This window comes from Pseudotabrizicola sediminis (assembly GCF_004745575.1).
GTDB lineage: Bacteria > Pseudomonadota > Alphaproteobacteria > Rhodobacterales > Rhodobacteraceae > Pseudotabrizicola > Pseudotabrizicola sediminis.
Genome location: NZ_RPEM01000002.1, coordinates 224,259 through 338,033 on the forward strand (window position 1 = coordinate 224,259; position 113,775 = coordinate 338,033).

A 113,775-nucleotide genomic window follows, 5' to 3' on the forward strand; every position below is an offset into this window, starting at 1 on the left:
GGCCGCTTTGCCGAGGCCACGCCGGAAACGGTCGAGGCTGTGCTGACAGAGGCAGGCCGTCTGGCGGCAGAGGTGCTGGCCCCGGTCAACCGCGCCGGTGACACCCATCCGGCGCGGCTGGAAAACGGCGTTGTCCGCACGTCGCCGGGCTATGCCGAGGCCTATGGTGCGATGGCGGCTGGCGGCTGGGTGGCGATCACCGCCGGGGCAGATCATGGCGGCATGGGTCTGCCGCTGACGCTGGCCAGCGCGGTGAATGACATGTTTTCAGGGGCCTGCCTGTCGCTACAGCTGAACCCCTTGCTGACCCAGGGCCAGATCGAGGCGCTGGAGCATCATGCCAGCGATGACCTGAAGGCCACCTATCTGCCCAAACTGGTCTCGGGTGAATGGAACGGCACCATGAACCTGACCGAACCGCAGGCCGGGTCTGATGTGGGCGCGCTGCGGTCAAAGGCAGAACCCAATGGCGATGGCAGCTATGCGGTCAGCGGGCAGAAAATCTACATCACCTGGGGGGATTCGGACTTTCAGGCCAACACCATTCATCTGGTGCTGGCGCGTCTGCCGGATGGCGCGCCCGGCACGGCGGGCATCAGCCTGTTTCTCGTGCCGAAATTCCTGCCCGATGCCGATGGCAACCCCGGCGCGCGCAACAGCCTGTCGGTGGTCAGTCTGGAACACAAGCTGGGCATCCACGGCAGCCCGACCTGCGTGATGCAGTTCGATGGCGCCAAAGGCTGGCTGGTGGGTGCCCCGCACAAGGGCATGGCCGCGATGTTCACCATGATGAACAACGCCCGGCTTGGCGTGGGCCTGCAAGGCGTGGGCGTGGCCGAGGCGGCGTATCAGCAAGCCTGTGACTACGCCATGACCCGCACACAGGGCCGCACGGCCGACCCCGCCACCCCCAGCATCATCGGCCATGCCGATGTGCGCCGGATGCTGGCCACGATGAAGGCGCAGGTGTTTTCCGCCCGCGCCATCGGCCTGTCCTGCGCGGTGGCCATCGACATGGCCTACGCCACCGGTGACGCGGGCTGGAAGGCGCGCGCCGCCTTTCTGACCCCGATTGCCAAGGCTTACGGCACCGATGTCGGCGTGGCGGTCGCGTCCGAAGGCGTGCAGATCCACGGCGGCATGGGATTTATCGAGGAAACCGGGGCCGCGCAATTCCTGCGCGACGCCCGGATCACCCCGATCTATGAAGGCACCAACGGCATTCAGGCGATGGACCTTGTGGCCCGCAAGATGGCCGACAATGGCGAGGCCGCCTTCCGCCTGATCCGCGAAATCGAAATGGGCGCGCAATCGGCCCGCGCCGCCCTGCCTGATGTGGCCGAAGATGTCTGGCAGGCCTGCGAATCGCTGCGCGAGGCGACGGAAGCCTTGCTGACGCAAGACCTGACCGACCGTTTTGCCGGGGCCGTGCCCTATCTGCGCGCCTTTGCGCTGGTGCTTGGCAGCCATTTCCACCTGAAATCCGCACTGGTCGACGGCGGCACCGGCCCGCGCGCCGCCCTTGCCCGGGTGGCGATCAAGCGGCTGCTGCCAGAGCATTCCGGCCTGCTCGCCCAGACCCGGATCGGGGCGGAAGACCTGTATGCGCTGACCCCCGAAGACTTCGCTGCATGACCGCTGACGGCCCCACGGGCATCCGCCACCCGTTTCCCGACGCCCCGGGTGAAGGACAGGCGATAGAGGTCGCCCCCGGCATCCTGTGGATGCGCCTGCCGCTGCCGATGGTGCTGGATCATGTCAACGTCTACGCGCTGGATGAGGGTGACGGCTGGACGGTGATCGACACCGGGCTGGCCAGCACCCGCAGCCGGGCGATCTGGCAGGCGCTGCTGGATGGCCCGTTGGCGGGCCGCCCGGTGCGCCGCATCATCGTTACCCATCACCACCCCGATCATGTCGGCCTTGCCGGCTGGTTTCAGGCGCAGGGCGCGGCGCTGCTGATGCCGCGCACCGCCTGGCTTTACGCGCGGATGCTTACCCTCGACGAACAACCCCTGCCGGGGCCAGAGGCGATGCAGTTCTACCAGCGCGCCGGGATGCCCCCGGAAATGCTGGCCGAACGCGCCACGCAGCGGCCGTTCAACTTCTGCGATGTGGTGGCCCCCCTGCCGCTGGGCTTCAGCCCGCTGGCCGATGGTGGCACCCTTCGCATGGCCGGGCGCGACTGGACCATCCGTTTCGGCTCTGGCCATGCGCCGGATCATGCCACCTTCTGGTCGGGCGATCTGATCCTTGGCGGCGATCAGCTCTTGCCCGGCATCTCGGCCAATATCGGGGTCTACCCCACCGAACCGGATGCCGACCCGCTGGCCGACTGGCTGGCCAGCTGCCGCCGGTTTCAGCCGCTGGCGCAGGACAGCCAGCTGGTGCTGCCCGGCCACAAACTGCCCTTCACCGGCCTGCCGCTGCGGCTGACCCAGATGATCGACAACCACATCGGCGCGCTCGACCGTCTGGCCGCCCACCTCGCCACCCCCCGCACCGCCGCCGATTGCTTTCTGCCGCTGTTCAAGCGCGACATCACCGGCCCGGCCTATGGCATGGCGCTGGTCGAATCAGTCGCGCATCTGAACCACCTGCTGCATCAGGGCCGGGTGTCGCGCGCCCTGTCGGCGCAGGGCGCTTGGCTGTGGCACAGGGTGTAAGGCGGTCACGCGCCGTTAAAATCTTGCATGTCACAGTCAGGTTTGTCGCACATCCCGCCCCGTGACAGGGGCCGTTGAATCGGGTATCAGCAGGCAAATACCTTTGAAGGATGTGACATCATGGCCGAACACAAGCATGGCAGCATGGATACCACCGCGCAGGAAAAAACCTTTGCCGGGTTCATTCGTCTGGTGACATGGGGGGCCGGCATCAGCATTGGCATTCTGATTTTCATGGCTTTGGTCAACGCCTGAAAGGCACATTCATATGCTTCGCCTGATCCTCGCCCTTGTGGCGACGCTGACGCTTGCCGCCTGCGTGGCCGAACCCAAGTGGGCCACCGACGAGGCAGTGGCGCAGGCGCGCTATGTGCACAACGGGCCGCCGTCGATCACCCTGTTCACGGTGCTGTCCACACGCGACGGGTCGGGCGCGCATTCCGGTCTGTTGATCAACGGGTCCGAGCGCATCATCTTCGACCCGGCTGGCACCTGGCATCATCCGCGCTTGCCTGAACGCAACGATGTGCATTTCGGCATGACGCCGAAAATGGTCGCCTTCTACATCGACTATCACGCGCGTGAGACGTTCGATGTGGTCGAACAGACTATCATCGTCTCGCCCGGCGTGGCGGAACTGGTGGCGCAGCGGGCCAAAGCCTATGGCGCTGTGCCAAAGGCGCAATGCACCAGGTCGATCTCGGCCATTCTTGCCGATGTTCCGGGCTTTGAATCGCTGCCCTCCACCTGGTATCCCGCCAAATATATGCAGGCCTTTGCCAAACTGCCGGGCGTGACCAGCCGCAAGATCACCGACTCGGATGCCGACGACAACCACGGTGTGCTGCTTGTGCAGGCCGACGATCCGCGCGTTCTGGACTGATGGGTCTCTGTCTGACCGGCCCCGGTCAGACAGAACGCCTTACAGCCACAGCACCGCATACAGCGTGACACCCCCGGCAAGGATCGCCCCGATCACGCTGCGGGTGACAATCCCCACCCCCAGCGTCACACAGGCCGCCGCCAGCCGGGCCGGGTCGGTCTCGCCCCCTGTCGCGGCGGGCCACAGCACCGCAGGTGCCACCAGCCCGGGCAGGATGGCCACTGCCGTATAGCGCAGCGCGCGGCGCAAGCCCGCAGGCAGTGGCTGGTTGCCCAGCACCCCCAGAAACGACAGCCGGATCAGATAGGTGCCGATCGCCAGGGCGGGCAGCACGATCCAGAAGGTGGCCGGATCAATCTTCATGCGTCACCCCTTTCCGTGTCAGCGCCACTTCGGCCCCGGCCCCCGCCGCCATGGCCAGCACCGCCGCCAGCAGCAGCCCGGTGCCATAGGGCAGCCCGGCCAGCACCAGCGCCGCCACAATCGACACCGCCGCCGCCACCACATGCGGGATGCTGCGCAGCATCGGCGCGCAGATCGCCAGAAAGGTGATCGGCACCGCAAAATCCAGCGCGTATTCCGGGGGGATCGCCTCGCCCACCAACGCCCCGGCAAAGGTGGCGGCAAACCACATCGGGGCAATCGGTGTCACGGTGCCGAAAAAGAACGCCACTTTGTCGGCCAGCGGCTGATCGGGCCGGCGCTCGAACTCGATCTGGCTGGCGGCAAAGCTCTGGTCCACCAGAAAATACGCCATCAAGGCCCGCGTGCCAAAGGGGGCCGCGCCCAGATGCGGGGCCATCGCCACCGAATACATCACCATCCGCAGATTGACGGCGAGAGACGTCGCCAGCACCACCAGCACCGGGGCCTGATCCTGCATCAGCTGCACGGCGGCAAACTGCGACGCACCCGCAAAAACGCTGAACGAAAACAGCATCACCTGCAGCAGGTTCAACCCGGCTTCGGTGGCCACCACGCCAAACAGCAGCGCAAAGGGGATCACGACAATCACAAAAGGCGCAGAGGCCAGACAGCCGCGCAGGAAGGCAGATCGGATGGGGGTCATGGCTTTGGCCTTTACCGGGCGTCCCCCACGGCTTAGGCATTTTGAACGCAGCTGAAAAGGGACAAACCGGTGCATGTCAGTCTTGGCCTACCCGAACACCTGAAACCGCAGGCCGCAACCCTGTATTGGCAGGCCTTTGGCGGCAAGCTGGGCCGGGTGATGGGGCCAGAGGCTCGGGCGCATGCGTTCCTGGTGCGGGTGATGCGGGCGGATCACTGCATCTGTGCGGTGTCGGATGACGGTCATCTGCTGGGCATCGCCGGGTTCAAGTCGCCGAAGGGCAGTTTCGCGGGCGGCGAGGTGCCGGATTTACAGGTCATCTATGGTCGCATCGGGGCCCTGTGGCGCGGCAGCCTTCTGCGCCTGTTGCAGACCGATGCCGACAATGACCGCTTTCTGATCGACGGCATTTGCGTCGCCCCGGACCAGCGCGGGCGCGGGATCGGCAGCGCGCTCGTGGTCGCGCTGATGGCCGAGGCGGTCCGGCGGGGCTACCCCGCCATCCGGCTGGAGGTGATCGACACCAACATCCGTGCGCGTGCCCTGTACGAACGCCTGGGCTTCGCCGCGTTTCGCAGTGAAACGCTTGGCCCGCTGCGCCACGTCTTTGGCTTTTCCCGCGCCGTCAGTATGGTTCGCAGCCTGCCCTGACCCATACGCAAGCCATACGTTTGCCATAGGCAGATCATACCGTCATCTCAGGGCCTGCGGCGCACTTTTTCCCCCTGCGAAACCGCAACAGCCTGTGGCATAAGCAAGTCGGCGCGCGTGGGCGCGTGGGATCAGGCAAGCCACCGGCAAGGCGGCAGCCAAAAGGGGATACGTGACTATGATCAATGAATTCAAAGCCTTCATCGCCAAAGGCAACGTCGTCGACCTTGCAGTGGGCATCATCATCGGGGCGGCCTTCATGGCAATCGTCAACTCACTGGTGTCCGACCTGATCAACCCGATCATCGGCCTGATCACCGGCGGCGTCGATTTCTCTAACCTTTACATAGACTTGTCTGGCACAAACCCGGCCTCGCTTGCCGCCGCAAAAGAGGCAGGGGTGCCGGTTTTCGCTTATGGCGCGTTCATTACCGCCATCATCAATTTCATGATCATCGCTTGGGTAGTGTTCCTGCTGGTCAAGGCGGTGAATCGCCTCAAGGCGCAGGTGGTGCGCCGCGAAAAGGCCGAAGAAGCCGCCGCAGTCCCCCCCGGCCCGACCGAGCTGGATGTGCTCAAAGAGATCCGCGACACCCTGCAACAGCGCAGCGTCTAGCCAAGGAAAACAAGGCCCCTGCACTGGCAGGGGCCTTTTGAATCAAAGCGTTATCGCCTTGTCAGCGCTGATCGATGGCAGGCCAAGCGCCTCTCCCACCGCGGCATAGGTCAGCTGCCCGGCATGGGTGTTCAGCCCGGCTTTCAGATGCGGATCATCGGCGCAGGCGGCTTTCCAGCCCTTGTCGGCCAGCGCCAACAGGAAGGGCAGGGTGGCATTGCCCAGCGCAAGGGTCGAGGTGCGGGCCACAGCTCCTGGCATGTTGGCGACACAATAGTGCATGATTCCATCCACTTCGTAGATCGGATCCTGATGCGTGGTGGCCCGGCTGGTCTCAAAGCATCCGCCCTGATCAATCGCCACATCCACAATCGCCGCCCCTGGCTTCATGGTCGCCAGTTGCGCCCGGCTGACCAGTTTCGGGGCCGCCGCCCCGGGGATCAGCACCGCGCCGATCACCAGATCTGCCTCGGCCACCGCCGCTGCCGTGGCCGCGCCGCTGGCATATGTATTGCGGAACACGCCCGCAAACACATCATCCAGATAGCGCAGCCGGTTGAGCGAGCGGTCCAGCACCACCACATCCGCCCCCATGCCCGCCGCAACCCGCGCCGCATGCGTGCCGACCACGCCGCCGCCGATCACCACGACTTTGGCGGGCAACACCCCGGGGACGCCGCCCAGCAGCACCCCACGCCCGCCATTGGCCTTTTGCAGCGTCCATGCGCCCACCTGCGGGGCCAGCCGCCCTGCGACCTCTGACATCGGGGCCAGCAGCGGCAGGCCACCAGAACGGTCGGTCACGGTTTCATAGGCAATTGCCGTCACGCCCGACTCCAACAGATCGCGGGTCTGGTCCGGGTCAGGCGCCAGATGCAGATAGGTGAACAGCACCTGCCCTTCACGCAGTCGCTTGCGCTCTGCCGCCTGCGGCTCCTTGACCTTGACGATCATGCCAGCCTCGGCAAACACCGTCTCGGCATCCGGCGCGATCTGCGCGCCTGCCGTGGTGTAATCATCATCCGTAAAGCCTGCGCCAACCCCTGCGCCGGTTTCCACCAGCACCGAATGGCCATGCGCCACCGCGTCGCGCACGGCATCGGGCGTCATGCCGACGCGGAACTCCTGTGGTTTGATCTCTTTCGGGCAACCGATTTTCATGATGATTCCCTGTTGGTTATGGTGATTATACCGTCCAGTGTCGCGCCGTTCGGCCGTCACTTCTTTGAATTTTCCGCGACAGATGGGGGGGGTGGTGGTAGAATCTGGCAAATAACCCCTGTCTCGCGAAAGAAACTGCCACCACCATGGACCTTGACGCAACAGACCGCCGCATCCTGAACGTGCTGCAACGCGATGGCCGCATCACCAATGCCGACCTGTCTGAACGGGTGAACCTGTCGCCTTCGGCCTGTCACCGCCGCACCCAGCGGCTGGAGGAGGAGGGCTATATCGCGGGCTACGTCGCCCTGCTCGACACCCGGAAAATGGGGCGGCTGACAACCGTGTTTGTGGAGATCACCCTTCAAAGTCAGGCCGAAGACCTGCTTGACGCGTTCGAGCGCGAGGTGGCGCGGGTGCCCGATCTGCTGGAATGCCATCTGATGGCAGGCTCCGCCGATTACCTGTTGAAGATCATGGCCGAGGATACCGAGGATTTTGCCCGCATCCACCGGCAGTTCCTGTCACGCCTGCCCGGAGTGCGGCAAATGCAATCCTCTTTTGCGCTGCGCACCGTGGTAAAGACCACTGCGATTGCGGCCTGAGCGCCTGCGCGGATAGCAATCTTTGCTGAATATTAAGGGGCTTGGACGACCTTGGACTTCAGATTCGAGGGGTCCATGCAAAAAATACTGATTGTCGCCACGCTTTGCGTCGGTGTGTTTGCCCCGGTGGCGAACTTGTTGGCGGGTCCGCCGCAAGTGTCCGTTCCTGCATTGGTCATCCTACCGCCCTGGCTGGATGCAGGGTTGCTTGTCCTGGCATCCGGGGGGCGGGTAATCGGGCCGGAAACCGCGCCCTTCGCCCGTTTTGTCGTGAGCGACGACCCAAGCTTCTTTCCCCGGCTGGTTGAGGCCGGTGCCTGGTGGGTTTTCGACGGGCAACGTCTTGCCTCTTTGTGTGGAGCGAATGTGTGAAACAGCACGATGACGACTTTTCCAAAAGCCAGGTCAGCGCATGCCGGAACCTGCTTTCGGCCTATACCGGGCTGTTTCCAGTGGTTCTCGCCGCGACGTGGTTCACCGGAAACAGCTTTTTCGTTGCCCCTCTCGCGTCTGCCGCCTTCCTTGCGGTCGGATGGGTGGGCCTTGGCTCCGGCGGGCCGACAGCGCGCCTGGGCGTCAGCTTTGCGGTGATCGGTCAGGCCATTGCCCTGACCACCGCCTTTGCCGGACATGCCTGGCAGATCGATATGCACATGACCTTTTTCGCCGCTCTTGCGACCCTGATCCTCATGGTGGATGTCAGGGCGATTCTGGCGGCCACAGGGCTTATCGTTCTGCATCACCTGTCGGTCAGCCTGCTGTTTCCCGCGCTGATCTACCCCTCGTTCGACCTTTGGGCCAACATGGCACGCACGCTCTTGCACGGTGCGGTGGTCAGTGCTGAAAGTGCCGCGCTCGTTTTCGCCATACTGGTCCGCTTGCGCATGCAGGCCCAGGCGGCGGAGCGGGAGGAAGCCTTGGCAAGCGCCAGACAGACAACGTCCGATATGCTTGCCACCGCCGAAGTGGCGCGCGAGCACGCCGAAATGCAGCGTGTAGAAGCAGAAAACCTGCGCGCGGTCGCTGAAGCGGCGCAGCTACGTACCCATCAGGAAAGCGCGCGTGCCGAGGCCGCTCACCGCGATGCGATCGAGCTCCAGACTCAGGAAGCAGCCCGCCGCAGCGCCGCCCTGCAGGAACAGCAATCGGTCGCCAGCGCCTTGCGGGCGGCCCTTGCGCGCTTGTCCGAAGGCGATCTGTCGGTCACGATCACAACCGCTTTTCCTCCGGATTACGAAAGCTTGCGCGTCGATTTCAATGCTGCGGTCCAACGTCTTCGCGCCGCGCTGATGAAGGTTGCAGACATGTCCGGGCAGATCAGGGAAGAGGCGTCTGTCATCAGCACGGCTGCAGGAAGCCTTGCCGTGCGAACCGAACGTCAGGCCGCCACACTGGAGGAAACGTCGGCCGCGATGTCCGAATTTTCGGCGGCTGTCCGCAAATCGGCACAGATGGCATCAGACGCGGCATCATCAACGGCGCGCGCCCGGACCGAAGCCAAAAGCGGTGGCGTGGTGATCGAACAGGCCATCGGGGCGATGCACCGGATCGATGAAAGTTCGCAAAAGATTGCCCGCATCAATTCCGTCATTGGTGAGGTCGCCTTCCAGACAAACCTGCTGGCTCTGAACGCAGGCGTTGAAGCGGCGCGTGCCGGAGAGGCGGGTCGCGGCTTTGCCGTGGTCGCGTCCGAGGTCCGGGCCTTGTCGCAGCGTTGTTCCGAAGCGGCCAAGGAGATTTCGTCCTTGGTGCAAGAAGCCGGGCGTCAGGTGCGCGATGGCGTCGATCTGGTGGGGCAGACCGGCGCCGTGCTGGGCGTGATAACCGAAAGCGTGGTCGCTGCGGCTGAACAGGTCACGGCCATCGCCAATACCGCATCCAGCCAATCGCTTTCGTTGACCGAAATTGCCGTCGCCATCGCCGATCTGGACAAGGTGACCCAGCAGAACGCCAGCATGTTCCAGGAAACCACGACTGCGTGCCAGTCCTTGGATACGGCAACCTCGACCATGATTGATCTGGTGGGGCATTTTGTGACTGAAGATCAATCAAGCGCAAAGGCCATGTACAAAACCCGGCGCGTTGCCTGACATGGCCACATAAAAAACCCCCGGCCTTGCGGACGGGGGTTGATCGTGGGGCAGAGGCATACAGCCCCGGCCCAGCATTCCAAGAACGACTTAAACGCCGCCTTCGCGCAATGCCTTTTTGCGCGCAAGCTTGCGCGCACGGCGAACGGCTTCGGCTTGCTCTCGCGCTTTTTTGACGGAGGGTTTCTCGAAATGTTGCTTGAGCTTCATTTCGCGGAACACGCCTTCGCGCTGGAGCTTTTTCTTGAGGGCCCGGAGGGCTTGCTCAACGTTGTTGTCACGGACGCTGACCTGCATGTGGTTGTCACCACCTTCCTAGGTTAGAGTTGCACTGTTTGTGCAGGCAGGCTGCGCTATAACAAAGGAAATGGCCCCTGTCCACCGCCCCTGTTGACTGCCGTGACGCAAAGGATGACGACATGACGACCGAGACCACACCCACCCCCGCAGATCGTGTGCTGGATGCCGCTTTGCTGCATGTGCCGTTCGACGGCTGGTCTGAAACCACTCTGCGCGCCGCGATTGCCGACACGGGCGTGCATGAGGCACTGGCGCGGTCACTTTTCCCGCGTGGCGGGGTTGATCTGGCGCTGGCCTATCACCGGCGCGGCGATGCGCTGATGCGGGCGCGGCTGGCCGCGACCGATCTGGCCAGCTTGCGCTACCGCGACCGGATTGCCGCCGCTGTCCGCCAGCGGCTGGAACTGGTGGAGGACAAGGAGGCGGTGCGCCGGGGATCGACCCTGTTTGCGCTGCCGATCTATACCGCCGATGGGGCACGGGCAATCTGGGGCACGTCGGATGCGATCTGGGACGCACTGGGCGACACCAGCCGTGACATCAACTGGTACACCAAACGCGCCACTCTGGCGGCGGTCTATTCTTCAACGGTGCTGTTCTGGCTGGGCGATGACACCCCGGGCCATCAGGCAACCTGGGATTTCCTTGATCGCCGGATCGAAAATGTCATGAGCATCGAGAAGGTCAAAGCCAGCCTGCGCGAAAACCCGGTCGCCAAAGCCTTGCTTGCCGGGCCGATGAAACTGATGGAAAAGATCCGCAAGCCTGACATCCCTGACGATCTGCCGGGCAAGATGATGGACCGTTTCCGCTGAACGACCGCTGATTGAAAGTTCCCACATGACCCTGTCCCATACCATGCGCGCCGTTGAAATCACCGAAGCCGGCGGCCCGGATGTGCTGCGCCCCGCCACGATGCCGGTTCCGGTGCCCGGTCACGGCCAGATCGTCATCCGCGTGGCCTATGCCGGGGTCAACCGCCCCGATGCGCTGCAGCGCGCCGGTCTGTACGCGCCGCCCGCCAGCGCGTCGCCGCTGCCGGGGCTGGAGGCGTCAGGGACGGTGGTGGAGCTGGGGCCGAACGTCACCCGGTGGAGCATCGGCGACAAGGTTTGTGCCCTGCTGCCCGGTGGCGGATATGCAGAATATGTCACCACCCACGAATCGCACGCCCTGCCGGTGCCCCACGGCATGGGGATGAAGGAAGCCGCCTGCCTGCCGGAAACCTGCTTTACGGTCTGGTCCAATGGGGTGATGCGCGGGGGCTTGCGCGGGGGAGAGCGGTTCCTGGTTCATGGCGGCGCGTCGGGCATCGGCACCACCGCGATCCAGATCGCCCGTGCCCTTGGCGCGCGCGTCTTCACCACCGCAGGCACGGATGACAAGGCCCGCGCCTGTGAGGCTTTGGGGGCCGAACGCGCCTTCAATTACAAGTCCGAGGACTGGGCGGCCGAAATCAAGGCCATGGGCGGAGCCGATCTGATCTTGGATATGGTCGGCGGATCATACCTGCCGCGCAATATCCGCACCTTGGCCGATGATGGCCGCCTGGTGCAGATCGCCTTTCTGCAAGGCCCCAAGATCGAGCTGAACTTTGCCGAACTGATGATGCGCCGCCTGACCATCACCGGGTCCACCCTGCGCCCGCAATCGGATGCCGCCAAGGCCCGCATCGCGCGTGAAGTGGAAACCCATGTCTGGCCGATGATCGCGGCCGGCCATTTCACTCCGGTGATGGATAGCGAATTTCCGCTGGAAATGGCCGCGCAGGCGCATGCCCGGATGGAAAGCTCGGCCCACACCGGCAAGATTGTGCTGAAGGTCGAGGCCTAGGCACCAGCGTGCCGCCGCGTCAGGCCCGCCCCTCGGTCGAAATTTCGGGAATGTCGGTGCGTTCCGCCGCCACGGCCCCCGACAGCAGGTCCACCGCCCGGTCAGCCGCATCCTGAAACGGTTCCAGCACGGTGTCTGCGCCTGCGTCGAGCAAGATCTGAGATTCCGCCGACCCGTGCGAGGCGACCGCGATGCGCCCGGAAAAGCCCGCCGCACGCGTCAGTTGAATCAGAGTGCGGCGAATGTCTTCGTGGCTCAGGCCTGTCAGGTGAATGGGTACGGTCGATACCGCCCAATCGGCCCCGCGCAGGGGCAGGTCCGCCAGAAACTCGGGGTCTGTGGCATCGCCAAATTCTGCATCCAGACCCAGTTCGCGCCAGCGCTTCACCGCCTGCGGGTTGAAGTCCACGCCCAGCACCTTGATGCCGCGATTTCGCAGCCGCAGCCCGATTGCGGTGCCAAACCGGCCCAGCCCGAACAGGATCACCGCATACTTCTCGGTCTTGTGCGACCCGCCGTCGCCGGTTTCGCGGGGCGTGCCCTTGCGTTCGAACACACCAAGGTAAGGCTCGAACACTGCATAGAGCTTGTGCGAATAAGTGATCATGTAGGTCGATATGGCGATCGTCACCAGACCGACCATGGTCACCAGCCCAAGCGCATCATCTGGCACATGGCCAATGCTGACCCCCATCGCCACAAAGATCAATGAAAACTCGCTGATTTGCGCCACGGTCAGCCCGGCCAGAAACCCGGTGCGTTTGCGGTAGCCCATGGCCCCCATGATCGCCAGCACGATCAGCGGGTTTCCGATCAGCACGAAGAGCGAAAAGATCACCGCGCCGATCACATGGGTCCCCAGCAGCGATAGGTCCAGCGTGGCCCCAAGCGCAATGAAAAAGAACAGCAGCAGAAAATCGCGAAGCGGGGCCAGACGCGCCGCAATCGTCTCGCGGTAAGGGGTCGAGGCCAGCGCCACCCCTGCCATCAACCCGCCCACCTCTTTGCCAAGACCCACGGCGTCACCCACTGCCGCGAACAAGGCCGCCAGCGCAATGGCAAAGATCACCAGAAGCTCGGGTGCCTTGGCCAGCCGTTCGGTCAGAGGGTCGGCAATGTAGCGCACGAACAGCACAACCAAGGCCACCAGCGCGACACCCGATACCAGCACGGTCCAGACCGACCCGCCGCCCCCTTCTGACCCGCCGATGCCGATGGCCGACAGCGCGATCATCGCCAGCACCACGACCAGATCCTGCACGATCAGAAACCCCAGCGCGATCTGGCCGTGCAGCGAGTCGATCTCGCGCTTGTCCGACATCAGTTTCACGATGATGATGGTTGACGAAAACGTCAGTGCAATTGCCACATAGAGGCTGGTCACAGAGCCCAGACCAAGGGCCAAGCCGATCAGATAGCCGAAAAACGCAGTAAAGGCGACCTGCCCCAGCCCGGTCAGCACCGAGACGGCGCCCAGCGAGCGGACCAGTTTCACATCCAGCTTGATCCCCACCAGAAACAGCAGAACGGCAATGCCCAGTTCCGACAAGAGCTCGATCTGTTCATCCGAATGCACCAGATCGAGCGCCGATGGCCCCGCGATGAGCCCGACGGCAATAAAGCTGACAATCAGCGGCTGGCGCATAATTGTGCCCACCAACCCGATGACTGCCGCCATGACAAGAAGCAGGGCAATTTCGGCAAAGGGCGTCATCGTCAGCATTCACAGTCCTTTCGGGGTCCACAAGCTTTTCGCGCTTGGGTCGCGCCCCACCACCGACAGGGTGGCCAGGAGGGTGCAAACCGACGCCCGAGCACTGTTTGCGATCCGCCCGCGCTTGCCAATAGCGTTTCCAGCTATCCTGGTGGATAAACCACATCAATCGCCGAACAGCACGGCCGTCAGCCAAGTTTCATTTGGTGCGGATCATCCGGGAAAATATTGGTCGGAGCGAGAGGATTCGAACCTCCGACCCCCTGCTCCCGAAGCAGGTGCGCTACCAGACTGCGCTACGCTCCGACCGTCGTTGGCGCTCTAAACCCTTCGTTTGCGCTTGGCAAGAGGGCGAGCGCGGCTAGTCTGCGCGCTTGCGCAACAGCAGGCTGATGCGCGGCATCAACCCGGTTTCGGGCCGCGATTTGTTCGACAGAACGGGGCTGTTGATGGACACGCTGCCGGTGCCTTCCCGCATGACGATGTAGATGCCGGATGCGATGATCACCCCGGTCCCGACCAGCGTGTAGAAATCCGCCTTCTCGTCAAACAGCAAAGCACCGAAGATTACCGCCCAGATGATCTGCGAATATTGCATGGGAGCCACGATTATGGCGGGGGCCGTGCGGTAAGCCATGATCGACAGCAGGGCGGCAACAAAGGCCAGCCCGGCAATCACCCCGGTCAGCGCCAGATGTTCCAGCGGCATTGGCACATAGACAAAGGGCATTGCCGCCCCGGTCAACAGGAAGGTCGCCACCATCGGATACAGCATCAGGACGGCAGACCGTTCCTCGGCCCCGATCTTGCGCACGATCACCGAGGTCAGCGACCCGGTCAGCGCCGCCAACAGCGCCGCCAGATGACCCAAGGACAAATCCGCCGATCCGGGGCGAAGTACGATCAGCACGCCGATCAGCCCGACCACCACGGCAATCCCCCGGCGGGGGCCGACCTTTTCGCCCAGCATCGGGATCGCCAGCACGGTGATCAGCAACGGCATGGCGAACAGGATGGCGTAGGTCTGTGCCAGCGGCAGCACGGTAAACGCGTAGAACGCCGCCGCCCCCGTCGAAACGGCGGTCAGTGACCGCAGCAACGACCACCACGGATGGCGCGGGATCAGATTGCCGTCGGTCCGGTCGCTCATCAGCATGAACGAGATCAGCGGAAAGCCCATCAGACCGGCAAAAAAGATGATCTGGAACGAATTGTAACTCTCGCCCAGAAACTTGATGACGACATCATGGGTGGCATAGATCGCAAAGGCGAGCAGCGCATAGAGAGCGCCTTTCAGATTGTGTCCCACAGTCTCTCCCTTTGGCAGCAGGTGGTCAAAGCGCCAAACCTGTTTGCGCTAGCAATATGTGCAGAAACTGAAGCAAGGCTCAACGCCTCCCGACAGATAAAACGACAAAGGCCCGCTTGATGGCGGGCCTTCTCGCACTCTGTCATCAATGGATCAGAGGCTGGCGTCCAGTGCCGCCACAATCGCGTCACCCATCTGGGTGGTGCTGATGGGCGTGCCGCCATCGGGGCCCATCAGATCGGCGGTGCGCAATCCATCCGCCAGCACCTTTTCCACCGCAGCCTCGACCCGGGCGGCGTCTTCGCCCATGTCAAAGGAGTAGCGCAGCGCCATGGCGAAGGACAGGATGCAGGCGATCGGGTTCGCCTTGCCCGTGCCCGCAATGTCGGGGGCAGAGCCATGCACGGGTTCATAAAGCGCCTTGGGCCGGCCATTGGCCATTGGCGCGCCAAGGCTGGCCGAAGGCAACATGCCAAGGCTGCCTGTCAGCATGGCGGCAAGGTCGGACAGCAGGTCGCCGAACAGGTTGTCAGTCACGATGACGTCGAACTGCTTGGGCCAACGGGTCAGCTGCATGGCCCCTGCATCGGCATACATGTGCGACAGCTGAACATCCGGGTATTCCTTGTCATGGATTTCCTGCACCACGTCGCGCCACAGAATGCCGGATTCCATCACATTGGCCTTCTCCATCGAGCAGACCTTGTTGCCACGCTTGCGCGCCAGCTCGAACGCGGACCGTGCCACGCGGGCAATTTCTGACTCGGTGTAGCGCTGAGTGTTGATGCCGACACGTTCATTGCCTTCAACGAAAATCCCGCGCGGCTCGCCGAAGTACACGCCAGAGGTCAGTTCGCGCACGATCACGATGTCCAGACCGGCGACGACCTCCTTTTTGAGGCTGGAGAAGTCGGCAAGGGCGTCAAAGCACTGGGCCGGGCGCAGGTTGGAAAACAGGTCCATCTCCTTGCGCAGACGCAAGAGGCCGCGCTCCGGCTTTACGCTGAAATCAAGGCTGTCATATTTCGGGCCGCCCACGGCACCCAGCAACACGGCATCAACCTCTTGCGCCTTTGCCATGGTGTCGTCGTGCAACGGCACGCCGTGCTTATCATAGGCGCAGCCGCCGACCAGATCTTCGGTCACATCAAAGCTGACGCCGCGTTTCGCGCCCATCCAGCCGATGATTTTCTTCACTTCGGCCATGACTTCAGGGCCGATGCCGTCACCGGCGAGGATAAGAAGGGAAGGGTTGGCCATCACAAGGGCTCCTGTCTTTTGGGTTGCCTGCGGCGTAGCCAATGGGGTGCACAGGGTCAAGCGGTCCTTGGGAAAAGCGAGCGTTCAGGGGGCGATTTCGACCCAGATCGGGTGGTGTCTGGCACCTTCTGGCACCGGTGCATGGCCGGCGCCGGTCACCGTGATGCCAGCCGAGGGCAAGATATAGCTGACCCGCAACGGCCCCAGTGTGCCGCCATAATCCACCGTATCGCCCGCCAGCACATCCTGCAGTCGCGCATCCGCCAGCAGCGCGCGGATCGCCGCCGGGTTGCCGTTGCCCTTGTCGGGGTCGACATTGGCCTGCCCCAGCAGCACGAAGGGTTCCGGCGGGGCCTGCGGGCTGTTCAGCAAATGCAGCCAGAACGCGGCCTCGTCATGGTTGCGCCGCGTATTGCGCCGCTCCGGCCCCTCAAAGGCCGGGGGAGCGGCGTGCCATGTCAGCAGGTGCAGCCTGCGCCCGTCCGGCAGGACAACCGCAGTATCATGATGCCCGGTGGTTGACAGCCGCAGCACCTCTGCCGCGCCTTCGGGCAGGGGGGGCAGGTCGGCCCCTGGCAGATCGCGCCACAGCAGCGTTGAGTGATCGACGCTTTGCGCGGCATCAAACAGCAGCCGCGACAGGATCACCATGCCGCCTTCGCCCGGAAACCGGCCAAAGCCAATGGCATCGCGCGCCTCGTCCCTGCGCCCATTGCCATCAAGGTCAAAGCCACTGGGAATGCCTGTGTTGGGGCGCAAGACGGCGCTGTGGGGGTAAGGCTGCTGCAGGGCACCATTCAGCGCATTCAGCGCAAGCCCGCCCGCATCATAATCAAACCCCGACAGCACCAGCACATCTGCGTTTATCGCTTCAATCGCCGCAACTGCGACCGCCAGATCGTCGGATTTCCCCTGAAGCAGATCGCGTAGCAACAGGCCCGGGCCCGCGCGGTTCAGACTGCTGTTCCAGAACGCCACCCGCAGTGCCTCGGCCGCCGCAGGCGGACAAAGCAGCAGCAAAGCGATCAGAACGCCCGCGAGGCGCGCGCCGTGGCCGATCGGTCCGCTGCGCCCTGCGCGCGGCGCATGTGGCGGACCATATCGGCGATGCGCCCCATGGCGATCCCGCGCATGAACAGGCTTGCCGGAAGAAATGCCCATGCTGTCATTGTCCAGATCAAGGTTTGCGACGCGGTCATGCTATCCGGATCGACGCCGGATGACGACAGGCTGACGACAAAAGGAATGATGAAAGGCAGCAGAATTCCAAGGATAATGTTCACCCGCGCGTCCCGCTCCAACCGTTCTACCAGATCACCCGCCGTCGGGTCAAAGGTGGGCAGGTTGATCCAGACGTTGAACATGCGGTCCCGCATCGGCCAGCCGCCGATTTTCAGTACGGTGACGAAGGCGGCAAGCGAGATCAGCGAGGTAAGATAGGCCACCCCCGCCGCATTGCGCACCGCCTGTACCTGTTCTGGTGTAGCGGTTCCCGCCAGCATCAGCTTGGCCAGGCGAACGGGCGAATAGGGGAAATCCAGTGACTGCCCGACAAGTTGGCCAATCGCCTGCATCAGCGCGCTCAGGCTGGTATTCTCTGCCCGGCCACTTTCCATCACCGACAGACACAGAACCGTCAGAAACAGCATCGTAACCCGGACCCGGTTGAAGGGCGGCGCATCGCGGAATTCGATCAGGCTGGGGGCTTCGGTGTTGTATTCGACAAAGGTCAGCAAGCCAGCAAACAGGGCCACCAGTGCCGCCATCTGCTTGGCGTCACTGGACACATCGGTCAGGATCACAGAGGGCGTGATCACCACCAGGATGATCAGAACCGCCCTCAAGAAAGCGCCCGAGAATCGCGAGACCACTGCTTTGTCACCTTCCACCCGGTCGGACCCGATGCGGTGCCGGGGCCTTGTTCCGAAGATTTCCCGCCATTGTTGACGGGTAGCCTTTTTCTCGCCCAATTTGTGCCTTCTTTCCCGGCGGCCCGCAATCGTCTGGACATGATTGATTAAATATTGTGGCACATTCGCGGCCAATGTGTCGCCCGATTGCATCAAGACTGCGAAAACAAAAGGGCCGCCCTGTGGGGCGGCCCAAGATGTTGTGGATCAATGGTTTTCAGGCCCAAGGCCGCACAGTCGCCGTCTTTGCCTCAAAGCTGTCGATGGCCGCTGCCTTTTCCAGTGTCAGGCCGATATCGTCCAGCCCGTTCAGCAGGCAATGCTTGCGATGGCTGTCCACATCAAAGCCGAAGCTCTGCCCGTCCGAGGTGGTGACTGTCTGCGTTTCCAGATCAACGGTCATCCGGGCGTTTGCGCCCTTGCGTGCATCGGTCATCAGCACATCGACCACCTCCTGCGGCATCACGATTGGCAGAATGCCGTTCTTGAAACAGTTGTTATAGAAGATATCGGCAAAGCTGGTGGCTATCACGCAGCGGATGCCAAAATCGAGCAGCGCCCAAGGCGCATGTTCGCGACTGGAGCCGCAGCCGAAGTTGTCGCCCGCGACGATGATTTCGGCGCTGCGATAGGCGGGCTGGTTCAGGACGAAATCCGGAATCTCGGCCCCACCTTCAGTGTAGCGCATTTCGTCAAACAGGTTCTTGCCAAGGCCGGAGCGCTGGATGGTTTTCAGGAACTGCTTGGGGATGATCATGTCGGTGTCGATGTTGACCAGGGGCATCGGGGCGGCAATGCCGGTCAGGGTGGTGAACTTGTCCATGGGGTGGTCCTTGATGCTGGGTGCCGACAGGGCTTGGCTAAGCCGCTGACGCTGTTAAGATTGCACGACCCGGAAGGATCGAATTGCCTTTATGTTTCAGACCATCAACGTCTCTCTTCTGCGCGCCTGTGTGTTCAACAGATGGTCGCCCACCATTTGGGATCCGACCTTCTGGGGCTGGTTCACAGTGGCGGCTTATGTCGCCTGCGCGGTTCTTGCCCTTCGGGTAGTGATCCGCCGCCGGGGCGGATCGGCCCGGGCGCAGGTGTTCTGGACGCTGCTGTGCCTTGCGATGGCTTTTCTGGCAGTGAACAAGCAGCTCGACCTGCAATCCCTGCTGACCGCCACCGGCCGCTGTATTGCCCGGCTGCAGGGCTGGTACGAAGACCGCCGCCCGTTTCAGCGCACTGTGATACTCGCGCTGCTGGCGCTTATCCTGATCGTGCTGACCGCCAGTCTTTACTACATGCGACGCGACCTGCGGCGCAACGGGCTGGCCCTGCTGGGCCTGATCGTTGTGGCAGGCTTTGTCGCGTTCAGGGCGGTCGGGTTTCATCATTTTAACGAGATCATCAATCTGCGGGTCAGGGATATCCGGTTCAACGTGATCTTCGAGCTGACAGGTCTGGTCATGATCACGCTGAACGCGCTGGTCTTGCTGCTGACAAAGGGATCGCGCCGGCGCTAGGGCCGCGCGATCCCTTTGCCACGTGGTCAGACGGTTTCCGCCATCATCTCGCGCACATCGGTCAAATGCCCGGTGATCGCCGCCGCCGCCGCCATCGCGGGCGACATCAGATGCGTGCGCCCGCCCCGGCCCTGACGGCCCTCAAAGTTGCGGTTGCTGGTCGCGGCACAGCGCTCGCCCGGTGTCAGCTGATCCGGGTTCATCGCCAGACACATCGAGCAGCCTGCCAGACGCCATTCGAAGCCTGCGTCGATGAAGATCTGCGCCAGACCTTCCTCTTCCGCCTGCGCCCGCACGAGGCCGGACCCCGGCACCACCATGGCACGTTTGACGGCAATTTTCTTGCCCTTCAGAATGGCTGCGGCTGCCCGCAGATCTTCGATCCGGCCGTTGGTGCAGGATCCGATGAACACGGTGTCGATGGCGATGTCGGTCAGCTTCTGCCCCGGGGTCAGACCCATGTAGTCGAGAGAGCGTTGTGCTGCCTCGACCTTGCCGCCGGTGAAATCACCCGCCGCAGGCACGGTGCCGGTGATCGGCAAAACGTCTTCGGGGCTGGTGCCCCAAGTCACCACCGGAGCGATATCCTCACCCCTCAGGGTGACAACCTTGTCCCAATGGGCGCCGTCATCCGAGAACAGGGTCTTCCAATAAGCGACCGCTGCCTCCCACTTCGCGCCCTTCGGCGCATGCGGACGGCCCATGCAATAGGCAAAGGTCTTTTCATCGGGTGCAATCAGACCGGCGCGTGCGCCACCCTCAATCGCCATGTTGCAGACCGTCATCCGGCCTTCCATCGACAGTTCCCGAATGGCCTGACCGCAATATTCTATGACATAGCCGGTGCCGCCCGCAGTGCCGGTTTCGCCGATCACCGACAGGGTGATGTCCTTGGCGGTCACGCCGGGCATCAACGATCCGGTGATTTCCACCTTCATGTTCTTGCCTTTTCGCTGGATCAGCGTCTGGGTGGCCAGAACATGCTCCACTTCCGACGTGCCGATGCCATGCGCAAGGCTCCCGAACGCCCCATGCGTCGCGGTGTGCGAATCGCCGCAGACCACGGTCATGCCGGGCAGGGTCCAGCCCTGTTCGGGGCCGACGATATGCACGATGCCCTGACGCACATCGGACACCGGATAGTAGTTGATGCCGAAATCACGCGCGTTCTTGTCCAGCGCTTCGACTTGAATCCGGCTGTCTTCGGTCATGGTCGCGGCATTGGCGCGGTCCAGCGTGGTGGGCACGTTGTGATCGGGCACGGCGATGGTTTTTTCCGGCGCGCGCACGATGCGGCCCGTCATGCGCAGGCCCTCAAAGGCCTGCGGGCTGGTGACCTCGTGCACCAGATGGCGGTCGATATAGAGCAGGCAGGTGCCGTCTTCGGCCTGATGGACGACATGGTCGTCCCAGATTTTATCGTAAAGGGTACGCGGAGCGGTCATGGCTCTCACCTTATGCTGGGATGGCTTTTGGAATAGGGCAGGGGACAGCGCCGCACTGGGCGCGGCTTTACGTCAAAGTCGCGCAAGCACGCTGCGGGTCATGCCGAAAAAGCGGGCCGGAAGCCGCGCATGGTCGGTGATGTTGAAATAGATGAACCCGGTCATGGCGCGTTTCATACGCCGAAATCCCGTGTCAGGCAAGGTTCCATGACCGTCTTCGCTTGCGCGCGCCCGGAATCGGCGCTATGGCCCCCGGCTTGCCCCGATTTGTTGAGGTTGCGCCCCAAGGGTGCTACCCTAGGGCTGTCCCGGCGCCGGGGGTGGATCGGCGCGTCAGATGGAGGACGATGTCCTGTCTCACTCAGATCCTGCGACCGGGCTTCCGGTCGGACCCCGGGCAAACCGCGCAAGCGGCCCGGACTACACCCCGGAACACCTGCTTGAGGCAGTGTTGGCATCCGTAGATGACGACAAAGCCGAAGGCATTGTGCAGATCGACCTGCGCGGCCGGTCGGACGTGGCCGATTACATGGTGATCTGCTCGGGCCGGTCGTCGCGTCAAGTTGCGGCCATTGCCGAAAAGTTGGCCGACCGGCTCAAGCAAGGCTTTGGCCTTGTCTGCAAGATGGAAGGCAAGGAAACCGGCGACTGGGTGCTGATTGACGCAGGCGATGTCATCGTCCATGTCTTCCGCCCAGAAGTGCGCGACTTCTATCAGCTTGAAAAGATGTGGCTGCCGTCGGGCGACGCGCTGCGCGGGTCGGTCGTCTGAGCGGATGCGGGTGCATCTGTGCGCCGTGGGCCGGCTGCGGTCCGGCCCCGAGCGCGACCTGATCGACGATTATACCACACGCTTTGACCGCTCGGGCCGGGCCCTGTCGCTTGGGCCGCTGACGGAACATGAGGTTGAGGACAAGCGCGGTGGCGGCATGAGTGCCGAGGCCGAGTTGCTGTCGCGCGCGATTCCGGCAGGCGCGCTGCTCGTAACACTGGACGAACGCGGCGCGCTGGTCAGCAGCCCGGAGTTTGCCGCCATGCTGGTGCGCTGGCGCGACGGAGGGCGGCAGGATCTGGCTTTTGTGATCGGCGGGGCAGATGGGATTGACCCGGGCCTGCGCGCGCGGGCCGATGCATCCATCAGCTTTGGCAAGATGGTCTGGCCGCACATGCTTGTGCGGGTGATGCTGTGTGAGCAGCTGTATCGGGCGGCGTCGATCCTTGCGGGCGCACCTTATCATCGGGCGTAGGTGCGGGTGGCCGGATCAGGGAGCCTTCGGCCGAGATACTTGAGGACTGAAAATGTGCTTTAGCCCTGGGTGGCCCAACGGAGTTGTGCCTTGGTTTCCACCGCGCAGGGGCGGGCGGCGCGCAGGCGGGTGAGCGCGGCGTCCGGGTCTTCACCAGCATCGGTCAGCAGCCGCAGCACCGCCATGCCGGACCGCCCACAGCCGCCCATGCAATGGGCGAGCACCCGGTTGCCACCGGCCAAGATAGCGCGGGCGCGAACTGATGTGCCGGGCCAGAGTGCGGCGGCTTCCCGCTTTGGTGTGCCGAAATCCGGCACTGGCAGATGCGCCCATGCGATGCCCGCCGCCGCCAGATCGGCAGGCAGGGTTCCCGCGCCCTTGGTCGCCAGTTCCAGCTTTGACGTCATGGTCAGGACCAGCGCGGGCTGCCATGCCAGCAGCGTTTCAAGGTCACCCGCGTAGTCGCCCGCCCGCCCCGGCATCGGGCAGAGCGCGAGGGTGCCGCCAAGGGCAGGAATTTCTGCAATCTCAAGGGTCATCTTCTGGCCTTCGGGTGGACGCGGCGGGCGGCAGCGCCTAGGTTGGGGCAAGCGTAACCCCGGAAGGCAGTATGTCCGACAGTCCCGAGAAATCCTATCAGGTTCTGGCGCGGAAATACCGGCCTGCCACCTTTGCCGATCTGATCGGGCAAGAGGCGATGGTGCGCACGCTTAAAAACGCCTTTGCCGCCGACCGGATCGCCCATGCCTTCGTGATGACCGGCGTGCGCGGGGTGGGCAAGACCACCACGGCGCGGATCATTGCCAAGGGGCTGAACTGTGTGGGGCCGGACGGCACGGGCGGCCCGACGACCGAGCCTTGCGGGGTGTGTGAGCCTTGCCGCGCGATTGCAGAGGGCCGGCATGTCGATGTGATGGAAATGGACGCCGCCAGCCGCACCGGCGTGGGCGATATTCGCGAAATCATCGATTCAGTGCATTACCGGGCGGCTTCGGCGCGCTACAAGATCTACATCATCGACGAAGTGCACATGCTGTCGACCAGCGCGTTTAACGCGCTGCTGAAGACGCTGGAAGAACCCCCGGCGCATGTGAAGTTCATCTTCGCCACCACCGAGATCCGCAAAGTGCCAGTCACTGTGCTTTCGCGCTGTCAGCGGTTCGATCTGAAACGGATCGAGCCCGAGGTGATGATGGCGCATCTGAGCCGTATTGCAGGGCTGGAGGGGGCGTCACTGGCCGCCGATGCCATGGCGCTGATCACCCGTGCGGCAGAAGGGTCTGTTCGCGATGCCATGAGCCTGATGGATCAGGCGATTGCCCATGGCGCGGGCGAGACAACCGCGCTGCAGGTGCGGGCCATGCTTGGGCTGGCCGACCGGGGCCGGGTGCTTGATCTGTTCGACCTGATCATGCAGGGCGATGCTGCGGCGGCGCTGACCGAAGTGGCCGGGCAATATGCCGATGGGGCCGATCCGATGGCCATTTTGCGTGATCTGGCCGAGATCACGCATTGGGTATCGGTGATCAAGATCACGCCAGAAGCGGCCGAAGATCCGACCACCCCACCGGATGAACGTGCGCGGGGCCTCGACATGGCGAAGCGCCTGCCGATGCGGTCGCTCAGCCGGATGTGGCAGATGCTGTTGAAGGCGATTGAAGAGGTCGGGCTGGCCCCCAATGCGATGATGGCGGCAGAGATGGCGATCATCCGCCTGACCCATGTGGCTGACCTGCCAGATCCGGAAACTCTGATCCGGCGATTGCAGGCCGGGCAGGGGTCAGGGCCGGGCGGGCCGGTGGCGGGCGGTGCCCCGGCAGGTGGCAGTTCTGTCCACGGGGCCGTGATGCGCGCGCCATCTGCGCCGATGCGCGGGCCGTCGATGAACGGCGCCGGGCAGGCGATGGCACTTGCCGCCGAGCAGGTGGTTTACCAGAGTTTTGACGCGGTCGTGGCCCTGATCCGCGACCGGCGCGACATGAAGCTGCTCTATGAGGTGGAGGAAGGCGTGCGCCTTGTGCGCTATGCCCCCGGCCGGATCGAGTTTGAGCCTTCCCCCAAGGCAGGCACCGATCTTGCTGCGCGGCTGGGCCAGCGGTTGCAGGCCTTTACCGGTCAGCGCTGGGGGGTGTCGGTCGTGTCGGAAGGTGGCCAGCCCACGATTGCCGAGGCCCGCGATGCGACCCGCGTGCAGGCCGAGTCCGAGGTGATGCAGACCGCGCTGGTACAGGCGGTGATGCTGGCGTTTCCGGGCGCAAAGATCGCCGGGATACGGTCGGCAGAAGATCTGGTTCAGGCCGCTGCCGCCGAGGCGCTGCCGGAAGTCGAAGACGAATGGGATCCGTTCGAGGACAGTTGAAAGGAAGATACGATGCTGAAGGGTTTGGGCGGTCTTGGCGATATGGCCGGGATGATGAAAAAAGCGCAGGAAATGCAGACGAAGATGGCCGAGATGCAGGAGGATCTGTCCCGCATTGTGGTGATCGGCGAATCCGGTGCCGGGCTGGTGCGTGCGCGCGCCACCGCCAAGGGCGAGCTGACCGGGCTGGAGATTGACCCGTCGATCTTTGTCGCGTCGGAGAAAGAGGTCGTCGAGGATCTGATCCTTGCCGCCATCAAGGATGCCCAAGGCAAGGCAGCCGAGCGGAGCCGGGCGGAACTGGCCAAGCTGACCGACGGTCTGGGTCTGCCCCCCGGCATGCAACTGCCGTTCTGATCCGTGTCAGGCCCGCCGCGCGAGATTGACGCCCTGATCGCGCTGATGGCGCGGCTGCCGGGGCTTGGACCACGATCGGCGCGGCGCGCGGTGCTACACCTGCTCAAGCGCCGCGACATGGTGATGGCCCCGCTGGCGCAGGCGATGGCAACGGTGGCACTGACTGCGCAGGATTGCCGGGTCTGCGGCAATGTCGGCACCACCGATCTGTGCCCGATTTGCGACGACCCGCGCCGCGTGACGGGAGAGATTTGCGTGGTGGAGACCGTTGCCGACCTGTGGGCAATGGAACGCGGCGGCGCATTCAAGGGCCGCTATCACGTGTTGGGTGGCACACTTTCCGCGCTGGATGCCATCGGACCTGACGATCTGCGCATCCCTGATCTGGCGGAACGGGTGCTGGATGAGGGCGTTTCGGAAGTAATCCTGGCGCTGAACGCCACCGTTGATGGCCAGACCACGGCGCATTATATCGCCGATGCTCTGGCTGCTTCGGGCGTGCAGATCAGCAGCCTTGCGCAGGGTGTGCCGGTGGGTGGCGAGCTTGACTATCTGGATGACGGCACCATTGGCGCTGCTTTGCGCGCCCGCCGCCGGGTCTGAGACGGGGCGGATCAAAGCGCGGGTCGGGCAAGCAGAAAACAGTCCACCTGCAAAACCGAAAAGGCACCCTGAAGGGTGCCTTTGCTATTTTGGTGGCAGTCGTGGCTGCGCTCAGCGACGCGGTGCGTCATCCTCGTCATCGTCTTCGTCATCATCCTGCTGCGGCAGATTGAAGAAGCTTTCCGCGTCCGAAAAATCGGCGGGCTTTTCTTCTTTTTCGGGCCGGGTAAACACCTCCAGCCCCGAAGGCATCTTCGGCTCTGACGACATGCCCAGAGACTGTTCGGTCGACACCAGCTTGCGGCGTTCGTCATCGCTCATCACCACACCTTCGGAAGCGCGGCGGCGCACCGCGGCCTGAACCGAGGTGTCAAGCTCTGACTGTTTGCACAGCCCCAGCGCAACCGGGTCAACTGGCGAGATGTTGTTGATGTTCCAATGCGTGCGTTCGCGGATCGCCTGAATTGTCGGCTTGGTGGTGCCGACCAGCTTGCCGATGGCACCATCCGACAGTTCGGGGTGGAACTTGACCAGCCACAGAATGGCGGCCGGACGGTCCTGGCGTTTTGACAGCGGGGTGTAGCGCGGGCCACGGCGCTTTTCTTCGCCGACAGCCGCCGCGTTGAACTTGAGCTTCAGCTTGTAGAGCGGGTCTTTCTGACCCTTCTCGATCTCGCCCGCGTCCAGCTGGTTGTTGGCAACCGGGTCAAAGCCCTTGACGCCAGGGGCCACGTCGCCATCGGCGATGCCCTGCACTTCCAGCTCGTGCATGCCGCAGAAATCCGCGACCTGCTTGAATGACAGGGTGGTATTGTCCACAAGCCAGACGGCGGTGGCCTTTGCCATGAGCGGCTTGTTCATGCCCAACTCCTTTACAAATCTGTCCCGTGCCGGGAAAACGGCTGCAGGCCTTGGCCTGCGATTTCCACGATGTCGGGGAATTCAAGGGTGATATAGGCGGTTTTGACGGATAGGGGAAGCGAAAATGCGGGGGCTTTGGCTGGCACTGGCGCTGATCTGCGCAGGCAGCGCAGGCGCGCGGGCCGAGGGAGAGCAGGCGGGCGACTTTGATTATTACGTGATGGCGCTGTCCTGGTCTGCCAACTGGTGCGCGCTGGAAGGCGATGCGCGCCGCGATCCGCAATGCGACCGGGGCCGGGGCACGCCCTTTGTGCTGCACGGGTTGTGGCCACAACATGAACGCGGCTGGCCCAGTTATTGCCGCACCGGGGCGGCGGACCCGTCGCGCAGCGACACAGCGGCGATGGCCGATGTGTTCGGCGGGGCAGGGGCGGCGTTTTACCAATGGAAGAAACATGGCCGTTGTTCGGGGCTGTCCGCGAAGGCCTACTACACGCTTGCGCGTACGGCGTTCACCTCGATCGCAATCTCGCCGGTTTTCCCGCAGATCACCAAGGATCTGAAAGTTCCGGCACAGGTGATTGAAGGCGCGTTTCTCGAGGCCAACCCGGGGCTGACCCGCGATCAGGTTACGGTCACCTGCCGCGCCGGTATGATTCAGGAGGTACGGATCTGCCTGACCCGCGATCTGGAACCGCGCCGCTGTGGGGCGGATGTGATCCGGGATTGTACCTTGCAGGATGCCGGTCTGAACGCGATGCGGTAAGCGCAATGCAAAACGCGCCCCGGATGGGGGCGCGTTTTGCGGTTCTGACTGACAAACCCTCTCAGGTCTCGGGCACCAGAATTTCGCGTTTGCCAACGTGGTTGGCGGCGGTGACCACCATCTGCTCTTCCATCTGCTCCACCAGTTTTGCGGCCTTGTTATAGCCGATCCCCAGTTTGCGCTGGATATAGCTGGTCGAGCATTTGCGGTCCTTGGCGACGATCGCCACTGCCTGATCATAGAGCGCATCATCGCCGCCCTCGCCGGTGGACAGGCCCAGCACCACGTCGATGTCGCCGACCGAATCCTCATCCGGACCTTCGACCACGCCGGACATATAGACCGGCGGGCCGAAGGATTTCAGATGGTTGACGATTTCCTCGACTTCTTCATCGCTTACGAAGGGGCCGTGAATCCGGGTGATCTTGGCACCGTTGCCCATATAGAGCATATCGCCCATGCCCAAAAGCTGCTCGGCCCCCTGCTCGCCCAGAATGGTACGGCTGTCGATCTTGCTGGTGACCTGAAACGAAATCCGGGTCGGGAAGTTCGCCTTGATCGTGCCGGTGATCACATCCACCGAAGGCCGCTGCGTCGCCATGATCAGGTGGATGCCTGATGCCCGTGCCATCTGTGCCAGCCGCTGGATGCAGGCTTCAATCTCTTTGCCGGCGACCATCATCAGGTCGGCCATCTCGTCGACGATCACCACGATATAGGGAAGCGCGACGGGGGCGAATTCTTCGGTCTCGAACACCGGCTCGCCGGTATCCTCATCAAACCCGGTCTGGATGGTGCGCTTGAACATCTCGCCCTTGGCCAGCGCTTCGCGCACCCGGCCGTTGAATCCTTCGATATTGCGCACGCCCATTTTCGACATCTTGCGATAGCGCTCTTCCATCTCGCCCACGACCCATTTCAGGGCGACAACCGCCTTTTTCGGGTCGGTCACCACAGGGGAGAGCAGATGCGGGATGCCATCGTAAACCGACAGTTCCAGCATCTTGGGGTCGATCATGATCAGCCGGCATTCCTCGGGCGACAGCTTGTAGAGCAGCGAAAGGATCATGGTGTTGATCGCCACCGATTTCCCGGAACCTGTAGTCCCGGCAATCAAAAGGTGGGGCATCTTGGCGAGGTTGGCCACAATCGCATCACCGCCGATGTCCTTGCCAAGGGCCAGCGGCAGGCGCATGTTGCTGTCGCCAAAGTCGCGGGCGGCGATGATCTCGCGCAGCACCACCTTTTCGCGGGTGGCATTGGGCAATTCGATGCCGATCACCGACCGGCCCGGCACGGTGGACACGCGGGCGCTCAGCGCCGACATGCTGCGCGCAATGTCATCGGCAAGGCCGATGACGCGGGAGGCCTTCAGGCCGGGTGCCGGTTCCAGTTCGTACATGGTCACCACCGGGCCGGGGCGCACGCTGACGATCTCGCCCTTCACCCCGTAGTCATCCAGCACCGATTCAAGCATCCGCGCATTCTCTTCCAGCGCCTCATCCGACAGCGCAAAGCGCTCTACGGTTGACGGGCTGGACAGCAGCGACAGGGGCGGCAGTTCATAGGGCTGGCTTACCGCCTCATCAAACCGCAGGCGGGGCTGGCTTTCGGCAATCGCCTGCCGTGACGGGGTCATCGGCTTTTTCACGATATGTTGCACCACCGGCTTGCGCACTTCGGCCACCGGAATGCGCGGAGCGGCGTAGGATGTGACCGGTACAGCTCCATATTCCGCGGCGTCATCATCCTCTTGCTGCCAGTCGTCGTCCTCATCGGCATAGGCTAAGGCGGGCGACAGATCGGGGGTGAAGATATTGGCCGGATCTTCATATGCATCCGACTTCGCCACGGGCACGTAGGTGCGTGGCATCGGCGGCAGTTGTGGCGGGGCAGGGGGCACAGCCGCGCGGGCCGCAGGCACCACCTGCGCCATGGTCAGGGGCGGTTCCGGCGGCAAACCGACAGCCACCACCGGCGGCATCCGGCGGGTATCGGCGATCAGCGGCTGCGGCCCGCGCAACCGCTGGGTCAGGCCGCGGGCCACCGGGGGTTCGCGCCGGACCTGTGCGGCGGTGGTCGCGGGGTTCAGCACCGGGCCGGGGTGGCGCATCCGCGACTTGATCGCGTCCGAGATTCGAGCCTTGATCCGGTCATCATTCGGGGCGAGATCATCGGAAAACGGGGGCAGCTCTGGTTCCACCAGTTCCGGCTCCGGCTCGGCGGCGCGGCGCATCATCTGGGGCATCCGGGCCAGCAACCCGGCCTTTTCGCGCGGGGGCGCATAAGAGGCCGCTTCTGCCATCGGTTCAGGATATCGCGGATCGGCGCGCAGGGTGCCGCGCAGCGCCGACGGCCGGCCCCATTCGGCGGCAGTCTTGGCGGGCTGAGGCAGGTCGGCCGTGCCACGATAGATCGCTGCATTGCGCGTGCCACCCCTGGCAGGCTCGGCTTCCTCTGCGTCATACCAGTCTTGCGACCGGGTGGCTGCGCGCTGTGTCACCGCTTCGGCCCGGGTTGCCCGACGTTCAGCCAGCGCATGCGCCGCGCGGCTGGTGCCGCGCCCGGCCAGATGGATCACCGTATCATAGGCAAAGATCGAGCCCACCGCCAGAAACCGCCCGATGACCGCCAGCTCCACCAGCGTAAAGCCAGTGACCCAAAGCCCCATCACCCCGAGCAGCGCGCCAAGGATGAGCGAAAACAGCGTCAGCCCGACCCCCGCACTGACCGGGGCCACACCCAGCAGCGTGCCCAGTATGGTATCGCCGAACAACCCGCCCAACCCGAACGAATGCGGCCAGCCCGCCCCCGGCACCAGCGTTGCCGCAAAAACCGAGGCCAGAGCAACGGCGATCACCGCGAACACGATGCGCCCCATAGCCCGGTCAGCCCCGCGATGCGTGACGAAGCGAACGCCCCAGACGCCAAGGATCACCGGCAACATCCATGCGCCCTTGCCGCCGATGATCATCAGCGTAGATGCCACCGCCGCGCCGAACCGGCCCAGCATGTTGTTGGCAGGTTCATCCGTTGCCACCATCCAGCCCGGATCTTCCGGCGAATAGCTCCCCAGCATCAGCGCAAACAGCACCGCCCCGGCCAACAGTCCCAGCCCCATCAGCTCCCGCCCGCGGCGTTCCAGCATGGCGGCGGTGTCCTGGTCCAGAAGAGGGTCGCGTTGACGCATGTTGATGGATGCCATGACCTTACCTGTCCTCAATGATAGAGGCAGTCACGAAGGCGGATCAGCCCGTGCTGCAATTCTGTTTGTGGGGCGACCAAGGCCACCCGTATATAGGCTTTGCCGGGGTTGTCGCCCCCGACGTCGCGCGACAGATAAGCACCGGGCAACACCCGCACCCCTGTCTCGCGCCACAGTTTCAAAGCGGCCTCTTCGCCGTCGGCCACGGGAAGCCACAGGAAGAATCCGCCCTCCGGTGCCACCCGGTTGTGCCGTCCGGCAAACACCTCATCCGCCATACAGAACTTGTCTTGATATAGCGAAAGGCTTTCGGCCACATGCGCCTCATCGCTCCATGCCGCCTCTGACACGCGCTGAATGGGCAGCGGCAAGGGTGCGCCAGCAAAGGCGCGCAGCTGGCGGATGCGGGCCATGTTCTGCGCACCCGTCGCCACAAAGCCCGACCGCAGCCCGGGCAGGTTCGACCGCTTGGACAGCGAATGAAACACCGCCACCCGCTCGGGATCGGTGCCGGTTTGTTGCGCCACGGCCAGGGCGCCGGGCGGTGGCGCATCGCGCCAGATCTCGGAATAGCATTCATCGGCCAGAATGCGGAAATCGTGCCGCTCTGCCAACGCCATCAGCCGCGCCAGATAATCGGCGGGGGCCACCACCCCCTGCGGATTGGCGGGCGAGCAAAGGTAGGCCACCGTGACCCGGTCCAGCACATCGGCAGGCAGGCCTTCGTAATCCGGCAGAAATCCGGTCTCTGCCGTTGCAGGCACATAAACCGGCTCTGCCCCAACGGTCAGCGCCGCGACGGCATAGACCTGATAGAACGGGTTCGGCATCAGAATGACCGGCCGTTTTCCGCCCTTGCTTTCCGGCGACAGCGCAATGGCCGCGTTGAACAGCCCCTCACGCGTGCCATTCAGCGCCATGATCTGATCGGAGGCAAGCGCCACGCCATAGCGTCGCTGCACCCATCCGGCGATGGCTGCCAGCAGTTCGGGCGTGCCGTCATTCGGCGGATAGACCGCGAAGCCATCCAGATGCTGCGCCAAAATCGGCCCGACGAACGCGGGCATCGGATGGCGCGGCTCGCCGATGGTCATGTGAACAGCAGGGCCGCCCGGCGCATGCGCATCCAGCAGCGTCCGCAAACGCGGAAACGCATACTCCGGCAGGTTCAGAAACCGCTCTGGAAACGCCATATCTGCCTCATGTTCGGGGTCGTATCGCCCCGTTTTGACCAAGGATAGCCAGTGATCCGCGCCGGGTCCAGAAAAAGCCGCCAAGCCTTGGGGTTAGCCACAAGGGATTGTGTCTTTTTCGCCCGCCCTTGCGCCGCTTGTTGCTAGCGCAGCGCGCGTTCTGCCGCTGCCCCCAGTCGCAGCAGCCGTTCCTCCTGCATCGGGCCTGCCATCAGGCTGATGCCACAGGACGGTTCCGAGGTCGGCAGGGTCAGCGCACAGCCATCCATCAGATTGCCGATCCGCGTGTTGCGCAGCGCCAGCAGGTTTTCTGACACGTAATAGGCATCGTCGGTCATCAGCCGCGCCGCATCGGGCGGCAGGATCGGTGCGGTCGGCACCACCACCGCGTCATACCCCGCCACCGCCTGTGCCCAAATCGCGCGCAGGGCGTGCAAGCGCCGCCATGCGGCCACGTAATCCGGCGCGCTGAACCCGGCCCCCATGCGAAACCGCTCCAGAATACGCGGGAACATCTTTTCGGGGGCGGCCTCGATCACCTTGCCCCAGATGCCATAGGCTTCGGCGGTGAACAGGATCGGCGACAAGCCCATCGCTTCGGTCAGGTCGGGCACCACGCCGCGTTCGATTCGCGCGCCCGCCCGCGCCAGCCGGGCCAGCGCATCATCAAACCCGCGCGCAGGTGCTGCGCGCAGATCGTCCAGCGCCACCGTCTCCAGCACCAACAGCCGCGCGCCCGACAGGCTGGTCCCGGCAAGATCCGCCGCCCGCCCGCCCTCCAGCGCGGCAAGCAGCAGGGCGCAATCCTCGACCGTATGGGCCAACGGCCCCACGGTGTCGAACATCTGGGCCAAGGGCACCACACCCTTGGTCGACAATCGGCCATGCGTGGTCTTCAGCCCCACCAGATCGTTCCACGCCGCCGGTATCCGCACCGACCCGCCGGTATCCGACCCTATTGCCGCCGGGGCGAGGCCATAAGCGACCGAGGCCGCCGCACCCGAGGATGACCCCCCCGCCACCGCCGCCTCGTCATTGATGCAAGGTGGCGTCGCGGTCACCGGGTTCAGCCCCAGCCCGGAAAACGCCAGTTCCGACATGTGGGTTTTGCCAAGGCAGACAAGCCCTTGCAGCGTTGTCATCCGCAGCACCTCGGCATCCGCCTTCGGCACGCGCCCGCGCAGAAGGGCCGATCCGGCCTCGGTCGGGCGGCCCGCAGTGTCGAACAGGTCTTTCCAGCTGACGGGCACGCCATCGAGCACCCCGCGCCGCAGACCCGACTTGGCGCGCGCGGCGGCCGCCATCGCCTCGGACCTGCTGCGGTTGGGCGTCACCCGCGCATAGATCCGGTCGCGCAGCGGATGGCGGTCAATCGCGTCCAGCTGCATCTCGCACAACTCCACCGGGTTGATCCGGCCCGCGCCGATCGCCGCGCCCAGCTCTGCCGCTGTCATATTCGCCCAAGTCTTTGCCATGCCATTGCCCGCCCTGTTTTCCCGCAACGCTAGCGGCAAGGCGGCGCATGGACAATTCGGATCTTTGCCCCATAGTCCGTGACATGACATATGACAGCGACATCCTGATTGCCGGGGGGGGATTGAACGGCCCGGCACTGGCGCTTGCGCTTGCGCAATCGGGGCTGAGCGTGACTGTGGTTGATACCCGCCCCGCCCCTGCCCGGGCCGAAGCGGGTTTTGACGGGCGCAGCTATGCGCTGGCCATTGCCTCGAAACGCCTGCTGACTGCCATCGGCATCTGGCCTGCGGTGGCCGACCGGGTGCAGCCAATTCTGCAGATCAAAGCCTCTGACGGCATTGCCGGGCAGGGCGCGGCCCCCTTCTTTCTGCATTTCGACTCTGCCGAGATTGAAGAAGGCCCGATGGGCTTCATGCTGGAAGACCGCCACCTCTACCGCGCCTTTCTGGAGGCGATGGACGCTGCCCCCGGCCTGACCCTGCTGTCAGGCGAAACGGTTGTGGCACAGGAGGTATCTCCGAACGGCGTCACCGTCACCCTCGCCTCTGGCAAGACCCTGACCGCGCGCCTGCTGGTCGGCTGCGACGGACGCGGGTCCGGCACGGCCCTTCGCGCGGGGATCACCCGGGTTGGCTGGGGTTACGGCCAGACCGCACTGGTTACCGCGATCCGGCATGAGAAAGACCATCAGGGGATCGCCCAGCAGTTTTTCATGCCCGCAGGTCCGCTGGCGATCCTGCCGCTGGCCGGAGGTCACCATTCCTCGATCGTCTGGAGCGAAAGCGACAGTGCGGCCGCCGCCATCCAGGCGCTTGCGGATGCGGAGTATTTGGACGTCCTGCGCCCGCGTTTCGGTGATTTTCTGGGGGAGATCACGCTGGCAGGCGCGCGCTTCACCTATCCGCTGTCGCTGAGCCTGGCGCAAAGCTTCATCGCGCCGCGTGTGGCGCTGGTCGGCGATGCCGCCCATGGCGTCCACCCGATTGCCGGACAGGGGCTGAACCTCGGGTTGCGTGACGTGGCGGCGCTGGCCGAGGTTCTGGTGGATTCGACCCGTCGCGGCGAAGACATCGGTGCCGCCGATGTGTTGGAGCGCTATCAACGCTGGCGGCGGTTCGACGCCACCACGCTGGCACTGGGAATGGACAGCGTCAACCGGCTGTTTTCCAACGACAACCCGGCGCTCCGGATGGCACGCGATCTTGGCATGGGTGCCATCAGCGCGCTGCCGCGCCTGCGCCGTGGTTTCATCCGGCAAGCCGCCGGCCTGTCCGGCGATCTGCCGCGCCTGCTGTCAGGCCAGCCCCTGTGACCGGAGCGCAGGGGCCGTCGCAGGTGGCATCGAGCCACCCGCGACGGCGTTGCCACGGAGCAAGTCGCCCCGGTCGCGTGGAAAGCTCTTTGTGCGCCCTGGACCGGTGCCGGAGGCTTGGGCGCAGCATCTGCTGATTTGCACCTTTTCCAATCACTCAAATTCCAACGGTGCCGCTTATGCAGCGGTGGGGGGCAATAGCCGCCGGCATGTCAGTCCGCCAGATGGGCGCGGAAGGTCTGAACCACTTCGTCATAGACCGCGCGTTTGAAGGGGACGATCACGTCGCACATCTCTGCGGCGCCGATCCACTTCCATGCGGCAAACTCCGGGTGTTCGCGGTCAATGCTGATCTGATCGTCGTGACCGAGATAGCGCAGCAGGAACCACTTCTGCTTTTGCCCGCGGAACTTGCCCTTCCAGACCTTGCCCAGAAGCTCTGGTGGCAGATCATAGGTGACCCAGCCTTTGGTCTTGTCGATGATCTCGACGAGATCGGAGGTGACGCTGGTTTCTTCCCAAAGCTCACGCAGGGCGGCGTCGCGGGGTGCCTCGCCATCGTCAATACCACCTTGGGGCATTTGCCAGGCGGGAGAGGGCGAATCGAGCCGTTGGCCGGTCCAGATGCGACCTTCGCCGTTGATCAGCACCACCCCGACGCAGGGGCGGTAAGGGAGGGTTTCGGGGTCGATCGACATCAGCTCCGCCATTCCGGTCTGTTGGCGCAGCAAGCGATCCGCTCGCTGCGCCGTTTCAAGTCATCCCAAGAGCGGACCTTATTGTGCCACAGCGGCAAGTCCGCGCAGGATGTCGATGGCATAGGCCAGCTGATAATCCTCATCGCGCAGCTTGGCCGCTTCTTCGGTGCGGGCGCGTTCTTCTTCCAGCAGCCTGCGCTCGTCTTCAGACATCGAATCGTTGGACAAGGTGCCGCGCAGATCAGCTTCCGACGTCTGCGGGCGCAGGGCGCTGGTTTCCTCTTGCGCCGCTACGGCGGCCGGGTCGCGGCGCGGCTGGTTGACCACGATGTCGGGCATCACGCCCAGGGCCTGGATCGACCGGCCCGACGGCGTGTAATAACGCGCGGTGGTCAGGCGCATCGCGCCATCGCCCCGCAGCGGGATGACGGTCTGAACCGAGCCTTTGCCAAAGCTCTTGGTGCCGACCACGATCGCACGGCGGTGATCCTGCAATGCCCCTGCCACGATCTCGGACGCCGAGGCCGAACCACCGTTGACCAGCACGACAATCGGCTTGCCTTCGGCCAGATCGCCGGGTTCCGCATTGAAGCGTTCGCTGTCGACGGGTTCGCGCCCGCGGGTCGACACGATTTCCCCTTTGTCGAGGAAGGCATCGGAAACCCTGATCGCCTGTGTCAGCAGACCGCCGGGGTTGTTGCGCAGGTCGATGACGAAGCCGTTCACATTTTCCATGCCGCCCACCTCTTCGACGGCGGTGCGCAGGTTTTCCTGCAGGCCCGAATAGGTCTGGTCGTTGAACGTGGTCACCCGCAGCACCACGGTTTCGCCCACCACGCGGTTGCGCACGGCGACCAGCTTGATGGTGTCGCGGATGATCGAAACGTCAAATGGCTCTGACACGCCTTCGCGCACCACGGTGATGATGATCTCGGACCCGACCGGGCCGCGCATCAGGTCGACGGCGGCATCCAGTTGCAAACCAAGGACCGATTCGCCGTTCACATGGGTGATGAAATCGCCGGCCTCGATTCCGGCCTCGTCTGCCGGGGTGTCGTCCATTGGCGACACCACCTTTACAAAGCCCTCTTCCTGCGTGACTTCGATCCCCAAGCCGCCGAACTCTCCGCGGGTCTGCACCTGCATGTCGTCGAAGTCAGAAGCCGCAAGATAGCCGGAATGCGGATCCAGCGAGGTGAGCATGCCGTTGATGGCTGCCTCGATCAGCTCTTTGCTGTCGACCTCTTCGACATATTGTGCACGCACGCGTTCGAAGATGTCGCCGAACAGATCCAGCTGTTCGTAGACATTGGCGTTGCGGCTGTTTTCCTGCGCGATCAGAGGGGCCGCAAATTGTGTCGTAAGGACGACCCCGGCCACGGTGCCGCCGATTGCGGCCATTACGAACTTCTTCATGCCTCGTCCTACTCTCTCAATGCGGCGAACCATTCGGTCGGATCGACCGGGTCTGCCCCTTGCCTCAGCTCCATATAGAGCGTTTGCGTGCCTTGCACGCCACCACCTTCTTGCGTGGCTGCCAGAAATTCGGCAACCCCAGGTTCGCCCCCGCCCATCAGGCCAAGGGCCGCGCCGGGGCCAAGAACCTCTCCCACTTGCCCATAGACTGTTTCCAGCCCGGCGAGGATCAATAGATAGCCCCCTCCGGGCTCCAGTACGATCACATTTCCGTAGTCGAGCAAGGGCCCCAGGTAGCGGATCGTTGCGGGCCAGGGCGTGGTCACCAGCGCGCGCGCGCGGGTTGCCAGGGTCAGGCCGGGGCGGCGCACCCCGGCGGCATCGGATTCCATCGGCCGGCGCAGGACCGTGCCCAACACAGGCAGCGGCAGCCGCCCCTTGGCATCGGCAAAACTGCTGGTGTCGCCAATATCCAGGGCGAGGCCCGAGGCAAAGGCATCCAGCGTATCGGCGCTTTGCAACAACCCGCGCAGGGTTTCCGGGTCTTCGGTTAAGCGGCGGGGCAATTCGGTGCGGTCTGACATCGCCTGCGACAGCGCGGTCCGCGCCTCTTGTGCGACGCTCAGCCCGCTGGCCAAAGTTTCGCCGGCGGCCTGTTGCAGCGCCCGCAGGTCACGCAACTCGGCCAGCTCCGCCCGCAGGCTTTCGGCCTCGGCCTGCAAGGCGGGGGTCACATCGGCCAGCATCATGCCCGATCGAACCGTGCCCAAGGGGCCAGACGGGTGCAGCAACAAGAGCGGGCCGGGGCGGCTTTCCATCTGGCTGAGGACCCCCACCAGCTGCGCCACGCGGTCGCGTTTGGCCTGAAACTGCAGGTTCAGTGTGGTTTCGCGCAGATGGGCCTGCCGCAGCGCCTCACGCAGGGCACCCAGCCCGTCTTCATAGGCGCGGATGGTCCGGGTCAGCGCAGTCACCCGGTCGCGTGCGCTGGTTGCCGCCTCCAGAGCTGCCACCGCCTCTTGCAGGCTGGCCGAAGCGGTGGCCGCCTGATCAGCCACCCCTTGCGCCAGCGCCGGGGGGGCAAGCAGCAATAGGCCAAGGGCGGCAGCGCGGATCATGTCAGCAGGCTTACCCCGGTCATTTCAGGTGGTTGCGGCAGACCCATCAACTGCAACACCGTTGGCGCAAGATCGGCCAGCCTTCCCCCGTCGCGCAGGCGCGACCCCGTTGGTGCGCCCATCACGATCACCGGAACCGGATTCAGCGTATGCGCAGTATGCGGACCATTGGTGACCGGGTCCCACATCTGTTCGCAATTGCCATGGTCGGCGGTAACAATCATCGCGCCGCCGCACGCCTTCAGGGCGGCAATGGCACGGCCAAGGCCATGATCCACCGCTTCACAGGCCCGGATCGCCGCCTCCAGCACGCCTGTGTGGCCCACCATGTCGGGGTTAGCGAAGTTCACCACGATAAGGTCATGGCCCGCCTCGATCGCCGCCACCAGTTGGTCGGCCACTTCCGGCTCGCTCATCTCGGGTTGCAGGTCATAGGTTGCCACCTTGGGCGACAGCGGCATGAAGCGGGACTCGCCTTCAAACGGCACCTCGCGCCCGCCGTTCAGAAAGAACGTCACATGCGGGTATTTCTCGGTTTCGGCCAACCGGAACTGGGTCTTGCCCTGTGCGGCCACCCATTCGCCAAGGCAATTCACGATCACCCGTTTCGGGTAGGCGGTGGCCATATAGGCGTTATGCGCCTGCGAGTATTCCACCATGCCCAGCATTGCCGACCATGCGGGGCGGGTGCCCACGTCAAAGGCCTCAAACTGCGGCTGCCCCATCGCCGCCAGAATCTCGCGCGCACGGTCGCCCCGGAAGTTCAGGCAGAACAGGCCGTCACCATCCTTGGCTCCGGCATATTTTCCGATGACCGTAGGGGCGAGGAATTCATCAGTCTCGCCCTTGGCATAGGATTGCGCCACGGCGGCTTCGGCATCTGACACACGCTCAGCGTCTGCATGCACCATCGCCGCATAGGCCCGCGCCACCCGGTCCCAGCGGTTGTCACGGTCCATCGCCCAGTACCGCCCTGTCACGGTGGCCACCTGCGCGCCCTCGGGCAACCCTGCCACCAGCCGCGCCATGAATCCGGCAGCGGAAGACGGCGGCACATCGCGCCCGTCGGTGATCGCATGAAGCGCCACCGGCACGCCCAGATCTGTCAGGGCGCGGCACGCCGCCAGCACATGGCTGATATGGCCATGCACCCCGCCATCCGACACCACGCCCATCAGATGTGCGGTGCCGCCAGCGTGCTTTACCTTGGCGGCAAACTCCAGCAGGCCGACGTTGACGGCGAAACTGCCATCCTCGACCGCCAGATCAATCGCGCCCAGATCCATCGCCACCACCCGGCCCGCGCCGATATTGGTGTGCCCTACCTCGGAATTGCCCATCTGCCCGCTTGGCAGGCCGACATCGGGGCCGAATGTGGTCAGTGTGGAATGCGGGCAGGTCGCCATCAGCGCGTCGAAACTGGGTGTCTTCGCCAGCGCAGGCGCATCCCACTCGCGCACCGGGCCAAGCCCCCATCCGTCAAGAATGCACAGCACAACTGGCTTGGGGATTGCGGGTTTGGGCGGGGGGGTCATGATACTGCCTCATCTGCTTTGTCCGTGGTCATAGCCCGTGGTGCCGGTTCGGGCAACAGGCCGGTGCCGGGCCTCAGGCGATGCGCGCCAGTCAGAGCCCCTCTGTCTGGGCCCCATCGCCCCCGGCGGCAATCGGCACCGGCCTGCCCGCATTATCCAGCGCGACAAAGGTGAAATTCGCCTCGGTCACCTTTTCACTCAGTGGGCTGGCGCGCGGGCGGCGCCAGGTATCGACATGGATTGTCATCGACGTGCGCCCCAGTCGGACCAGCGTGGCATAAATCGACACCTCATCCCCCACCTTGACCGGACGGTGAAAGATCATCGCATCCACTGCCACCGTGGCACTGCGCTTGCCCGAGGTCAGCGCCGCCACACTTCCTGCGGCAAGGTCCATCTGGCTCATCAGCCAGCCGCCAAAGATATCGCCCGACGGGTTGGTATCGGCGGGCATGGCGATGGTGCGGATGGTGGGGCTGCCGGTAGGGGGCTGATCTTCGCGGCTCATGTCGGTCCTATGGTCTTTGGCGGTGGTTTCTGTATGCCCCAAGGCCGCCGCTGTGTCACGGCCCTGTGATCAGACAGGGATGCCTGTGGTATCCGGCACGGCAACAGCAACCCGCGTCAGCCCGGTTGCAAGTGCCACATGTGTTCAGATGCCCGAAACGGTGCTGTCTGCACCATTTCGATCATATGGCCCCCGGAACCGTCAGATGTCCCCGGTACACGTCGCGTCTGATGAGGACTGTAGCGTCAGGGCTGTCACTGCGCGTCACCGCACGATGGAATGAGCTCGGGTGCCAGACACGTGGCCCGCTACGCACCGGGTTTCGCTTAGAACCCGTGCAACCGGTCTGCCCATTGCCAGCCGATCATGATCCCTTTGACCCGCGGCAACATCGCAAGACTGCCCACCAGCACCACCGCGCTGATCATCAGGGCCGTCGCCATCGGGCCGAAATCACTGTAGACAATCATGAAGTGCAGCATGAAACCGGCGATGTGGCACATCACCAGAATGGTGAAATAGGCCGGACCGTCATCGGCCCTTTGTTGGGCAAAGCTCTGGCCGCAGACCTCGCAGGCCGGGGCAACCTTCAGATAGCTTGTGAACAGCCGTCCCTCACCGCAGTTCGGGCAACGGTGCCGCAGGCCATTCAGCATCGCGGGCTTTCTAAGGCGCTGATCGTCTTGCATCACTGTCTCCTAAGGACTGCTTCGATATAGACAGTCAGACACTCCATGCAATAGCGCGGCCTGCGGCAAACTACCCAATCAGCACCCGCGTTCTGTCTGAACCTCAAGGGCCCACAGCGCCGCAAAGGGGTCTGGCTGGCACGTGACAGATGGGCACCTGTGGGAACCGGAACGCATAAACCCCGAGCAGTCGGTCGATCCCGACCTGACCGCACAGCGGCTTTCAGGCCTGCGAAACCTCTTGATCGATATCCGATCCTAGGCAACCCTGTCTTCGCAGTGCGGCGCGGGCATTCATTCTGGCGCAAAAGCGCACTGCGATCCGACACAAGGGAATTTCCCCCTGATCGGATGCTTCTGCGGATTACGCGCTTTTCCTGTCGTCCCGCAGCCGGACCGACAATCGCTTGTTTAAGGGCTTTCGCCCTACCGCTTTTTTCATCTGCTCAATTTTCCGGAGTCTCTCATGCATGATCAGGCCAAAGCGAAGGCGGCGTGTCGGGAGAGAAATCATAATAAAACCCCGTAAGGGCGAAAAAATGCGCCTGTCTGGAACAGTCCATAGCCAGGAAGAAAGGCCCGCGCCACCAGATGCGCCCGCCTTTCTCAAGGGTTCACACCCGCGTCCTGCAACCGCAGAGCACCGCATATTTTAGCCCACGGCAGGTTATCGCTGGGTCAATGCAGGGCTGGCTTCATGCTCATGTGCGGTTCCAACGCCTTGGTCGAAGGAGTTTAGTCATCACATGCTTAGGGGGTGGTTGGGTGAGAGGCTGGACAACTCAGGTGAAAATATTTTCTTACTTATTTCATATGCTTGCGGCACAAGTTTGCGTCCGTTTGTAGCAACTCGTGACGCGCCATTTGTAGCATGACCGCCACGCTGACGCTTTCTTTAGCAAAGCGCCAGATGAAGGGTATCACAGAAAGAGTAGCCAGCCCCTATTCAAAGCGATCTCTAGATGAATGGGAACCGGCTGACCTTTCCTACGCCGACGCCTCATCCCGCGTCTAGGAGCTTCGTCAACGCGCGAACGCGGTTTGGCGTGATCTTTGGATCGCTGCCACATGAGATGATTCTGATGAACTCGATCCACGCCTTTTCGTTTGCGGTTAGATGGTCCCATTGCCCTGACGGGGCCGTTGGTAGCGTGAATACACCATCGTCGCTGGAAGAGGTCATTTGCCAAAGATCCCCCTCAGTGCGGTGCGTGACCTTGCGGTCAGCCTTGGGTCACTGTTGTCAGACGCGTCACGCAGCTCAGCGAGCCATCCGCGTTCGTTCTCGGTTGCAGGCGAACCGAAGATGTCCGTGATCGCCTTCGCTGCTGTTGCACCGACAGCTTGGTCCAGCGCCAGACGCATAAGATAGGCCGGATCGACCTCGAGCGCCTTCGCCAAAGACGGCACCCTGTCCAGCGGCACCTTGTTCCTCCCGTTTTTCAGGAAGGTCATCATGTTCGCGTTCGCGAAGCCGGCCTCCGAAGCGATCTCGGCTTGGGTCTTGCGGTGCGACAGGTCGCGGACACGGTCAGCGATTAGCTTAGCGGTTGCGGTGTTTTGATACGGGTTCGTCATGGTCTCGCTCATGTGGTTGGTGACCTGACATACTTACCGCGACCGAGAACGCTGGTCGGGTGGGAGTTTGAGCGACCTGGTGGGACATGCGAAGTCCTAGAGAATTCACGTGAATGCGATGGGGGTGCTGGCGGTGTCGGCAGGTCGGGGGCGGCTCAATCCTCCACCTCCCGGTAAAGCGATGAGCGCTATCGGCCTTAGAGGACGGTCGAGCTAACCTTGTGCTAATGGGTCCATCACCCAAAGCCGCCGTTCAAGCGCGGTTGCCGTAAACTCTGGTTTCACCGCCTCGCGAGGTCAAGAACCACTACATCAAGCTTGCCAACAAGCTCGACGGGCAGGCCTTCTTCAAGCTTCTTTTTCAGATCAGAAACCTGCAAGTTCGCGCGGTTCTTCAGACCTGCGATCTTTTCATCGGCGCCAAACCAGAGGACCAGATAGAGACCTTGTTCTTCTGCCGTTGGATGTACCGTGTAGCGTTCTGCAAGTTGCATCTGGGCGGCCGTGAAGAGCTCGGCATTCCATTGGCCTTTGACTTCCACAACCAGCATCTTTCTCCCTGCGGGCGTCTGGATGGAGGCTGTAATGTCGCATCGATTGCCGTCGGCAAGCTGATGTTCAATCACATCCACGAAACCTAGGGGCTCAAGGCGGGGTCTCAGCCAATTTACGATACGCTTCGTGGCGGCGTTCTCACCGAGGCGCTGCCCTTTCTCGTAGAACTGATCGATCACTCCAAGATCGCCGCCGTGGATATCTTCCTGCAAGCGTCCAAGGTACTCGAAAACGATGCGGCGCATGTGTTCAACGCTGGCTGGCCGTCCCTGATCAAGTGCAGCTCTGACGGCTGCAGCGCTCGCTGGAGTAAAGTCGCGTAGGGATCTTGTGCGCTTGCTCGCCGCCCGGATGCTTCGCAGATTTCTATGAAACGGTGCCATCCGAGGATCGGCGAGAAGGCCATCCAGAACCAGCAAGACAGCGTCCGTCGTATCCCGTCCAATCATGTAGACGATGTCACTCAGATAGCGATAGGCGGTTTCAGGTTTCGGGCTACCAGTGCCCCAACTTGAAGGAAGTGGGACAGGCGGCCAGCGGTCGATGAACGTGTCCAAGATTCGCGCGATTTTCGCGGCACTCAGGTCGGGCCACGTTGCATCGTCGCCTCTTTGCTCACTTCTGATGTGTTCGAGTTCGAAGATGAAATCCGGATCACGATCCAGAACCGACCAGACAGCTGACTGATCGTCATCCACGAACCAGAAGTGGCGAAGGAACCAAAAGCGCCGTTGCGCTTCAAGCCTGTGGGGCAGCATGCCGTAGTCAAGATCTGCACAGCGTTCCCGGATCAATGCAAGCAGGTCTTCACGATCCCCGTAACGAAAAGCCATATCGAAGAGGCGATTCAAGGGATGGTGCGCGATGACCGGAAACTTGCGCAACCATTCCAGAGGACGTGTTAGCAGAAGATTACGGAACGTTTCCTTGCGTTCCAGCCAGCTTACGTCGGCGGTTTCGCTGCCCGAAGCGAGCTGGGCTTCGACATACCCTGTTATGAATGCGTCTGCTTCAGGCTCACTACCAAAAAACGATGCGTCGACGGCCCCTTCGAAGCGCTCGCGTTCACCCTCAGTGCCCCAATTGTATCCACCGATATCTGTTCGGACCGCCGCAAGGACACGCCGATCAATATTCGACAGGTCACCGATGGCTCTGAACTCGGCGACACAGGCGGCATGGAGCCTGACTACGCTTGCGCGTGTGGTGCCCAACGCACACTGTTCCAAGGTCGGGATGTCATCGCCGACATTGCGGAGATAGTTCCTCAGGGACGCGTCTACGTCAATCAACCCGCGCGTAAGCTCGTCCATGTCATTCGGTTGAACCAAGTAAGAGCGCGCGATGTAGGTCAGCCAGCCTTTGTGTTGGCCTGCTTCGATAATGCCGCGATCTCGAGTCAGTGATCTGACCGCCTTGCCTTCATCTGCACGATCTCGACGGCGCCGACGGGCTTGGAAGCGAGAGCGTCGATCGCTGTTCTGCTGCCAATAATCGAACTGCCTGCGCTGCCGAAGTGCCCACCTTTCGAGGAATGCTGGCTTCTGCTGCGCTTGCCATCGCGCATGCTGCCGCAGATCGTTCGGACCTCGTTCCCTCGGTCCGGCGTAGAAATGGTGCGATGGCGAAAAGAAGTCCCAAAGCTCGACATTATCCGTGGCAAACGCATAGTCCATCAAGGGCCGAAAATCGTCGCGCAGGAGGGAGAGGCCAGCGTGTCCATAGCGGTCGATTCCTTGGTCAATCATGACCTCCCGCGTTTTTAGCCCGTCGAACGTCAGCCGCTGAATTTCACGGCGCAGGTCATGGTCCTCCTGCAGGACACGGACTGCTGGGCTGTCCTTGGCACTGGCCTTGCGATGGAAGTTAAGTGGTTTCAGCCAGCTCCAGATCCTCGCAGGATCCCGCGGCGCCTCGGCGATGTCGAAGAATCGGTCAAGGAGATGCCCACTAATTTTGCTGATGCCATCTCGGCAGTGACATTCCCATGAACGCGCACCGCAAGTGCACGCCAAGCCCTGTGTAACCTCGTCAAGCAGCCAACCACACAGATCAGCGTCGAAGTCCCGCACTAGAATTCGTATGAAGTACCGTGATCCGATCACGCGTTCGCGCTCTCTTGGATCCGTCGGGTACAAGTTGGCGCAGGCCAGAAGCAGGTCCCGAAGCTTTTCGCGAGGTTGGCGTCTGACCCCCATGTGGGTAAAGATCTTTGCAGCGAGACGCAGGACCTCGTTCGTGCCAGACGCGATAAGTGGATCGACCATCGGTGCCAGGTCGAGCTGTTCCCTTGAGAGGCAATCGAACGCTGCGTGCCTGCACTGCGGTGTGGCAGTGTCGTCCAGCACGATCGCTTCCAGTTCTGGACGCAGCGAAGTGACCGCAGGCGAACCCGACAGAAGCTCGAGCAGCAGCGCGCGCAAGTCACCTCCGGTTTCGCGAACGATCATTGGGCGGATCGCATCAACGATGTCAGGAGAAAAGAACCCCGAGGCACTGAAACTTCGCCAGCGATCTACACGGCGGAAGAAGGGATCATCGGCCTCCAGTTTGCCGAGGGCTTCAAGAAGTCGATGTCTGGACCTAACCGAGAGACGCGATGGATCCCCGTTTGAGAGGACTGCATAGGGGTCAACATCGATTGCCGCATCCTGGACATTCTGGCTTCCCAATGCCGCCATCCAACCAAGGAGACCACGAAGGTCATCGCGGGTGGCACCGTTGGGTGCTATGATGCTCAGACACTGCTTCACAGTGAATGTATTTGCAGGATCGTCAACCCGTTGGACAAGCGCCCGGGCTGCGCAGTGCTCTGCAACAATGCGGTGAACAGGTTCATGCCGGTCAGCGCCAGCGGCCGGTCTAAAAAGGCGGGTATCGAGTATTGAGGGGAGTCGTTGGTCGGGCAGGCCAAGGTCAGCGAGATGGGGGAATGTTGGGCCTTCGGCGATTGCAGCCATTGAAACCCCATCGGAACCTGACAACAGGAGGCGCGCAAAGACTTCGTCCGCCCAAGCGATACGTTGCTCAGCTGTAGGCGCGTCACGTGTAGAAACTGACCTATTTGTCTCGCGAGCCAGATAGCGAACCGCGTCGCCGAAGATCTCATCTCGGTTCGTGAATCGACCTCCGGCCTGAACGAACGCATCCGCGAACAGGTTCAGGAACTCTGGATTGCCAAGGAGATGAGTTAGGTCGTGGCGGGCGGCATCGGAGAGGAAATTCTCGAAGCTGGCGCCTGGATGGCGATGGCGAAAGAGCAGAGCCTGCTCGTCTTGATCAAAAGGGACCAATCTGGCGAGGATCGGCTCGATACCCAGGATGTCATGCAGCAGACGGGTGTCTGCGTCGCTCCACTCCCCGGATCTGCTCGAAAGGATTGTGCGATTAGCTCCCGTATGTCGCAGCTCTTTCAAAGCGCGATGAAGGCCTGTCGGATCAATGCGAGCAACTTCATCGAAGGCATCGACGACGATGCAGGGCGCAGTTGTTCTTTCGAAGATGCTGGCTTTGACTGGCTTGGTGCCAAACCGCGCAGCAAGACTTGCCAGCAGGGCAGATTTTCCCGCCCCTGGCTCGGCTAAAACGATTGCGACGCCAGGTTCAGACAGCAGTCCCGGTTCTGGCACCAGTCTATCACCCAACAAAAGCTTGCGAGGGACATGGAACGACGGCAGTGGTTGATCTTTCTAATGATTGAGCACCTGACGAGCATGCAACCTGATGAACTGCGTCGCAAGCTGGAGTGATGCCCCTGCTGCGAACGTATGCTGCCTTGGCTCCTGACCGTCCGAATTCCTGCCCAGGGTGGTCGGTGGGGCTTCACACATCGACTGTCTGCTCTCCGCCCTACACGCAATCTGGGCAGGCGTCAGGGTTTACCAATTCAGCGCCTCGGTCACAACGGTAAGAATTTCCGTCCGGCGGCCTGCAGGAACTTCAGCTTTATCCGCCACATCCAACCACCTCGCAACCGAGTTATCCACCTCCTCAACGATCGCTGCGGCCCGCTTCGGCTTGATCCCCGCCTTCGCGGCCACCTCGTTGATCTGTACCCGCCCCGGTCTACGGCCTTCCCCAGCCACAAGCAGCGTATGTTCACCGCCAGGACCGCTGCTGAAGCTGAGATCATAGGCGGGCGCAAGAGACCATGAACCAGTCTTGTCCATCAGGAACGCGTGGTTCTTGAGGTGATCATCGCGGTTAAGGGTGCGGATGTTGAACACCATTCGGCGGAACATTTCCTCCACCGCGCGCTGATCGCGGGTCATGAGACGCACCACCTTCATCAATTCGATGTAGTCGAGGGTCGCAGTCCGGAAGTCGACGTCCAACAGCGCAGCTACAGTCTGCATGTGCAGACGCTGCGCAACATCGCGGTCGAAACGGTCCGTGACGAAGAAGGGTTCACCCGACGTTGCGCGGATCACCTGCACCGGTGTCATGTTTATCCCTGCGGCGCGAGCCATTGTCGCATACGCAGATTCGGCCTCGACTGCACCCTCTGAATCTGAAAGTGCGCGCCTCTTGACAAGCACATGACGCCAGCCCGCCTCCGCTGTCATCCGGTGGCTGCGCAGACGCGATCCGTCGTCCGAAAGCTGAGCCACGAACTTCGGTCGAGCGCCCTGAGACCCGCCGGCCATCATACGCAAACGCTCCAGATCGTCCGCTGTCGCAGCGCCACCCACTTTGGGCACCAGTCGGTCAAACCAGTCAAGGCTGATCTCCTCAACGGCGTCTGGCTGCACCTCCGGTCGATAGGTCAGCGCACCCATGCCAGCACGGCCGATCATCGCGAGGCGATCCATGTCTGAGATATCAACTGACCGCCGACCACGCGCTGCCAGCTCCCGGTCAATCAGAAGCCGCCCCCAGCCGTCTGGCAGGCTGTCACCAAAGAGACCGGGTAGATCACCAAAAGCGCGTCCCTGCGGCCTCAGGAGGCTGTTGTGGCTCTTGACGAGCAGAGGGCTCAAGGGCAATGGCTGCGCAGCGAAGGTGGTGTCCCACTCAACGACAGCCTGGCGTGTCGCAGCGTCCCAGCCCATCGTTCCGACAGGTGATGATGACTGATCGTCAAACTCCAGAGAAACCAACAGGCGGCGGGTCATGTGATCTTCTTTCGCGCGCGAACCCGCTTCGGTGGTTGCGACTGACGCTCAACATCTTGAAGGGTGCGGGCTTCAGGTATGGGAAACAGGCTGTGAAACCCATCCAGAGCGTCGAGAGCTTCCGCCATCGCGAGCAGGGTTGTGAACGCCACTTCTCCTGTCAGTTCGAAGCGCTTGAGCGTTCCGAGAGGCACGCCAGACCGCGCCGACAATTCCACCTGTGTGAGGTTGAGCGCAACACGCCGCGACCGGGCCCGCTCTCGGATAACCTCGCGAATGTCTGAAGCTGTGTCGAGATTCGGTATCATGGCTCACATGTTAGTCGAAAGATGTTCATCGTTCTAGTAATGGCTATCATGTGATCTATAATCTGGTAGGTTCGAAGCGCGCTAGATCCAATGTTGTGTGGGCGCTATTTCATGGCCCAGACGTTAACATTGGTGCTTTCCAACAAAAATAGTCGGAAAGTAAAATGTCACATACTGTGCCTCGGATGTAAGATTAGCGCGAGAAAAGGTAAGATTTCGCGCTGGAAATGGAAGATTTCCAAGTCCCGTCACCATGGAAAAGTTAACTGACGGCACCTCTGATTCCCTTATTTTATTGGGTCCACGAAGTCTCATTTAACCACTTCTACCGTTTTCGGACCCTGAAAACGCGTTTTTCCCGAAGCGACGGACTTTGGTATGGGTCAACGAAATCGAAAATCGCCGTCACGCCTTCGAAATCTGACGGTCAATACAGCTGGGATTCTGACCACGGACGATCCGATCGGGACGCGTGCCACGTCGTGAGCATCATTGGCGACTGACGTTGCTCAGCTTGACTACGGTGGATTGCTCCTTGAAAGGAAGGCCTGTTGCGTCCGAGATCGTCGAGCGACAAAGCGCAGAAGGGATCGCTTTTGTTGTCCAGCCCGTCTGCGACTTTTGCAGGCGCTCTGGGGCGGTCCAGGGCAGCACCTACATAGTTGACGCTAGGTGAATGGCCGACAAAGATGCGGATGCACCTCAGCGGTCGCCACAGCGAGTCTGGCATCATCTTGGGCTTTCGCGCAGTTGCACCTCAGTCACTGCACACGTGTTCTACGCGAGAAGAACCAGGTGGAGGGCATGAGCGGCCGCGGTTCATCTTTTCCGTCATGGTCCGTTTCGTAACCCTCCCGCATCAAAGTATTGTCGATCACAAGAGAAACTCGACCAGCCGATGGAGCTGTGCGTCATTATCGCAACAGCTGTGTTGCGAATTTGTTCGCATCGTCGTAAGCTCAATTTGCAAGAGGTCCAGTGAGACCGGATCGCAGTGTTCTAGAGCGAAGAATCAAGCACGAAGCATAAAGCCAACTGAGGCTGAGTTTGCGGAATGTCCGCATAGAAAGCTTCGCGCACTTTCCTCTCCCCCTGGATGCTTCCATGACCACGATTTGCAGCGGCGCTTTCGGCGCTGATCCCGATGCCATCCTGGCGTCTTCTCTCCGCGATCTTTCGATCGCCTCTCCCCCCATGTCCAACGACCTGGACGGCATCGGCCATGGATCTTATGGTGAAAATCTGCGACCGCGTATTGTCGCGGGCGCGGATGTTGATCAGCATGGCTTCCTTGAGGAAACCAAGGTGATTGCGGAGGGATGTAGCGACCCCTGTCAGTATGCAGATGACACGTCCCTACAGACACCCGTCGACCAGCATACTGACCACCTCCCCAGTGTCCTTCACCACCCACATTATGAGGAAGACGACGGAGTTCCCAGATCTTCTGACTGTTCATCCCTACAGCAGGAAAGCTCAAGAGCCGCCGTCTACAGGATCGCAGCTACAAAGCTATCCATTGTGCGCCAACCGCGACGAGTGGCAGCTCAACTGGATCGAACAGCCCTCAAAAAGACCTGGTCTGGCACAAAGAGCAAAGGCAGGAAGGACAAGATGCACCCGCGCGACAAACTGGTTGCAGCGATCTGGAGCACAGCAGCCGTAAGAGGCATGGCTGTTACGCTGAACCTCGGTATTCGGCGTGAATCAATGCTTGTGGACCACGATGATCCTCGTCTTCGTATGAGGCAGAACCTCCATCATCATCTGGCGGCGGCCGGCTTCAGGAACTTGCCCTATGCCTTCGTCTTCGAAGTGACGCCCGAGCGTGATGGCAGCCGTCTGCATCTGCATGGTGTCATACACACGTCCGGTTTCTCCAGTGATGATCTGACGCGGCTTCGCAATGCTTTGCGAAAGGCTGCTTCACCAGCGTCTGGTGCACTCGGAGGTCAACGTCAGCTCGATATGGTGCCGCTCTACAATGCTGCTGGATGGTCCGATTACCTTTTGAAAGATGCCAGTCGAACGGCGGACTATCTGGGGATCGACCATCCGTTCATGCTCAGCGATCCGATGAAGCGGGTGGCAAAGGTCTACTTTAATGATCTGCAGGCTGAGGTTCGCCGTCGGGGAGGTTCGATCAAAGTGTCGACCGAAACGGCTTCACCGGTCACGTCGAATGCCATGATCGGCACTCGCGAGGGATTCACTGTTCGCTCTGGATCTGATATAAGCAAGCTATCCGGTGAGAGGGATAACAAGCGGGCCGGTGATGTGCGTATCCGTGCGCGTCATCGGCCTGCTTCGTCGCGGAAACGTCCGTTAATCAGACTTTCCCGGCTGTCAGTCTCTCGCCAATCTCATCCTCGCAGAGCTGTCCAATCACCATTGTACGTGCACACGACACGTCTGACGGGCTGATCATATCTTTGGCTATAAGGTTGGCCCCAAAGACTCGCATACAGTCGATTTGAAGGGGGTCCAGACGTTTTTGTCGTGGTGAGGCTGGCCACGCCACAACGGCCCTCAGTGAGTCGCTTCGGCGGGCTTAGACTGATGCTGTTCGTGGGAACTTGTGGAAAGGCAGCGTTCTGGGATCGATCGATGACTCGATAACTGGCTCACCTATTTGCTGCTGCGATGAACGCTCGACAGCATCAGGGACCACGCTAGCCTCCTCTTGAGAGCAGCTAGCCCAGCTAAGGCAGCAAGCAAAAGAAAAGCGCTTGCAGGGAGTGAAACAGGCGAAGGTTCGTCTTCCATCAGCACACTTTTGATCCATGTGCCCACCAGATGCTGAAAAAGCGAGCTACGTTCTGCGATCCAGACGTTACGCAAGAGCCTCAAACGATCTCCAAACCCTTCCGCCCGACGACGATACACCATTGGTGCACGTATTCAGCCGTATGTGCTGGCCTCTGTTTCGTTTGGCAGGCGACCGTCCGGTGTAAAGCGGTCTACGACCTTTGGAAGGGCTGCATTCAGTCGAAGGAGGAGTTCGTAGCGAGAAAGGCCGGTCTTCTGGCTCAGCTCGTCCAGTGTCTCTTGACCGATGGCCGACTCAAGTTCACTTACATCCATGGGCCTATTCGGCTGCGACGAGACCCATGTCTCTGCAGTGTCTGCCCGTCCGGTTTCTTTGAAGCGGTTGACCAGGTCACTGAGCCCAGCCGACAGAGTGCTGCCTGCCGAACCCGCACTGAAGAGGCCGCTGACTTCACTGAGAAAACCACCACTGCGTTCAGTGTCCGCACGGCCGGCTGTATCGGACGAAGAACCTAGGCGAGCATCGGACAACATATCACTTATCCGACCGCGGTTTTGATATCCTGCAACTGCCACGAGGCCGAGCAAGGCGAGGAGAGAAGGCGACGATCGAGACATGAAAAGCTCCTAGGTTACTAAATGAGTGAAATTAGGCGCGACGGCTCATGAAGCCCCAGATCGCTAGGACGATGATCGCGCCGACAGCAGCACCGATGAGACCTGCGCCTTCACCTTGTGAATACCAACCGAGGGATTGCCCAAGAAAGGTTGCCACGAAAGCTCCGACGATCCCCAAGATCGTTGTCAGGATGAACCCAGAGGGCTCTTTGTCACCCGGCATCACGAACTTTGCGATCACACCTGCCAGAAACCCGATGATGATAGTCCAAATAATGCCCATGGCGGATGATCCTTCAGTTGATTGCCTTGCAAGTAACAACCCTCTTCCAACTATCGAGTTCCTAGCCGCATGTCATCCCTGACTGAGCCGGCTGGTCCTACTGCTCAATCGCTTATCACTTATCGCGCGGTTCGAGCGTCCTGTGTCAAGATACCTGTGAAGGGTAGTGCGGATAGTTCCTAGAAATCGGCAGCCGTTTGCCCCTCATGGTAGTGACACCTTGACGGACGTGACCTTTCAAACCAGACCTGACAGGCGCTCCTTTGACGCGCAGACTCACGGAGAGTCGATTTGAAAGGGGTCTGGTAGATTTCGCTTGTGGGAGGACCGGCCGCGCCACAGCGACGCTCAGTGGCTCGCTCTGGCTGTCTCTGCTGGCGCAGAGAAATGGGGAACGGCGTCGTTCTGGGGTCGATGGACCGACTGCTCAGGACGTCGCTATCATGGCCAGCAGGGCCGGGCGGCGTTCGGGTCTATCTGGTTCAGCCTGAACAATGTGATCAGGCCGGTTTGAGGGCCCGATCTCTCCGATCCGTGGCGGTTGGGGCCGGCAAGATTTCGGCTATGATCAGCGCAAGCCAAGCCCTGAGGTGGGCCAGGATCTTGCGAATGTTGTGGCCGCAGGCGCAGAGCACGGCGAAGACGGCGTCGCCGATGATGCCTTTCAACGGGCATCGCGACAGGCGGCCGTCGGTTTTCATGTGGCCGATCTCGGCTTCGATGGCGCTTCGTCGGCGGAGGTCTGCGACGAGTTTTGGCGTCAGCCCGCGCCTCGTGCCGCTGATCAGGACGCGGGTTTTGTCTTCTCCATGGCCGCGGTAGCCGCGGTCGACGACTGCCAGATCGGGGCGTTGGTCGGTCAGGATCGTGACCTGTTCGAGCGCCTCTCTCAGGATGTGACCGTCGTATGGGTTGCCCGCAAAACTGCGCATCCCGACTACGAAGCCCTCGTCCAACGTGGTGGTCACGCTGACCTTGCAGCCAAACTCGTAGCGCACCCGGGCCTTGCCTTTCGAGATGCAGTCGACCTCCGGCTCGTGCAGGGCGTAGATCTTGTCCGCCCCCTTGGGTGCTTGGTGCAAGAGTTGCGACACCAAGGCGAGCTTTGCAATGATCCGGTCCCGCAGGCTGCCTTCGGGGATGTCTTGCAGGTGGCGGCGGAGGTCGCGCATGACCCGGCCGGTATAGCCCTTCAGCTTTTTCAATGCCTTGCGCATGCGCTTGAACTGCCTGGCATGGGCGTAGCGGCCCACTTGCAGCGCCAGCCACGGGGCAAGGCGGGCGTAGGATTGGCGCAGCTCCACCCCGGCCTCCTGCGCCAGGACGGCCATCTGTTCACGCGCCCGCTCATAAAGCCGGGAGTCCGTGGGGTGGGCGATGGCCTTTTCCATCACTGTCGTGTCCACTGCCACGCGCTTGAAGCTGTCCTCGTCGATGGCCCCGGCCTTCTGGCCAGCCCGGATGGTCTGGGCCAGCAGCCACTCGACGCCTTCCTCGCCAATGCGACCACGCCAACGGGTCAGTGAGGAGGGGTCGACGGGCAAGCGATGCTGGAAGAAGGTCTCGCCGGTGAGGTGCTGGTAATACGGGTTCTCGACCCAGCGCGCGACCACCGCCTCGTCCGACAACCGATAGGCGTGCTGCAGATACAGTAGCCCCGCCACCAGCCGCGGTTCTGTCGCGGGCCGACCCTTTTGCGACGGAAAGAACCCCGCCCACTCTCGCTCGAACACCTCCCAGTCCATCAGCGCCGAAAGCTTCACCAACTCATGTCGCGGATCGATCATGTCGACCAGACGCGGGCGCAGCAGATCGTCTTGTTCCTGGGGGCGCGGGCGGTGCTTCATGGCCAGAACCGAAATTGCAGGGTTTCGCCGCAGATCATACAAAACCCTGCAAGCCATGGCGAGAAAAACCGCGCCGTTTCAACGCAAAATCAATGGCATGGGGGTTGTTCAGCGCGAACTTGGTAGCCTGAGGCGTCACGGATATGGGGAGGGGTGTCGAAGGGCTGAACTGCTTGCGACATGCATGGAGATGCGAAGTCCTAGAAGAATGATGCGTCAGCGATGGGGTTGGCTCGGGTGGTGGCAGACTGGGGATGCCAGACCCTCCATCCCTAGAAGGCATACCGCGAAAAGGGCGCTGCGGCTCATCCACGACGTTACAGAGGCCTTTCTCTACCCACCTAGTCGGTATGCCTGACCGACCTGATCGACGCCGCGCCGGATGTTGCGGTGTCGTTCTACCTTCCGATGCAGACGCGCGGCCATGACCGCGCAGAATATGATCATCATGAAAAATCTTCTGGCTCAGGCCGCAGATGCGCTTGCTGAGCGGAACTTTGCAGACCGATAGATCGCTGCCATCCTGGCACCAGCGACCGCCCTCGTCGACAATTATGACTTCTGGCAGCATCAGGATCCGGGGCTAAGCGGCGTCTCGATCACTCGGTGACTGCATCGATAAACATTCGCGTCTCGCCGATCAGGCTTTGCCTGCTTCCGTGATAAGACCCCGCGGTAGTCGAGGTGTTCTTAGCGAGACTGTTCTGTGATGTCGTAATTTCCCTTCTCGTCACCGATATAACAAGTCCTGTTCAGAAATTCAATAATTTATAGGTAAAACTCACCATAGCTCTACTTAACCACGGAGTAGTTACTAGCGTTCTTCAAGAAAGACTTTGTATCTCCAAAATAATAGTCACTTACTCCAGCTGGCTTTGATCCACTTATCTGGTACTGATCCACCAAAGCAATCCCGATTACATCGCCATCTACATTAGAAATATATCCCAAGAATATCCCAGTATGCTGCCATTCTCCTTTCACTGTCTTCCCTTCTGAGTAATAGAGCTCAGTCGTAGGATCAAAAGTGGCGAGTGGCGTTCCTACCGGTATATCTGGATAAAGCCCTGAAGCATTTGGCGATAACTCTGCGCCTTTACGCCAAGTTGCAGTGTTTTTGACGCCGGACAATGCCCTTGTTAAAGCTACGCACTCCTTTATCAAATCCTGTGGGTACTGCGCGGGTGCTATGTACCCCTTATATTCCCCACTTTCAAATGCTAACGTCAAATACTTTTGCGCTAGACCAGATGTTTGGGACGTACGGATCTTCCGATCTGGGTTCAATAGAACGGCCGCTTTGTAAGCTTGCGCTGAAGATTTTTTTTCTAAGGCAGTATCATCAACGACACGGCACTGTGCAGCTCCACGCTGGCAGCTTTGACCTGGTAACTGCTTCACACCTGCGAAAGCTGCCTTCCAGTCGATGGTCCTGCTCAGCCCTTGCTGGATACGGCCATGCTCATCTAGTGCGGCCCGCGTTGCAACACTAGCGTCAGCGTAAACAGGAGCAACCTGGCACAGGTATCCACACGCTATAGCGACAATGATCGTGATCTTCATTTTGAATTCCACCAACTCTAAAGCCCGTAAGACTTTATCAAAGAAAAGGCTTCGACTTTGACACCATTTGCCACCGCTGGCTTGACGGATTGATCGACACGAGAAAATCCAGTTTTGGCCTGCGATCTCTTGATAAGGTATGAAATATATCCATCAAAGTGTCCTTGACACTCAGGGCTACTGTGCGCCCGCTCTAGAGCTGCATCGACGCCTGACCCGTTCTTGATCTCGCGCGCATTCTTTTCAACGCAGGTAACATAAGTGAGGTATAATACCTCTCCCGTCGAGCCCACATTTCCAGAGGAGGCTTGCTCACTGACACACCCCGCAGTCAATGCCAAGATCAGGACGCTTAATGTTGAAAGCCTGACAAATGCGGGGCGCGCACCGGGAAGGTTGGGTTTACGAATAACACTCTGCAACGAGTCCCTGGATAGCGTCACTCTTCGGTTCCTCACTAGTGCCACTGCGCAGAAAAGGTATGGCCGTTCATAGTAGCGGTCAATAGTGTTCAAGTGCCTTGCCCGACAACGTAGGTGCTGGAAGCTTCATTCGGGAGTTTACGAGCGAAGCTATGGCTTTCTCAGCGACATGCGGGCGCTCTTCTGAACACAGATACCCGAGGACGCGATGGCCTCCGCCCACAAGGTGATGAATGCCGCACTCCGTGACGACCTGCAGGGCCTGCTCCAGGCGATGAACCCGATCCGGTTCGAAAGGCTGATCCTCGATCTGCTGGCCGCGATGGGCTATGGGGGCGGCGATCTCAGCAACGGTCGCATGACACGCGCCACGGGCGATGGCGGGATCGACGGGGTAATCGACGAAGACGCTCTGGGGCTCGATGCCATCTACATCCAGGCAAAGCGTTACGACCCCAGTTACAAGGTCGGCCGACCGGACCTGCAGCGCTTCGGCGGCTCTCTGACAGGCGAGGGCGCGACGAAGGGGGTCTTCGTCACCACGTCGAATTTTTTCACGCGACGCGACCAGCTATATCGAACGAGTCCAGCACCGCATCCGCCTGATCAACGGCCAGCGCCTCGCCGGCCTGATGATCCAGTATGGCGTCGGCGTCCGTGCGCGCAGCACCTACACCATCAACACGGTGGACGAGGACTATTTCTCTGAGGTTTGAAGGATGACGACCATGTCGATGCGCTCAGACGACGTCCCGCCAACGAAGTCAGTCCGTGTGCAGGTGGTAGACCTTCTTGAGGGCCTGCGGCATCTGGACCCGATGTCACGACCTGTGGGGCAGCGCAGAGAGCGCGCGACTGACTGCGCCACCTTCAGCTCGATGGGTGAAGATCTGAAGATAGACTTGCCTGGTGGCAGCGTCCTCATCCCCGGGGCACAGGGGGCAATTGACGAGGTGACCGTGCTGGCCAGCGCTGTGGAGGGCATGAAACGAGGCATAGCTAGCCTCGTCCATGATAACCCGGTGGTGGTGCTGTCCTTGGACGATTGCCACCTCGTCCTAGCCTGCCAAAGAGTCCGAGCACGCTACAAAGCGCAGTGAACTCATGCTGGCCTTCGGGCGCGGCGGATAACATGACCGCGGCGTCACGTTCGAGAAACTGAGGAATTCGAACATGACCCCATCACAGACCGGGTATCGGCAGCTCGAACTTCACCTTGTTGAGGGCATCAGCCATCATCGTGATGGGCGTCGCGTGGATGTAAACCGACGCGATGTCCTGCGGAGCGTGACCCGAGATCATCTTCGACACTTCGCGCGGGACACCCGCCCGCGCCAGCTCCGTCGCGAGGGTGTGGCGGAAGCTGTAGAAGACCTTCTGCTTGCTTTTGAGGCTGATGTTCACCAGGAACGTGTTGTTGAACCAGTCATTCACCTTGTCGGGTCGTTTGGCCCACTGCGGGAACAGCAGCGTTTCGCCGGCAGTTCGCAGACGTTCTACGTGATCTAGAAACCCAAGGCGAACCAGGTCGTCATGGATCGGGACAAGGCGCTTGCTCCGCTGGTTTTTCGAGGCATCAGCCAGGTAGAACACCGGGATGGTCTGCTCTGCGTAGATGTTCGCCAGCTGCATCCGTGCCATCTCGGACGAGTTTCGGACACCCGTATAGAGCATTACCAGGAGCGCCCACTGGTTCAGACCGTAGGCCTTGGGATCTGCGAAGATCGGGGACCCGAAGATCTTCTTGAGCTCATTCTTGCTGAACGGCAGATAAGACGGCTCGCGATGAACCTTGCTGCCAGTATCCACGCGAACCTCCCTCGCAGGGTTTGTGTCAGCGTGGTCGTTGTTCGATGCCCATTGCAGGATGCTGGACAGGTGCGACAACCACTTCATGTTGATCGTCTTCGGTGCCAGCGTCGGGATGGGCTCGGCCAGTTTGGCGTTCGCCTTGATCGCCTGGGGCAGGGTGAGGCCGGGGAAGCGCATGGTGTATCGGTTGGGCGTCTTCAAGAGCGCCTGTTTATAGTCGATCACGTTCTTCTTCGAAATGGAGCCGACAGCGACATCGGCGCCCATGAACTCGTTGAACATGCGCACCGCGTTTCGATGCTCTTCCATCGTCTTCGGAGCCAGTGTGCTGCCTCCGGCCGTGCGCTCGTCGTGGAAGGCTGCCAGCGCCTCTGTGAGGGTCAGGCCACCGGACCTGCCGCCAACGGTCTGCACGAGGCCGGACTCGGGGTCTGGTGCCGTCAGCAACGGATCGCTTGGCCGACCCGAAAAGTCGCCTCGATCGCGTTCGAGGGTGCGCTCCAAGGCCTCGATCTCGGATCGGGTCAGCGCGTCTGCTAAGGCTCGCCATTCCTGCGTATCGCGCTGAAGGTGGCGGTGATTGGCGTCGACATATTGTTTTACAGCAGGTTCGATCCAGCGCGTATCACCGGTTCTGAAGCTGGAACGAAGCGCGGCGAGGCGCTTGGTTCGGCTGTTTTGGTAGAAGTGCCGTGCACCTGCCTTCAATTCAAAATCCGTTGTCGCATTGATGACGGAGACAGATGTGTGCCCGGTGCTACGCTGCTCAGCGGCCAGCCTGTCGAGCGCCCGCTCTTTCTCCGCGTCGATTTCCGCTATAGTGGGCATGGTCGCCCTCACCTGCTCGTCGGTGGCGATTGCGTTTGCATAGTAGCTCTTAGCCGCCATGGACAGGGTGACGGAAGGCGCACTCTTTCGAGCGTCGATCATCAGCCTAGCCTCGTCTATCCTAGCGAAGAAGCGGTTGATGATTCCGTGCGCGAGCCTTTCGCGGGTCTTGGCGTCTGACGGCAGGTCGCTCTCAACTAGCTCTCGTTGGCCTATAATGTCACGTAGCTCCGGCGGAACCGTGATGCGAACGATCCACTTTCCCCTGACTTGCTGGACGTATTTCATGTCCCCTCCGACACCCCGCTTGTAGCAACGCTTGTAGCAAGATTTGTAGAAGATGCCCTTACAAACTAAGGGTCTCTTGCATTTTCAAGGTGCTAGGAGGGGGTAGGGTGAGAGGCTGGACAACGACCCAAGCGGGGCTCGTTACGGCTGCTTCCTTCCGGACCTGACCGGGTTGGCGAGGCGCTCGCCCGCGCCAACCTCTCACCGCGTCAGATAGGGCAGGGGAGCGATGTTTGCAAGCCCCAGATCGCGCCCTGTCAGCTCCAGACGCCGGCCCAGCGGGCCCCATCGGCGAGGCTGCGGGCGACGTGATGGGCAAAGCGTCCCGAGGCCGGGATGATATCGGGCACCTGAACCACGGTCATGCCAGCGGCAAATGCGGCTTCGGCCCCCGGTTCGCTGTCTTCGAACACCAGACAGCGGGCAGGGTCCACGCCCAGCGTGGATGCGGCCAGCAGATAGGGTTCGGGATGCGGCTTTGGCGCGGTCACATCATCGCGGGTTATAACGGCATGAAAGGCCGGTCGCAGCCCGGCCTGGACCAGCCGCACCTCTGCCGGATCGCGGCGCGACGAGGTGACCAGCGCCAGCGCATGACTGTTGCGCAAGCCGTGAACAATCTCGGATGCGCCTGGCTTCAACAGAAGATCAACCGCCTGAGCCGCCAGAAACGCGGTCTGCCAGGTGCTGTTCAGACGGTCCAGATCCAGCCCCGGAAACCGCGACAGGATCATCCCGGCCGATGTCACCTGATCAATTCCGACCAGCGCGTGCAGCAGATCCTCGACATCCGAATGCCCCTGCGCCGCAAAGGCAGCCGCCCCGGTTTGCACGGTCAGACGCTCGCTGTCGACCAGCGTTCCGTCAAGGTCAAAGAACACGGCATCAAACACGGATCATTCCCCTTGGTGCAGGGACAAGCGATCCCGTTCCGGACCGGGGTAGCAGATTGCCACCGGATGAGAAAGCCACGTCGCCGTCTATAGCGACAGTCGCACCCGGAGGAACCCGTCCCGGGTGCGGAACAGCGGGGTCAGCGCCAGATCGGGCTGGTTTGCCAGATGCTGTTCGGCCTGCGGGCTGGTGTCAAACACGACCGAGGTTCCGGGCATTGGCCGGAACCGCCAGCCGGGACGGTCAGGTTCCATGGATGATCCGCCTTGGGCCAACACCCGTCTGATATGGGAAATGACAATGTCCCGGTTGGCGATCTGTTCGTCCAGCACCACACCGGCGCTTTCGCGTCGGGTATAGCCACCGTTGCCCGACCCGCGATAGCTGTTGGTGGCAAGGATGAACTCTTGTGACGGATCAAGCGGCATGCCCTGCCAGCACAGGTCGCAGATCCGCTGACCGCCTTTGTCCATCGGTGGGACAGACAGGTCGATCTCATAGGTCAGACCGCCGATGGTGTCATAGACAAACGAGGGCAGGTCCAACCCGAACAAAGGCTGATCCACACCTCCCAGCAGCACTTGCCGGTAACCGCGCACTGCACATTCCAGCCAGTTCCGCAGACCAGCCCCGGTGATGCGCAACGCCATGATGGTATTGGGATGCAGGTACAGATCGGCGGCGTGGCGCAACAGGATTTCTCCGGGCGGGACATTGGTGTAATTCTCGGGACCGCCCACGCCGCCCGCCCGGAAGGGGGACGTCGCGGACAGCACCGGAAGATGCGCCAAGGGTCCGTTCGCCAGCCGTTCGATCACATAGGCGCTCTGGGCCTGATTGATGATCTGGACCGACGGGCAATCGGTCACCATCGCGAAAAAGCTGTGGATGGCGCGCGCGGTATGGCCAATCGGCTCGCGCGTCCAGGCCCGGGCCGCCTCATGCGCAGGGTGGATCAGGGCCGTCAGGGCTTCATCCGGGGGGACCAGCCCGACAGGCGTGCCATCGGTCGCGCGGGTAGAAATCGGACGTGCTTCAACCCGGTGCCGGGCTACGCGCCAGGATGTGCCGTTGTGCATCAGATCGAGGTCGATCACCCCCAGATGTGAGCCGAAAAATCCCGGCATGACCGCGGGCTTGCCGTGCAGGGTTCCCGCATCCGCGTCTACTCCCGGCACTGCTGCAAAGCCGGGGCCGGGAAAAACCATGTGGACATGCCCCATGACAAGCGCATCCACCCCGTCAAGCCTGGCAAGTTCAAGCGCCTCGTCCTGTGGCCTGTTGCCATTCAGGGCGGCCCCGACCCCGCAATGGGCCAGAACCACAACAACATCGGCCCCGGCTGCCCGCACATCCGGAACGTGGCGGGCGACGGCTTCGATCATCGGGTCCATCCCGACCTGACCCCCGATCGCCTGACGGTCCCAGATGGCGGTATCCATGGGCAGCACGCCGATGACTCCGATCCGCACCAGATGCGACTGTCCGTTCTGGTCATTCAGGTGCCGTTCCAGCAGCGTCCAGGGCCTAATCAGCGGTGAAACCGGGTTGGGCTTAAGGGGCAGGGTGTTCGCAGACAGGACCGGAAAGGGGGCCTGTTCCAACGCCGCCGCCAGCGTTGGAATCCCGTGCGAAAATTCGTGGTTCCCCAGATTGATCGCGTCATATCGCAGATGCGCCATCGCCTGCAGCATGGGGTGGGGCCGCAGGCTTACCTGCGCCACGTAATCTCCCAGAGGGCTGCCCTGCAGAAAATCGCCGTTGTCCAGCAGAACCGGATCTTGCACCTCGCGTCTTGCCTCTGCGATCAGCGAAGCGGTCAGGCACAGTCCCTTGCGCACACAGGTGGCGTCGGCATGATAATCATGCCCAGACAGGTGCATGTGCAGATCACTGGTCGCAATAACCCTCAGGCAAACCTGCGCGTCCGCCGCGCTGGGCCCTTGATCCACAACAGGGATGGCACTCGTGAAACTGATCGTCATTCTGGCGTTATTTTCAACGGTTCTTCAATCAATACCATACCCTAGATCTGGATAACCCAAAGGAAAGTGCTTGGCGTGAGAAAATTTTTCTGACGCCACATCCGCACGGATAAGTTGCATTCTGACACTATCGTGCCGCTCCTGATTTACGCGCCCGGCGCATCATGGCATCACAGGCCGGGGCCCGCAGGGGCAGGACTGGTCGGGGAGGCAGGATGAGATTTGCAGAAACGGTGACTTTTGGCGGATCAGGCCTGAACCGTGCGGCAGAGTTGCGCGGCGATGAACAGGCGCAGGCCGCCTTGCTGGCGCGGGGGCGGGTGCTTCCGGTCTGGCGCGGCAAGCCGCTGGTGCAGGCAGGGGGGCTTGGCTGGGTCACATGCGATTCGATGGTGCTGCACCACGCCGGGGTGCGGGTGTTTCTGGGCTTTGACGACGACCAGCCCTGCTTTGCCGCCGATATCACCGATTGGCAACCCGAAGCCGGAGCCGAAGCGGTGCAGGCAGGATTTCTGGACTCCAGCCAGCAACATCACCCGGCCCTGCCCGACAGCTTTGCCTTTGCGGAACTGCGCGCCACCATGCTGGGCCTGACCGCGCGCGAGGCCGAACTGGCGGCAACGGCCAAGGCAATTCTGCAATGGCATCGCAGCCATGGCTTCTGCGCGGTGTGTGGCGCGGCATCCGCCCCGGCCATGGCGGGCTGGCAGCGCAGTTGCCCTACTTGCGGCGCACAGCATTTCCCGCGCACCGACCCTGTGGTGATCATGCTGGTCACCCATGGCAACCGCGCGTTGCTGGGCCGCAGTCCCGGCTGGCCGGAAGGTATGTATTCCTGTCTGGCTGGATTCGTCGAACCCGGAGAAACGGTCGAGGCCGCCGTCCGGCGTGAGGTATTTGAAGAGGCGGGCATCCGGCTGGGGGCCGTGCGCTATCTGTCCAGCCAGCCCTGGCCTTTTCCCGCCAGCCTGATGCTGGGCTGCGCGGCCGAGGCGGTTAGCGACGCCATCACGCTTGACCCCAATGAAATCGAACACGCCTTATGGGTGACGCGCGAAGACATGGTTTCGGTGATGGCAGGCACCCACCCGCTGATAAAGCCGGCCCGAAAGGGCGCGATTGCCCATTTCCTGATCCATAACTGGCTTGCAGACCGGCTGGATTGACTTCAGATTCACGCGAACGGGCGATGACGGTCCGAAAGGGTGAGGGGAACTTTCCCTGACCCCGACCATCCAGACAGGGACAGCAGGATGCATTTTTCGTCACGAACCGACATCGAGGCTCCGATCGACTTTGTCTACGCTGCCCTGTCCGATTTTGAGGCATGGGAACGCGCTGCCATGCGGCGGGGGGCCGAGGTCCATCGGACAGACAAGTTGCGTGCCGCAGGTGTCGGCATGGGCTGGCATGTGGGCTTCCGCTTTCGCGGAAAAGACCGCGCTGTCGATATCCGGCTGGTCGGGCAGGACCCCGGGGCGAAGCTGGCCTTTACCGGCAGGGGCCGCATGATCGAAGGCGATCTGTCGATCGAACTGGTGTCTTTGTCGCCAAAACGCACCCGCATGGTGCTGCACACCGACGTCCGCCCGCTGACACTGGCGGCGCGGCTGTTCCTGCAGTCGATGAAACTTGCGAAAGGCCGGGTTCAGACCAGACTGAACAATCGGATGGAGCAGCTGTCCACCGAATTGCAAACACGCTTTGCCGCATCGCGGTCGCGCTGAATGCGCGATGGCTGAGCGCAATCAGCCGCGCGCGCGGTCTGAAGGATACACGCCCATGATGGTGATGTTATGGGTGAAATACCGCAGCTCTTCCAGCGCAAGCGCCACGTTGGGGTCTTTTGGATGCCCTTCGATATCGGCATAGAATTCGGTCGCAATGAAACTGCCGCCAACCATGTAGCTTTCCAGCTTGGTCATGTTCACGCCATTGGTCGCAAAGCCGCCAAGCGCCTTGTAAAGGGCCGCAGGAATGTTGCGGACCTGAAAGGTGAAGGTCGTGATCATCTGGGGCGCGCGCCGATTGTGATCGGCATCGCGGCTCATCACCAGAAACCGCGTCGTGTTGTTCTTCTGATCCTCGATATGCGGTGCCAGCACCTCCAGCCCGTAAATCTCGGCCGCAAGTTCGCTGGCCAGGGCGGCGCGGGTCTTGTCCCCGGCTTCAGCCACCTCGCGCGCGGCGCGGGCGTTGTCGGAACTGACACGGCCCACAATGCCATGGCTGCGCAGAAACCGGGCGCATTGCGGCAAGATCACCACATGGCCATGCGCCTCACGCACATCGGCAAGCACGGCACCCGGCACACACAGCAGGTTGACATGCACCCGCACAAAGGCCTCGTCCACGATATGCAGCTCCGATTTCGGCAGCAGGCTGTGCACATCGGCCACCCGGCCATAGGTCGAATTCTCTACGGCCAGCATCCCCAGGTCAACGTCGCCCGACCGTGTTAACTCGACTACATCCTCGAAAGTGGTGCAGGGCACCACCTCCATCCCCGGGCGGGCTTGCTGGCAGGCCTGATGCGAATAGGCACCAAGTTCGCCCTGAAATGCGATCCGACCGGTCATGTTTCGGGCTCCGATAGATAAAGGTGGACAAAAAGGGGCGAATGGTCGCGCACCTACACCTTGAAACATGTATAGGGAAGCGGGTAGAAGCCCTGCAACGAGAATGCCAAGGGAAAGCGCGACATGTTCGACACGATGACGATGACCAAGGTGTTGGGGGCGGTTTGCGGATCGCTTCTGGTGTTTTTGCTGGGCGGCTGGGCGGCAACTGCGCTGTATACCACGGGCGGCGGTCATGGCGAAGGCCATCAACAAGCCTATGCGATTGACACGGGCGCGTCTGACGCCCCGGCCGAAATGGCCGAAGATGCACCGGATTTTGCCACGATATACGCCGCGGCCGATGCTGCAGCGGGTGAATCCGTCTTCGCAAAATGCCGCGCCTGCCACAAGCTGGACGGCGCTGATGGCGTTGGCCCACATCTGAACGGCATCGTTGACAAGGCCAAGGCCGCATCGGCGGGCTATGCCTATTCCGATACGCTGGTCGGCATGGCGTCGGAAGCCTGGACACCGGAAAACCTTGACGCGTTCCTGCTCAGCCCACGCAACTATGCCCCGGGCACCAAGATGGCTTTTGCCGGTCTGCCCCGCCCGGATGAGCGCGCCAATCTGATCGCCTATCTGGCCACCACCAACTGATCCGGTACCGATACCGGGGCTGATGCTTCGGCCCAAAATGCTTGCACCGGCCGTCCCGAAAGGGGCGGCCGTTTCGAATTCTTGCGCTGATCACGCAATCGCCACTTGAGCCATCGACAAACCGCGCTTTACTTCCCCTAATGTTCTAAAGCCGCATCAAAGCGGCCATGACAGACAAGGGGAAGGTCAGATGGCACAGACATATGGCACATTTGCAGCTTTGGCAGGAGCTGTGTTCGCGGCGGCTCCGCTCTGGGCGCAGGATACCATCATCACCGCGCATGGCATTTCCACTTTTGGCGAATTGCAGCTGCCCGCCGATTTCACCCATCTGCCTTACGTCAACCCCGATGCCCCCAAGGGCGGCGAAATCTCGGTCTGGGCCTTTGGCGGCTTCGACAGCATGAACCCCTATTCGATCAAGGGCCGAGCGGCGGGCCTGTCATCTGCCCCCTACGAGGCGATCCTGACCGGCACCGCAGATGAAATCGGTGCATCCTATTGCCTGCTGTGCACCACGCTGGAGTATCCGGAAGACCGGTCCTGGGTGATTTTCAACCTGCGCCCCGAGGTGACGTTCTCGGATGGCACCCCGCTGACAGCCGAAGATGTCATGTTCACCTATCAGACCTTTCTGGCCAAGGGCCTGACCGATTTCCGCACTGTTCTGGCCACACAGGTCGAAAGCGTGGAGGTGCTGGGTCCGCACCGCATCAAATTCACCTTCAAGGCGGATGTGCCGCACCGCGATCTGCCGGCCAGCATGGGTGGCCTGCCGGTGATTTCCAAAGCGCATTACGAGGCGAATGCGCTTGATCTGGAAGAAAGCACGATGACGCCCATGCTGGGCAGCGGGCCCTATGTGCCGGGCCGCATTGATGTGGGCAAATCGGTCACATGGGTGCGCAACCCCGACTATTGGGGCGCGGACCTGCCGCTGAACCAAGGGCGCGGCAATTTCGACACCATCCGCATCGAATACTATTCCGACTACGACGCCGCGTTCGAAGGCTTCAAGGCCGGCAATTACACCTTCCGCAACGAGGCCAGCTCGATCAAATGGGCCACCGGCTTTGATTTCCCCGAAGTGGCGAACGGCCAGATCGTCAAGGCGGAACTGGCCGATGGCAGCAAGGCACCGGGTCAGGCCTTTCTGTTCAATCTGCGGCGGGAAAAGTTCCAGGACCCGCGCGTGCGCGAGGCCATCGGGCTGATGTTCAACTACGAATGGTCCAATGCCACCCTGTTCTACGGTATCTACGCCCGCATCGATTCCATCTGGGAAAACACCTGGCTGGAAGCCATCGGCACCCCCACCCCGGCCGAGGCCACCATCCTGCAGCCGCTGGTCGATGAAGGGCTGTTACCCGCCACCATCCTGACCGACGAGGCTGTGATGGCCCCCACCTCGGGCGAACGTCAGCTGGACCGCCCCAACCTGCGCCGCGCCAGCGCCCTGCTGGACGAGGCGGGCTGGACCGTGGGCAGCGACGGCAGGCGCCGCAACGCCGCCGGACAGGTGCTCTCGGTCGAAATGCTCAACGACAGCCCCAGTTTTGACCGCATCATGAACCCCTATATCGAGAACCTGAAGGCGCTGGGCATAGACGCGCGGCTGACGCGCGTTGACAATGCCCAGATGGAGGCGCGGACCCGCCCGCCATCTTATGACTTCGACATGATCACCGGCAATGCCCGGTCCGACTACATTTCCGGCTCGGAACTCAAGCAGTTCTACGGGTCGGAAACCGCCGATGTCTCGGCCTTCAACATCATGGGCCTGAAAAGCCCCGCTGTTGACCGGCTGATCAATGTGGTCATGGCGTCGCAATCGCTCGACGATCTGACGGTCGCGACACAGGCGCTGGACCGGGTACTGCGGGCCGAACGGTTCTGGGTGCCGCAGTGGTACAAGGATGTCCACACGATCGCCTATTACAACATGTACGAGCACCCCGAAACGCTGCCGCCCTATGCTCTGGGCGAACTGGATTTCTGGTGGTACAACGCAGAAAAGGCAGAGGCGCTTCGGGCAGCCGGCGTCCTGCGATAACAAGAACAACAGGCAGGCAGGCCACATGGGCGCCTATATCCTCCGGCGATTGCTTCTGATCATCCCGACTCTGATCGGGATCATGATCATCAATTTTGGCCTGACCCAGTTTGTGCCGGGTGGGCCGATCGAACAGGTCTTGGCCCGGATTGACGGCGGCGGCGATCCCATTCAGGCGATCAGCGGTGCGGGTGATGCGGGCATCGGGCAACAGGGCAACGACTCTGGGTATGTCGGCGCGCAAGGCCTTGACCCCGGTTTTCTGGCCGAACTGGAGGTGCAGTTCGGCTTTGCCCGCTTTGTCTGCGAACCGGGATTTACCGGCACCCCGTCGGCCCGTGCGCCGGAATGCGAAAAAGAGCTGATCCCGGCGTGGGAGCGGTTCTTTATCATGATGTGGAACTACATCCGCTTCGATTTCGGCGAAAGCCACTTCCGGTCCATCGGCGTGCTGGAATTGGTCTGGGAAAAACTGCCGGTGTCTCTGACGCTTGGCCTGTGGTCCACCCTGATTGCCTATGCCATCTCGATCCCGCTGGGCATCCGCAAGGCGGTGCGCGACGGGTCGCGGTTCGACACATGGACCAGCGGCGTGATCATCGCGGCCTATGCCATCCCCGGTTTTCTCTTCGCCATCCTGCTTCTGGTCCTGTTCGCGGGGGGCAGCTATTTCCGCTGGTTCCCGCTGCGCGGTCTGACGTCGGACAATTTTGACCAGCTGTCGATGATCGGCAAGGTGCTGGATTACCTGTGGCACATCACGCTGCCGGTGCTCGCCTCCACCATCGCCAGCTTTGCCACCCTGACGCTGCTGACCAAGAACAGCTTTCTGGACGAGATCAAGAAGCAATACGTGATGACCGCCCGCGCCAAGGGGCTGTCGGAATCAAGCGTGCTCTATGGCCATGTGTTCCGCAACGCCATGCTGATCGTGATCGCAGGGTTTCCGGCGCTGTTCCTGTCGGTGTTCTTCGGATCGAGCCTGATCATCGAGACGATTTTCAGTCTGGATGGCCTTGGCCAACTTGGCTTCCGCGCGGCGGTGGAACGGGATTATCCGGTGATCTTCGGCACGCTGTTCTTCTTTGGCATGATCGGTCTGGTGGTCGGCATCCTGTCGGACCTGATGTATGTCTGGGTTGACCCCCGCATTGATTTCGAGCGGAGAGGCTGAGCCATGGCCCTGTCCCCGCTGAACCAGCGCCGCTGGCGCAATTTCAAGGCCAACCGCCGGGCATGGTGGTCGCTGATCCTGTTTTCCATCCTCTACGGCATCTCGCTCTGCGCCGAGATGGTTGCCAATGACAAACCGCTTCTGGTGCAGTTTCGCGGTGAATGGCACGCGCCCTTTGCGCGGTTCTACCCCGAAACCGCCTTCGGCGGCGATTTCCAGACCGAGGCGAAATACAAGGATGTCGAGGTCCGCTGCCTGATCCTGGCCGCCGGGTCCGAAGCGTGCTGGGACGACCCCGAAGGCATTCTAGCCGAGGCCACGACGCAAGGCACCGCCGCAGGCGAGCCGGTGGAGCAGGGCCGCATCATCTGGGCCCCGGTGCCCTACAGCTACAACACCATCAACGACATCGGCAAAGCCGCCCCATCGGCACCTGATGCGCAGCACTGGCTGGGCACGGATGATACCGCCCGCGATGTACTGGCGCGGGTGATCTATGGCTTTCGCCTCTCGGTCAGTTTTGCGCTGATCGTCACTGTGCTGACCAGCGTGATCGGCATCGCGGCAGGCGCGGTGCAGGGCTATTTCGGCGGCCTGACCGACCTGATCTTCCAGCGCATCATCGAAATCTGGGGGGCCACCCCCACACTTTACGTCATCATCATCGTGGCCGCGATCTTCACGATGAACTTCTGGATATTGGTGTTCCTGATGGTGCTGTTCGGCTGGACCGGGCTGGTGGGCGTGGTGCGGGCCGAATTCCTGCGGGCGCGCAATTTCGAATATGTCCGTGCCGCTCGCGCACTTGGCGTGCCCGACCGGGTCATCATGTTCCGCCATGTGCTGCCCAATGCGATGGTCGCCACGCTGACCCTGCTGCCGTTCATTCTGACCGGCACCATCGGCGCGCTCACCGCGCTCGATTTTCTGGGCTTCGGCCTGCCGTCCTCATCGCCGTCCTTGGGCGAGATGACACAGCAGGCCAAGCAGAATCTGCAGGCGCCATGGCTGGCCTTCACCGCGTTCTTCACGTTTGCCATCATGCTGTCGCTTCTGGTCTTCATCTTTGAAGGCGTCCGCGATGCCTTTGACCCGCGAAAGACCTTTCAATGAGCGTGCTTGCGGTCAACGACCTGAAGATCAGCTTCCGTCAGGATGGCCGGGTCATCGACGCGGTCAAGGGTGTGACTTTCACCGTCGGCAACGGCGAAACCGTGGCACTGGTGGGCGAATCCGGCTCCGGCAAATCGGTCACTGCGCTGTCGACCGTGGGCCTGTTGGGCGATAATGCGATTGTCAGCGGCTCTGTCACCTATCAGGGCACGCAGATGGTGGGTGCCTCCGAAGGCGATCTGCGCCGCGTGCGCGGCAATGACATCAGTTTCATCTTTCAGGAACCGATGACCAGCCTGAACCCTCTGCACACCATCGAAAAGCAGCTGGGCGAAAGCCTTGCATTGCATCAGGGTCTGGCGGGGCCCGCCGCGCGCGACCGCATTCTGGACCTGATGGAAAAAGTCGGCATCCGCGACGCCGAAAGCCGCCTTGGGGCCTATCCGCACCAGTTGTCGGGCGGACAGCGGCAGCGGGTGATGATCGCCATGGCGCTGGCCAACGGGCCGGACCTGCTGATCGCTGATGAACCGACCACCGCGCTTGATGTGACCATTCAGGCGCAGATCCTTGATCTGCTGGCTGAGTTGAAACGGTCCGAAGGCCTCAGCCTGTTGTTTATCACCCACGACCTTGGCATCGTGCGCCGCATCGCCGACCGCGTCTGTGTGATGCAGGGCGGCGAGATTGTCGAACAAGGCCCGACGGCGGAAATCTTTGCAAACCCGCAGCACCCCTATACCCGCAAATTGCTGGCGGCCGAACCCACCGGCCTGCCGGACCCTTTACCGGCAGATACCCCAGAGGTGGTCAGCACCCAAGGCCTGCGCGTCTGGTTCCCCATCACCGCCGGTTTCCTGCGCAAGACGGTTGGCCATGTGAAGGCCGTGAACGACGCCACCCTGTCGGTCCGCGCCGGGGAAACGCTTGGGATCGTCGGCGAAAGCGGGTCGGGCAAGACCACGCTGGCGCTGGCCATCCTGCGGCTGGTGCCATCAACCGGCCCGATCATGGTGCTGGGCCGTGACATCTCGGCCCTGTCAGGTTCTGCCCTGCGCCCGGTGCGGCGTGACATGCAGGTGGTGTTCCAGGACCCGTTCGGCAGCCTGTCACCGCGCATGACCGCCGAGCAGATCATTTCCGAAGGGCTGGCGCTGCACGGCACCGACACCCCGGCCACATCGCGCGAAAAGGTCGCCGCAATCATGGCCGAGGTGGGGCTGGATCCCGCCACCATGGCCCGCTACCCGCATGAATTTTCCGGGGGCCAGCGCCAGCGCATCGCCATCGCCCGCGCCATGATCCTGCGCCCGAAGCTGGTGGTGTTGGACGAACCCACTTCGGCGCTCGACATGACCGTGCAGGTGCAGATCGTGGCCCTGCTGCGCGATCTGCAGCGCAAATGGGGGCTGGCCTACATCTTTATCAGCCACGACCTGCGCGTTGTGCGGGCGCTGTCGCATAAGGTGATGGTGATGAAAGCGGGCGATGTGGTGGAATTCGGTGATGCCCGGACCGTGTTTGATGCCCCTGCCTCAGACTACACCCGCGCGCTGATGCTGGCCGCTTTTGGCAGGATGCCGGGGGAAGCGTCGCAGGCCGGGGCATGAAGATCCTGTTCCTGCACCAGAATTTTCCGGGGCAGTTTCTGCATCTGGCCCCGGAACTGGCGGCGCGGGGCCATGATGTGCTGGCGCTGACCGATGCGCGAAACACCCGCCGGTCACCGGTTCGCACCCTGCGCTACAAGCACACCCCCGACAGGGTCGATCCAGCGAAAACCCGGCTGGGCCGAAACTACACCGTCATGTCCGACCGGGGCGTCAGCGTCGCCCGTGCCTGCGCGCAACTGCGCGAGACCGAGGGCTATGCGCCCGATGTGATCTTCGGCCACTCCGGCTGGGGCGAGACGTTGTTTCTGAAGGAAATCTGGCCACAGGCAAAGCTGATCGTCTATGCCGAATTCTACTATCGCGGGGTCGGGGCCGATGTGGGTTTCGACCCGGAGTTCCTGCCTTATGGCCTCGACCAGATCCTGATCGCCCAAGGCCGCGCCGCGCATCTGGGGCAGGCGCTGATCCATGCCGATGCCGGGCTTGCGCCAACGGAATGGCAGGCCAGCACCTACCCAGCCCCCCTGCGCAGCATGATCAGGGTAATCCATGACGGCATAGATTGCACCGCCCTGCACCCTGACCCACAGGCCAGCCTTACGCTGCCCGATGGCCGCAGCTTACGCGCGGGGGATGAAGTTCTGACCTTCGTGAGCCGCAATCTGGAACCTTACCGCGGCTATCACAGTTTCATGCGCGCGCTGCCTGCCGTCCTGCGCGCCCGCCCCGAAGCCCATGCCGTGATCGTCGGCGGGGATGAGGTCAGCTATGGCAGCCCGCCAAAGGGGGCCAAAGGCTGGAAAAACCAGATACTGTCCGAAGTGCAGGGCCAGCTGCCGATGGACCGGGTGCATTTCATGGGCAAGGTGCCATATGCCACCTTTGCCACCATCCTGCAGGTCAGCCGGGTGCATGCCTATCTGACGTACCCGTTCGTGCTGTCATGGTCGATGCTGGAGGCGATGGCCGCCGGTTGTCTGGTGGTGGGCTCAGACACCGCGCCGGTGCAGGAGGTGATCACGCATGGCGAAAACGGCCTGCTGGTCGATTTTTTCGACATCTCTGCGTGGTCGCAAACGCTGATCGACACGCTGGCCAATCCCGGGCGTTACGGTGCCTTGCGCCGTGCCGCCCGGGAAACCGCCCAGACGCGATATGACCTGCGCGGCATCTGCCTGCCGCGCATGGTCGAGTTTGTCGAGCGGTTCGCGCCCTGATCCGACTCAGGCGGCCTTTGCCTGTGACAGATCCCCCAATACCTCTGCCGCAATCGCAAACGAATGCAGCCGCGCCGCATGGTCATGGATCATGCCGGTCACCATCAGCTCATCGGGCTGATAGCGCGCAAGCATCGCCGCCAGCTCGCGCCGGACCGTCGCGCGCGACCCCACCGCCGCCACCGACAGCGCCTGTTCTACCCCCGCCATGACCGGGGCCGGGATATGCGCCCCGATATCGTGTACCGGGCGCGGCAGCTTGCCGGGCTTGCCGGTGCGCAGCCGGGCAAAGGCGAGCATCTGCGACGTGCGCAGATATTGCGCCTCGGCGTCGGTATCCGCCGCACAGACCCCTGCCGCCATCATCGCATAGGGCTGCGCCAGAAAGCGTGACGGGCGAAAGGTGGCACGATAGGTGGCCAGTGCATCTTCCAGCATCGCGGGCGCGAAATGCGAGGCAAAGGCATAAGGCAGCCCCAGATAGGCCGCCAGTTGTGCGCCGTACAGGCTGCTGCCCAGAATCCAGACCGGAACCTGTGTGCCCTCACCGGGGATGGCGCGCACGGCGGTTCCCTCTGTGGCAGTGTCGAAATAGCCGATCAGCTCCACCACATCCTGCGGAAAGCTGTCTTCCGGGGCCATGTGGCGGCGCAGGGCCCGCGCCGTGGCCATGTCGGTGCCCGGCGCGCGGCCAAGGCCCAGATCAATCCGGCCCGGATACAGCGTTTCCAGCGTGCCGAACTGTTCAGCCACGATCAGCGGCGCGTGGTTCGGCAGCATGATGCCGCCAGCACCCAGCCGGATGGTTTTTGTCGCCGCCGCCACATGGCCGATCACAATGGCCGTGGCGGCAGAGGCGATACCCGGCATGTTGTGATGTTCGGCCAGCCAGAACCGGTGATAGCCCGCGGCCTCGGCCAGTTGCGCCAGGGCAACCGTGTTGGCCAAAGCCTGCGCGGTGCTGCTGCCCTCGGGCACAGGGGAAAGATCAAGCAGGGAAAAATGATGCATGGCGGTGTCTCCTGCCCGTAAACCTAAGGGCAGGGCGCGCGCAATGTAAGACCCGCCCCGTCAGACCGCTATGGAATGCTGCGCCTTGTTCGGCACCCCGTGCTGGTCATAGGCATCAAAGGCCCGCGCCACCATGCGCGTCAGCGGGCGTGCGGCAGGCGGAATCGTCAGCCCGCCCGCATCCACCGTGACCATTCCGCCAAACGCCTCTGACGCATCGCGCAGCATCGCATCCAGCCGGTCCGGCGCGCAGTCGAAATCGCGCAGGATCTCGGCGCGTGACACATGGAAATCGCACATCAGCGCCTCGATGATCCGGGCGCGCATCCGGTCTTCGCCGGCAAAGACATGGCCGCGATGGGTGGAAAACCGCCCCGCCCGGATCGCCTTGGTGTAATCCGACGTGCCGCTGACATTCTGCGCAAAGCCCTGCGGAAACCGGCTGATCGACGAGGCCCCCAGCCCGATCAGCACCGGGGCGGTGTCATCGGTGTAGCCCTGGAAATTCCGCCGCAACCGCCCCGCCTTCAGCGCCTGTGCCATGCCATCACCGGGCCGCGCGAAATGGTCGATGCCGACGCTTGTATAGCCATCACCGCAGAACAGCTCTGCCGCCGTCTCGAACAGGCGCAGACGTTCCTGCGGGGTCGGCAGGCTGTCGGACGGAATCATCTGCTGCCGCCGGCTCATCCATGGCACATGAGCATAGCCGTACAGCGCCACCCGGTCAGGCGACAGCGTCAGCAGTTTGCGCACCGAATCGGACATCCGCGCCATGGTCTGATGCGGCAGCCCATACAGGATATCGGCGTTCAGGCTGTGCACGCCCCGGTCCCGGATCATCTCTGCCACTGCCAATGTCAGCGTATAGCTTTGCTCGCGCCCGATGGCTTTCTGGATCAGCGGGTCAAAATCCTGTACCCCGATGGAGGCACGGTTCATCCCCGCCGCCGCCAGGGCATCCAGCCGTGCGGCATCAATCTCGTTGGGGTCGATCTCGACCGAAAACTCGCCCCCCGCGCCCAACGGCACCGCTTCCAGCACCGCAGCCGCCAGCCGTTCGATCTGGGCTGCGGGCAGCAGGGTCGGCGTACCGCCACCCCAATGCAGCCGCGACAGCGTCACTCCGCGCGGCAGGTGGTGCCGCAACAGGGCAATCTCGGCCAAAAGCGTCGCGACATAGGCGATGACCGGATCATCGCTTTGCGTGCCTTGTGTCCGGCAGGCGCAGAACCAGCACAACCTGCGACAGAATGGCACGTGCAGATAGAGCGATATCGCCGAATTTTCGGGAATAGCCTCGACCCAAGTGGTAAACAGCGTATGATCCACCGAACCGCCGAAATGCGGGGCCGTGGGATAGCTGGTATAGCGCGGCACGCGCGCGTCAAACAGTCCAAGTCGGGCGAGTTGCGGTTCATATGTCATTCCCGTATCTTCGCCGCACAAAACCAGATCTGCCTTGATGCAGATCAAAAAGGGAAAGGGTGGCCATGTCCGTCCACCGTGAAATCCGAACTCAGATGCAGGATTGCGGCGATTGCCCGATCCGGCACCGGGCTGTATGTGCCCGCTGCGAAGCGGATGAACTGGCACAGCTGGAGCAGATAAAATATTACCGCAGCTATCAGGCTGGTCAGACCGTGATCTGGTCCGGTGACAAAATGGACTTCGTGGCCTCGGTGGTGACCGGCATCGCCACCCTGACCCAGACCATGGAAGATGGCCGTCGCCAGATGGTCGGCCTGCTGCTGCCGTCAGATTTTGTCGGCCGACCCGGTCGGTCCTATGCCGCATATGATGTGACCGCCACCACCGATCTGGTGATGTGCTGCTTCCGCCGCAAACCGTTCGAGGAGATGATGGGCAGCACGCCGCATATCGCGCAGCGCCTGCTGGAGATGACGCTGGACGAGCTGGACGCCGCCCGCGAATGGATGCTGCTTCTGGGTCGCAAGACCGCGCGGGAAAAGATCGCGAGTCTGCTGGCCATCATCGCCCGTCGCGATGCCAGTCTCAAACAGCCCCGCACTGCAGCGACGATGACCTTTGATCTGCCGCTGACACGCGAAGAGATGTCAGACTACCTTGGCCTGACGCTGGAAACCGTCAGCCGCCAGATGAGCGCGCTGAAGCGTGATGGCATCATCACGCTGGACGGCAAGCGTCAGGTCACGATCCCGTCGATGGATGCGTTGATGGATGAAACCGGGGACGACAGTGATGGCGGGTATCTGGTCTAGGATTGCTTCGGCATCCACGCGGGCCCTTGAAGTCGGTCTTCGGGGGCTGACCGCCCCCGGCAGCGCACCGTTCAATGCGCCATCAGCACCGGCACGGTGGTCTGTTCCAGCATGTTGCGCGTGGCACCGCCAAGGATGGCTTCGCGAAAACGGGAATGGCCGTAGGCCCCCATCACCAGCAGGTCGGCATCCTTGTCGCGCACATGGCGCAGCAGCACATCCGACACGCGCGGCAGGCTGCGGGCCAGCACCGTCACCTCGGCCCGTACCCCGTGGCGCACCAGCATCTGGCACAGCATGCCGCCCGGGTCTGACCGTTCCGGCCCATGCACCGGCGGATCAATCACGGTGATCGCCACCTGATCGGCCTGTTTCAGCAAGGGCAGTGCCGCGCGCACCGCCGCCATCGCCTCGCGGCTCTGGTTCCAGGCCACCACGACGCGCCGGGGCGCCGCCCGCCCAAGCCCGCTGTCCGGCACAACCAGAACCGGGGCCCGCCCCTCGAACATCGCGGCTTCGATGACCGCTTCGGCCTCGGCCCCCTGTTCCTTGCCATAGGGGCGCGCCAGCACCACCAGATCGGCAAAGCGGGCGCGCTGCGACACCAGGTCGATCATCGCGCCGAACTGGGTCACCGCCGCCTCGACGCTGGCGCGCAGACCGGGGGATTCGGCAGCCACGGCCGCCTTGACCGCATCCTCCAGATCGCGGGCATCGCTTTCGGCGCGCTCTTGCGCGACCTGCAACAACACAGCGCCAGAGCCGATGTAGGCATATCCGATCTGCGTGCGGTCAACCCCCAGCGCCAGAACATCCAGATGCGCGTCGGTCTGCGCGCACAGTTTTGCGGCTGCCGCGATGGTCTGCGGCACCTGCCCGGCATGGGTGGCAACCGTGAAAATGGATTTGTAGGTCATGGCGGTCCTCCTTCTTGCCGGTGTCCCTGAGTTCCGGTCCTGTCGCAGATATTGTGGGCTGAGTGATGACGTCGCATTGACCTTAATCAAATAGAAGGTCAGCCTTGATTGATATGGATCAAGGACCACCTGTCGCCCTCTCCCGCACAAGACGTTCAGTCGGAAAGCGCGCGGACAGTCCCCCGAATCATCCCGGGGGCGGATCCAGCCAAAGACGAAGGGACGCGATATGTGGGACTATCTGAAACTGGTCGTGCTTGGCCTGCTTGCCGTAGGTGCGGCAATAGCGGCCAATTACGCCCGTGACCTGGCTTACCTGGTCAACGCGGTGACCATCATGCTGGCGGCTGGCATCACCTTTCTGGTGGTGCTGCGCGGCATGGACGAGGTGAAAATCATCAACCGCAACGAATATATGGACGGGGTGGTGCGCGCTGGCGTGATTGCCACAGCGTTCTGGGGCATCGTCGGATTTCTGGTCGGCGTGGTGATCGCCAGCCAGCTTGCGTGGCCCTGGCTGAACTTCGAGGCATTGCAGGGTATGGGCAACTTTGGCCGCCTGCGCCCGCTGCACACCAGTGCGGTGATCTTTGCCTTTGGCGGCAACGCGCTGATCATGTCGTCGTTCTACATCGTGCAACGCACCAGCGCCGTGCGGCTGTGGGGCGGCAATCTGGGCTGGTTCGTGTTCTGGGGCTGGCAGCTGGTGATCGTGCTTGCGGCGACCGGCTATGTGCTTGGCGGCACCCAGTCCAAGGAATATGCCGAACCCGTCTGGTATGTCGACATCCTGATCACCGTGGTCTGGGTTGCCTTCCTTGCGGTGTTCGCCGGTACGCTGATGAAGCGCAAGGAACCCCACATCTACGTAGCCAACTGGTTCCTGCTGGCGATGATCATCACGATTGCCATGCTGCATCTGGTGAACAACATGGCCATTCCGGTGTCGTTCTTCGGCTCGCAATCGGTGCAGGTCACCTCTGGCGTGCAGGATGCAATGATCCAGTGGTGGTATGGCCACAACGCGGTGGGCTTTTTCCTGACCGCCGGTTTCCTCGGGATGATGTATTATTTCGTGCCAAAACAGGCCGAACGCCCGGTCTACAGCTACAAGCTGTCGATCATCCACTTCTGGGCGCTGATCTTCCTGTACATCTGGGCCGGTCCGCACCACCTGCACTACACCGCGCTGCCCGACTGGGCCTCGACCCTTGGCATGGTGTTCTCGGTCATCCTGTGGATGCCAAGCTGGGGCGGCATGATCAACGGTCTGATGACGCTGTCGGGCGCCTGGGACAAGCTGCGCACCGACCCGGTGATCCGGATGATGGTGGTCAGCATCGGCTTTTACGGCATGTCGACGTTTGAAGGCCCGATGATGAGCATCAAGGCCGTGAACTCGTTGTCGCATTACACCGACTGGACCATCGGCCACGTGCATTCCGGCGCCTTAGGCTGGAACGGCATGATCACCTTTGGCGCGCTCTACTTCCTGACCCCGCGCCTGTGGAACCGTGGCGGGCTTTACAGCCTCAAACTGGTCAGCTGGCACTTCTGGCTCGCCACCATCGGCATCGTGCTCTACGCATCCGCCATGTGGGTGTCGGGCATCATGGAAGGCCTGATGTGGCGTGAAGTCGATGCCAACGGCTATCTGGTGAACGCGTTTGCCGATACCGTGGCCGCCAAATACCCGATGAATGTGGTGCGGATGCTGGGGGGGCTACTCTACCTCTCGGGTGGTCTGATCATGTGTTATAACCTGTGGATGACCGTGCGTGCGCAACCTGCCAAGGTGACGTCACATGCGGCTGTTCCTGCTGAATGACCGGAGGGCAGGACAATGGCTTTTCTTGACAAACACAAGGCAATCGAAACCCATGCCACGCTACTGATGGTGCTCAGCCTGCTGGTTGTGTCCATCGGCGGTCTGGTCCAGATCGTTCCGCTGTTCTATCTTGAGAACACGATCGAAAAGGTCGAAGGGGTGCGCCCCTACACCCCCCTGGAACTGGCCGGGCGTGACATCTATCTGCGCGAAGGCTGTTACAACTGCCACAGCCAGATGATCCGCCCGATGCGGGACGAGGTCGAGCGCTATGGCCACTACAGCCTTGCGGCGGAATCGATGTATGATCACCCGTTCCAGTGGGGCTCCAAACGCACCGGGCCGGATCTGGCCCGGGTGGGTGGGCGCTATTCCGACGAATGGCATCAGGATCATTTCATGAACGCCAAATCGGTGGTGCCGGAATCTCTGATGCCGCCCTATGGCTTCCTGTTCAACCGCGAGATTGACGGGAAATACATGGAAGATGTGGTGCGCACCCATGCAATGGTCGGCGTGCCCTATTCCGAAGACATGATCGCAAACGCCCGCGCCGATTTCATGGCGCAGGTTGATCCCAACGGCGACTCTTCCGGCTTGCAGTCGCGCTATGGCGCGGCGGCGGTGCCGAACGGGGCCGACGTAAACGTGCGCAATTTTGATGGCCAGCCCCAGCTGACCGAAGCCGATGCGCTGATCGCCTATATGCAAGTCCTTGGCACGATGGTCGATTTCTCGACCTTCACGCCAGACGCCAGCCGGTAAAGGGGGCCGATATGGAAACCTACAGCTTCTTGCGTGAATTTGCCGACAGCTGGGCCTTGTTGTCGCTGTTCCTCATCTTCCTTGGGGTGATCGTCTGGGCCTTCCGCCCCGGCAGCCGCAAGGTGCATGACGATGTCGCGAATTCGATCTTCCGGAATGACAAGACACCCGCCCCGGCGGATGACTCCAAGCCCCACGTAAAGGAGGCGTGACACCATGTGCGCCAAGAAAGTAACGCAAAAGCCCGAAGATGTGCCAACCACTGGCCACATCTGGGACGGAATCGAAGAACTCGACAATCCGATGCCGCGCTGGTGGGTCTGGGTGTTCTACGCCACCATCGTCTGGGGCATCGGCTATTCCATCGCCTATCCGGCGTGGCCGATGATCACCAAGGCCACCCCGGGGCTGCTCGGGGCCTCGACCCGCGCCGATGTGGTGGCAGAGATCAAGCGGTTTGATGACGCCAACGCCACCATCAAACAGGCGCTGGTCGATGCCGATCTGACAACGGTCTCAGCCAACCCTGACCTGATGTCCTTTGCCCAGAATGCCGGGGCTGCCGTGTTCCGCACCAATTGCACCACCTGTCACGGGTCGGGCGCCAACGGGATTGAGGGCAAGGGATACCCCAGCCTGCTGGATGATGACTGGCTCTGGGGCGGCGATGTGGAAAACATCTACGCCACCATTGCCCATGGCATCCGCAACACCACGCACCCGGATGCGCGCTGGTCACAGATGCCCGCCTTTGGCGCGGATGAGATTCTGGAACGTCCGCAGGTCGCCGAAGTCGTGGAATATGTCCTGCAGATGTCTGGGCAGGACCATGACGCCACGCTGGCCGCGGCGGGTGAGGCTGTCTATCTGGACAATTGCGCCGCCTGCCACATGGAAGACGGTTCGGGCGACGTCACCCAGGGCGCGCCCAATCTGGCCGATGCGATCTGGCTCTATGGCGGCTCGCGCGACGCCGTGACCTATTCGGTCGTCAACGCCCGCTTTGGTGTGATGCCCGGCTGGAACGACAAACTGCCCGAAGACGAAATTCGCGCCGTGGCACTGTATGTCCACAGCCGCGGTGGTGGTCAGTAAACACGCACAGTCCCCGGGCAAGGTCACAGCCTTGTCCGGGGGTTCCGTCAGGGCCGCAGGAGCTTGCCCCGCACCCCAGCCTCATCTGATGCGATGCGGCGTTCCGTCACCCCCCCGATGATCTCCCTACTTCCGAAGCCCTGCCGCGCTTATGTGCCACATCGAAACCTGCATCTGCGATACGCATTTTGATTCAGGTCAATCCCCTGCCCGACGCTTTGGTGCAGTAAGGCCAAAGACCAAGCCAGACATCGGAGCCACGTCGTGAGCAGCCCAGACGCCACCGAACCCCCCAGCCTTTATGCCGCGCGTGAGCCGATTTTTCCGCGCCGCGTCTATGGCCGGTTCCGCAGCCTGAAATGGTGGCTGATGGGGCTGATGCTGGGCATCTACTACATCACGCCGTGGATCAGATGGGACCGTGGCCCCAATATGCCCGATCAGGCGGTTCTGCTCGATCTGGCGCATCGCCGGTTCTTTTTCTTCATGATCGAGATCTGGCCGCACGAATTCTACTTCGTCGCGGGCCTTCTGGTGATGGCCGGCCTTGGCCTGTTCCTGTTCACCAGTGCTGCGGGGCGGGTCTGGTGTGGCTATGCTTGCCCGCAAACGGTCTGGACCGATCTGTTCATCCTGGTCGAACGCTGGGTCGAAGGCGACCGCAACGCCCGAATCCGTCTGCACCGGCAAAAGTGGAATGGTGAAAAGGTCCGCAAGCGCGCGGTGAAATGGACATCCTGGTTCCTGATCGCCATGGCCACTGGCGGGGCGTGGGTGTTCTACTTCACCGATGCGCCGACCCTGCTTGGCAATCTGCTTACCGGGCAGGCCGGCGCGGTGGCCTATCTGACCATCCTGATCCTGACCGCCACCACCTTTGCCTTTGGTGGATTTGCCCGCGAACAGATCTGCATCTACGCCTGCCCGTGGCCGCGCATTCAGGCCGCCATGATGGACGAAGACACCCTGACCATCGCCTACCGCGACTGGCGTGGAGAGCCGCGCGGCAGCCTGCACAAGGGAAAGATCCCCGAAGGGCAGGGCGACTGCATCGACTGCATGGCCTGCGTCAACGTCTGCCCGATGGGCATCGACATCCGCGATGGTCAGCAACTGGCCTGCATCACCTGCGGGCTGTGCATCGACGCCTGCAATGACACGATGGACAAGATCGGCCGCCCACGCGACCTGATCGGCTATATGGCGCTGACGGATGAAACCGCCGAACGCGGCGGCGACGCCCCGATCTCGGTCTGGAAACACGTGTTCCGCCCGCGCACCATGCTGTACACTGTACTTTGGGCCGGGATCGGTGCCGGGCTGATCGTGGCGCTGTTCCTGCGCTCGCCCATCGACGTGAACGTCACCCCGGTGCGTAACCCGACCTTTGTCACCCTGTCCGACGGCACGATCCGCAACGCCTATGACGTGCGGCTGCGCAACAAGCAGGGGGCAGATGCCGTGTTCACCATCTCGGTCCCCTTCGATTCGGGCATGCGCGCGGAACTGGAGGGGTTGTCGGGCCTGTCGGTCACGGTCAACGCAAACGAAACCCTGTCGCAGCGGGTCTATCTGAACGCCCCGCGCGGATCACAGCCCGCCAGCGAAGACCGCACACAGGTCAGGATGTGGTTTGAAGAACTGGGCACAACGAACCGGGTCCATCATGATACCGTGTTCAATGGAAAGGACGAATAAATGACCGAATTCACCGGGCGCAAGATGGCGATTGTCATGGTCAGCTTCTTTGGCGTGATCATGGCGGTCAATTTCCTGATGGCCTACAAGGCCGTCAGCACCTTTCCGGGGCTGGAGGTCAAGAATTCCTATGTCGCCAGCCAGAAGTTCGACACCATCCGCGCCGCGCAGCAGGAGCTGAACTGGACGATGACGCCAGACTACGATGCCGCTGACCGCAGGCTCTATCTGGCCTTCACTGATTCCGATGGCCAGCCGGCACAGATCACCGATCTGTCAGTGCTGGTCGGCCGTTCCACCGCCGCGCGCGACGACCAGACACCGAATTTTACCTATGCCGCCAACCTCTGGACCACCCCACTGGATCTGGAACCCGGCAAGTGGCTGCTGCGGGTTGAGGCCCGCGCCGTCGATGGCACGCTGTTTTCGCAGCGCGTCAGCATCATGGTAAAAGGCTAAGGCCATGACCGTCGCCGCAGGCCCACTGACCCCGCCCGATCCGATGCGCGCCAGCCTGTCGGCCTGCCCGGCCTGCGTTGCTGCCCCTTCGGCGGAACGGCTGGCCCAGATGGCCCAGCCTGCATCGGCACGGCTGATGCTGTCGGTGCCGCTGGCTCATTGCGCCGTCTGTATCTCGACGCTTGAACGCGCGATGGCAGCGGTGCCCGGCGTCACCTCGGCCCGCCTGAATCTGACGCTGAAACGCATCAGCGTCGATGCCGCCGCCTCCGTCACCGCCGATACCCTGATCGCCGCCGCCGCTCGTGCCGGGTATGAGGCGCATGAGCTTGACCCCGGCCTGTTGTCCAGCACCGAAACCGACCGTCAGGGCCGCGATCTGCTGATGCGGCTGGGTGTGGCGTTCTTTTCCATGATGAACATCATGCTCTTGTCCGTGGCCGTCTGGTCGGGGGCCGAGGATGCCACGCGCGACATGTTCCACTGGATATCCGCCGTCATTGCCCTGCCCACCGTGGTGTTCTCTGGCCAGCCCTTCTTCAAGTCCGCGTGGCGCAGCTTGCGTGCGGGCAGGCTCGGCATGGATGTGCCGATCAGCCTCGCGCTGATTCTCGCCTCATCGATCTCCTTGTTTGAAACATGGATGTCCGGCCATCACGCCTATTTCGACGCCGCCGTGATGCTGACCTTCTTCCTGCTGCTGGGCCGCTATCTCGACCACCGCACCCGCGCCGTGGCCCGCTCTGCCGCCGAGGAACTGGCAGCGTTGGAGGTCCCGCGCGCCACCGTCCTGCGCGACGGGGTGGAATCCGTGGTCGGCATCACCGACGTTGCCGTGGGCGATCTGGTCCGCGTCCGCCCCGGTGGCCGGATGCCGGTCGATGGCGTGGTCACCGAAGGCACCTCAGAACTCGACCGCTCGCTGCTGACCGGCGAATCGCTGCCGGTCTATGCCGGTGTCGGCAGCATCGTCTCGGCAGGCGAAGTGAACCTGACCGGCCCGCTCACCCTGCGGGTGACAGCGGCGGGCAAGGACAGCAGCCTGCACCGCATGGCCGATCTGGTCGCCGTCGCCGAATCCGCCCGCACGAAATACACCAGCCTGGCCGAACGCGCCGCAGCCCTCTACTCCCCGCTGGTCCATATCCTGTCCTTTGCCGCCTTTGGCTTCTGGATGTGGCAGACCGGCGGCGATCTGCGCTACGCGATCAACATTTCCGCCGCCGTCCTGATCATCACTTGCCCCTGTGCCCTTGGCCTTGCCGTGCCCGCCGTGGTGACCTCCGCAAGCGGCAGGCTGTTTCGCAAGGGCTTGCTGATCAAACAAGGCACCGCGCTGGAACGTCTGGCCGAGGTGGATACCGTGGTGTTCGACAAGACCGGCACCCTGACCATGGGCATGCCGGAACCCACCAATATGGAAACCCACCCCCGCGCCGCGACCGAGGTGGCCTATGCGCTTGCAAGCGCCTCCTCGCACCCGCTGGCCATGGCCCTCGCCGAAGCTGCGCGCCGTGATGGCCTGCGCCCCGAGCGGGTCGAAGACATCCGTGAAGTCCCCGGCTACGGGGTCGAGGGTGTCTGGAACGGCACCCGCGTCCGCCTTGGCCGCGCCGAATGGTGCGGCGGGCAGGGGCTGGATGTAACCGCTACCTACCTGTGCACCGGCACCGGCCCCGCGCACGCCTTTACCTTCGCAGATCGTCTGCGCCCCGGCGCGGAAACCGCCATCGCCGCGCTGAAGGCGCAGGGCAAGACCATCAAGCTGATTTCAGGCGATGCGCCGGGCGCAGTGCGCGCGCTGGCCGACCGGCTTGGAATTGCCGACTGGACCGCAGGCGCATTGCCTGCCGAGAAGGCGCAAACCGTGGCGCAACTCACCGCCGCGGGCCACAAGGTGCTGATGGTGGGCGATGGCCTGAACGATACCGCCGCCCTTGCCGGCGCACATGTCTCGATCTCGCCCGCTTCGGCGCTCGATGCCGCCCGCGTGGCCTCTGACATCGTGCTCTTGGGGCAGGATATGGCTCCCATCGCCGATGCCGTCCGCATCGCCGGGCAAGCAACCAAGCGCATCCGCGAAAACTTCGGCATCTCGGCGCTGTACAATGTGGTGGCTGTGCCACTGGCGCTGGTTGGCCTTGCCACACCGCTGGCGGCGGCACTGGCGATGTCGCTGTCGTCGATCACCGTCTCGCTCAACGCACTCAGACTGAAATAATGGAAATCCTCGGCCTGCTCATCCCGGTCTCGCTGATCCTTGGCGGCCTCGGCCTGGCCGCCTTCTTCTGGGCCATGCGCACCAAGCAATTCGACGACCCCGAAGGCGACGCCAATCGCATCCTGACCAAGGATTACGACGACAAGCCAAAGCCGGAAGAGCCGAAGCCTTAAGGCGTCTTCACCTTCGCAGGGTCAGCGGTTGCCGAGCAGCCCGGCCCGCCAAAGCGATCACGATGCCGCATTGCTGCTTGCAAATCACATCCGCCGGCGGCGTCTGACAGCGTTCATCGCCCCACGACTCACGACTGCCGCTGCAAGCCATGTCTGGGGTAGGGGGCTAAACCCAACCCCACGCCGCCTTCATGGGCCCATCGCAAAGCATTGCACCGCACGGGCCTGCAACCGGCGGCAGGCCAGATCAGCCTGATCCTGCGTCAGCCCCATGAAATTCGCCTCATAACCGCCGCCGCGCTGAACCACCTTGCGCAGCCCGTCGTTCAGCGTTGCGCTTTCGGCCAGCTGCGTCTTCAGCAGCAACCGCTCCGCTTCGGAACGCGAATTGAACCGTCCCAGAGTCACCCCCCAGTGCCGCGCGCTTGAGGTGGAAAGCCGGATCACCACCGGCTCGTCCATCGGTTGCGCCTGCGGGGCATCAGCCACGCGGTCAAAGATCGGCGCATTGCGTTTCGGCGCGGGCGGCGGGGCAGGCATGGCCATGGCCGCCACCTGCACCGGTGCAGAGACCATCAACCCGTCGTCCACCATCCCGCCGTCAGGCAGCGCTGCGAATTGTTCAGCCTGACCATCCAACGTCGCCGCGCCACCCAGCGCCACGACCTGTGCGTCCAGCGTTCCGGCCTCTGGCGCAGTGTTCGGGGGCACGTCAACCGCAGCGGCCACAACCACCTGCGCCGGGGCCTCTGTGGCCACAACCTCTGCCACCAGCGACTCGGGCCGTGGGGGCGGCGGCGCAATCGCGGGCCCGGTCACTGCCGCGCCATCGGCCATGGCAACCGCCTGGGCATCCAGCGTGCCGGGCGGTGGCGGTGCGGCCACCGCTTCGGCCAAAGCCGCCGCGATGCTGTCTTCAATCGCGGCCACCGCCAGTTCGGTCGCGGCCACGCGTCCGGCATCCGGCCGCGCCGCCGGACGGGGCGATTTTGCCACGGCCATCTGCAGGCGAATCGTCTTGCCCGCGCCGCCTTCAACCTCCGGCAACCCATCGGCTTCGGCCATCAGCGCTTCGACATGCGCTGAATAGGACGGGGCTTGCGGCACTTGGGTGGGCGCATTTGCCGGGGCGCGTTTGAATCCAATGTCCAGCAGCTGCGCCACCTTGGCATTGCGCGCCGCAGTCGACGTGCCGCCAAACACCGTGGCGATGATCCGCACATTCCCGCGTTCCGCCGATGCGGTCAGGTTGAACCCGGCGGCATTGGTAAAGCCGGTCTTGATCCCGTCAGCACCCTTGTAGGCGTCCAGAAACCGGCTGTTGGTGTTGCGCACCGTGGCAAGGCCGGCATCGGTCGAACGGCGCGAGAAGATGTTGTAATATTGGGGGAAATCAAAGAACAACCGCCGCCCCAGCGTGTTCATGTCGCGCGCGGTCGACAGGTGCCCGCTGGCCGTCAGCCCGTTTGCGTTCTTGAAGGTCGAATTGCGCATGCCCAGTGCCTTGGCCGTCGCATCCATCCGCCGGGCAAACCCGGCCTCTGATCCGCCGATATGGTCGCCGAGCGCCGAGGCCGCGTCATTGGCTGATTTGGTCGCCGCCGCGCGGATCAGATGGCGGACCGAGATTTTCTGCCCCGCCTTCAGCCCCAGCTTCGATGGCGGTTTGGATGCTGCATTTTTTGATACCGTGACCATGGTATCAAGGCTCAACCGCCCACGCTGGATTTCCTCGAACGCGATGTACAGCGTCAGCATCTTGGTCAGCGATGCCGGATGCAGCCTTGTGTCGGCATTCTCGGCAAGCAGGATTTCACCCGTTCGGGCGTCTTGTACGATTGCGGCATAGGGTGCTGCACCTGACGGCTGCGATGACGAACAAGCCGCCACCACGATAAATGCCACCAGACAAACGAAATTGCGGGCGTATCGCCCCATAAGCGTTGTCACGATGAAGTTCCTTGCTCTGCCACTGCCCGCCCCGATTGTTATTGTGGGGCGTGATTTGCGGCAACGCTAACACAGCAGATGATTCCGCAAAACCCCGGAAATTCAAGGGGTTTGGTCTTTATCCTCACCTTGTGGCAAAACAGGCGGTTCCCTGCGCACCCGCCCTATATCTTGTGGCTGCCTTGCAGCTTTTCCACCAGATCGGGAAGCCCCTGCAGATCGGGCAACAAATGAAAGCGCGCATGGTTCTGCGGGGCCTCGGCATGCTCCAGCGCCCAGGTCAGGCCATGCGGCACATGCACGCCCCATCCGCCCACATCCAGCACCGGCAGCACATCGGATTTCAGCGAATTGCCCACCATCATCGCCTGCGCGGGCTGCGTTGCATGGCGGGCAAAGATCGCGGCATAGACCCGCGCCGTCTTGTCCGACACAATCTCCACCCCGTCGAACAGATCACCCAGACCCGATTGCGCCAGCTTGCGTTCCTGATCCAGCAGATCGCCCTTGGTGATCAGCAGCAGCCGGTGATCCCCGGCCAGCGCTTCAACAGCGTCGCGCGCATGGGGCAACAGCTCGATCGGATGGCGCAGCATCTCGCGCCCCGCCGCCATCAGATCGCTGATGACAGATGCAGGCACCTTGCCATCCGTCACCTCGATGGCGGTTTCGATCATCGACAAGACAAAGCCCTTCACCCCAAAGCCATAGTGCCCAAGGTTGCGCCGCTCTGCCGCCAGCAGCCGGTCTTCCAGATGATCCTGCGCCGCATAATCAGCCAGCAGCGCGGCAAAGCGTGCCTGTGTCAGACGGAAAAACGCCTCGTTCTGCCACAGGGTATCATCTGCATCAAACCCGATCGTGGTCAGGGTCTTTGTCATTTCTGCGTGCCGTGGTTCATGCCCGCTTTACCTCTTTGTCGCAATCCTGTGGGGGATGCCCTTTCCCATTGCCAAAAATCCTCTATATTGCGCGATGAACCCAGCCAACCGAATCTTCTTAGCATGAGGCACCGCCCGTGACCCACTTTCCCCATTCCATGTCGGACAAGACCGATGGGCCGGGCGATGACGCGGGGCTGCTGACCAAGACCAAGACCCGCACCCAGCGTCCGCCGATGTACAAGGTGATGCTTCTGAACGATGACTACACGCCAATGGAATTCGTGGTGCATGTGCTGGAACGGTTCTTTGGTCTCAACCACGCTCAGGCGTTTGAAATCATGCTGACCGTCCACAAGAAGGGCCTCGCCGTTGTGGGTGTGTTTTCCGCTGAAGTGGCCGAAACCAAGGTGGCACAAGTGATGGATTTCGCCCGCCGCCACCAACACCCCCTGCAATGCACGATGGAGAAGGAATAGGCCCCGCGCCTGTTCCGCCCGTATATGCGCTCTGCACGCCTTGATTTCGCGCTTGAAAGCGGTGCCCTTGTCCTACCGCCGGACGGGCCGGTCGTCATTTACCGCCCCCGCGAAGGCGATGATCTTTCCAGCATTTCCATTGCCCGCGTCCATGTCTCTACCGGGTTCCGCCCCGATGCCGAATGGTTCAATGCCCGTGGCTATCAGGCGGCAGAAGGCCCGCCCTATGCCGCCGCCATCGTCTGTCTGCCCCGGTCGCGCGATGCCGCCCGCGCCCTGATCTCGCGCGCCATGGTCGAGGTGGTGCCGGGCGGCCCGGTCGCGGTGGATGGTCAGAAAACCGATGGCATCGACAGCATCCTGAAAGATTGCCGCGCCATGGGGCTGACGATGTCCGGCCCGCTGTCAAAGGCGCATGGCAAGATCTTCGTGCTGCAGGCCGGGGCCGATCTGACCGGGTGGGATGCCCGCCCCCGCCTGATCGACGGTGGCTTTCAGACCCTGCCGGGCATGTTCTCTGCCGATGCGCCCGATCGCGGGTCGGTCCTGCTGGCGCAGGCACTGCCGGAAAAGCTGGGTGCCCGCGTGATCGACCTTGGTGCCGGCTGGGGCTATCTGTCCCGCGCCATCCTCACCCGCTCAACCGTGACGGAACTGGATCTGGTCGAGGCAGAGCAGGACGCGCTGGATTGCGCGCAGGTCAATGTCGAGGATTCGCGCGCCCGGTTTCACTGGGCCGACGCCCGCAGCTTCAAACCGCAACGCCCGGCGCATGCGGTGGTGATGAACCCGCCGTTCCACACCGGGCGCGATGCCGACCCCGCGCTGGGTGTGGCGTTTCTACGGGCAGCGGCAGCCATGCTGGTGCCTGATGGCACGCTTTGGCTGGTCGCCAACCGCCATTTGCCCTATCATCAGCCGCTGACAACCCTGTTCCGGCAGGTCGAAGACATCGGCACTGACCCTGCCTTCCGGTTGACCCGCGCCAGCCACCCGGTCCGGGCACGCTAGCCAAAACCCTCCCCAACCCCGAGGAACGCATGTCCCTTTCCATCACCGGCAAAACCGCCATCGTCACCGGGGCGGCCAAAGGCATCGGCCTGGCCGTCGCCCGCCATTTTCAGGCCAAGGGCGCAAATGTGATGTTCGTCGACATCGACGAAGACACGCTGGCGGCAGAATTGGGCGCCGAGGCCCGCGCCGAAGGCCCGGTGCGCATGTTCACCGGCGATCTGCGGCAAAAGCTGACCATCGCCAACCTGTTGTCAGCCACCATTGACGCCTTTGACCGGGTCGACATTCTGGTGAACGCCAGCCGCCGCATGGCGGTGTCAGATCCGCTGAACGTCGAAGACGACGCGGTTGAAATGCTGTGGCAGGAAAACGTGATGACCAGCCTGCGCCTGTCGCAGATGACCGCCAAACGCATGATCGCGCAGGCGGAAAAAGCGCAAGCCGAAGGATTGATCGGCGCGATCATCAATATTTCCTCGATTGCCGGCTGCCAGACCCAGCCCGGCCTGCTGGGCTATTCCATCGCCTCTGCCGCGGTGGATCAGATGACCCGGTCGCTGGCCGTGGCGCTTGCGCCAAGGGGCATCCGTGTCAATGCCGTCGCCATCGGCTCGGTAATGAGCGCCAGCCTGCAGGCATCGTTGAAAGACTCGCCCGACTGGCGCGACTCTATCGTCAACGGCACCCCGCTGGGCCGCATCGCCTCGCCCGACGAACTGGCCGAGGTGATGCAGTTTCTGGCCTCCGACGCGTCGGGCTTCATGACCGGGCAGGTGCTGCGGGTGGATGGCGGGCGCGGTCTGCTCGACCGCGTGGTCATCCCCGCCTACTGACCGCTATTCCGGAAATTCCGCCCGGCATTGCGCAATGCCCGGCCCCGCCGCGCGCAGCAGGCTCGCGCGCTTGTCCTGCATCGACGCCAGCTTGTGCGCTTCGGCCCGCAGATCAATCGCTTTAGGCCGGGTCGAGGTTTCGCGCACCTCATCCAGACACAGCTGCGGCGGTGGCGGTGGTGGCGCAGGTTCCCCTTCTGCGGCGGGCAGGGGGGCAGGGCGCGGGCAATAAACCCAACGATCCCGATAGGTCACCACCTCTTCCAGTGCATAGCCGCGCGCCAGATTGCCTTCGCTTTCCACGATCAGCCGGTCCAGCACCCGCACGTCCCGCGTCTCACGCGCGATGCAGCGCTCTTGCGGTGTGCCACAGGCGGCAAGCAGCACCAGAACAACAAGACTTCGGCGCATGGAATCCTCCCGGGGTTGCTGGACCAACAGTATATGCGCCCTCTGCGGCAAATGCCATGTTGGCGCGGCGGCAGCCATTTGCTAGGCAGGGGCAACAGGCGAGGGGACCAACCAATGACCGACCAATTTGATGCCCGAAAGACCCGTGCCGCAGCATGGTTCCGCACCTTGCGCGACCGCATCGTCGCCTCGTTCGAGGCGTTGGAAGACAGCCACGGCACCGGCACCCCCGGCCGGTTCGAGGTCACCCCCACCACCCGCGCCGATGGCGGCGGCGGGTTGATGAGCGTGATGCGCGGTGGCCGGGTGTTCGAAAAGATCGGCGTCAACGTGTCGGAAGTGCATGGCACGCTTGGCGAACGCGCACAAAAGGCCATGGCCGCACGCGGCGTACCGGGCATGGACAGCGACCCCCGGTTCTGGGCCTCTGGCATCAGCCTTGTCGCCCATATGGTCAACCCGCATTGCCCCGCCGTCCACATGAACACCCGTATGTTCTGGACGCCCCACGCGTGGTGGTTCGGCGGCGGCGCCGACCTGAACCCGGCACTGGAATATGCCGAAGACACCGCGCATTTCCACGCCGAGATGCAACGCGCCTGCGACACCCACGATCCGGCCTATTACCCGCGCTTCAAGGCTTGGGCGGATGAATACTTCTTCGTGCCGCACCGGGGGCGTGCCCGTGGGGTCGGCGGCATCTTCTATGACGACCTCAACACCGGCGGCAGCGATTCCGATTCGTGGGAGGCCGATTTCGCCTTCACGCAAGACGTGGGCTCTGCCTTCCTGCCCGCCTTCGTGCCGCTGACCGAACGCCGCATCGCCACCCCATGGTCCGATGCCGACCGCGAGGCGCAACTGGTCCATCGCGGGCTTTATGCCGAATACAACCTTGTCTACGACCGGGGCACCAAGTTCGGGCTGGAAACCGGCCATGATGCCAATGCCGTGCTGATGAGCCTGCCGCCCATCGCCAAGTGGACCTGAGCCAGCTTCCTGCCTTTGCGCTCACGTCGCTTTTGATCGAGCTGACGCCCGGCCCCAACATGGCCTGGCTGGCCCTGCTGGCCGCCACCGAAGGCCGCCGCCTTGGCTATGCCGTCGTGGCGGGCGTCTGTCTGGGGCTGTCGCTGATCGGGTTGCTGGCGGCGCTTGGGCTTGCCGCCTTGTTGCAGGCGCAACCGCTTGCCTATCAGGCCCTGCGTTGGGCCGGGGTCGCGTACCTTTTGTGGATCGCATGGGACACATGGCGCGGTGCCGATTCGCATGAGGGCGGCGCAGAGCCGGGGGCCTCGGCTTTTGCGCAGTTCCGGCGCGGCCTGATCACCAACCTTTTGAACCCCAAGGCTGCCGTGTTCTACGTCACCGTGCTGCCCGGCTTTCTCTCCCCCACTGCCCGCTTTGCCGAGGTGTCGACGCTGTCCTTCACCTTTGTCGCCGTCGCCACCCTGATCCATGGCGGCATCGTCACGGCCGCAGGCACGGCCGCCGGATGGCTTGCGCAAGGCGACCGTGTCAGGCTAACCCGGCGCATTATGGCGCTTGCTCTGGTTGCCGTGGCGCTCTGGCTGTTCACAAGGACCTGACCCGCATGACCCTTCCCACGCCCGACATCACCATCCATGCCGCTTACGCTTCGGTTGTCGAAGATGAAGAAGACGGCATGCTGTTCATAGGCTTTGCGCAAGGCGAAGAAGAAGACGAGCCCTATGCCCTGTTCCGGCAGCCGCTTGGCGGCGGGCCGGTCTGGTTCGCGGTGAACGACGAAGATTTCGGGGCCGAAGACGCGGTGCAGTCGATCATCCAGGATGCACGCGGCCTCACCGTCACCATCCACCCCGACCACATCGCCAGCTTCGGTTGGGCTGCCACCATCGCCATCCGCATCGGCCCACAGACCGAAGACGCCGAACAAGCGCTGGAGGCGCTGCGCGCGATCTACGGCCCGATTTTCAAAGCCTGAAGGCGCGTGGCCTGACAGGGGCGGCGGGGTGAACCCCGCCCTACCCAAGCCGCAGGTGTCAGCGCAGACCTGGCACCCCCGCCCGGATCACAAACGGTAGGGCGGGGTTTACCCCGCCACCCCCACCGGCTCAGGCGCTGCGCACCGTGTCGATCATCAACTGCACGTTGTCGGGGTTGGCATCCGGCGTGATGCCGTGGCCCAGGTTGAAGATATGCGGACCCTTGCGGAACGCATCGACCACCTTCCGGGTCTCGCGCACCAGATCGTCGCCCCCGGTGACCATGTGGCGCGACGCAAGGTTGCCCTGCACGCAGCCATCTTTCTGCACATGCTCCGCCGCCCATTCCGGCGTCACACTGTCGTCGACCGCCACGCAATCCGCCCCGGTCTTGGCGCCAAAGCCGACATAGCCATTCCCCGCCTCGCGCGGGAAGGCGATGATCGGCGTATCCGGGTGGCGCGCCTTCAGCGCCGCGATGATCCGGGCGGTGGGGGCCACAGCGAAATCTTCGAAATCCTGCCCTTTCAGGCTGCCGGCCCAGCTGTCGAACAGCTTGACCACCTCGGCCCCGGCCTCGATCTGTGCCGACAGGTATTCCACCGTCGCCTCGGCAATCCGGTCAAGGATGGCGGTGAACGTCTCGCGGTCTTCACGCATCAAGGCATGCGACGCCGCCTGATCCTTCGATCCGCGCCCGTTGATCATATAGGTGGCCACCGTCCACGGTGCCCCGGCAAAGCCGATCAGCGTGGTCTCGGCGGGCAGTTCGCGGGCAAGGATCTTCACCGTTTCATAAATCGGCGACAGCGTCTCGTCGATGGCGCTCACCGGCTTTAGCGCCCTGACCTGGTCCATCGTGGTCGTGGTTTCCATCCGCGGGCCCTCGCCCTCGACAAACCACAGCTTCGGCCCCAGCGCCTGGGGCAGCAGCAGAATGTCGGCAAACAGGATCGCCGCATCAAAGCCATAGCGCCGGATCGGCTGCAACGTGACCTCGGCGGCCAGTTCGGGATTGTAGCACAGCGACAGGAAATCCCCGGCCTGCGCCCGCGTTGCGCGATACTCGGGCAGATACCGCCCCGCCTGACGCATCATCCAGATCGGCGGGGTGGGAAGGGTTTCGCCGGCAAGCGCGCGGAGGATGGTCTTTTCGGTCATATGGGGCTCCTTTGCCCCATGGGTCCGATGCGCGCCCCGCGTTGTCAAGAGTTGTCAGGCAAAGATGACAGTAGTATGCCTGTCCCCATGACGCAAAACCTGCCCTCCCCCGCCCAACCCCTCAAGATCGGAACCCGTGGATCGCCGCTTGCCCTTTGGCAGGCGCATGAGGTGCGGCGCTGCCTGATGGCGGCGTTTGACCTGCCCGAACCCGCCTTTGAAATCTGCGTGATCAAGGTGATGGGCGACCAGATCCTGGACAAGGCGCTCAAAGACATCGGCGGCAAGGGCCTGTTCACGCGTGAGATTGAAGAGGCCCTGCTTGATGGCAGCATCGACATCGCGGTGCATTCGATGAAAGACATGCCCACGCTGCAACCAGATGGGCTGATCCTCGATTGTTACCTGCCGCGTGAAGATGTGCGCGATGCCTTTGTTAGCCCGCATGTGGCCCGTCTGGCCGATTTGCCGCAAGGCGCGGTCGTCGGCTCGTCGTCCTTGCGCCGCCGGGCGCAGTTGCGGCTGAAACGGCCCGATCTGCAGCTGGTCGAGTTTCGCGGCAACGTACAGACCCGGATGAAAAAGCTGCAAGATGGCGTCGCCGTCGCCACCTTCCTTGCCATGGCCGGGCTGAATCGGCTGGGCATGGCCCATATGGCCCGCTCGGCGATCGAGACCGAAGACATGCTGCCCGCTGTGGCCCAAGGGGCCATCGGCATCGAACGGCGCATGGCGGACAGCACGACTGCCAGCCTGCTGGCCGCGATTCACGATACCCCCACCGGCCTGCGCCTTGCCGCCGAACGCGCCATGCTGGCTGCGCTGGACGGATCGTGTGAAACCCCGATTGCCGGGCTGGCCACGCTGGACGGCGGTACGTTGCATCTGCGCGGCGAGATCCTGCGGCCTGACGGGTCGGAATCGATCACCGGGCAGCGCAGGGGGCCGGTATCGGATGCCGCCGCACTGGGCACCGACCTGGCCAAAGAGCTGCTGGCCAAGGCCCCCGCCGGATTTTTCAGCTGGCGCTGAGCCGGGTCGTTACTACCCCTTAAATTTCTGTCATCCCGGTGTTACATTCCGGTGATGACCGAGCCTGACCACACTCCCCTGCCCAAACCCGTGGCGACTGCCCTGCAAGCCGCCCTGTCGCAGCCGCCGCAGCGGATCAAGGCGCTGGCGCTGCCGGGTGGCGGGCGGGTCTGGCTGAAGCGGGTCGAACAGGCCACAGGCCGGATGCGGCTGCAAAAGGGCAATGGCCTGTCGGCCTTTGTTGCCGAACGCGAGGCGTTGCGGCTCTTGCACGCCCGCGGCGTGCCGGTGGCGCAGGTGATGGCGGAAGGCCCCGATTACCTGCTGCTGCCCGATCTTGGCCCCACGCTGTCAACCCTGCTGAAAGACACGACCCATCCCATGCCTGACCGCATCGCCGCCTTTGCCGCCGCAGGGGCCGCGCTGGCGGGTCTGCACCGCGCCGGGTTTTCGCATGGCCGGCCTGCCTTGCGTGACTTTTGCTGGCAGCGGGGCGAGCTGCGGTTGATCGACCTTGAACGATTTCGCAACCGCAGGCGCAGCCGGATGGTGCGGGCGCTGGATGTGGTGATCTTCACCCACAGCTGGTTCGCAAATGACCGGGGTATCGCCCCCGGCCCGGAACTCGATGCCGCGCTGAACGCCTACCGCGCCGCCGCCCCGGCCGGGCTGTGGCGCGCGGTGGCGCGGCTGGTGCGGCTGATGGCACCGCTTGGCGCTCTGGCGCGCGGCGTGGCCCGCATCAGCACCCCGTCAAAGGATGTGCAGGCGATACCGCCCACGCTGGCTTATCTGGCGCGGGTCACGCAAGCGCCGGGTTGATCCGCCCCCGGTCCGCCAGCCACAGCCCCAGTGCGCCAAGAATGGCGATGCCGCCGCCCAGGGCCGCCGTCAACGCATAGCCGCCAATGGCCAGCCCCGCGCTGAAGGCCAGCGCCGCGATCACATCGGCCACCAGCTTTTGCAGCGCCAGCATTGACGCCGCCGTGCCGGGCCGCCCCACCATCAGATCCTGATAATACGAGATCGGCAAAATCAGCATCGCCACCCCACCCAGACCCGCCGGCAGCGTCATGGCCCAGATCCATGCCGACTCCGCCAGAAACGGCAGCGCGATCAGGTGGCTGACATACAGCACCGTGCCCCAGAAAATCAGCGTGGGCCGGGGTACATGCGCCAGATAGCGCGGCAAGAGCAGCATGAACGGCACCTCCCACCCCGCCACCAGACCCACATACAGCGCGGTATCCGCCGCCGTCCGCCCCGGCGTTTCGGAAAACACGAGTGCCGCAAGGATCATGTACAGCACACCCGAAGACGTCACCGCCCCAAGGCACAGCAGCCGCAGCGCCACCTCGGGCCGCGCCAGCTGCGCCAGCGCCGCACCCAGCCGCAGACCCGATGGCTGATCGGCCCAGCCGGTCTGCCCGTCACGCGGCCAATAGCCCCAGATCAGCGCCAGCAGTGCCAGACTGGCCAAGCCCCCGGTCGCATAGGTCAGCATCACATCGGCGCCCCAACCAAAGGCAAAGGTCCAGAACACCAGCATCAACAGGAATGTCACCGACATCGCCGCCCGCACGGTCGCCTGTATGCCCTCACGCTGATCGGGAAAGCCCTGGCTGGCCAGCCGGTTCAGCGCAAAGGCCTGACCAAAGATCGACGACGCAACCGGCAGCAAAATCCCGTTGGTCAGCACAAAACTGACCGGCCCGGGCGCAAACACCATCAGTGCAGCACCCAGCGCCCCGATCAGCGCGGTGATCATCGCCAGTCGCCGCCGGTTCGCCTTTTGGTCCGACAGAATGCCCAACAGCACTGATGTCACCACCGCCACAACCGAGGCCAGCACCAGAACCAGCGCAAACGCCGCCTCGGGCAGGCCCAGAACCTCGATCCCGATCAGCGACTGATAGGGGTAAAGCGAGGCATTGATCAGCCCCATCAACCCGATCACCCCCGCCAGCATGCGAAACACCGGCGTGGCAAAAACCGTGTGAAGCGCTGTCACGATGCGTCGCTGTCCTTTGCCGGAATAACCTTGCCGGGGTTCATGACCCCCGCAGGGTCCAGCGCCGCCTTGACCGCGCGCATCACATCCAGCGCCACGCCGTCCTTGCGCCGCGCCATGGATGGCCGCTTGGACAGGCCCACGCCATGCTCTGCCGAAAAACTGCCGCCCAAGGTCGCGACCACATCCTCGATCATAGTGATCACGCGGTCATAGGTGGCTTTCGATCCGTCCACCGGGAAGGCGGTGAAATGCAGGTTGCCATCGCCCAGATGCGCCACCGTCATGGGTTCATGCGCCTGTTCCACTGCTTGCAGGCGCTTGTGGATCTCGGTCAGGAAATCCGCCGCCCGGTCCAGCGGCACCGCAATATCGGTGTCCACGAAGGGGCGCCTGGCAAAGGTGATCTCGGCCGCCGCCTCGCGCCGCGCCCACATCGCGCCGCGCTGCGCCTCGGATTGCGCGACGATGGCATCCGTGATCAGCCCCTCGTCCATCAGACCCGCCACGGTGGTTTCCAGAAGGTCGGTCAGCGGCACCGACCCATCCTCCCGCGTCTCGCACAAGGCGGGCGAGGTCGCGCCCAGCTCGGTCAGGATCGTCACCTCGGGCACCTCGCCGAACGGCAAGCCCAGATCGGGCCGCACCTGTGCCAGACGGCGGGAATAGCTGGCGGGCATGAATTCAAACGCCTCGACCAGCCCGCCCGACGCCTCTTGCAGCCGGTTCAGCAGCACCGTCGCATCCGCCAGATTGCCCAGCGCCAGCGTGGCCGTGGCATGGGCGCGCGGGGCAGGGACCAGCTTCATCACCGCCGCAGTGATGATGCCCAGCGTGCCCTCGGCCCCGATGAACAGATCCCGCAAAGCATAGCCCGAGTTGTCCTTGTGCAGCGCCGACATCAGGTTCAGCACCCGCCCGTCGGCCAGCACCACCTCCAGCCCCAGACACAAGGACCGGGTCGAGCCATAGCGCAGCACGTTTGACCCGCCCGCATTGGTCGACAGCACCCCGCCGATCATCGCCGACCCGCGCGCGCCGAACCACAGCGGAAAATACAACCCCTGCGCCGCCGCCGCATCATGCAGGGCCGACAGGATCACCCCCGCCTCTACCGTGGCCGTGCGTGCGGCAGGGTTCAGATCGCGGATGCGGTTCATCCGCTCCAGGCTGATCATCAGCCCGCCTTTGGTATAAGTGCCCCCCACCAGCCCGGTATTGCCCGACACCGGCACCACCGGCACCCCATGCCGGGCGGCAAGCGTCACGCAATCCGCGACCTGCGCGGTATCACCGGGCCGCACCACAGCAACAGGCTCTCCCGGATAGGCTCCGGTCCAGTCCCGCGCGTGGCGGTCCATATCACCGCCGGTCAGCACATGGGCGGGGCCAAGCAGCGTTGTCAGATCATCAATCAGGGTCATGGGACGGTCCTCACCCGGGCCGTCGGGGCCGGGGGCCGCATATCCTTGACCGGTCCCGACACGCGCATCAAGCCCTTGCGCGGAATTTTCATGCCTCGCGCTGCGGAAGGTGGGGAAGCCTGCGGCGCGAGGTTTTGGCAAGCAGCAATCGGCAGGGTCAGTCGAGGTGATCCACCAGTGTCAGGATCTGCGGGCCAAGGCTTTCGACCGCGCGCTTCACGCCTGCCGCATTGGGGTGGATGCCATCCGCCTGCATGAATTCCGAAATCTGGCCGGGGTCGGTCGCATCGGGGTCGATCAACCCGAAATAGCTGCCGATGTGCTGCGCGCCGTATTGCGCTGCCAGCTCGGGATACAGCTGGTCAAAGGCCTCTTTGTAGGCCGGGCCAAAGTTGCCCGGCGCCTCCATCCCGATCAGCAGCACCGGCAGTTGGCGCACCTGCGCCTCGGTCAGGATGCCTTCGATATTCGCGCGGGTGACAGACGGCTGCAGCCCGCGCAGCAGGTCATTGCCGCCAAGGGTCACAATCATGGCATCGACCTCGGGCGTCAGGCTCCATGCCAGCCGCGACAACCCCCCGGCGCTGGTATCGCCCGACACCCCCCCGTTCAATACGGTCACATCCGCGCCCTGTTCGGCCAGCCACAGGTTCAGCTGCGGCACCAGACCCTCGCCATCGGGCAATCCGTAGCCTGCCGTCAGGCTGTCCCCCAGCGCGAAAATGGTTACGGGTTCGGCATAGGCTGCCCCTGCGACGGAAAACGGCAGGGCTAACGTAAACGTCAGGTTGCGGATGCAGCATTTTGCGCCATATGCAACAGGGGACAGAATAAAGGAAAACACCATGGGTCAGACCGTTCTGGCATTGAAGGATGCGACGCTGACACTGGCAGGCAATGCCGGGCCGGTCGAGATTCTGAAAGGGATCACGCTCGGCGTCGCACAAGGCGAAACGCTGGGGCTGATCGGTCCGTCCGGGTCTGGCAAATCGTCTCTCCTCATGCTGATGGGCGGGCTGGAGCGCGCCACATCGGGGTCGGTACTGGCGCTGGGGTCGGATCTGACCGCCCTGGACGAAGATGCCCTCGCGCGCTTTCGCAGAGGCAATATGGGGGTTGTGTTCCAATCTTTCCACCTGATCCCGACAATGACCGCGCTGGAGAACGTCGCCGTGCCGCTGGAACTGGCCGGTGTGGCCGATGCCTTTGCGCGGGCGGAGGCCGAATTGCAGTCGGTGGGCCTGGGCTCGCGGATGGACCATTACCCGACGCAACTGTCGGGGGGCGAACAGCAGCGCGTGGCCCTTGCCCGCGCCGCCGCCCCGCGCCCGGCGATCCTGCTGGCGGATGAACCCACCGGCAATCTGGATGGCGTCAACGGGGCCGCGATCATGGACATGCTGTTCGGGTTGCGCGACCGCCACGGGGCCACGCTGGTGCTGGTCACCCACGCGCCAGAGCTTGCCGCGCGTTGTGACCGCGTGGTGCGGCTGGCCGATGGCCGGATCGTGGGCGAAGACCGGATGAAGGCAGCGGCGGAATGACGGGCGTGACCGGCTGGCCATTGGCATGGCGTCTGGCCCGGCGCGAATTGCGCGGGGGCCTTCGCGGTTTCCGCATTTTCCTGGCTTGCCTCGCGCTGGGGGTCATGGCCATCGCCTCGGTCGGCATGGTCCGCGCCGCGATAGAAGCCGGTCTGCGCGATCAGGGCGCGGTGCTCTTGGGCGGCGATGCGCAGATGGAATTCACCTACCGCTTCGCGGATGAGGCCGAGCGCACCTATATGGACAGCATCGCCACCAAAGTGTCTGAGGTGGTCGATTTCAACTCGATGGCCGTGCGCGGCGACGATACCGCGCTGACGCAGATCAAGGCGGTTGATGCAGCCTATCCCCTGCTGGGCGAAGTGGTGCTCGACCCCGAAATGCCGCTGGCCGACGCCTTTGTGCCGCAAGATGGCCTGCCCGGCGCGGTGATGGACCGGGTGCTGGTCGACCGTCTTGGCCTGACCGTGGGCGATACCTTCCGCCTTGGCGTGCAGGACTTCCGGCTTGGTGCCGTCTTGGTCCGTGAACCCGATTCTGCCACGCAAGGCTTTACCCTTGGCCCGCGCACCATGGTGCTGACCGCGGATCTTGCGCAATCGGGGCTGATCGGGCCGGGGTCGCTCTATGAAACCGAATACCGCCTGCTGCTGCCTGCGGGCAGCGATCTGCAGGCGCTGGAAGACCGGACCGAGGCGCTTTACCGCGACAATGGCGTGCGCTGGCAGGACAGTCGCCGTGCCACACCGGGGGTGGAGCGGTTTGTCGAACGCATGGGGTCGTTCCTCATTCTGGTCGGCCTTGCCGGGCTTGCCGTGGGCGGCGTCGGCGTGTCATCGGCAGTGCGCGCCTATCTCGATGGCAAGGTGTCCACCATCGCCACGCTCAAGACGCTGGGGGCCGAAGGCGGGATGATCTTCCGTATCTATCTCATGCAGATCGCCGTGCTGGCCGGGGTTGGCGTGGCCATCGGTCTGGTGCTGGGGGTGGCGATTCCGATGCTGCTGGCCCCGATCATTTCGGCGTCCTTGCCATTGCCGGTGATTTTCCGCCCCTATCCGATGCCGCTGCTTGAGGCCGCGTTCTACGGGCTGACCACGGCGCTGCTGTTCACGCTCTGGCCGCTGGCGCGCACGCAAAGCGTGCGGGCAGCGGCGCTCTATCGTGGGGCCGGGCGGGGGGGCTGGGCCGGCTGGCCTGCGGCCATCGCCGTGGCGGCGCTGCTGGCGCTGCTGATCGGCGGCGCGGTGTTGTTTTCCGGGGTGCCCGCTCTGGCACTCGGCTCTGCCGCCGGGATCGCCGGGGCACTGGCGGTGCTGGCGGGTGCGGCGTGGCTGTTGCGCCGCGCGGCCAATGGCCTTGCACGGTCGGTGCTGGCGCGGGGCCGGGTGGCGCTGCGGCTGGCGCTGGCTGCCATCGGTGGGCCACGGGCCGAAGCCACCAGCGTCGTGCTGTCGCTGGGTCTTGGCCTGTCGGTTCTGGCCGCCGTCGGCCAGATCGAGGCCAACCTGCGCCTTGCCATCGCGCAGGACCTGCCCGAGCGCGCACCCTCCTACTTCTTCGTCGACATCCAGCCCGACCAGATTGATGCCTTCCTGACCCGTGTGACCGATGACCCCGCCGTCAGCAGGGTGGAAAGCGCGCCGATGCTGCGCGGCGTGGTCACCCAGATCAACGGCCGCCCCGCGCGCGAGGTGGCAGGCGAGCATTGGGTGGTGCGCGGTGACCGCGGCGTGACCTATTCCGCAACGCCGTCGGAAACCACCACCATCACCGCTGGCGAATGGTGGCCCGCCGATTACACCGGCGCGCCACAAGTCAGCTTTTCCGCCGAATCCGCCGCCGAGATCGGGCTGAAACTCGGCGACACCATCACCACCAACATTCTGGGCCGCGACATCACCGCCACCATCACCAGCTTTCGCGACGTTGATTTCTCGACCGGCGGCATGGGCTTTGTGATGACGCTGAACCCCGCCGCCCTTGCCGGTGCCCCGCACACCCACATCGCCACGGTCTATGCCGAACCGGAGGCCGAGGCCGCGATCCTGCGCGATGTGTCGCGCGCCTATCCCAACATCACCGCTGTCCGCGTCAAGGATGCCATCGACCGCGTGACCGAGGCACTGGGGGCCATCGCCACCGCCACCGCCTGGGCGGCAGCCGCCACGCTGCTGACCGGCTTTGTGGTGCTGATCGGGGCCGCCGCCGCAGGCGAACGCGCGCGGGTCTATGAGGCAGCGGTGCTGAAAACCCTTGGCGCCACACGGGGCCGCATTCTGGCCAGCTTTGCCTTGCGCTCGGCCCTGATGGGTGCCGCCGCCGGGCTGGTTGCCATCGTGGCGGGCGGGCTGGCAGGCTGGGCGGTGATGGTGTTCGTGATGGACAGCCCCTACCGGTTTGAACCGGTGTCTGCCCTGGCCATCGTGGCGGGCGGGGTGGTGGCTACCCTTGGCGCCGGGCTTGCCTTCGCGCTGCGCCCGCTTGCCGCCCGCCCGGCGCAGGTGCTGCGGTCGGCAGATTGAAGCAGGTTTAAGATAATTGAGCGCGCTGTCGCGCGCGTTCTTTTTCTCTCGCCTCTGTGGCTGCGCCACAACCGGCTCGGAGGTGCCTCCGGCGGGGATTTTTCAGAACAGATGAAAGCCAGAGGTCAGCGCAGGCCGATCAGGCGGGGCAGGTCGGCCATGTCGAAAAACGGCTCTGCCCCCACCGCGCTCAGCCTCTCTGCCGGGGTGTGGGCGGCATAGCCCATGCAGCGCATGCCGGCGGCCTGCGCGGCCCGTGCCCCGGTGGGGCTGTCCTCGATCACCACACAATCGGCGGGGGGCACGCCGAGCGCGCGGGCGGCATGCAGGTACAGATCCGGCGCGGGCTTGGGTGCACCAAGGGTCTGGCCGGAGTAAAGATGGCCCCCAAAGCGCGCGATCAGGCCGGGGTGCTGGCCCAGCGTGATCTGCATCTTTTCATCTGACCCGTTCGACCCCATGGCAAAGGGAATGCCCGCCGCCTCCAGCGCATCGAGCACCGGCAGGATGCCGGGGATCAGTGGCGTGCCCCCTGCAAGATGCGCATAAAGCCGCTGATAAAAATCATCGACCCAGGTGTCGGGCAGTGCCGCACCCGCCGCCCGGGCGCGGTTGGCCACATCGGCCATCGTGCCGCCGATGAAATCGCGCGCGATCACCTCCACCGTCAGGTGCAACCCGTGGGCGGCGAATTCGCCCACCAGCAGATCAAAGGTCATGCCCTCGCTGTCGACCACCACCCCGTCACAGTCGAAGATCACGGCTTTGGCGGGCATGATTGTGGCGGTCATCCGGGCATCCTGAGCAAGGTCACATGGGTATCGCCATAGCGGCGCTGGTCAATAAGGTCCAGCCCGGCGGGGGGCAGCGGGGCCGTGCCTTCCTCCCAGACGATCACCGCAGCGGGGGCAAGCCAGCCGCCCGCAACGCAGGCGGCAATGGCTTTTTCGCCCAAACCCTTGCCGTAGGGCGGATCAAGGAACACCAGATCATACCCCGTGCCGCGGTTTTCCCCCGGCTGGGTGGCATCGCGCCGCCGGACCTCGGTTTCACCCTCTGCCCGCATCAGCGCGATGTTGCGGGTCAGCAGGGCCAGCGCCACCTTGCCCTGTTCGACAAATGTGGCCGAGGTCGCCCCACGCGACAGTGCCTCCAGACCCAGCGCGCCGGTGCCGGCGAACAGGTCGAGCACGCGCGCCCCCTGCACCAGATTGCCATGCCCGCCATTGATCAGCAGGTTGAAGATCGACTCGCGCACCCGGTCTGATGTCGGGCGCAGCTGTGCCTGTGCATCGCCTGCCCCCACGGGGGCCAGATGCAAGCCCCGGGACCGCCCGCCGATGATCCTCATCGCAAAAGCGCCTTGAGGTCGGTGGCGGGGTCGGCCACCAAAACGGGGTCGGGCGACCGGCCTGCCTCGATCAGCCGCTTGCCCACCATATAGGCGCGGGGGTCGTTCATCGCATCCAGTGCCAGCAGGCGCAGCCCCTGATAATACCAGAACGACACCGCGCCGCCTTCGCCGGGGCGGGTCACGATGTGGTCATAGCCGGTGTTCAGCCCGGCGATCTGCAGCTTGCAGTCATACTGATCCGACCAGAACCAAGGGGCCGCCTGATAGCGCGCATTGGCCCCAAGGATGTTGGCCGCCACCACCTCGGCCTGATCGATCGCATTGCCCACCGATTCCAGCCGCAGCCGCCCCGCCCCCCATGGAAACGACGCGCAATCGCCCGCCGCCCAGACATCCGGGGCCGAGGTGCGGCCACAGGCATCGGTGGCAATGCCATTGTCGATGGTGATCCCGGCGGCCTCTGCCAGCGCGGTGTTCGGCGTGACCCCCACGCCGACAATCACGAAATCCGCCGCAATCTCGTGCCCGTCGGACAGCCGCGCGCCGGTGACGCGGTCCATCCCCAGCAACCGCTCCAGCCCGGTCGATTCCAGCAGTCTGACCCCATGCGCGGTGTGCAGCGCGCGGAAGTAGTCCGAAGTCTCAGGTGCGGCCACCCGCTGCAAGATCCGTGGCGCCATCTCAAGTACCGTCACATCCAGCCCCAGCTTTGCCGCCACCGCCGCCGCTTCCAGCCCGATATAGCCGCCGCCCACAATCACCACCCGGCGACCGGGCCGGAACTCTGCCCGCATCACATCGACATCGGCCAGCCCGCGCACGGTATAGACCCCGGCCAGATCGCCGCCCATCGCGCCGGGCAGGCGGCGGGGCGTTGACCCGGTGGTCAGCGCCAGCGCGTCATAGGCGATAACCTCTGCCCCCACCGTCACCGTTTTGGCCAGCGTATCCATCGCCGTCACCGGCGTGCCCAGCCGCAGTTCCACCCGCTGATCGGCCCAGAACTCCGGCGCGCGCAGCCACAGCCGTTCAGCCGCCATCTGGCCCATCAGATAGGCTTTCGACAGCGGTGGCCGCTGATAGGGCGGGGCTGCTTCCTCACCGATCACGGTGATCGGCCCCGCATGCCCAAGGCCCCGCAGCTTTGCCGCCAGCGCCGCACCGGCCTGTCCCGCCCCGATGATTACCACATGCATGGCCATATTCCTCTGGTCGCCCAACGGGGCGGACCCTATAACCTGCGCACAAGCAAACGCAACGCGAGAGGGACATGACCATGACGATTTCTGTTGGCGACACGCTGCCAGAGGCCACCCTGATCAAGCTTGGCGACAAAGGCCCGGAACAGGTGTCGCTGCAAGATCTGGCACAGGGCCGCAAGCTGGTGCTGTTCGCCGTGCCGGGTGCCTTCACGCCGACCTGCAGTTCGGCCCATGTGCCCAGCTTCATCCGGACCAAGGACCAGTTCACCGCCAAGGGCGTGGATGACATCATCTGCGTGTCGGTCAACGATCCCTTCGTGATGAAGGCCTGGGGTGAAGCCACCGGCGCCACCGCAGCCGGGGTCACCATGCTCGCCGATGCCGACAGCGCCTTCACCAAGGCGATGGGGCTCGATTTTTCGGCCGCCCCCGCCGGCCTGATCGCGCGCTCCAAACGCTATGCGCTCTATGCCGAGGATGGCGTTGTGAAACAGCTGCATCTGGAAGAGGCACCGGGCACCTGCGACATCTCGGGCGGTGAAGCGCTTCTGGCCGCCATCTGATCCGTCAGGCCACTGTCAACGGCGCGCCCCCTCCCCCTTGTGGGGGGGGTGGGGCACGCCACCGACGGCAGGGGTGGGGGGCGCTGCCGCGAAGCGGCAGGCTCAATACCCCGCCGCCTTGTCCATCCGCCGCGCCAGATCCACATCCAGCCCGGTCAGCCCGCCCGCATCATGCGTGGTCAGCCGCACCTTGACGGTACGGTAGACGTTCGACCATTCCGGGTGATGGTTCAGCGCCTCGGCATCCTCTGCCACCTGTGTCATGAAGGCGAAGGCCTGTTTGAAATCCTTGAACAGAAACGTCTTGTCCAGCGCGTCCTTGCCATCTGCCATTTTCCAGCCGGTGCCGAACAGCGGCAGCAGGGTGTCGCGATCAAGCTCTGTCTTGTCTGTCATATCATCCGATCCTGTCTGCGATTTCTCTGGTCTTCCCGCGCCGCGCTGTCAGTCTTCAGACTGCACCCGGCGGAACGGGCCGTATTGCGTCAGCACCTCGATCTCTTCATCCACCGCGCGGCGCTCCTCATCTAGATAGCGCGCCACGGCATCGCGAAAGCCCGCATCGGCAATCCAGTGCAGCGAATGTACCGGGGTGGGCAGATAACCGCGCGCCAGCTTGTGTTCACCCTGCGCCCCGGCCTCGACCCGTTGCAAGCCATGGGCAATTGCCCAGTCGATCGCCTGATAATAGCACAGCTCGAAATGCAGGCAGGGGTGATCTTCGGCACAGCCCCAATAGCGGCCGAACAGCACATCGCGCCCGATGAAATTCAACGCCCCGGCCACGGGTCGGTCCCCGTCAAAGGCCAGCACCAGCAGAATGTCATCGCGCATCGTGTCATGAAACCGGGTGAACGCCTTGCGGGTCAGGTAGGGCGTGCCCCATTTGCGCGCCCCGGTGTCCTGATAAAACGCCCAGAACGCATCCCAATGCGCAGGCTCGATGGCCTCGCCGGTCAGCGCCCGGATGGTCAGGTTTGAGGCCCGTGCCGTCTCGCGTTCCTTGCGGATCATCTTGCGCTTGCGGCTCGACAGCTGGGCAAGGAAATCGTCGAACGACGCGTAGCCGTTGTTTTCCCAGTGAAACTGCTGCGTCACCCGGTGCAACGCGCCCTCCACCCCGGCCAGCGCCTCGGCCTCTTCGCCGGTGCAGAAGGTCACGTGCAGCGACGACAGCCGGTTCTTTGCCGCGACCGAAATCGCCGCCGCCAGCAACAGTTCGCGGTGCGCCGCATCGCCCAGAAACCGCCGCCCTGTGGCGGGCGTGAACGGCACCGCAATCTGCAGCTTGGGATAATAGCGTCCGCCCGCCCGTTCAAACGCCTGCGCCCAGCCGTGGTCAAAGATATATTCGCCCTGTGAATGGCCTTTCGCATACATCGGCACCGCCGCCACGATCCGCCCCGCCGTCCGCAGCACCAGCGGATGCGCGGTCCACCCGGTCCCCGCGCCGGTCGACCCCGACGCCTCCAGTGCGTGCAAGAACCGGTAGGTGGTGAACGGGTCCACCGGCCGCCCCGCCGCCTGTTCAGGGGCCGCCACCGCATCCCACTCGGCGGCGTCAATCTCGGTCAGGCTCTGGTGCAGGGTGATCTCGGTCATGGGTCCGCCCCTCCGGGCTTGGCCGGACATGCTGTGGCGCCGGGCTTGCCCGCATAGACTGTGCCGCCCGCCCGCAAATTCAAGCGGGCAGCGCGCTCAGATAGCCCTCAAACGTCACATTCGCCGCGTATCGCCGCGCCATCGCCTCTTGTTCGGGCGTGCGGATGGTCCAGCACAGCACCGGCACCCCCGCCGCCCGCAAGGCCAGCACGCGCGGGCGGGTCAGGTCATTGTCCTGATGGCTGATGAATGTCGCCCCCACCCGGTCAAAATCCGGGATCTCGCGCAGATGGTCGCAAACCTCGGCAGGCACCGGCGCCCAGTCGTCAGGATCGAACGCCGACGTCGTCAGCCCCCGCGCCACATCCGGCGCCAGCCGCGCCATCTGCGCCACGGCATGCGGGTTGAACGACATCACCGCCACCTCGCCGCCATACCCGGCCAGCGCCTGCGCCACCGCAGCCTCCAGCCGCCCGTCCGTTTCGCCCATCGCCCCGGTCTGATCCTTGATCTCGATCAGCAGCGGCACCCGGCCCGCCACCATGCCCAGCACGGCCCCCAGCGTCGGAATGGTATCCGTCCCACCGGTCAGCTCCATCTGGCCCAGATCGGCAGCGGTGCGGGCACAGACCGGCCCACGCTCTGCAGTCAGCCGGTCCAGATCATCATCATGAAACACCATCGCCACGCCATCGGCCGACAGCTGCACATCGACTTCGATGGCATAGCCCGCCGCCACCGCCGCGCGGATTGCGGCAGGGCTGTTCTCGGTCCGCCCCTGTGCGCGGTCATGCAGGGCGCGGTGCGTCACCGGCAGGCGCAGGAAACCGGCGGGCAGGGCGGGGCGCGTCATGTCAGGCAATCTCGAACACCGCCTCGATCTCTACCGCCACACCGAATGGCAAAGACGCCGCCGACACCGCAGACCGCGCATGTCGCCCGGCATCGCCCAGCACCGCCACCATGAAATCCGACGCGCCGTTGATCACCTTCGGCTGGTCCACGAAATCGGGGCCCGAGTTCACAAAGCCCACCAGCTTCACCAGCCGCACCACCCGGTCAATGTCGCCGCCCGTCGCCGCCTTCACCTGCGCGAGCAGCGAAATGGCACAGGCCTTCGCCGCCTCGGCCCCCTGTTCGACAGTCAGATCCGCCCCCAGCTTGCCCTTGATCAGACCCGCTGCCGTCTGGCTGATCTGGCCCGAAATGAACACCTGTTTGCCGCTGATCACCCAAGGCACATAATTCGCCGCCGGGGCAGGCGCATCGGGCAGGGTGACGCCAAGTTCGGCAAGGCGGGCTTCGATCTTCGACATCGGTGGTTCCTCCGTTTGGTTTGCCGCAAGCTAACGGCCCCACCCGGCGGCGGCAAGGCCGCGATGATTTATCACACGACATATCAACGGCCTGCCACGCCCGCCAAGGCGCCACACTTCCGGCCAAAGCCCGCCGGATTGCCGGGCGCACGTTGTAATCCAACGCCCCGGCCTATATCAAAACCACAAGACCGCAGACCGACCCACCGGGTGTGCCGCGCAGCAACGCCCGACCTGCTGGCAAAATGATTGGCCCTGACGCATGATCTTTTCTTCTTCCCGCATCCTTGCCTGCGCCGCGCTGGTCCTGCTGGCCGCCTGCGCGCAAAAGCCCGCTCCGGCAGGTTTCACCGACCCGATGGAGGCCGAAAACCGCGAGATCCACGCCTTTAACCGCAGCGTCGACAACGCCATCCTGCGTCCGGTGTCCGGCGCCTTTGGCGACGGCCCGCCCGGCCCCGTGATGCAGGGCGTGATCAATTTCGCGCAGAACCTTGATGCGCCCGGTGCCGTGGTCAACAACCTGCTGCAGGGCCGCCCGCATTTCGCCGCCGAAAACACCCTGCGCTTTGCGCTGAACACCATTGTCGGCATCGGCGGCCTGTTCGACCCCGCCACCGCCATCGGGCTGCACGGCAAGCCCACCGATTTCGGCGAAACCCTGCATGTCTGGGGCGCCGGAGAGGGGAATTACGTCGAGCTTCCCTTCCTCGGCCCGTCAACGGAGCGCGATATGATCGGCAAGATTGTCGATATCCCGCTCAACCCGCTGCGCTATGTTTTGCCCAAGCCCGAAGAGAACATCGTGCCGCTGGCAAAGCTGGCATCAAGCCTTGGTGATCGGGCGCGCTATTCCTCGACAGTCGACTCGGTTCTGTATGACAGTGCAGACAGCTATGCGCAGTCCCGTCTGCTCTATCTGCAAAACCGTCGCTTTGAACTGGGGCAAACCACCGGCACCGCCGGGGACGATGCCTTTGAAGACCCGTATGAGGATATCTATGGCCAATGACAGGTTGATCATCACACGTCGCGGCTTTGGCATCGGCCTGGTCGGCGGCGCGGCTGCCCTTGCCATGCCCTTGCCCGCCGCCGCCCTGACGGTCGATCAGGCCCGCGCTCTGGTCGGCAAGGCCGTGGCCGATGTCAACGCCACCATCAACTCGGGCAAATCCGCCTCTGCCATGTACGGTGATTTTGAACGCATCTTCGCCCGCTACGCCGATGTGCCCACCATCTCCCGTTCCGCCCTCGGTCCCGCCGCACGCGGGGCGTCGCGCGCGCAACTCACCGCCTTTACCACCGCTTACCAAAGCTACATCGCCCGCAAATACGGCGCGCGCTTCCGCGAATTCATCGGCGGCCAGATCGAGGTGACGGGCGCCCGCGCCGTCAAAAGCTATTTCGAGGTGATCTCGGTCGCCAAACTGCGCGGCCAGGCCCCGTTCGACCTGCGCTGGCACGTGTCGGACAAATCCGGCAAGGATCTGTTCTTCAACATCATCATCGAAGGCGTGAACATGCTGGCCAGCGAACGCACCGAAATCGGCGCCATGCTCGACCGCCGCCGGGGCGACATCAACGGGCTGATCGAGGATATGAAATCGGCCTGAGGGCGCGGCGCAACGTCAAGACACCAACGCCGACCCCCGCAAAAGCGGCGGGCCGGCGTTTTGGTTTTGGGGGGAATTCCTGAAAAACATACCAGCCGAAGATGTCTCCCTCCACCGGGGGCGGCCCCCGCCATGCCATAGTGCAACACAGCGTAAAAAAATTCGCTTGAGAAATCTAACCCGCTGCGATCAAACACATTGGGCAACTTTCCCCCTGTGTTGCAAGCCCCTCAAACAGCTCCCCTCAGTTCCCGAACCCGCCCAGCACGTCCCGCAGGATCTGGTTCACCAGATCGCCACCCTCCATCACCGGCCCCTCATTGACCCAGTCATCCGGCACCGGCCCGTCATAGATGATCACATCCTGCGTCGGCATTTCTGCCTGCCAGCCGCCGCCAGTGTCGAAATTGTCCTGCGGCCCCGCGCTGGGCGATTGTCCGTCGGCCATCACATTGGGCGAGGGCGCGTAATAGCCACCGGGCGGCGATTTCGGCTCGGGGATCAGCATCGCCAGCGGCTGCGGTTGCAGGCCGTCATGCACCCGCACCATCACCTCGCGCCAGATTTCCGCTGGCAGGCCACCGCCCGTCACCCCGGTCAGGGGCGCGTTGTCATCATTGCCCATCCAGACGCCCGCGACATAATCGGCGGTGAAGCCCAGGAACCACGCATCGCGCGCCGCTTGGGTCGTGCCGGTCTTGCCCGCCGCCTGCCAGCCGGGAATGCGGGCCCGCGTGCCGGTGCCGTCTTCGATCACCCGGTTCATCATATAGGTCAGGTACAGCGCCGCATCCTCGCTGATCACCCGCTCTCCCAACCCGCCGGCAGCACCCAGCAGCACGTCATCCTCGCCCTGCAACCGCAGTTCCACCAGCCCGTAGGGCGTCACCGACGACCCGCCGTTCAGAATGCCGGCATAGGCCCCCGACATTTCCAGCAAGGATGATTCCGACGCACCCAGCGCCAGCGCCGGACCATCGGCCAAGGCCGAGACGATGCCGAACCCGTTCGCCACCTTCCGCACCTCATCACGCCCCACCGCTTCCGATACCCGGACGGCAGGGATGTTGCGGCTTTCGGCAAGCGCCTGGCTCAGCGTGATCATCCCCTTGAACTGGTTGTCGTAATTCTTCGGCGTCCAGGCCCCCGATCCGGGAATGTTGATGGTCAGCGGCGTGTCTTCAACATAATCCGCCGGGGTAAAGCCCAGATCCATCGCCGCCGCATAGGCAAAGGGCTTGAAGCTGGACCCGGTCTGCCGTTTGGCCTGCGTCGCGCGGTTGAAGCTGCCCGCAGCCACCTGCTCGCGCCCGCCGACCATGGCGCGCACCGCGCCATCGGCAGACATCACCACAATGGCCGCCTGCGCTTTCGACCCTTCCTTCACCTTGGTCTCAAAAATGAACCTCAACGCCTCTTCCGACGCCTTCTGCAACCGCTGGTCCATCGTCGTGCGGATGATCACATCTTCGGTGGTGTGCGACGACAGAAAGCTGGGCGTCGATTCCATGACCCAATCTGCAAAGGCCCCGCCCGATTGCGTCTCTGCCGCCTTTGACAGCCGCGCCGGGTTGGCCCGCGCATCCGCCGCCTGTGCAGGCGTCAGATAGCCCTGTTCCTCCATCAGCGCGACGACCACATTGGCCCGCTCCTGCGACCGCTGCAGGTTGTTGGTGGGCGCAAAGCGCGACGGCGCGGTCAGCAATCCGGCCAGCATGGCGGCCTCGGCGGGCCCCACCTCATTGGCGGATTTGCCGAAATAGCGCTGCGCCGCCGCTTCGAACCCGCGCGCGCCTGCGCCCATATAGGTGCGGTTCAGATAGATCGTCAGGATCTGCTCTTTGGTGTACTTGACCTCCATCGCCATCGCGTAGGGGATCTCTTTGACCTTGCGCCAGACCCCGCCGCTGCGGCAGTCCTGTTCGTATGCGGCCTCATTCTTCCAGTCGGCGGGGTTGTAGGGCACGCCGATGCACAGCAGCTTGGCAACCTGCTGGGTGATGGTGGACCCGCCGTTGCCCGACAACGGCCCGCGCCCTTCGCTCAGGTTGATGCGGACGGCGCCCGCAATGCCGCGCGGGCTGACGCCGAAATGGCGGTAAAACCGCTTGTCCTCGGTCGAGATCACCGCGTTGCGCAGATGGGGTGAGACGTTTTCTGCCGTGATCTGGCCGCCAAACGTCTCGCCGCGCCAGGCAAAGACCTGCCCGTCACGGTCCAGCATGGTGACAGACCCGCGCGCGCGCCCGTCCAGCAGCTCGGCCACGGGGGGCAGCTGGCTGTAGAAATAGAACACGGTCAGCCCCAGCACCATGCCCACCACCGCGCCCACGCGCCAGGTGACACCCCACAGCACCCGCCAGATCAGCCGCCACAGCCCAAGGATCAGCCCCACCACCAGCCCGTGCTGGCGCCTTGGTTTGCGCGGCGCAGGCTTGCGGGGCTCGGGTTTGCGCGGCCCACCGCCGCCCGAGCCGGACCTTGCAGGCGCCGCCCCATAGCGTTTGTCTGCGGTCAGAGATCCGCGCCCTTTGCCCGATGTCGCCATAGCCTGCCCAACCGCTTTCACGTGCTCTTTTGCCCGACTCTAGTCCGGATTTTACCGATTGTGGAGAGCGCGGAGTCACGATTCAGATATGTGATAAGCCTAATTTTTAATCAAAGCGCACAATAAGTATAAATTTTGTGCAGTAAGCCGCGCTTTCAGGCAAACATCCGCCGCCGGTTTCTTGTTCTGCCCGTTCGAAAGGCGGCTTGTTATTTGCAAGGGCCCACCCCCGGGCCCCACAGAAACGAAGGGGAAGGACGTGAAACTAATCATTGCAGCAATCAAGCCGTTCAAGCTGGAGGAAGTGCGCGAAGCACTCACCACCATCGGGGTGCGCGGCATGATGGTCACCGAGATCAAGGGTTTCGGCAGCCAGTCTGGACATACCGAAATCTATCGCGGTGCCGAATATGCCGTGAACTTCGTGCCGAAAGTCCGGCTGGAGATCGTGGTCAGTGACAGCCTTGCAGATGCGGTCGTCGAAACCATCCGTGTGACCGCGAAAACCGACAAGATCGGCGATGGCAAGATCTTCGTGCTGGATGTCCAGCATGCCGTGCGCGTGCGCACCGGTGAAATCAATGACGATGCGCTCTGACGCGTTGGGGACAGGGGAAACGCAAAAGATGAACACCTCCATGAAACTTTCTGGCATCGCGGCACTGGGTGTGTCGCTGTTCGCCAGCCTGCCCGTCTGGGCGCAGGATGCCACCGCCGAGGCGGCCGAGGTTGTGGCCGATGCCGCACCGGCAGCCATTGATAACGCCTTCATTTTCAACACCCTGCTGTTCCTGATCGGCGGCTTTCTGGTGTTCTGGATGGCGGCTGGCTTTGCCATGCTCGAGGCTGGGCTGGTCCGCTCCAAGAACGTCACGATGCAGCTGACCAAGAACATCGCGCTCTTTTCCATCGCGTCGATCATGTACTGGATCGTGGGCTACAACCTGATGTACCCGGGCGATGCCTGGACGATGACCGGCTATGTCGGTCAGTTGTTCTCGGCCAAATCGCTGGCGGGTGACCCTGATGTTGCCACCGGCTATTCGGTCGCATCCGACTTCTTCTTCCAGCTGATGTTCTGCGCCACCACCGCGTCGATCGTGTCGGGCACCTTGGCCGAGCGCATCAAGCTGTGGCCGTTCCTGATCTTCACCGTCATCCTGACCGGGTTCCTCTACCCGATCGAGGCGTCCTGGCAGTGGGGCGGCGGCTGGTTGTCCGAAGCAGGCTTCTCTGACTTCGCAGGCTCCACCCTTGTCCACGCAGCAGGCGGCTTTGCAGCCCTTGCCGGTGCGCTGATCCTTGGCCCCCGTCTGGGCAAATACACCAAGGAAGGCCGCGTCAACCCGATGCCGGGCTCCAACCTTGCCCTTGCCACCCTTGGCACGTTTATCCTGTGGCTGGGCTGGTTCGGCTTCAACGGTGGCTCGCAGCTTGCACTGGGGACCGAGGCTGATGCCAATGCTGTCTCGATCATCTTTGCCAACACCAACATGGCCGCCTCTGCCGGTGCCGTCGTGGCGCTGATCCTGTCGCAGCTCATTTACAAGAAGGTCGATCTGACCATGGTGCTGAACGGCGCTCTGGCAGGCCTTGTGTCGATCACCGCCGGCCCGCTCGACCCGTCGCTGTTCGGTGCCCTGTGGATCGGTGGCATCGGTGGCGTAATCGTTCTGGTCGTCGTCCCGCTGCTCGACAAGCTCAAGATCGACGATGTGGTCGGTGCCATCCCGGTTCACCTGGTGGCTGGCTTCTGGGGCACCATGGCGGTTCCGTTCTACACCGAAGGCACCAGCTTTGGCACGCAGCTCATGGGCTTTGTCGCCATCGGCATCTTCATGTTCGTGGCCTCGGCCATCGTCTGGGTCATCCTCAAGTCCACCATGGGTCTGCGTCCGACCCAGGAAGACGAGATGATGGGTCTGGACAAGGCCGAACTGGGTCTTGAAGCGTACCCCGAGTTTACCAAAGGCTGACGCCTCCTCCTCCCAGTCAGCCTGAACTCTGGCCCGGACCGAAAGGTTCGGGCCTTTTTGCTGGCCGCTCCACAGCGCATGAAAAAGCCCGCGACCGGCGCGGGCTTTCTCAGCATTCAGCGGCTTGGATCAGCCAGCGACCTTCGCAATCGCCGCCGCCAATATCGGCACCGTGCGCGCATTCAGCCCGGCAATGTTGATCCGGCTGTCGCCCACCATGTAGATCCCATGCGTCTCGCGCAGCACAGCCACCTGCGCCTCGGTCAGGCCAAGCCGGCTGAACATGCCGCGATGATCGGCCACGAAATCAAAGCGGTCCGAATTGGTGGCCTTGCGCA

106 protein-coding genes, 1 tRNA gene and 1 other RNA gene (2 of these 108 running past the window's edge) are annotated in these 113,775 nt (G+C 63.0%); 53 read left to right on the plus strand and 55 right to left on the minus strand.

Annotation, left to right across the window (positions count from 1 at the left end):
- The 4 genes from EEB11_RS03745 to EEB11_RS03760 form a co-directional block, all read left to right on the plus strand.
- Positions 1-1,635 carry the 3' portion of an acyl-CoA dehydrogenase gene (locus tag EEB11_RS03745; protein ID WP_135429079.1) on the plus strand. 78 nt of this gene lie to the left of the window's left edge, so 1,635 of the gene's 1,713 nt are visible here — the last part of the coding sequence; its start codon lies beyond the left edge, outside the window; it ends in the stop codon at positions 1,633-1,635.
- On the plus strand, positions 1,632-2,666 hold the full coding sequence (locus EEB11_RS03750) for an MBL fold metallo-hydrolase (RefSeq protein ID WP_135429080.1): 1,035 nt from the start codon (positions 1,632-1,634) through the stop codon (positions 2,664-2,666). The genes EEB11_RS03745 and EEB11_RS03750 overlap by 4 nt, the downstream gene beginning before the upstream one ends.
- A 120-nt stretch (positions 2,667-2,786) precedes the next feature.
- On the plus strand, positions 2,787-2,921 hold the full coding sequence (locus tag EEB11_RS03755; RefSeq protein ID WP_135429081.1) for an aa3-type cytochrome c oxidase subunit IV: 135 nt from the start codon (positions 2,787-2,789) through the stop codon (positions 2,919-2,921).
- 13 nt (positions 2,922-2,934) lie between these two features.
- The gene (locus EEB11_RS03760; RefSeq protein ID WP_135429082.1) at positions 2,935-3,549 is read left to right on the plus strand and encodes a hypothetical protein; all 615 of its coding nucleotides are present in this window, start codon (positions 2,935-2,937) and stop codon (positions 3,547-3,549) included.
- 39 nt (positions 3,550-3,588) lie between these two features.
- Here the strand turns inward: EEB11_RS03760 and EEB11_RS03765 are convergent, their stop codons facing one another.
- The gene (locus EEB11_RS03765; RefSeq protein WP_135429083.1) at positions 3,589-3,912 is read right to left on the minus strand and encodes an AzlD domain-containing protein; all 324 of its coding nucleotides are present in this window, start codon (positions 3,910-3,912) and stop codon (positions 3,589-3,591) included.
- The gene (locus EEB11_RS03770; RefSeq protein WP_135429084.1) at positions 3,902-4,618 is read right to left on the minus strand and encodes an AzlC family ABC transporter permease; all 717 of its coding nucleotides are present in this window, start codon (positions 4,616-4,618) and stop codon (positions 3,902-3,904) included. Before EEB11_RS03770 ends, EEB11_RS03765 begins: the two co-directional genes overlap by 11 nt.
- A 69-nt stretch (positions 4,619-4,687) precedes the next feature.
- On the opposite strand from EEB11_RS03770, the gene EEB11_RS03775 reads away from it, so the two are divergent.
- A complete protein-coding gene (locus tag EEB11_RS03775) occupies positions 4,688-5,269 on the plus strand; it encodes a GNAT family N-acetyltransferase (RefSeq protein WP_245298758.1) in 582 nt (193 codons plus the stop codon).
- 172 nt (positions 5,270-5,441) lie between these two features.
- Positions 5,442-5,885: a large conductance mechanosensitive channel protein MscL gene (gene mscL / locus EEB11_RS03780; protein WP_280950248.1), complete on the plus strand. Its 444-nt coding sequence runs from the start codon at positions 5,442-5,444 to the stop codon at positions 5,883-5,885.
- 42 nt (positions 5,886-5,927) lie between these two features.
- On the opposite strand, the gene ald is transcribed toward mscL, so the two are convergent.
- Positions 5,928-7,046 carry an alanine dehydrogenase gene (ald, locus tag EEB11_RS03785; RefSeq protein WP_135429086.1) on the minus strand — a complete coding sequence of 373 codons (1,119 nt, stop codon included), beginning with the start codon at positions 7,044-7,046 and terminating at the stop codon, positions 5,928-5,930.
- Positions 7,047-7,192: 146 nt separating this feature from the next.
- Between ald and EEB11_RS03790 the strand changes: the two genes are divergently transcribed.
- From EEB11_RS03790 to EEB11_RS03800, 3 genes are read left to right on the plus strand one after another with little or no spacing between them, the layout of a single operon-like run.
- Positions 7,193-7,651 carry an Lrp/AsnC family transcriptional regulator gene (locus EEB11_RS03790; RefSeq protein ID WP_103332305.1) on the plus strand — a complete coding sequence of 153 codons (459 nt, stop codon included), beginning with the start codon at positions 7,193-7,195 and terminating at the stop codon, positions 7,649-7,651.
- A 51-nt stretch (positions 7,652-7,702) separates the two neighbouring features.
- A complete protein-coding gene (locus EEB11_RS03795) occupies positions 7,703-8,023 on the plus strand; it encodes a hypothetical protein (RefSeq protein ID WP_135429087.1) in 321 nt (106 codons plus the stop codon).
- Complete coding sequence (locus EEB11_RS03800; RefSeq protein ID WP_135429088.1) at positions 8,020-9,741, plus strand: methyl-accepting chemotaxis protein; 1,722 nt, start codon at positions 8,020-8,022, stop codon at positions 9,739-9,741. Before EEB11_RS03795 ends, EEB11_RS03800 begins: the two co-directional genes overlap by 4 nt.
- 90 nt (positions 9,742-9,831) lie before the next feature.
- Here the strand turns inward: EEB11_RS03800 and rpsU are convergent, their stop codons facing one another.
- Positions 9,832-10,038 carry a 30S ribosomal protein S21 gene (gene rpsU / locus EEB11_RS03805; protein WP_100196301.1) on the minus strand — a complete coding sequence of 69 codons (207 nt, stop codon included), beginning with the start codon at positions 10,036-10,038 and terminating at the stop codon, positions 9,832-9,834.
- Between the two features lie 122 nt (positions 10,039-10,160).
- Here rpsU and EEB11_RS03810 point away from each other — a divergent pair, with 122 nt between their 5' ends.
- Both EEB11_RS03810 and EEB11_RS03815 read left to right on the plus strand, forming a co-directional pair.
- Positions 10,161-10,856, plus strand: coding sequence for a COQ9 family protein (locus EEB11_RS03810; protein WP_135429089.1), 696 nt, complete (start codon positions 10,161-10,163; stop codon positions 10,854-10,856).
- Between the two features lie 25 nt (positions 10,857-10,881).
- Positions 10,882-11,874, plus strand: a complete 993-nt coding sequence (locus EEB11_RS03815) for an NAD(P)H-quinone oxidoreductase (RefSeq protein WP_135429090.1) — start codon at positions 10,882-10,884, stop codon at positions 11,872-11,874.
- A gap of 19 nt (positions 11,875-11,893) precedes the next feature.
- Here EEB11_RS03815 and EEB11_RS03820 read toward each other — a convergent pair whose 3' ends face one another.
- From EEB11_RS03820 to leuD, 7 genes are all read right to left on the minus strand, one after another.
- Positions 11,894-13,597 (minus strand): cation:proton antiporter, encoded by a 1,704-nt coding sequence (locus EEB11_RS03820; RefSeq protein WP_135429091.1) that lies wholly within the window; start codon positions 13,595-13,597, stop codon positions 11,894-11,896.
- 220 nt (positions 13,598-13,817) lie between these two features.
- A tRNA-Pro gene (locus EEB11_RS03825) sits at positions 13,818-13,894 on the minus strand.
- Positions 13,895-13,949: 55 nt separating this feature from the next.
- Positions 13,950-14,897, minus strand: a complete 948-nt coding sequence (locus EEB11_RS03830) for a DMT family transporter (protein WP_135429092.1) — start codon at positions 14,895-14,897, stop codon at positions 13,950-13,952.
- A 153-nt stretch (positions 14,898-15,050) separates the two neighbouring features.
- The gene (gene leuB, locus EEB11_RS03835) at positions 15,051-16,157 is read right to left on the minus strand and encodes a 3-isopropylmalate dehydrogenase (protein ID WP_135429093.1); all 1,107 of its coding nucleotides are present in this window, start codon (positions 16,155-16,157) and stop codon (positions 15,051-15,053) included.
- A gap of 84 nt (positions 16,158-16,241) precedes the next feature.
- Positions 16,242-17,177, minus strand: a complete 936-nt coding sequence (locus EEB11_RS03840) for an endonuclease/exonuclease/phosphatase family protein (protein WP_167852642.1) — start codon at positions 17,175-17,177, stop codon at positions 16,242-16,244.
- 5 nt (positions 17,178-17,182) lie between these two features.
- Entirely contained in the window at positions 17,183-18,001 is an 819-nt protein-coding gene (locus EEB11_RS03845) for a hypothetical protein (protein ID WP_245298759.1), read from the minus strand.
- A 283-nt stretch (positions 18,002-18,284) separates the two neighbouring features.
- The gene (gene leuD, locus EEB11_RS03850; RefSeq protein WP_135429095.1) at positions 18,285-18,890 is read right to left on the minus strand and encodes a 3-isopropylmalate dehydratase small subunit; all 606 of its coding nucleotides are present in this window, start codon (positions 18,888-18,890) and stop codon (positions 18,285-18,287) included.
- Positions 18,891-18,981: 91 nt separating this feature from the next.
- Here leuD and EEB11_RS03855 point away from each other — a divergent pair, with 91 nt between their 5' ends.
- Positions 18,982-19,578: a hypothetical protein gene (locus tag EEB11_RS03855; RefSeq protein ID WP_135429096.1), complete on the plus strand. Its 597-nt coding sequence runs from the start codon at positions 18,982-18,984 to the stop codon at positions 19,576-19,578.
- 26 nt (positions 19,579-19,604) lie between these two features.
- Here the strand turns inward: EEB11_RS03855 and leuC are convergent, their stop codons facing one another.
- Entirely contained in the window at positions 19,605-21,023 is a 1,419-nt protein-coding gene (gene leuC / locus EEB11_RS03860; protein WP_135429097.1) for a 3-isopropylmalate dehydratase large subunit, read from the minus strand.
- A 337-nt stretch (positions 21,024-21,360) separates the two neighbouring features.
- On the opposite strand from leuC, the gene rsfS reads away from it, so the two are divergent.
- Positions 21,361-21,795, plus strand: coding sequence for a ribosome silencing factor (gene rsfS / locus EEB11_RS03865; RefSeq protein ID WP_135429098.1), 435 nt, complete (start codon positions 21,361-21,363; stop codon positions 21,793-21,795).
- A gap of 4 nt (positions 21,796-21,799) precedes the next feature.
- Complete coding sequence (gene rlmH, locus EEB11_RS03870) at positions 21,800-22,270, plus strand: 23S rRNA (pseudouridine(1915)-N(3))-methyltransferase RlmH (RefSeq protein ID WP_135429099.1); 471 nt, start codon at positions 21,800-21,802, stop codon at positions 22,268-22,270.
- Between the two features lie 59 nt (positions 22,271-22,329).
- Here the strand turns inward: rlmH and EEB11_RS03875 are convergent, their stop codons facing one another.
- Positions 22,330-22,809, minus strand: coding sequence for a phosphatase domain-containing putative toxin (locus tag EEB11_RS03875; RefSeq protein WP_135429100.1), 480 nt, complete (start codon positions 22,807-22,809; stop codon positions 22,330-22,332).
- A 71-nt stretch (positions 22,810-22,880) separates the two neighbouring features.
- On the opposite strand from EEB11_RS03875, the gene EEB11_RS03880 reads away from it, so the two are divergent.
- The 3 genes from EEB11_RS03880 to recR are packed head-to-tail and all read left to right on the plus strand — an operon-like array spanning position 22,881 to position 25,589.
- Complete coding sequence (locus tag EEB11_RS03880) at positions 22,881-24,629, plus strand: DNA polymerase III subunit gamma/tau (RefSeq protein ID WP_135429101.1); 1,749 nt, start codon at positions 22,881-22,883, stop codon at positions 24,627-24,629.
- A 12-nt stretch (positions 24,630-24,641) separates the two neighbouring features.
- Entirely contained in the window at positions 24,642-24,986 is a 345-nt protein-coding gene (locus EEB11_RS03885; RefSeq protein ID WP_135429102.1) for a YbaB/EbfC family nucleoid-associated protein, read from the plus strand.
- A gap of 3 nt (positions 24,987-24,989) precedes the next feature.
- The gene (gene recR, locus EEB11_RS03890) at positions 24,990-25,589 is read left to right on the plus strand and encodes a recombination mediator RecR (RefSeq protein ID WP_135429103.1); all 600 of its coding nucleotides are present in this window, start codon (positions 24,990-24,992) and stop codon (positions 25,587-25,589) included.
- Positions 25,590-25,700: 111 nt separating this feature from the next.
- On the opposite strand, the gene EEB11_RS03895 is transcribed toward recR, so the two are convergent.
- Positions 25,701-26,450: a DUF1013 domain-containing protein gene (locus EEB11_RS03895; RefSeq protein WP_135429104.1), complete on the minus strand. Its 750-nt coding sequence runs from the start codon at positions 26,448-26,450 to the stop codon at positions 25,701-25,703.
- 124 nt (positions 26,451-26,574) lie between these two features.
- Here EEB11_RS03895 and EEB11_RS03900 point away from each other — a divergent pair, with 124 nt between their 5' ends.
- A complete protein-coding gene (locus tag EEB11_RS03900) occupies positions 26,575-27,216 on the plus strand; it encodes a ribonuclease T2 family protein (RefSeq protein ID WP_135429105.1) in 642 nt (213 codons plus the stop codon).
- Positions 27,217-27,277: 61 nt separating this feature from the next.
- On the opposite strand, the gene EEB11_RS03905 is transcribed toward EEB11_RS03900, so the two are convergent.
- The 3 genes from EEB11_RS03905 to EEB11_RS03915 all read right to left on the minus strand — a co-directional run bounded on the left by EEB11_RS03905 (position 27,278) and on the right by EEB11_RS03915 (position 33,089).
- Complete coding sequence (locus EEB11_RS03905) at positions 27,278-30,421, minus strand: DNA translocase FtsK (RefSeq protein ID WP_135429106.1); 3,144 nt, start codon at positions 30,419-30,421, stop codon at positions 27,278-27,280.
- A gap of 14 nt (positions 30,422-30,435) precedes the next feature.
- On the minus strand, positions 30,436-31,614 hold the full coding sequence (locus EEB11_RS03910; RefSeq protein ID WP_135429107.1) for an aminotransferase class I/II-fold pyridoxal phosphate-dependent enzyme: 1,179 nt from the start codon (positions 31,612-31,614) through the stop codon (positions 30,436-30,438).
- 143 nt (positions 31,615-31,757) lie between these two features.
- Entirely contained in the window at positions 31,758-33,089 is a 1,332-nt protein-coding gene (locus EEB11_RS03915; RefSeq protein WP_135429108.1) for an amidase, read from the minus strand.
- An 83-nt stretch (positions 33,090-33,172) separates the two neighbouring features.
- Between EEB11_RS03915 and EEB11_RS03920 the strand changes: the two genes are divergently transcribed.
- Positions 33,173-34,402, plus strand: coding sequence for an FAD-dependent monooxygenase (locus EEB11_RS03920; protein WP_135429109.1), 1,230 nt, complete (start codon positions 33,173-33,175; stop codon positions 34,400-34,402).
- 212 nt (positions 34,403-34,614) lie between these two features.
- Here EEB11_RS03920 and EEB11_RS03925 read toward each other — a convergent pair whose 3' ends face one another.
- The 10 genes from EEB11_RS03925 to EEB11_RS03970 form a co-directional block, all read right to left on the minus strand.
- The gene (locus EEB11_RS03925; protein ID WP_245298760.1) at positions 34,615-35,112 is read right to left on the minus strand and encodes an RNA pyrophosphohydrolase; all 498 of its coding nucleotides are present in this window, start codon (positions 35,110-35,112) and stop codon (positions 34,615-34,617) included.
- 66 nt (positions 35,113-35,178) lie between these two features.
- A complete protein-coding gene (locus EEB11_RS03930) occupies positions 35,179-36,516 on the minus strand; it encodes a S41 family peptidase (protein WP_135429111.1) in 1,338 nt (445 codons plus the stop codon).
- An 8-nt stretch (positions 36,517-36,524) separates the two neighbouring features.
- Positions 36,525-37,634 (minus strand): murein hydrolase activator EnvC family protein, encoded by a 1,110-nt coding sequence (locus EEB11_RS03935; RefSeq protein ID WP_135429112.1) that lies wholly within the window; start codon positions 37,632-37,634, stop codon positions 36,525-36,527.
- Positions 37,631-39,169: a 2,3-bisphosphoglycerate-independent phosphoglycerate mutase gene (gpmI, locus tag EEB11_RS03940; protein ID WP_135429113.1), complete on the minus strand. Its 1,539-nt coding sequence runs from the start codon at positions 39,167-39,169 to the stop codon at positions 37,631-37,633. Before gpmI ends, EEB11_RS03935 begins: the two co-directional genes overlap by 4 nt.
- A 91-nt stretch (positions 39,170-39,260) precedes the next feature.
- Positions 39,261-39,677 carry an acyl-CoA thioesterase gene (locus tag EEB11_RS03945; RefSeq protein ID WP_135429114.1) on the minus strand — a complete coding sequence of 139 codons (417 nt, stop codon included), beginning with the start codon at positions 39,675-39,677 and terminating at the stop codon, positions 39,261-39,263.
- Positions 39,678-40,003: 326 nt separating this feature from the next.
- Complete coding sequence (locus EEB11_RS03950) at positions 40,004-40,366, minus strand: DUF983 domain-containing protein (RefSeq protein WP_135429115.1); 363 nt, start codon at positions 40,364-40,366, stop codon at positions 40,004-40,006.
- 1,179 nt (positions 40,367-41,545) lie between these two features.
- Positions 41,546-41,956 (minus strand): helix-turn-helix domain-containing protein, encoded by a 411-nt coding sequence (locus EEB11_RS03955; RefSeq protein WP_245298761.1) that lies wholly within the window; start codon positions 41,954-41,956, stop codon positions 41,546-41,548.
- Between the two features lie 269 nt (positions 41,957-42,225).
- Complete coding sequence (gene eruA, locus EEB11_RS03960) at positions 42,226-46,128, minus strand: NACHT domain-containing antiphage protein EruA (protein ID WP_135429116.1); 3,903 nt, start codon at positions 46,126-46,128, stop codon at positions 42,226-42,228.
- A 249-nt stretch (positions 46,129-46,377) separates the two neighbouring features.
- Positions 46,378-47,613, minus strand: a complete 1,236-nt coding sequence (locus EEB11_RS03965) for a type II toxin-antitoxin system HipA family toxin (RefSeq protein WP_135429117.1) — start codon at positions 47,611-47,613, stop codon at positions 46,378-46,380.
- Positions 47,610-47,921: a helix-turn-helix domain-containing protein gene (locus EEB11_RS03970; protein WP_135429118.1), complete on the minus strand. Its 312-nt coding sequence runs from the start codon at positions 47,919-47,921 to the stop codon at positions 47,610-47,612. Before EEB11_RS03970 ends, EEB11_RS03965 begins: the two co-directional genes overlap by 4 nt.
- Positions 47,922-49,025: 1,104 nt before the next feature.
- Between EEB11_RS03970 and EEB11_RS03975 the strand changes: the two genes are divergently transcribed.
- Positions 49,026-50,345 (plus strand): hypothetical protein, encoded by a 1,320-nt coding sequence (locus tag EEB11_RS03975; RefSeq protein WP_135429119.1) that lies wholly within the window; start codon positions 49,026-49,028, stop codon positions 50,343-50,345.
- 477 nt (positions 50,346-50,822) lie between these two features.
- On the opposite strand, the gene EEB11_RS03980 is transcribed toward EEB11_RS03975, so the two are convergent.
- The 4 genes from EEB11_RS03980 to EEB11_RS03995 form a co-directional block, all read right to left on the minus strand.
- On the minus strand, positions 50,823-51,308 hold the full coding sequence (locus tag EEB11_RS03980) for a YidB family protein (protein WP_135429120.1): 486 nt from the start codon (positions 51,306-51,308) through the stop codon (positions 50,823-50,825).
- Between the two features lie 31 nt (positions 51,309-51,339).
- Positions 51,340-51,591 (minus strand): GlsB/YeaQ/YmgE family stress response membrane protein, encoded by a 252-nt coding sequence (locus EEB11_RS03985; protein ID WP_135429121.1) that lies wholly within the window; start codon positions 51,589-51,591, stop codon positions 51,340-51,342.
- A 500-nt stretch (positions 51,592-52,091) separates the two neighbouring features.
- Complete coding sequence (locus tag EEB11_RS03990) at positions 52,092-53,438, minus strand: IS5 family transposase (RefSeq protein WP_135429122.1); 1,347 nt, start codon at positions 53,436-53,438, stop codon at positions 52,092-52,094.
- A gap of 792 nt (positions 53,439-54,230) precedes the next feature.
- Entirely contained in the window at positions 54,231-55,001 is a 771-nt protein-coding gene (locus tag EEB11_RS03995; protein WP_135429123.1) for a BPSL0067 family protein, read from the minus strand.
- A gap of 630 nt (positions 55,002-55,631) precedes the next feature.
- Here EEB11_RS03995 and EEB11_RS04000 point away from each other — a divergent pair.
- On the plus strand, positions 55,632-56,132 hold the full coding sequence (locus tag EEB11_RS04000) for a restriction endonuclease (protein ID WP_210134372.1): 501 nt from the start codon (positions 55,632-55,634) through the stop codon (positions 56,130-56,132).
- 473 nt (positions 56,133-56,605) lie between these two features.
- Here EEB11_RS04000 and EEB11_RS04005 read toward each other — a convergent pair whose 3' ends face one another.
- The 4 genes from EEB11_RS04005 to EEB11_RS04020 all read right to left on the minus strand — a co-directional run bounded on the left by EEB11_RS04005 (position 56,606) and on the right by EEB11_RS04020 (position 61,230).
- Positions 56,606-58,351, minus strand: a complete 1,746-nt coding sequence (locus EEB11_RS04005) for a tyrosine-type recombinase/integrase (RefSeq protein WP_135429124.1) — start codon at positions 58,349-58,351, stop codon at positions 56,606-56,608.
- Positions 58,352-58,457: 106 nt separating this feature from the next.
- Positions 58,458-58,554, minus strand: an RNA gene (gene ffs, locus EEB11_RS04010) — signal recognition particle sRNA small type.
- 54 nt (positions 58,555-58,608) lie between these two features.
- Complete coding sequence (locus tag EEB11_RS04015; protein WP_135429125.1) at positions 58,609-59,244, minus strand: HAD family hydrolase; 636 nt, start codon at positions 59,242-59,244, stop codon at positions 58,609-58,611.
- Between the two features lie 87 nt (positions 59,245-59,331).
- Positions 59,332-61,230 carry a bifunctional 2',3'-cyclic-nucleotide 2'-phosphodiesterase/3'-nucleotidase gene (locus EEB11_RS04020; RefSeq protein WP_135429126.1) on the minus strand — a complete coding sequence of 633 codons (1,899 nt, stop codon included), beginning with the start codon at positions 61,228-61,230 and terminating at the stop codon, positions 59,332-59,334.
- Between the two features lie 215 nt (positions 61,231-61,445).
- Here EEB11_RS04020 and nudC point away from each other — a divergent pair, with 215 nt between their 5' ends.
- A complete protein-coding gene (gene nudC / locus EEB11_RS04025) occupies positions 61,446-62,396 on the plus strand; it encodes an NAD(+) diphosphatase (RefSeq protein ID WP_135429127.1) in 951 nt (316 codons plus the stop codon).
- 87 nt (positions 62,397-62,483) lie between these two features.
- The gene (locus EEB11_RS04030) at positions 62,484-62,957 is read left to right on the plus strand and encodes an SRPBCC family protein (protein WP_135429128.1); all 474 of its coding nucleotides are present in this window, start codon (positions 62,484-62,486) and stop codon (positions 62,955-62,957) included.
- A 21-nt stretch (positions 62,958-62,978) separates the two neighbouring features.
- On the opposite strand, the gene EEB11_RS04035 is transcribed toward EEB11_RS04030, so the two are convergent.
- Entirely contained in the window at positions 62,979-63,809 is an 831-nt protein-coding gene (locus EEB11_RS04035) for a prephenate dehydratase (protein WP_135429129.1), read from the minus strand.
- A gap of 123 nt (positions 63,810-63,932) precedes the next feature.
- On the opposite strand from EEB11_RS04035, the gene EEB11_RS04040 reads away from it, so the two are divergent.
- The 6 genes from EEB11_RS04040 (at position 63,933) to EEB11_RS04065 (ending at position 71,621) form a co-directional block, all read left to right on the plus strand.
- On the plus strand, positions 63,933-64,451 hold the full coding sequence (locus EEB11_RS04040; RefSeq protein ID WP_135429130.1) for a c-type cytochrome: 519 nt from the start codon (positions 63,933-63,935) through the stop codon (positions 64,449-64,451).
- 190 nt (positions 64,452-64,641) lie between these two features.
- Entirely contained in the window at positions 64,642-66,504 is a 1,863-nt protein-coding gene (locus tag EEB11_RS04045; RefSeq protein ID WP_135429131.1) for an extracellular solute-binding protein, read from the plus strand.
- A 25-nt stretch (positions 66,505-66,529) separates the two neighbouring features.
- On the plus strand, positions 66,530-67,678 hold the full coding sequence (locus tag EEB11_RS04050; RefSeq protein ID WP_135429132.1) for a microcin C ABC transporter permease YejB: 1,149 nt from the start codon (positions 66,530-66,532) through the stop codon (positions 67,676-67,678).
- 3 nt (positions 67,679-67,681) lie between these two features.
- Positions 67,682-68,791 (plus strand): ABC transporter permease, encoded by a 1,110-nt coding sequence (locus tag EEB11_RS04055; protein ID WP_135429133.1) that lies wholly within the window; start codon positions 67,682-67,684, stop codon positions 68,789-68,791.
- The gene (locus EEB11_RS04060) at positions 68,788-70,401 is read left to right on the plus strand and encodes an ABC transporter ATP-binding protein (protein ID WP_135429134.1); all 1,614 of its coding nucleotides are present in this window, start codon (positions 68,788-68,790) and stop codon (positions 70,399-70,401) included. Before EEB11_RS04055 ends, EEB11_RS04060 begins: the two co-directional genes overlap by 4 nt.
- Positions 70,398-71,621, plus strand: coding sequence for a glycosyltransferase family 4 protein (locus EEB11_RS04065; protein ID WP_135429135.1), 1,224 nt, complete (start codon positions 70,398-70,400; stop codon positions 71,619-71,621). The genes EEB11_RS04060 and EEB11_RS04065 overlap by 4 nt, the downstream gene beginning before the upstream one ends.
- Before the next feature lie 6 nt (positions 71,622-71,627).
- Here the strand turns inward: EEB11_RS04065 and EEB11_RS04070 are convergent, their stop codons facing one another.
- Both EEB11_RS04070 and hemN read right to left on the minus strand, forming a co-directional pair.
- On the minus strand, positions 71,628-72,632 hold the full coding sequence (locus EEB11_RS04070; protein WP_135429136.1) for an LLM class flavin-dependent oxidoreductase: 1,005 nt from the start codon (positions 72,630-72,632) through the stop codon (positions 71,628-71,630).
- A 60-nt stretch (positions 72,633-72,692) separates the two neighbouring features.
- Positions 72,693-74,060: an oxygen-independent coproporphyrinogen III oxidase gene (hemN, locus tag EEB11_RS04075; protein WP_135429137.1), complete on the minus strand. Its 1,368-nt coding sequence runs from the start codon at positions 74,058-74,060 to the stop codon at positions 72,693-72,695.
- Positions 74,061-74,125: 65 nt separating this feature from the next.
- Between hemN and fnrL the strand changes: the two genes are divergently transcribed.
- Positions 74,126-74,875, plus strand: coding sequence for a transcriptional regulator FnrL (gene fnrL / locus EEB11_RS04080; protein ID WP_135429138.1), 750 nt, complete (start codon positions 74,126-74,128; stop codon positions 74,873-74,875).
- A 71-nt stretch (positions 74,876-74,946) separates the two neighbouring features.
- Here the strand turns inward: fnrL and EEB11_RS04085 are convergent, their stop codons facing one another.
- Positions 74,947-75,792: a universal stress protein gene (locus EEB11_RS04085; protein ID WP_135429139.1), complete on the minus strand. Its 846-nt coding sequence runs from the start codon at positions 75,790-75,792 to the stop codon at positions 74,947-74,949.
- Positions 75,793-76,021: 229 nt separating this feature from the next.
- Between EEB11_RS04085 and ccoN the strand changes: the two genes are divergently transcribed.
- From ccoN to ccoS, 8 genes are all read left to right on the plus strand, one after another.
- The gene (gene ccoN, locus EEB11_RS04090; RefSeq protein WP_135429140.1) at positions 76,022-77,620 is read left to right on the plus strand and encodes a cytochrome-c oxidase, cbb3-type subunit I; all 1,599 of its coding nucleotides are present in this window, start codon (positions 76,022-76,024) and stop codon (positions 77,618-77,620) included.
- Positions 77,621-77,635: 15 nt separating this feature from the next.
- A complete protein-coding gene (ccoO, locus tag EEB11_RS04095; protein WP_135429141.1) occupies positions 77,636-78,385 on the plus strand; it encodes a cytochrome-c oxidase, cbb3-type subunit II in 750 nt (249 codons plus the stop codon).
- A gap of 11 nt (positions 78,386-78,396) precedes the next feature.
- On the plus strand, positions 78,397-78,597 hold the full coding sequence (locus EEB11_RS04100) for a cbb3-type cytochrome c oxidase subunit 3 (RefSeq protein ID WP_135429142.1): 201 nt from the start codon (positions 78,397-78,399) through the stop codon (positions 78,595-78,597).
- 4 nt (positions 78,598-78,601) lie between these two features.
- Positions 78,602-79,480, plus strand: a complete 879-nt coding sequence (gene ccoP / locus EEB11_RS04105) for a cytochrome-c oxidase, cbb3-type subunit III (protein WP_135429143.1) — start codon at positions 78,602-78,604, stop codon at positions 79,478-79,480.
- Positions 79,481-79,744: 264 nt separating this feature from the next.
- The gene (gene ccoG, locus EEB11_RS04110) at positions 79,745-81,178 is read left to right on the plus strand and encodes a cytochrome c oxidase accessory protein CcoG (RefSeq protein WP_135429144.1); all 1,434 of its coding nucleotides are present in this window, start codon (positions 79,745-79,747) and stop codon (positions 81,176-81,178) included.
- Positions 81,179-81,637 (plus strand): FixH family protein, encoded by a 459-nt coding sequence (locus EEB11_RS04115; protein ID WP_135429145.1) that lies wholly within the window; start codon positions 81,179-81,181, stop codon positions 81,635-81,637.
- A 4-nt stretch (positions 81,638-81,641) separates the two neighbouring features.
- A complete protein-coding gene (locus EEB11_RS04120; RefSeq protein ID WP_135429146.1) occupies positions 81,642-83,858 on the plus strand; it encodes a heavy metal translocating P-type ATPase in 2,217 nt (738 codons plus the stop codon).
- Positions 83,858-84,031: a cbb3-type cytochrome oxidase assembly protein CcoS gene (gene ccoS, locus EEB11_RS04125; RefSeq protein ID WP_135429147.1), complete on the plus strand. Its 174-nt coding sequence runs from the start codon at positions 83,858-83,860 to the stop codon at positions 84,029-84,031. Before EEB11_RS04120 ends, ccoS begins: the two co-directional genes overlap by 1 nt.
- Before the next feature lie 189 nt (positions 84,032-84,220).
- Here ccoS and EEB11_RS04130 read toward each other — a convergent pair whose 3' ends face one another.
- Together EEB11_RS04130 and EEB11_RS04135 are read right to left on the minus strand one after the other, a co-directional pair.
- A complete protein-coding gene (locus tag EEB11_RS04130) occupies positions 84,221-85,981 on the minus strand; it encodes a D-alanyl-D-alanine carboxypeptidase family protein (protein ID WP_245298763.1) in 1,761 nt (586 codons plus the stop codon).
- Positions 85,982-86,145: 164 nt separating this feature from the next.
- Entirely contained in the window at positions 86,146-86,862 is a 717-nt protein-coding gene (locus EEB11_RS04135) for an HAD family hydrolase (protein WP_135429148.1), read from the minus strand.
- A 158-nt stretch (positions 86,863-87,020) separates the two neighbouring features.
- Between EEB11_RS04135 and clpS the strand changes: the two genes are divergently transcribed.
- Genes clpS through EEB11_RS04150 form a run of 3 tightly spaced genes read left to right on the plus strand, consistent with a single transcriptional unit; the run spans position 87,021 to position 89,188 of the window.
- On the plus strand, positions 87,021-87,341 hold the full coding sequence (clpS, locus tag EEB11_RS04140) for an ATP-dependent Clp protease adapter ClpS (RefSeq protein WP_103332763.1): 321 nt from the start codon (positions 87,021-87,023) through the stop codon (positions 87,339-87,341).
- A 24-nt stretch (positions 87,342-87,365) separates the two neighbouring features.
- Entirely contained in the window at positions 87,366-88,352 is a 987-nt protein-coding gene (locus EEB11_RS04145; protein ID WP_135429149.1) for a class I SAM-dependent methyltransferase, read from the plus strand.
- A 29-nt stretch (positions 88,353-88,381) separates the two neighbouring features.
- Positions 88,382-89,188 (plus strand): SDR family NAD(P)-dependent oxidoreductase, encoded by an 807-nt coding sequence (locus tag EEB11_RS04150; protein WP_135429150.1) that lies wholly within the window; start codon positions 88,382-88,384, stop codon positions 89,186-89,188.
- A gap of 3 nt (positions 89,189-89,191) precedes the next feature.
- On the opposite strand, the gene EEB11_RS04155 is transcribed toward EEB11_RS04150, so the two are convergent.
- Entirely contained in the window at positions 89,192-89,599 is a 408-nt protein-coding gene (locus EEB11_RS04155) for a hypothetical protein (RefSeq protein ID WP_135429151.1), read from the minus strand.
- 114 nt (positions 89,600-89,713) lie between these two features.
- On the opposite strand from EEB11_RS04155, the gene hemF reads away from it, so the two are divergent.
- The 3 genes from hemF to EEB11_RS04170 are packed head-to-tail and all read left to right on the plus strand — an operon-like array spanning position 89,714 to position 91,565.
- On the plus strand, positions 89,714-90,589 hold the full coding sequence (gene hemF / locus EEB11_RS04160) for an oxygen-dependent coproporphyrinogen oxidase (protein WP_135429152.1): 876 nt from the start codon (positions 89,714-89,716) through the stop codon (positions 90,587-90,589).
- Positions 90,580-91,188, plus strand: a complete 609-nt coding sequence (locus tag EEB11_RS04165) for a LysE family translocator (protein ID WP_135429153.1) — start codon at positions 90,580-90,582, stop codon at positions 91,186-91,188. The genes hemF and EEB11_RS04165 overlap by 10 nt, the downstream gene beginning before the upstream one ends.
- 5 nt (positions 91,189-91,193) lie before the next feature.
- The gene (locus tag EEB11_RS04170; RefSeq protein WP_135429154.1) at positions 91,194-91,565 is read left to right on the plus strand and encodes a hypothetical protein; all 372 of its coding nucleotides are present in this window, start codon (positions 91,194-91,196) and stop codon (positions 91,563-91,565) included.
- 130 nt (positions 91,566-91,695) lie between these two features.
- On the opposite strand, the gene hemE is transcribed toward EEB11_RS04170, so the two are convergent.
- Positions 91,696-92,727, minus strand: coding sequence for a uroporphyrinogen decarboxylase (hemE, locus tag EEB11_RS04175; RefSeq protein ID WP_135429155.1), 1,032 nt, complete (start codon positions 92,725-92,727; stop codon positions 91,696-91,698).
- 87 nt (positions 92,728-92,814) lie between these two features.
- Between hemE and hemC the strand changes: the two genes are divergently transcribed.
- Together hemC and EEB11_RS04185 are read left to right on the plus strand one after the other, a co-directional pair.
- On the plus strand, positions 92,815-93,759 hold the full coding sequence (hemC, locus tag EEB11_RS04180; RefSeq protein WP_135429301.1) for a hydroxymethylbilane synthase: 945 nt from the start codon (positions 92,815-92,817) through the stop codon (positions 93,757-93,759).
- Between the two features lie 54 nt (positions 93,760-93,813).
- Positions 93,814-94,581 carry a BUD32 family EKC/KEOPS complex subunit gene (locus EEB11_RS04185; RefSeq protein WP_135429156.1) on the plus strand — a complete coding sequence of 256 codons (768 nt, stop codon included), beginning with the start codon at positions 93,814-93,816 and terminating at the stop codon, positions 94,579-94,581.
- Here EEB11_RS04185 and EEB11_RS04190 read toward each other — a convergent pair.
- The 3 genes from EEB11_RS04190 to EEB11_RS04200 all read right to left on the minus strand — a co-directional run bounded on the left by EEB11_RS04190 (position 94,562) and on the right by EEB11_RS04200 (position 98,041).
- On the minus strand, positions 94,562-95,770 hold the full coding sequence (locus EEB11_RS04190) for an MFS transporter (protein ID WP_167852650.1): 1,209 nt from the start codon (positions 95,768-95,770) through the stop codon (positions 94,562-94,564). The genes EEB11_RS04185 and EEB11_RS04190 overlap by 20 nt on opposite strands.
- Positions 95,767-97,194 (minus strand): FAD-binding oxidoreductase, encoded by a 1,428-nt coding sequence (locus EEB11_RS04195; RefSeq protein ID WP_135429158.1) that lies wholly within the window; start codon positions 97,192-97,194, stop codon positions 95,767-95,769. Before EEB11_RS04195 ends, EEB11_RS04190 begins: the two co-directional genes overlap by 4 nt.
- A gap of 157 nt (positions 97,195-97,351) precedes the next feature.
- Positions 97,352-98,041 (minus strand): arylesterase, encoded by a 690-nt coding sequence (locus tag EEB11_RS04200; protein ID WP_135429159.1) that lies wholly within the window; start codon positions 98,039-98,041, stop codon positions 97,352-97,354.
- Here EEB11_RS04200 and EEB11_RS04205 point away from each other — a divergent pair.
- Positions 98,040-98,738, plus strand: coding sequence for an ABC transporter ATP-binding protein (locus EEB11_RS04205; protein ID WP_135429160.1), 699 nt, complete (start codon positions 98,040-98,042; stop codon positions 98,736-98,738). The two genes, EEB11_RS04200 and EEB11_RS04205, sit on opposite strands and share 2 nt — an antisense overlap.
- On the plus strand, positions 98,735-101,263 hold the full coding sequence (locus EEB11_RS04210; RefSeq protein WP_135429161.1) for an ABC transporter permease: 2,529 nt from the start codon (positions 98,735-98,737) through the stop codon (positions 101,261-101,263). Before EEB11_RS04205 ends, EEB11_RS04210 begins: the two co-directional genes overlap by 4 nt.
- 125 nt (positions 101,264-101,388) lie before the next feature.
- On the opposite strand, the gene EEB11_RS04215 is transcribed toward EEB11_RS04210, so the two are convergent.
- From EEB11_RS04215 to EEB11_RS04225, 3 genes are read right to left on the minus strand one after another with little or no spacing between them, the layout of a single operon-like run.
- A complete protein-coding gene (locus tag EEB11_RS04215; protein WP_245298764.1) occupies positions 101,389-102,054 on the minus strand; it encodes an HAD family hydrolase in 666 nt (221 codons plus the stop codon).
- Positions 102,051-102,614, minus strand: coding sequence for a 16S rRNA (guanine(966)-N(2))-methyltransferase RsmD (rsmD, locus tag EEB11_RS04220; RefSeq protein ID WP_135429162.1), 564 nt, complete (start codon positions 102,612-102,614; stop codon positions 102,051-102,053). Before rsmD ends, EEB11_RS04215 begins: the two co-directional genes overlap by 4 nt.
- Positions 102,611-103,813, minus strand: a complete 1,203-nt coding sequence (locus EEB11_RS04225) for an NAD(P)/FAD-dependent oxidoreductase (RefSeq protein ID WP_135429163.1) — start codon at positions 103,811-103,813, stop codon at positions 102,611-102,613. The genes rsmD and EEB11_RS04225 overlap by 4 nt, the downstream gene beginning before the upstream one ends.
- Positions 103,814-103,893: 80 nt before the next feature.
- Here EEB11_RS04225 and EEB11_RS04230 point away from each other — a divergent pair, with 80 nt between their 5' ends.
- Positions 103,894-104,382 (plus strand): peroxiredoxin, encoded by a 489-nt coding sequence (locus EEB11_RS04230; RefSeq protein ID WP_135429164.1) that lies wholly within the window; start codon positions 103,894-103,896, stop codon positions 104,380-104,382.
- 102 nt (positions 104,383-104,484) lie between these two features.
- Here the strand turns inward: EEB11_RS04230 and EEB11_RS04235 are convergent, their stop codons facing one another.
- The 4 genes from EEB11_RS04235 to EEB11_RS04250 all read right to left on the minus strand — a co-directional run bounded on the left by EEB11_RS04235 (position 104,485) and on the right by EEB11_RS04250 (position 107,300).
- Positions 104,485-104,778, minus strand: coding sequence for a 4a-hydroxytetrahydrobiopterin dehydratase (locus tag EEB11_RS04235; protein WP_135429165.1), 294 nt, complete (start codon positions 104,776-104,778; stop codon positions 104,485-104,487).
- A gap of 48 nt (positions 104,779-104,826) precedes the next feature.
- On the minus strand, positions 104,827-105,984 hold the full coding sequence (locus EEB11_RS04240; protein ID WP_135429166.1) for a GNAT family N-acetyltransferase: 1,158 nt from the start codon (positions 105,982-105,984) through the stop codon (positions 104,827-104,829).
- A 79-nt stretch (positions 105,985-106,063) separates the two neighbouring features.
- Positions 106,064-106,837, minus strand: coding sequence for a glycerophosphodiester phosphodiesterase family protein (locus EEB11_RS04245; RefSeq protein WP_135429167.1), 774 nt, complete (start codon positions 106,835-106,837; stop codon positions 106,064-106,066).
- 1 nt (position 106,838) lies between these two features.
- Positions 106,839-107,300, minus strand: coding sequence for a RidA family protein (locus EEB11_RS04250; protein WP_135429168.1), 462 nt, complete (start codon positions 107,298-107,300; stop codon positions 106,839-106,841).
- Positions 107,301-107,562: 262 nt separating this feature from the next.
- Here EEB11_RS04250 and EEB11_RS04255 point away from each other — a divergent pair, with 262 nt between their 5' ends.
- Entirely contained in the window at positions 107,563-108,312 is a 750-nt protein-coding gene (locus EEB11_RS04255) for an MlaA family lipoprotein (protein WP_135429169.1), read from the plus strand.
- Positions 108,302-108,913: an MlaC/ttg2D family ABC transporter substrate-binding protein gene (locus EEB11_RS04260; RefSeq protein ID WP_135429170.1), complete on the plus strand. Its 612-nt coding sequence runs from the start codon at positions 108,302-108,304 to the stop codon at positions 108,911-108,913. Before EEB11_RS04255 ends, EEB11_RS04260 begins: the two co-directional genes overlap by 11 nt.
- 244 nt (positions 108,914-109,157) lie before the next feature.
- On the opposite strand, the gene EEB11_RS04265 is transcribed toward EEB11_RS04260, so the two are convergent.
- Entirely contained in the window at positions 109,158-111,461 is a 2,304-nt protein-coding gene (locus EEB11_RS04265) for a transglycosylase domain-containing protein (protein ID WP_135429303.1), read from the minus strand.
- 259 nt (positions 111,462-111,720) lie between these two features.
- Between EEB11_RS04265 and EEB11_RS04270 the strand changes: the two genes are divergently transcribed.
- Together EEB11_RS04270 and EEB11_RS04275 are read left to right on the plus strand one after the other, a co-directional pair.
- Positions 111,721-112,059: a P-II family nitrogen regulator gene (locus tag EEB11_RS04270; protein WP_103332770.1), complete on the plus strand. Its 339-nt coding sequence runs from the start codon at positions 111,721-111,723 to the stop codon at positions 112,057-112,059.
- 40 nt (positions 112,060-112,099) lie between these two features.
- Positions 112,100-113,437 (plus strand): ammonium transporter, encoded by a 1,338-nt coding sequence (locus tag EEB11_RS04275; protein ID WP_245298765.1) that lies wholly within the window; start codon positions 112,100-112,102, stop codon positions 113,435-113,437.
- Positions 113,438-113,566: 129 nt separating this feature from the next.
- Here EEB11_RS04275 and EEB11_RS04280 read toward each other — a convergent pair whose 3' ends face one another.
- Positions 113,567-113,775, minus strand: partial view of an amino acid aminotransferase gene (locus EEB11_RS04280; protein ID WP_135429172.1) — the end only. 970 nt of this gene lie beyond the right edge of the window; only the last 209 of its 1,179 coding nucleotides appear in the window; its start codon lies beyond the right edge, outside the window — the gene reads right to left on this strand; it ends in the stop codon at positions 113,567-113,569.

Excerpts from the sequence above, each read along its gene's own strand:
- EEB11_RS03750 (WP_135429080.1), top strand. The coding sequence starts at position 1,632 with ATGACCGCTGACGGCCCCACGGGCATCCGCCACCCGTTTCCCGACGCC.
- EEB11_RS03755 (WP_135429081.1), top strand. The coding sequence starts at position 2,787 with ATGGCCGAACACAAGCATGGCAGCATGGATACCACCGCGCAGGAAAAA.
- EEB11_RS03760 (WP_135429082.1), top strand. The coding sequence starts at position 2,935 with ATGCTTCGCCTGATCCTCGCCCTTGTGGCGACGCTGACGCTTGCCGCC.
- EEB11_RS03765 (WP_135429083.1), bottom strand. The coding sequence starts at position 3,912 with ATGAAGATTGATCCGGCCACCTTCTGGATCGTGCTGCCCGCCCTGGCG.
- EEB11_RS03770 (WP_135429084.1), bottom strand. The coding sequence starts at position 4,618 with ATGACCCCCATCCGATCTGCCTTCCTGCGCGGCTGTCTGGCCTCTGCG.
- ald (WP_135429086.1), bottom strand. The coding sequence starts at position 7,046 with ATGAAAATCGGTTGCCCGAAAGAGATCAAACCACAGGAGTTCCGCGTC.
- EEB11_RS03790 (WP_103332305.1), top strand. The coding sequence starts at position 7,193 with ATGGACCTTGACGCAACAGACCGCCGCATCCTGAACGTGCTGCAACGC.
- rpsU (WP_100196301.1), bottom strand. The coding sequence starts at position 10,038 with ATGCAGGTCAGCGTCCGTGACAACAACGTTGAGCAAGCCCTCCGGGCC.
- EEB11_RS03810 (WP_135429089.1), top strand. The coding sequence starts at position 10,161 with ATGACGACCGAGACCACACCCACCCCCGCAGATCGTGTGCTGGATGCC.
- EEB11_RS03815 (WP_135429090.1), top strand. The coding sequence starts at position 10,882 with ATGACCCTGTCCCATACCATGCGCGCCGTTGAAATCACCGAAGCCGGC.
- EEB11_RS03820 (WP_135429091.1), bottom strand. The coding sequence starts at position 13,597 with ATGCTGACGATGACGCCCTTTGCCGAAATTGCCCTGCTTCTTGTCATG.
- leuB (WP_135429093.1), bottom strand. The coding sequence starts at position 16,157 with ATGGCCAACCCTTCCCTTCTTATCCTCGCCGGTGACGGCATCGGCCCT.
- leuD (WP_135429095.1), bottom strand. The coding sequence starts at position 18,890 with ATGGACAAGTTCACCACCCTGACCGGCATTGCCGCCCCGATGCCCCTG.
- EEB11_RS03855 (WP_135429096.1), top strand. The coding sequence starts at position 18,982 with ATGTTTCAGACCATCAACGTCTCTCTTCTGCGCGCCTGTGTGTTCAAC.
- leuC (WP_135429097.1), bottom strand. The coding sequence starts at position 21,023 with ATGACCGCTCCGCGTACCCTTTACGATAAAATCTGGGACGACCATGTC.
- rsfS (WP_135429098.1), top strand. The coding sequence starts at position 21,361 with ATGGAGGACGATGTCCTGTCTCACTCAGATCCTGCGACCGGGCTTCCG.
- rlmH (WP_135429099.1), top strand. The coding sequence starts at position 21,800 with ATGCGGGTGCATCTGTGCGCCGTGGGCCGGCTGCGGTCCGGCCCCGAG.
- EEB11_RS03875 (WP_135429100.1), bottom strand. The coding sequence starts at position 22,809 with ATGACCCTTGAGATTGCAGAAATTCCTGCCCTTGGCGGCACCCTCGCG.
- EEB11_RS03880 (WP_135429101.1), top strand. The coding sequence starts at position 22,881 with ATGTCCGACAGTCCCGAGAAATCCTATCAGGTTCTGGCGCGGAAATAC.
- EEB11_RS03885 (WP_135429102.1), top strand. The coding sequence starts at position 24,642 with ATGCTGAAGGGTTTGGGCGGTCTTGGCGATATGGCCGGGATGATGAAA.
- EEB11_RS03895 (WP_135429104.1), bottom strand. The coding sequence starts at position 26,450 with ATGAACAAGCCGCTCATGGCAAAGGCCACCGCCGTCTGGCTTGTGGAC.
- EEB11_RS03900 (WP_135429105.1), top strand. The coding sequence starts at position 26,575 with ATGCGGGGGCTTTGGCTGGCACTGGCGCTGATCTGCGCAGGCAGCGCA.
- EEB11_RS03905 (WP_135429106.1), bottom strand. The coding sequence starts at position 30,421 with ATGGCATCCATCAACATGCGTCAACGCGACCCTCTTCTGGACCAGGAC.
- EEB11_RS03910 (WP_135429107.1), bottom strand. The coding sequence starts at position 31,614 with ATGGCGTTTCCAGAGCGGTTTCTGAACCTGCCGGAGTATGCGTTTCCG.
- EEB11_RS03915 (WP_135429108.1), bottom strand. The coding sequence starts at position 33,089 with ATGGCAAAGACTTGGGCGAATATGACAGCGGCAGAGCTGGGCGCGGCG.
- EEB11_RS03920 (WP_135429109.1), top strand. The coding sequence starts at position 33,173 with ATGACATATGACAGCGACATCCTGATTGCCGGGGGGGGATTGAACGGC.
- EEB11_RS03925 (WP_245298760.1), bottom strand. The coding sequence starts at position 35,112 with ATGGCGGAGCTGATGTCGATCGACCCCGAAACCCTCCCTTACCGCCCC.
- EEB11_RS03930 (WP_135429111.1), bottom strand. The coding sequence starts at position 36,516 with ATGAAGAAGTTCGTAATGGCCGCAATCGGCGGCACCGTGGCCGGGGTC.
- EEB11_RS03935 (WP_135429112.1), bottom strand. The coding sequence starts at position 37,634 with ATGATCCGCGCTGCCGCCCTTGGCCTATTGCTGCTTGCCCCCCCGGCG.
- gpmI (WP_135429113.1), bottom strand. The coding sequence starts at position 39,169 with ATGACCCCCCCGCCCAAACCCGCAATCCCCAAGCCAGTTGTGCTGTGC.
- EEB11_RS03945 (WP_135429114.1), bottom strand. The coding sequence starts at position 39,677 with ATGAGCCGCGAAGATCAGCCCCCTACCGGCAGCCCCACCATCCGCACC.
- EEB11_RS03950 (WP_135429115.1), bottom strand. The coding sequence starts at position 40,366 with ATGCAAGACGATCAGCGCCTTAGAAAGCCCGCGATGCTGAATGGCCTG.
- EEB11_RS03955 (WP_245298761.1), bottom strand. The coding sequence starts at position 41,956 with ATGAGCGAGACCATGACGAACCCGTATCAAAACACCGCAACCGCTAAG.
- EEB11_RS03965 (WP_135429117.1), bottom strand. The coding sequence starts at position 47,613 with ATGACCCGCCGCCTGTTGGTTTCTCTGGAGTTTGACGATCAGTCATCA.
- EEB11_RS03970 (WP_135429118.1), bottom strand. The coding sequence starts at position 47,921 with ATGATACCGAATCTCGACACAGCTTCAGACATTCGCGAGGTTATCCGA.
- EEB11_RS03975 (WP_135429119.1), top strand. The coding sequence starts at position 49,026 with ATGACCACGATTTGCAGCGGCGCTTTCGGCGCTGATCCCGATGCCATC.
- EEB11_RS03980 (WP_135429120.1), bottom strand. The coding sequence starts at position 51,308 with ATGTCTCGATCGTCGCCTTCTCTCCTCGCCTTGCTCGGCCTCGTGGCA.
- EEB11_RS03985 (WP_135429121.1), bottom strand. The coding sequence starts at position 51,591 with ATGGGCATTATTTGGACTATCATCATCGGGTTTCTGGCAGGTGTGATC.
- EEB11_RS03990 (WP_135429122.1), bottom strand. The coding sequence starts at position 53,438 with ATGAAGCACCGCCCGCGCCCCCAGGAACAAGACGATCTGCTGCGCCCG.
- EEB11_RS03995 (WP_135429123.1), bottom strand. The coding sequence starts at position 55,001 with ATGAAGATCACGATCATTGTCGCTATAGCGTGTGGATACCTGTGCCAG.
- EEB11_RS04000 (WP_210134372.1), top strand. The coding sequence starts at position 55,632 with ATGGCCTCCGCCCACAAGGTGATGAATGCCGCACTCCGTGACGACCTG.
- EEB11_RS04005 (WP_135429124.1), bottom strand. The coding sequence starts at position 58,351 with ATGAAATACGTCCAGCAAGTCAGGGGAAAGTGGATCGTTCGCATCACG.
- EEB11_RS04020 (WP_135429126.1), bottom strand. The coding sequence starts at position 61,230 with ATGACGATCAGTTTCACGAGTGCCATCCCTGTTGTGGATCAAGGGCCC.
- nudC (WP_135429127.1), top strand. The coding sequence starts at position 61,446 with ATGAGATTTGCAGAAACGGTGACTTTTGGCGGATCAGGCCTGAACCGT.
- EEB11_RS04030 (WP_135429128.1), top strand. The coding sequence starts at position 62,484 with ATGCATTTTTCGTCACGAACCGACATCGAGGCTCCGATCGACTTTGTC.
- EEB11_RS04035 (WP_135429129.1), bottom strand. The coding sequence starts at position 63,809 with ATGACCGGTCGGATCGCATTTCAGGGCGAACTTGGTGCCTATTCGCAT.
- EEB11_RS04040 (WP_135429130.1), top strand. The coding sequence starts at position 63,933 with ATGTTCGACACGATGACGATGACCAAGGTGTTGGGGGCGGTTTGCGGA.
- EEB11_RS04045 (WP_135429131.1), top strand. The coding sequence starts at position 64,642 with ATGGCACAGACATATGGCACATTTGCAGCTTTGGCAGGAGCTGTGTTC.
- EEB11_RS04050 (WP_135429132.1), top strand. The coding sequence starts at position 66,530 with ATGGGCGCCTATATCCTCCGGCGATTGCTTCTGATCATCCCGACTCTG.
- EEB11_RS04055 (WP_135429133.1), top strand. The coding sequence starts at position 67,682 with ATGGCCCTGTCCCCGCTGAACCAGCGCCGCTGGCGCAATTTCAAGGCC.
- EEB11_RS04060 (WP_135429134.1), top strand. The coding sequence starts at position 68,788 with ATGAGCGTGCTTGCGGTCAACGACCTGAAGATCAGCTTCCGTCAGGAT.
- EEB11_RS04065 (WP_135429135.1), top strand. The coding sequence starts at position 70,398 with ATGAAGATCCTGTTCCTGCACCAGAATTTTCCGGGGCAGTTTCTGCAT.
- EEB11_RS04070 (WP_135429136.1), bottom strand. The coding sequence starts at position 72,632 with ATGCATCATTTTTCCCTGCTTGATCTTTCCCCTGTGCCCGAGGGCAGC.
- hemN (WP_135429137.1), bottom strand. The coding sequence starts at position 74,060 with ATGACATATGAACCGCAACTCGCCCGACTTGGACTGTTTGACGCGCGC.
- fnrL (WP_135429138.1), top strand. The coding sequence starts at position 74,126 with ATGTCCGTCCACCGTGAAATCCGAACTCAGATGCAGGATTGCGGCGAT.
- EEB11_RS04085 (WP_135429139.1), bottom strand. The coding sequence starts at position 75,792 with ATGACCTACAAATCCATTTTCACGGTTGCCACCCATGCCGGGCAGGTG.
- ccoN (WP_135429140.1), top strand. The coding sequence starts at position 76,022 with ATGTGGGACTATCTGAAACTGGTCGTGCTTGGCCTGCTTGCCGTAGGT.
- ccoO (WP_135429141.1), top strand. The coding sequence starts at position 77,636 with ATGGCTTTTCTTGACAAACACAAGGCAATCGAAACCCATGCCACGCTA.
- EEB11_RS04100 (WP_135429142.1), top strand. The coding sequence starts at position 78,397 with ATGGAAACCTACAGCTTCTTGCGTGAATTTGCCGACAGCTGGGCCTTG.
- ccoP (WP_135429143.1), top strand. The coding sequence starts at position 78,602 with ATGTGCGCCAAGAAAGTAACGCAAAAGCCCGAAGATGTGCCAACCACT.
- EEB11_RS04115 (WP_135429145.1), top strand. The coding sequence starts at position 81,179 with ATGACCGAATTCACCGGGCGCAAGATGGCGATTGTCATGGTCAGCTTC.
- EEB11_RS04120 (WP_135429146.1), top strand. The coding sequence starts at position 81,642 with ATGACCGTCGCCGCAGGCCCACTGACCCCGCCCGATCCGATGCGCGCC.
- ccoS (WP_135429147.1), top strand. The coding sequence starts at position 83,858 with ATGGAAATCCTCGGCCTGCTCATCCCGGTCTCGCTGATCCTTGGCGGC.
- EEB11_RS04135 (WP_135429148.1), bottom strand. The coding sequence starts at position 86,862 with ATGACAAAGACCCTGACCACGATCGGGTTTGATGCAGATGATACCCTG.
- clpS (WP_103332763.1), top strand. The coding sequence starts at position 87,021 with ATGTCGGACAAGACCGATGGGCCGGGCGATGACGCGGGGCTGCTGACC.
- EEB11_RS04145 (WP_135429149.1), top strand. The coding sequence starts at position 87,366 with ATGCGCTCTGCACGCCTTGATTTCGCGCTTGAAAGCGGTGCCCTTGTC.
- EEB11_RS04150 (WP_135429150.1), top strand. The coding sequence starts at position 88,382 with ATGTCCCTTTCCATCACCGGCAAAACCGCCATCGTCACCGGGGCGGCC.
- EEB11_RS04155 (WP_135429151.1), bottom strand. The coding sequence starts at position 89,599 with ATGCGCCGAAGTCTTGTTGTTCTGGTGCTGCTTGCCGCCTGTGGCACA.
- hemF (WP_135429152.1), top strand. The coding sequence starts at position 89,714 with ATGACCGACCAATTTGATGCCCGAAAGACCCGTGCCGCAGCATGGTTC.
- EEB11_RS04170 (WP_135429154.1), top strand. The coding sequence starts at position 91,194 with ATGACCCTTCCCACGCCCGACATCACCATCCATGCCGCTTACGCTTCG.
- hemE (WP_135429155.1), bottom strand. The coding sequence starts at position 92,727 with ATGACCGAAAAGACCATCCTCCGCGCGCTTGCCGGCGAAACCCTTCCC.
- hemC (WP_135429301.1), top strand. The coding sequence starts at position 92,815 with ATGACGCAAAACCTGCCCTCCCCCGCCCAACCCCTCAAGATCGGAACC.
- EEB11_RS04185 (WP_135429156.1), top strand. The coding sequence starts at position 93,814 with ATGACCGAGCCTGACCACACTCCCCTGCCCAAACCCGTGGCGACTGCC.
- EEB11_RS04195 (WP_135429158.1), bottom strand. The coding sequence starts at position 97,194 with ATGACCCTGATTGATGATCTGACAACGCTGCTTGGCCCCGCCCATGTG.
- EEB11_RS04205 (WP_135429160.1), top strand. The coding sequence starts at position 98,040 with ATGGGTCAGACCGTTCTGGCATTGAAGGATGCGACGCTGACACTGGCA.
- EEB11_RS04200 (WP_135429159.1), bottom strand. The coding sequence starts at position 98,041 with ATGGTGTTTTCCTTTATTCTGTCCCCTGTTGCATATGGCGCAAAATGC.
- EEB11_RS04210 (WP_135429161.1), top strand. The coding sequence starts at position 98,735 with ATGACGGGCGTGACCGGCTGGCCATTGGCATGGCGTCTGGCCCGGCGC.
- EEB11_RS04215 (WP_245298764.1), bottom strand. The coding sequence starts at position 102,054 with ATGACCGCCACAATCATGCCCGCCAAAGCCGTGATCTTCGACTGTGAC.
- rsmD (WP_135429162.1), bottom strand. The coding sequence starts at position 102,614 with ATGAGGATCATCGGCGGGCGGTCCCGGGGCTTGCATCTGGCCCCCGTG.
- EEB11_RS04225 (WP_135429163.1), bottom strand. The coding sequence starts at position 103,813 with ATGCATGTGGTAATCATCGGGGCGGGACAGGCCGGTGCGGCGCTGGCG.
- EEB11_RS04230 (WP_135429164.1), top strand. The coding sequence starts at position 103,894 with ATGACGATTTCTGTTGGCGACACGCTGCCAGAGGCCACCCTGATCAAG.
- EEB11_RS04235 (WP_135429165.1), bottom strand. The coding sequence starts at position 104,778 with ATGACAGACAAGACAGAGCTTGATCGCGACACCCTGCTGCCGCTGTTC.
- EEB11_RS04240 (WP_135429166.1), bottom strand. The coding sequence starts at position 105,984 with ATGACCGAGATCACCCTGCACCAGAGCCTGACCGAGATTGACGCCGCC.
- EEB11_RS04245 (WP_135429167.1), bottom strand. The coding sequence starts at position 106,837 with ATGACGCGCCCCGCCCTGCCCGCCGGTTTCCTGCGCCTGCCGGTGACG.
- EEB11_RS04250 (WP_135429168.1), bottom strand. The coding sequence starts at position 107,300 with ATGTCGAAGATCGAAGCCCGCCTTGCCGAACTTGGCGTCACCCTGCCC.
- EEB11_RS04255 (WP_135429169.1), top strand. The coding sequence starts at position 107,563 with ATGATCTTTTCTTCTTCCCGCATCCTTGCCTGCGCCGCGCTGGTCCTG.
- EEB11_RS04260 (WP_135429170.1), top strand. The coding sequence starts at position 108,302 with ATGGCCAATGACAGGTTGATCATCACACGTCGCGGCTTTGGCATCGGC.
- EEB11_RS04265 (WP_135429303.1), bottom strand. The coding sequence starts at position 111,461 with ATGGCGACATCGGGCAAAGGGCGCGGATCTCTGACCGCAGACAAACGC.
- EEB11_RS04275 (WP_245298765.1), top strand. The coding sequence starts at position 112,100 with ATGAAACTTTCTGGCATCGCGGCACTGGGTGTGTCGCTGTTCGCCAGC.